The sequence below is a fragment of the Salipiger sp. H15 genome, from assembly GCF_040409955.1.
Classification (GTDB): domain Bacteria; phylum Pseudomonadota; class Alphaproteobacteria; order Rhodobacterales; family Rhodobacteraceae; genus Salipiger.
In genome coordinates this window covers 1-111779 of sequence record NZ_CP123388.1, presented here as the reverse complement: position 1 = coordinate 111779, position 111779 = coordinate 1, and the positions used below count along the sequence as shown (strand labels likewise).

General features: G+C 69.4%; 106 protein-coding genes and 2 pseudogenes (1 of these 108 running past the window's edge). 50 read left to right on the top strand and 58 right to left on the bottom strand.

Translation table 11 applies throughout. From position 1 onward, the window contains the following. From pqqB to PVT71_RS26675, 4 genes are all read right to left on the bottom strand, one after another. A protein-coding gene (gene pqqB, locus PVT71_RS26690) for a pyrroloquinoline quinone biosynthesis protein PqqB (protein ID WP_353476501.1) crosses the window boundary here: on the bottom strand, positions 1 to 113 show its start. It extends 787 nt beyond the left edge of the window; only the first 113 of its 900 coding nucleotides appear in the window; its start codon is at positions 111 to 113; its stop codon lies off the left edge, out of view. A 22-nt stretch (positions 114 to 135) separates the two neighbouring features. Further along, positions 136 to 228 (bottom strand): pyrroloquinoline quinone precursor peptide PqqA, encoded by a 93-nt coding sequence (gene pqqA / locus PVT71_RS26685; RefSeq protein WP_040384855.1) that lies wholly within the window; start codon positions 226 to 228, stop codon positions 136 to 138. 112 nt (positions 229 to 340) lie between these two features. Further along, a complete protein-coding gene (locus PVT71_RS26680; RefSeq protein WP_353476500.1) occupies positions 341 to 1021 on the bottom strand; it encodes a response regulator transcription factor in 681 nt (226 codons plus the stop codon). A 9-nt stretch (positions 1022 to 1030) separates the two neighbouring features. Then, complete coding sequence (locus tag PVT71_RS26675; protein ID WP_353476499.1) at positions 1031 to 2638, bottom strand: ATP-binding protein; 1608 nt, start codon at positions 2636 to 2638, stop codon at positions 1031 to 1033. 151 nt (positions 2639 to 2789) lie between these two features. On the opposite strand from PVT71_RS26675, the gene PVT71_RS26670 reads away from it, so the two are divergent. The 4 genes from PVT71_RS26670 (at position 2790) to PVT71_RS26655 (ending at position 5497) form a co-directional block, all read left to right on the top strand. Continuing rightward, on the top strand, positions 2790 to 2993 hold the full coding sequence (locus PVT71_RS26670) for a hypothetical protein (protein WP_353476498.1): 204 nt from the start codon (positions 2790 to 2792) through the stop codon (positions 2991 to 2993). A 179-nt stretch (positions 2994 to 3172) separates the two neighbouring features. After that, positions 3173 to 3961, top strand: a complete 789-nt coding sequence (locus PVT71_RS26665) for an ABC transporter permease (RefSeq protein ID WP_353476520.1) — start codon at positions 3173 to 3175, stop codon at positions 3959 to 3961. 13 nt (positions 3962 to 3974) lie between these two features. Further along, positions 3975 to 4703: an ABC transporter ATP-binding protein gene (locus PVT71_RS26660; RefSeq protein WP_353476497.1), complete on the top strand. Its 729-nt coding sequence runs from the start codon at positions 3975 to 3977 to the stop codon at positions 4701 to 4703. Continuing rightward, positions 4700 to 5497 carry an ABC transporter permease gene (locus PVT71_RS26655; protein WP_353476496.1) on the top strand — a complete coding sequence of 266 codons (798 nt, stop codon included), beginning with the start codon at positions 4700 to 4702 and terminating at the stop codon, positions 5495 to 5497. The genes PVT71_RS26660 and PVT71_RS26655 overlap by 4 nt, the downstream gene beginning before the upstream one ends. A gap of 47 nt (positions 5498 to 5544) precedes the next feature. Here PVT71_RS26655 and PVT71_RS26650 read toward each other — a convergent pair whose 3' ends face one another. Further along, entirely contained in the window at positions 5545 to 5889 is a 345-nt protein-coding gene (locus tag PVT71_RS26650; RefSeq protein ID WP_353476495.1) for a RidA family protein, read from the bottom strand. 412 nt (positions 5890 to 6301) lie between these two features. On the opposite strand from PVT71_RS26650, the gene PVT71_RS26645 reads away from it, so the two are divergent. From PVT71_RS26645 to PVT71_RS26625, 5 genes are all read left to right on the top strand, one after another. Then, complete coding sequence (locus PVT71_RS26645) at positions 6302 to 7918, top strand: ABC transporter substrate-binding protein (protein ID WP_353476494.1); 1617 nt, start codon at positions 6302 to 6304, stop codon at positions 7916 to 7918. A gap of 67 nt (positions 7919 to 7985) precedes the next feature. Further along, positions 7986 to 8990, top strand: a complete 1005-nt coding sequence (locus PVT71_RS26640; RefSeq protein WP_353476519.1) for an ABC transporter permease — start codon at positions 7986 to 7988, stop codon at positions 8988 to 8990. Then, on the top strand, positions 8987 to 9919 hold the full coding sequence (locus tag PVT71_RS26635; protein WP_353476493.1) for an ABC transporter permease: 933 nt from the start codon (positions 8987 to 8989) through the stop codon (positions 9917 to 9919). The genes PVT71_RS26640 and PVT71_RS26635 overlap by 4 nt, the downstream gene beginning before the upstream one ends. Further along, the gene (locus PVT71_RS26630) at positions 9916 to 10773 is read left to right on the top strand and encodes an ABC transporter ATP-binding protein (protein ID WP_353476492.1); all 858 of its coding nucleotides are present in this window, start codon (positions 9916 to 9918) and stop codon (positions 10771 to 10773) included. Before PVT71_RS26635 ends, PVT71_RS26630 begins: the two co-directional genes overlap by 4 nt. Next, a complete protein-coding gene (locus tag PVT71_RS26625; protein ID WP_353476491.1) occupies positions 10770 to 11573 on the top strand; it encodes an ABC transporter ATP-binding protein in 804 nt (267 codons plus the stop codon). The genes PVT71_RS26630 and PVT71_RS26625 overlap by 4 nt, the downstream gene beginning before the upstream one ends. An 84-nt stretch (positions 11574 to 11657) precedes the next feature. On the opposite strand, the gene PVT71_RS26620 is transcribed toward PVT71_RS26625, so the two are convergent. From PVT71_RS26620 to PVT71_RS26570, 11 genes are all read right to left on the bottom strand, one after another. Continuing rightward, positions 11658 to 12407, bottom strand: coding sequence for an SDR family oxidoreductase (locus PVT71_RS26620; protein WP_353476490.1), 750 nt, complete (start codon positions 12405 to 12407; stop codon positions 11658 to 11660). Continuing rightward, positions 12407 to 13333: a dihydrodipicolinate synthase family protein gene (locus PVT71_RS26615; protein WP_353476489.1), complete on the bottom strand. Its 927-nt coding sequence runs from the start codon at positions 13331 to 13333 to the stop codon at positions 12407 to 12409. Before PVT71_RS26615 ends, PVT71_RS26620 begins: the two co-directional genes overlap by 1 nt. Positions 13334 to 13363: 30 nt before the next feature. Beyond that, positions 13364 to 14305 carry a LysR family transcriptional regulator gene (locus PVT71_RS26610; RefSeq protein ID WP_353476488.1) on the bottom strand — a complete coding sequence of 314 codons (942 nt, stop codon included), beginning with the start codon at positions 14303 to 14305 and terminating at the stop codon, positions 13364 to 13366. After that, complete coding sequence (locus tag PVT71_RS26605; protein ID WP_353476487.1) at positions 14302 to 14955, bottom strand: aspartate/glutamate racemase family protein; 654 nt, start codon at positions 14953 to 14955, stop codon at positions 14302 to 14304. Before PVT71_RS26605 ends, PVT71_RS26610 begins: the two co-directional genes overlap by 4 nt. After that, a complete protein-coding gene (hydA, locus tag PVT71_RS26600) occupies positions 14955 to 16409 on the bottom strand; it encodes a dihydropyrimidinase (RefSeq protein ID WP_353476486.1) in 1455 nt (484 codons plus the stop codon). The genes PVT71_RS26605 and hydA overlap by 1 nt, the downstream gene beginning before the upstream one ends. 86 nt (positions 16410 to 16495) lie before the next feature. Next, complete coding sequence (locus PVT71_RS26595; protein ID WP_353476485.1) at positions 16496 to 17422, bottom strand: N-carbamoyl-D-amino-acid hydrolase; 927 nt, start codon at positions 17420 to 17422, stop codon at positions 16496 to 16498. Positions 17423 to 17444: 22 nt separating this feature from the next. Further along, positions 17445 to 18113 (bottom strand): amino acid ABC transporter permease, encoded by a 669-nt coding sequence (locus PVT71_RS26590; RefSeq protein ID WP_353476484.1) that lies wholly within the window; start codon positions 18111 to 18113, stop codon positions 17445 to 17447. Positions 18114 to 18115: 2 nt separating this feature from the next. Further along, on the bottom strand, positions 18116 to 18784 hold the full coding sequence (locus PVT71_RS26585; RefSeq protein ID WP_353476483.1) for an ABC transporter permease subunit: 669 nt from the start codon (positions 18782 to 18784) through the stop codon (positions 18116 to 18118). Continuing rightward, positions 18781 to 19518 carry an amino acid ABC transporter ATP-binding protein gene (locus PVT71_RS26580; RefSeq protein WP_353476518.1) on the bottom strand — a complete coding sequence of 246 codons (738 nt, stop codon included), beginning with the start codon at positions 19516 to 19518 and terminating at the stop codon, positions 18781 to 18783. The genes PVT71_RS26585 and PVT71_RS26580 overlap by 4 nt, the downstream gene beginning before the upstream one ends. Positions 19519 to 19638: 120 nt before the next feature. Further along, complete coding sequence (locus PVT71_RS26575) at positions 19639 to 20472, bottom strand: transporter substrate-binding domain-containing protein (protein WP_353476482.1); 834 nt, start codon at positions 20470 to 20472, stop codon at positions 19639 to 19641. A 380-nt stretch (positions 20473 to 20852) separates the two neighbouring features. Beyond that, positions 20853 to 21671, bottom strand: a complete 819-nt coding sequence (locus tag PVT71_RS26570) for a quinoprotein dehydrogenase-associated SoxYZ-like carrier (RefSeq protein ID WP_353476481.1) — start codon at positions 21669 to 21671, stop codon at positions 20853 to 20855. A gap of 166 nt (positions 21672 to 21837) precedes the next feature. Here PVT71_RS26570 and PVT71_RS26565 point away from each other — a divergent pair, with 166 nt between their 5' ends. Then, positions 21838 to 22842: a quinoprotein relay system zinc metallohydrolase 2 gene (locus tag PVT71_RS26565; RefSeq protein WP_353476480.1), complete on the top strand. Its 1005-nt coding sequence runs from the start codon at positions 21838 to 21840 to the stop codon at positions 22840 to 22842. 129 nt (positions 22843 to 22971) lie between these two features. On the opposite strand, the gene PVT71_RS26560 is transcribed toward PVT71_RS26565, so the two are convergent. Then, positions 22972 to 23352 carry a hypothetical protein gene (locus tag PVT71_RS26560; RefSeq protein WP_353476479.1) on the bottom strand — a complete coding sequence of 127 codons (381 nt, stop codon included), beginning with the start codon at positions 23350 to 23352 and terminating at the stop codon, positions 22972 to 22974. Here PVT71_RS26560 and PVT71_RS26555 point away from each other — a divergent pair. From PVT71_RS26555 to PVT71_RS26525, 7 genes are all read left to right on the top strand, one after another. Next, positions 23281 to 24360 (top strand): S-(hydroxymethyl)glutathione dehydrogenase/class III alcohol dehydrogenase, encoded by a 1080-nt coding sequence (locus tag PVT71_RS26555; RefSeq protein ID WP_353476478.1) that lies wholly within the window; start codon positions 23281 to 23283, stop codon positions 24358 to 24360. The genes PVT71_RS26560 and PVT71_RS26555 overlap by 72 nt on opposite strands. A gap of 2 nt (positions 24361 to 24362) precedes the next feature. Continuing rightward, positions 24363 to 25187, top strand: a complete 825-nt coding sequence (fghA, locus tag PVT71_RS26550; protein WP_353476477.1) for an S-formylglutathione hydrolase — start codon at positions 24363 to 24365, stop codon at positions 25185 to 25187. 28 nt (positions 25188 to 25215) lie between these two features. Further along, positions 25216 to 25611 carry a cytochrome c family protein gene (locus PVT71_RS26545; RefSeq protein WP_353476476.1) on the top strand — a complete coding sequence of 132 codons (396 nt, stop codon included), beginning with the start codon at positions 25216 to 25218 and terminating at the stop codon, positions 25609 to 25611. Positions 25612 to 25753: 142 nt separating this feature from the next. Further along, on the top strand, positions 25754 to 27556 hold the full coding sequence (xoxF5, locus tag PVT71_RS26540; RefSeq protein WP_353476475.1) for a lanthanide-dependent methanol dehydrogenase XoxF5: 1803 nt from the start codon (positions 25754 to 25756) through the stop codon (positions 27554 to 27556). 164 nt (positions 27557 to 27720) lie between these two features. Then, positions 27721 to 28170, top strand: coding sequence for a c-type cytochrome, methanol metabolism-related (locus PVT71_RS26535; protein ID WP_353476517.1), 450 nt, complete (start codon positions 27721 to 27723; stop codon positions 28168 to 28170). Continuing rightward, positions 28151 to 28996 (top strand): substrate-binding domain-containing protein, encoded by an 846-nt coding sequence (locus PVT71_RS26530; protein WP_353476474.1) that lies wholly within the window; start codon positions 28151 to 28153, stop codon positions 28994 to 28996. Before PVT71_RS26535 ends, PVT71_RS26530 begins: the two co-directional genes overlap by 20 nt. After that, on the top strand, positions 28993 to 29523 hold the full coding sequence (locus PVT71_RS26525; protein ID WP_353476473.1) for a PQQ-dependent catabolism-associated CXXCW motif protein: 531 nt from the start codon (positions 28993 to 28995) through the stop codon (positions 29521 to 29523). The genes PVT71_RS26530 and PVT71_RS26525 overlap by 4 nt, the downstream gene beginning before the upstream one ends. Positions 29524 to 29528: 5 nt before the next feature. Here PVT71_RS26525 and PVT71_RS26520 read toward each other — a convergent pair whose 3' ends face one another. From PVT71_RS26520 to PVT71_RS26505, 4 genes are all read right to left on the bottom strand, one after another. Continuing rightward, positions 29529 to 30002 carry a MaoC family dehydratase gene (locus PVT71_RS26520; protein WP_353476472.1) on the bottom strand — a complete coding sequence of 158 codons (474 nt, stop codon included), beginning with the start codon at positions 30000 to 30002 and terminating at the stop codon, positions 29529 to 29531. A gap of 93 nt (positions 30003 to 30095) precedes the next feature. Continuing rightward, complete coding sequence (locus tag PVT71_RS26515; RefSeq protein ID WP_353476471.1) at positions 30096 to 31058, bottom strand: beta-propeller fold lactonase family protein; 963 nt, start codon at positions 31056 to 31058, stop codon at positions 30096 to 30098. Continuing rightward, complete coding sequence (locus PVT71_RS26510; protein ID WP_353476470.1) at positions 31021 to 31572, bottom strand: SRPBCC family protein; 552 nt, start codon at positions 31570 to 31572, stop codon at positions 31021 to 31023. The genes PVT71_RS26515 and PVT71_RS26510 overlap by 38 nt, the downstream gene beginning before the upstream one ends. Beyond that, entirely contained in the window at positions 31569 to 32060 is a 492-nt protein-coding gene (locus tag PVT71_RS26505) for a DUF3280 domain-containing protein (protein WP_353476469.1), read from the bottom strand. Before PVT71_RS26505 ends, PVT71_RS26510 begins: the two co-directional genes overlap by 4 nt. A gap of 152 nt (positions 32061 to 32212) precedes the next feature. On the opposite strand from PVT71_RS26505, the gene PVT71_RS26500 reads away from it, so the two are divergent. Genes PVT71_RS26500 through PVT71_RS26480 form a run of 5 tightly spaced genes read left to right on the top strand, consistent with a single transcriptional unit; the run spans position 32213 to position 36509 of the window. Next, complete coding sequence (locus PVT71_RS26500; RefSeq protein WP_353476468.1) at positions 32213 to 33412, top strand: ABC transporter substrate-binding protein; 1200 nt, start codon at positions 32213 to 32215, stop codon at positions 33410 to 33412. A gap of 8 nt (positions 33413 to 33420) precedes the next feature. Next, entirely contained in the window at positions 33421 to 34392 is a 972-nt protein-coding gene (locus tag PVT71_RS26495) for a YVTN family beta-propeller repeat protein (protein WP_353476467.1), read from the top strand. A gap of 24 nt (positions 34393 to 34416) precedes the next feature. Continuing rightward, entirely contained in the window at positions 34417 to 35382 is a 966-nt protein-coding gene (locus PVT71_RS26490) for an ABC transporter substrate-binding protein (protein ID WP_353476466.1), read from the top strand. Positions 35383 to 35392: 10 nt separating this feature from the next. After that, entirely contained in the window at positions 35393 to 36064 is a 672-nt protein-coding gene (locus tag PVT71_RS26485; RefSeq protein ID WP_353476465.1) for an ABC transporter ATP-binding protein, read from the top strand. A 16-nt stretch (positions 36065 to 36080) separates the two neighbouring features. Beyond that, entirely contained in the window at positions 36081 to 36509 is a 429-nt protein-coding gene (locus PVT71_RS26480; RefSeq protein WP_353476464.1) for a hypothetical protein, read from the top strand. A 10-nt stretch (positions 36510 to 36519) separates the two neighbouring features. On the opposite strand, the gene PVT71_RS26475 is transcribed toward PVT71_RS26480, so the two are convergent. Continuing rightward, positions 36520 to 37131: a TetR/AcrR family transcriptional regulator gene (locus tag PVT71_RS26475; protein WP_353476463.1), complete on the bottom strand. Its 612-nt coding sequence runs from the start codon at positions 37129 to 37131 to the stop codon at positions 36520 to 36522. Between the two features lie 149 nt (positions 37132 to 37280). Between PVT71_RS26475 and PVT71_RS26470 the strand changes: the two genes are divergently transcribed. The 9 genes from PVT71_RS26470 (at position 37281) to PVT71_RS26430 (ending at position 47773) form a co-directional block, all read left to right on the top strand. Then, positions 37281 to 38351, top strand: coding sequence for a putative urea ABC transporter substrate-binding protein (locus tag PVT71_RS26470; protein ID WP_353476462.1), 1071 nt, complete (start codon positions 37281 to 37283; stop codon positions 38349 to 38351). A gap of 21 nt (positions 38352 to 38372) precedes the next feature. Continuing rightward, the gene (locus PVT71_RS26465; protein ID WP_353476461.1) at positions 38373 to 39191 is read left to right on the top strand and encodes an ABC transporter permease subunit; all 819 of its coding nucleotides are present in this window, start codon (positions 38373 to 38375) and stop codon (positions 39189 to 39191) included. After that, positions 39191 to 39952, top strand: a complete 762-nt coding sequence (locus tag PVT71_RS26460; RefSeq protein ID WP_353476460.1) for an ABC transporter ATP-binding protein — start codon at positions 39191 to 39193, stop codon at positions 39950 to 39952. Before PVT71_RS26465 ends, PVT71_RS26460 begins: the two co-directional genes overlap by 1 nt. Before the next feature lie 59 nt (positions 39953 to 40011). Then, positions 40012 to 41325 carry an NtaA/DmoA family FMN-dependent monooxygenase gene (locus PVT71_RS26455; protein WP_353476459.1) on the top strand — a complete coding sequence of 438 codons (1314 nt, stop codon included), beginning with the start codon at positions 40012 to 40014 and terminating at the stop codon, positions 41323 to 41325. Between the two features lie 60 nt (positions 41326 to 41385). Next, entirely contained in the window at positions 41386 to 42162 is a 777-nt protein-coding gene (locus tag PVT71_RS26450; protein WP_353476458.1) for a creatininase, read from the top strand. Continuing rightward, the gene (locus PVT71_RS26445; RefSeq protein WP_353476457.1) at positions 42159 to 42932 is read left to right on the top strand and encodes an SDR family oxidoreductase; all 774 of its coding nucleotides are present in this window, start codon (positions 42159 to 42161) and stop codon (positions 42930 to 42932) included. Before PVT71_RS26450 ends, PVT71_RS26445 begins: the two co-directional genes overlap by 4 nt. Then, on the top strand, positions 42929 to 43642 hold the full coding sequence (locus PVT71_RS26440) for an SDR family oxidoreductase (RefSeq protein WP_353476456.1): 714 nt from the start codon (positions 42929 to 42931) through the stop codon (positions 43640 to 43642). Before PVT71_RS26445 ends, PVT71_RS26440 begins: the two co-directional genes overlap by 4 nt. Before the next feature lie 160 nt (positions 43643 to 43802). Beyond that, positions 43803 to 44396: a helix-turn-helix domain-containing protein gene (locus tag PVT71_RS26435; RefSeq protein ID WP_353476455.1), complete on the top strand. Its 594-nt coding sequence runs from the start codon at positions 43803 to 43805 to the stop codon at positions 44394 to 44396. After that, positions 44393 to 47773, top strand: coding sequence for an AMP-binding protein (locus PVT71_RS26430; RefSeq protein ID WP_353476454.1), 3381 nt, complete (start codon positions 44393 to 44395; stop codon positions 47771 to 47773). The genes PVT71_RS26435 and PVT71_RS26430 overlap by 4 nt, the downstream gene beginning before the upstream one ends. An 18-nt stretch (positions 47774 to 47791) precedes the next feature. On the opposite strand, the gene PVT71_RS26425 is transcribed toward PVT71_RS26430, so the two are convergent. From PVT71_RS26425 to PVT71_RS26410, 4 genes are all read right to left on the bottom strand, one after another. Continuing rightward, positions 47792 to 48829 carry an HlyD family secretion protein gene (locus PVT71_RS26425; protein WP_353476453.1) on the bottom strand — a complete coding sequence of 346 codons (1038 nt, stop codon included), beginning with the start codon at positions 48827 to 48829 and terminating at the stop codon, positions 47792 to 47794. A gap of 17 nt (positions 48830 to 48846) precedes the next feature. After that, a complete protein-coding gene (locus tag PVT71_RS26420) occupies positions 48847 to 50472 on the bottom strand; it encodes an MFS transporter (RefSeq protein ID WP_353476452.1) in 1626 nt (541 codons plus the stop codon). Continuing rightward, positions 50469 to 50906, bottom strand: a complete 438-nt coding sequence (locus PVT71_RS26415; RefSeq protein ID WP_353476451.1) for a MarR family transcriptional regulator — start codon at positions 50904 to 50906, stop codon at positions 50469 to 50471. The genes PVT71_RS26420 and PVT71_RS26415 overlap by 4 nt, the downstream gene beginning before the upstream one ends. A gap of 412 nt (positions 50907 to 51318) precedes the next feature. Next, positions 51319 to 52107 carry a helix-turn-helix transcriptional regulator gene (locus tag PVT71_RS26410; RefSeq protein WP_353476450.1) on the bottom strand — a complete coding sequence of 263 codons (789 nt, stop codon included), beginning with the start codon at positions 52105 to 52107 and terminating at the stop codon, positions 51319 to 51321. Positions 52108 to 52215: 108 nt separating this feature from the next. Between PVT71_RS26410 and PVT71_RS26405 the strand changes: the two genes are divergently transcribed. Further along, entirely contained in the window at positions 52216 to 53412 is a 1197-nt protein-coding gene (locus PVT71_RS26405) for an MFS transporter (protein WP_353476449.1), read from the top strand. An 81-nt stretch (positions 53413 to 53493) separates the two neighbouring features. Here PVT71_RS26405 and PVT71_RS26400 read toward each other — a convergent pair whose 3' ends face one another. The 6 genes from PVT71_RS26400 to PVT71_RS26375 form a co-directional block, all read right to left on the bottom strand. After that, positions 53494 to 54084: a nucleoside 2-deoxyribosyltransferase gene (locus tag PVT71_RS26400; RefSeq protein ID WP_353476448.1), complete on the bottom strand. Its 591-nt coding sequence runs from the start codon at positions 54082 to 54084 to the stop codon at positions 53494 to 53496. Next, the gene (locus PVT71_RS26395) at positions 54081 to 54662 is read right to left on the bottom strand and encodes an AAA family ATPase (RefSeq protein WP_353476447.1); all 582 of its coding nucleotides are present in this window, start codon (positions 54660 to 54662) and stop codon (positions 54081 to 54083) included. Before PVT71_RS26395 ends, PVT71_RS26400 begins: the two co-directional genes overlap by 4 nt. A 25-nt stretch (positions 54663 to 54687) precedes the next feature. Beyond that, positions 54688 to 55425: an ABC transporter permease subunit gene (locus PVT71_RS26390; protein ID WP_353476446.1), complete on the bottom strand. Its 738-nt coding sequence runs from the start codon at positions 55423 to 55425 to the stop codon at positions 54688 to 54690. Then, positions 55422 to 56177 carry an ABC transporter permease subunit gene (locus PVT71_RS26385; protein ID WP_353476445.1) on the bottom strand — a complete coding sequence of 252 codons (756 nt, stop codon included), beginning with the start codon at positions 56175 to 56177 and terminating at the stop codon, positions 55422 to 55424. The genes PVT71_RS26390 and PVT71_RS26385 overlap by 4 nt, the downstream gene beginning before the upstream one ends. After that, positions 56174 to 56959, bottom strand: coding sequence for an ABC transporter ATP-binding protein (locus PVT71_RS26380; protein WP_353476444.1), 786 nt, complete (start codon positions 56957 to 56959; stop codon positions 56174 to 56176). The genes PVT71_RS26385 and PVT71_RS26380 overlap by 4 nt, the downstream gene beginning before the upstream one ends. An 82-nt stretch (positions 56960 to 57041) precedes the next feature. Beyond that, complete coding sequence (locus PVT71_RS26375) at positions 57042 to 58070, bottom strand: ABC transporter substrate-binding protein (protein ID WP_353476443.1); 1029 nt, start codon at positions 58068 to 58070, stop codon at positions 57042 to 57044. A gap of 128 nt (positions 58071 to 58198) precedes the next feature. Between PVT71_RS26375 and PVT71_RS26370 the strand changes: the two genes are divergently transcribed. The 3 genes from PVT71_RS26370 (at position 58199) to PVT71_RS26360 (ending at position 65601) form a co-directional block, all read left to right on the top strand. After that, entirely contained in the window at positions 58199 to 59110 is a 912-nt protein-coding gene (locus tag PVT71_RS26370) for a MurR/RpiR family transcriptional regulator (RefSeq protein ID WP_353476442.1), read from the top strand. A 794-nt stretch (positions 59111 to 59904) separates the two neighbouring features. After that, a complete protein-coding gene (locus tag PVT71_RS26365) occupies positions 59905 to 62808 on the top strand; it encodes a GAF domain-containing protein (protein ID WP_353476441.1) in 2904 nt (967 codons plus the stop codon). Between the two features lie 135 nt (positions 62809 to 62943). Further along, positions 62944 to 65601 (top strand): erythromycin esterase family protein, encoded by a 2658-nt coding sequence (locus PVT71_RS26360; protein WP_353476440.1) that lies wholly within the window; start codon positions 62944 to 62946, stop codon positions 65599 to 65601. Between the two features lie 23 nt (positions 65602 to 65624). Here the strand turns inward: PVT71_RS26360 and PVT71_RS26355 are convergent, their stop codons facing one another. From PVT71_RS26355 to PVT71_RS26340, 4 genes are all read right to left on the bottom strand, one after another. Beyond that, positions 65625 to 66719: a hypothetical protein gene (locus PVT71_RS26355; protein ID WP_353476439.1), complete on the bottom strand. Its 1095-nt coding sequence runs from the start codon at positions 66717 to 66719 to the stop codon at positions 65625 to 65627. Further along, entirely contained in the window at positions 66703 to 68511 is a 1809-nt protein-coding gene (locus tag PVT71_RS26350; RefSeq protein WP_353476438.1) for an alpha/beta fold hydrolase, read from the bottom strand. The genes PVT71_RS26355 and PVT71_RS26350 overlap by 17 nt, the downstream gene beginning before the upstream one ends. Positions 68512 to 68639: 128 nt before the next feature. Continuing rightward, positions 68640 to 69536, bottom strand: coding sequence for a Crp/Fnr family transcriptional regulator (locus tag PVT71_RS26345; RefSeq protein WP_353476437.1), 897 nt, complete (start codon positions 69534 to 69536; stop codon positions 68640 to 68642). Positions 69537 to 69690: 154 nt separating this feature from the next. Then, positions 69691 to 70221 (bottom strand): Hsp20/alpha crystallin family protein, encoded by a 531-nt coding sequence (locus PVT71_RS26340; protein ID WP_353476436.1) that lies wholly within the window; start codon positions 70219 to 70221, stop codon positions 69691 to 69693. A gap of 290 nt (positions 70222 to 70511) precedes the next feature. On the opposite strand from PVT71_RS26340, the gene PVT71_RS26335 reads away from it, so the two are divergent. Further along, positions 70512 to 70937, top strand: coding sequence for a DUF2267 domain-containing protein (locus PVT71_RS26335; RefSeq protein ID WP_353476435.1), 426 nt, complete (start codon positions 70512 to 70514; stop codon positions 70935 to 70937). Positions 70938 to 70955: 18 nt separating this feature from the next. Here the strand turns inward: PVT71_RS26335 and lon are convergent, their stop codons facing one another. Further along, positions 70956 to 73346 carry an endopeptidase La gene (gene lon, locus PVT71_RS26330; RefSeq protein WP_353476434.1) on the bottom strand — a complete coding sequence of 797 codons (2391 nt, stop codon included), beginning with the start codon at positions 73344 to 73346 and terminating at the stop codon, positions 70956 to 70958. Continuing rightward, a complete protein-coding gene (locus PVT71_RS26325) occupies positions 73343 to 73747 on the bottom strand; it encodes an Hsp20/alpha crystallin family protein (RefSeq protein WP_353476433.1) in 405 nt (134 codons plus the stop codon). Before PVT71_RS26325 ends, lon begins: the two co-directional genes overlap by 4 nt. A 214-nt stretch (positions 73748 to 73961) precedes the next feature. On the opposite strand from PVT71_RS26325, the gene PVT71_RS26320 reads away from it, so the two are divergent. Together PVT71_RS26320 and PVT71_RS26315 are read left to right on the top strand one after the other, a co-directional pair. Beyond that, on the top strand, positions 73962 to 74300 hold the full coding sequence (locus PVT71_RS26320; RefSeq protein ID WP_353476432.1) for a hypothetical protein: 339 nt from the start codon (positions 73962 to 73964) through the stop codon (positions 74298 to 74300). Continuing rightward, positions 74297 to 74710: a hypothetical protein gene (locus PVT71_RS26315; RefSeq protein WP_353476431.1), complete on the top strand. Its 414-nt coding sequence runs from the start codon at positions 74297 to 74299 to the stop codon at positions 74708 to 74710. Before PVT71_RS26320 ends, PVT71_RS26315 begins: the two co-directional genes overlap by 4 nt. On the opposite strand, the gene PVT71_RS26310 is transcribed toward PVT71_RS26315, so the two are convergent. The 4 genes from PVT71_RS26310 to PVT71_RS26295 all read right to left on the bottom strand — a co-directional run bounded on the left by PVT71_RS26310 (position 74702) and on the right by PVT71_RS26295 (position 77483). Then, entirely contained in the window at positions 74702 to 75535 is an 834-nt protein-coding gene (locus PVT71_RS26310) for a universal stress protein (RefSeq protein ID WP_353476430.1), read from the bottom strand. The two genes, PVT71_RS26315 and PVT71_RS26310, sit on opposite strands and share 9 nt — an antisense overlap. Positions 75536 to 75699: 164 nt before the next feature. Beyond that, positions 75700 to 76452 carry a response regulator transcription factor gene (locus PVT71_RS26305; RefSeq protein ID WP_353476429.1) on the bottom strand — a complete coding sequence of 251 codons (753 nt, stop codon included), beginning with the start codon at positions 76450 to 76452 and terminating at the stop codon, positions 75700 to 75702. A gap of 157 nt (positions 76453 to 76609) precedes the next feature. Beyond that, positions 76610 to 77053 (bottom strand): host attachment protein, encoded by a 444-nt coding sequence (locus PVT71_RS26300; RefSeq protein WP_353476428.1) that lies wholly within the window; start codon positions 77051 to 77053, stop codon positions 76610 to 76612. 10 nt (positions 77054 to 77063) lie between these two features. Then, entirely contained in the window at positions 77064 to 77483 is a 420-nt protein-coding gene (locus tag PVT71_RS26295) for a CBS domain-containing protein (protein WP_353476427.1), read from the bottom strand. Positions 77484 to 77842: 359 nt separating this feature from the next. On the opposite strand from PVT71_RS26295, the gene PVT71_RS26290 reads away from it, so the two are divergent. After that, entirely contained in the window at positions 77843 to 78718 is an 876-nt protein-coding gene (locus tag PVT71_RS26290) for a DNA-binding protein (protein ID WP_353476426.1), read from the top strand. On the opposite strand, the gene PVT71_RS26285 is transcribed toward PVT71_RS26290, so the two are convergent. Continuing rightward, entirely contained in the window at positions 78711 to 80582 is a 1872-nt protein-coding gene (locus PVT71_RS26285; protein WP_353476425.1) for a heavy metal translocating P-type ATPase, read from the bottom strand. The two genes, PVT71_RS26290 and PVT71_RS26285, sit on opposite strands and share 8 nt — an antisense overlap. 406 nt (positions 80583 to 80988) lie before the next feature. Between PVT71_RS26285 and ppsA the strand changes: the two genes are divergently transcribed. The 7 genes and pseudogenes from ppsA (at position 80989) to PVT71_RS26250 (ending at position 90368) form a co-directional block, all read left to right on the top strand. Beyond that, complete coding sequence (ppsA, locus tag PVT71_RS26280) at positions 80989 to 83382, top strand: phosphoenolpyruvate synthase (RefSeq protein ID WP_353476424.1); 2394 nt, start codon at positions 80989 to 80991, stop codon at positions 83380 to 83382. A 123-nt stretch (positions 83383 to 83505) separates the two neighbouring features. Then, positions 83506 to 84553 (top strand): annotated as a pseudogene (locus PVT71_RS26275) (LacI family DNA-binding transcriptional regulator). A gap of 103 nt (positions 84554 to 84656) precedes the next feature. Beyond that, a complete protein-coding gene (locus tag PVT71_RS26270; RefSeq protein WP_353476423.1) occupies positions 84657 to 85712 on the top strand; it encodes a sugar phosphate isomerase/epimerase family protein in 1056 nt (351 codons plus the stop codon). A 1-nt stretch (position 85713) separates the two neighbouring features. Next, positions 85714 to 86856, top strand: coding sequence for a Gfo/Idh/MocA family oxidoreductase (locus PVT71_RS26265; RefSeq protein ID WP_353476422.1), 1143 nt, complete (start codon positions 85714 to 85716; stop codon positions 86854 to 86856). 10 nt (positions 86857 to 86866) lie between these two features. Beyond that, positions 86867 to 88384 carry a sugar ABC transporter ATP-binding protein gene (locus PVT71_RS26260; protein WP_353476421.1) on the top strand — a complete coding sequence of 506 codons (1518 nt, stop codon included), beginning with the start codon at positions 86867 to 86869 and terminating at the stop codon, positions 88382 to 88384. Continuing rightward, the gene (locus tag PVT71_RS26255) at positions 88381 to 89382 is read left to right on the top strand and encodes an ABC transporter permease (RefSeq protein WP_353476420.1); all 1002 of its coding nucleotides are present in this window, start codon (positions 88381 to 88383) and stop codon (positions 89380 to 89382) included. Before PVT71_RS26260 ends, PVT71_RS26255 begins: the two co-directional genes overlap by 4 nt. A 38-nt stretch (positions 89383 to 89420) precedes the next feature. Further along, on the top strand, positions 89421 to 90368 hold the full coding sequence (locus tag PVT71_RS26250; protein ID WP_353476516.1) for an ABC transporter substrate-binding protein: 948 nt from the start codon (positions 89421 to 89423) through the stop codon (positions 90366 to 90368). A 390-nt stretch (positions 90369 to 90758) separates the two neighbouring features. Here PVT71_RS26250 and PVT71_RS26245 read toward each other — a convergent pair whose 3' ends face one another. The 3 genes and pseudogenes from PVT71_RS26245 to PVT71_RS26235 form a co-directional block, all read right to left on the bottom strand. Beyond that, positions 90759 to 91046, bottom strand: coding sequence for a hypothetical protein (locus tag PVT71_RS26245; RefSeq protein ID WP_353476419.1), 288 nt, complete (start codon positions 91044 to 91046; stop codon positions 90759 to 90761). Positions 91047 to 92102: 1056 nt separating this feature from the next. After that, on the bottom strand, positions 92103 to 92399 hold the full coding sequence (locus tag PVT71_RS26240; protein ID WP_353476418.1) for a hypothetical protein: 297 nt from the start codon (positions 92397 to 92399) through the stop codon (positions 92103 to 92105). 400 nt (positions 92400 to 92799) lie between these two features. After that, positions 92800 to 93490, bottom strand: a pseudogene (locus tag PVT71_RS26235) (IS5 family transposase); the annotation flags it as partial. Between the two features lie 261 nt (positions 93491 to 93751). Between PVT71_RS26235 and PVT71_RS26230 the strand changes: the two are divergent. The 4 genes from PVT71_RS26230 to PVT71_RS26215 all read left to right on the top strand — a co-directional run bounded on the left by PVT71_RS26230 (position 93752) and on the right by PVT71_RS26215 (position 95508). Continuing rightward, on the top strand, positions 93752 to 94417 hold the full coding sequence (locus PVT71_RS26230) for a hypothetical protein (RefSeq protein ID WP_353476417.1): 666 nt from the start codon (positions 93752 to 93754) through the stop codon (positions 94415 to 94417). Between the two features lie 373 nt (positions 94418 to 94790). Next, on the top strand, positions 94791 to 94955 hold the full coding sequence (locus PVT71_RS26225; protein WP_353476416.1) for a hypothetical protein: 165 nt from the start codon (positions 94791 to 94793) through the stop codon (positions 94953 to 94955). Beyond that, positions 94934 to 95197, top strand: a complete 264-nt coding sequence (locus PVT71_RS26220; RefSeq protein WP_353476415.1) for an aldo/keto reductase — start codon at positions 94934 to 94936, stop codon at positions 95195 to 95197. Before PVT71_RS26225 ends, PVT71_RS26220 begins: the two co-directional genes overlap by 22 nt. A gap of 152 nt (positions 95198 to 95349) precedes the next feature. Continuing rightward, positions 95350 to 95508 (top strand): hypothetical protein, encoded by a 159-nt coding sequence (locus PVT71_RS26215; protein WP_353476414.1) that lies wholly within the window; start codon positions 95350 to 95352, stop codon positions 95506 to 95508. 601 nt (positions 95509 to 96109) lie between these two features. Here PVT71_RS26215 and dctP read toward each other — a convergent pair. The 12 genes from dctP to PVT71_RS26155 form a co-directional block, all read right to left on the bottom strand. After that, entirely contained in the window at positions 96110 to 97081 is a 972-nt protein-coding gene (dctP, locus tag PVT71_RS26210; RefSeq protein WP_353476413.1) for a TRAP transporter substrate-binding protein DctP, read from the bottom strand. A gap of 40 nt (positions 97082 to 97121) precedes the next feature. Further along, positions 97122 to 98435: a TRAP transporter large permease gene (locus PVT71_RS26205; protein ID WP_353476412.1), complete on the bottom strand. Its 1314-nt coding sequence runs from the start codon at positions 98433 to 98435 to the stop codon at positions 97122 to 97124. Further along, the gene (locus tag PVT71_RS26200; RefSeq protein ID WP_353476411.1) at positions 98432 to 98911 is read right to left on the bottom strand and encodes a TRAP transporter small permease; all 480 of its coding nucleotides are present in this window, start codon (positions 98909 to 98911) and stop codon (positions 98432 to 98434) included. The genes PVT71_RS26205 and PVT71_RS26200 overlap by 4 nt, the downstream gene beginning before the upstream one ends. Before the next feature lie 381 nt (positions 98912 to 99292). After that, positions 99293 to 100930, bottom strand: a complete 1638-nt coding sequence (locus PVT71_RS26195; RefSeq protein ID WP_353476410.1) for an AMP-binding protein — start codon at positions 100928 to 100930, stop codon at positions 99293 to 99295. A gap of 242 nt (positions 100931 to 101172) precedes the next feature. Next, positions 101173 to 102027, bottom strand: a complete 855-nt coding sequence (locus PVT71_RS26190) for a dipeptide/oligopeptide/nickel ABC transporter ATP-binding protein (RefSeq protein WP_353476409.1) — start codon at positions 102025 to 102027, stop codon at positions 101173 to 101175. Continuing rightward, entirely contained in the window at positions 102024 to 102920 is an 897-nt protein-coding gene (locus PVT71_RS26185; RefSeq protein WP_353476408.1) for an ABC transporter ATP-binding protein, read from the bottom strand. The genes PVT71_RS26190 and PVT71_RS26185 overlap by 4 nt, the downstream gene beginning before the upstream one ends. After that, positions 102917 to 103780 carry an ABC transporter permease gene (locus PVT71_RS26180; protein ID WP_353476407.1) on the bottom strand — a complete coding sequence of 288 codons (864 nt, stop codon included), beginning with the start codon at positions 103778 to 103780 and terminating at the stop codon, positions 102917 to 102919. The genes PVT71_RS26185 and PVT71_RS26180 overlap by 4 nt, the downstream gene beginning before the upstream one ends. Next, positions 103773 to 104780: an ABC transporter permease gene (locus PVT71_RS26175; protein WP_353476406.1), complete on the bottom strand. Its 1008-nt coding sequence runs from the start codon at positions 104778 to 104780 to the stop codon at positions 103773 to 103775. Before PVT71_RS26175 ends, PVT71_RS26180 begins: the two co-directional genes overlap by 8 nt. Before the next feature lie 70 nt (positions 104781 to 104850). Beyond that, positions 104851 to 106389: an ABC transporter substrate-binding protein gene (locus tag PVT71_RS26170; protein WP_353476405.1), complete on the bottom strand. Its 1539-nt coding sequence runs from the start codon at positions 106387 to 106389 to the stop codon at positions 104851 to 104853. A 131-nt stretch (positions 106390 to 106520) separates the two neighbouring features. Beyond that, positions 106521 to 108068 (bottom strand): NAD(P)/FAD-dependent oxidoreductase, encoded by a 1548-nt coding sequence (locus tag PVT71_RS26165; RefSeq protein ID WP_353476404.1) that lies wholly within the window; start codon positions 108066 to 108068, stop codon positions 106521 to 106523. A 5-nt stretch (positions 108069 to 108073) separates the two neighbouring features. Further along, entirely contained in the window at positions 108074 to 109624 is a 1551-nt protein-coding gene (locus PVT71_RS26160; protein ID WP_353476403.1) for an indolepyruvate oxidoreductase subunit beta family protein, read from the bottom strand. A gap of 10 nt (positions 109625 to 109634) precedes the next feature. Continuing rightward, on the bottom strand, positions 109635 to 111779 hold the full coding sequence (locus tag PVT71_RS26155; RefSeq protein ID WP_353476402.1) for an indolepyruvate ferredoxin oxidoreductase subunit alpha: 2145 nt from the start codon (positions 111777 to 111779) through the stop codon (positions 109635 to 109637).

The following is a 111779-nucleotide window of genomic DNA, read 5'->3' as shown; positions in this document are numbered from 1 at the left end:
TGGGAGGGAATGTCGCCCGCACGGGCCATCCGGCAGTTCTCGCAGCCGCAGTTCCACTGGGGCAACCCGCCCCCGGCAGCAGCTCCGAGAATTCGCGCGCGGATATGTTGCATCACGTTCTCCGCGCGCGGCTGTTCAGAACAGCACCCCGTCGTCGTGCTCGGGTCCGTACATGTTGATTTCCATGCCGCACTCGATTTCGCGGATCACGGGTTTCGTCCAGGCCATGAAAGTCTCCTCCTGTCGCGGAATGCGATGGCCGGAGTGTGCGCGGCAGGGGGGCATCCGGGCGAGTCTTATGTTCTAAGAACGCCCTAGACGAAGGTCGGTGCCACGGTATTCAGCGCGCCGGAGGGGTGCCCTCGAGGCAGAAACCCTGCTGGCGCAAGGTGATGATCTCGAAGCCGAAATCGGTGCCGGGCTTCAGCTTGCGGCGCAGGTAGCCGATGTAGACGTCGACCACGTTCTCCGAGCGCGACTCCCCGGCCCAGAGCCGGTCGAAGATCTCGCCGCGCGAGAGCGGGCTGCCGGCGTGCGACGCGAGGAGCGAGAGCAGGGCGAACTCTCGGTCGGTCAGGGTCACGCTGCGCGCCGGGGTGCTGAGGCTGTGGTCCGCGGCCGAGAGCCGCGCCGGGGCAGGGCGCAGCGTGGCGGCGCGGTGCTGCTGTACCTTCAGCCGGGCGATCAGCTCGTCGAAGGCGAAGGGCTTGACCACGTAGTCGTCGGCCCCGGCCTCGAGCCCGGCGGCGCGCTGCTCGACCTCCGAGAGGGCCGAGAGCATGACGATGGGCAGCGTGACCCCGGCGGCGCGGGCGGCGCGCACCAGCTCGATGCCGCTGTCGGCGCCGAGCATCACGTCGATCACCGCGGCGTCGAAGCCGCGTGCGGCGAGCCGGTGCAGCGCGAGGTCGGCGCGGTTGCAGGTCTCGACCGCGTAGCCGTGCAGCCCCAGCCCGCGCGCGAGGGCCGAGCAGATCTCGGGGTCGTCGTCGACGACGAGGAGGCGGGGCAGGTCGGTCATGGCGGCAGGCTAGCCCGGGGCGTGCGGCAGGCGAACCGCGATCTTTGTCCCGGGTGCGGCGCCGAGCGCGGCGGAGCGGGGCAGGGGGCTCTCGACCGCGATGCTGCCGCCCTGCTGCTCGATCACCCAGCGGGCCAGCGGCAGGCCGAGGCCGAAGCCCTGGGCGTTGGCGCTGCCGCCACCCTGCGCGAACCGGTCGAAGATGCGCTGCTGCGCCGGGCCGGGGATGCCGGGGCCGTTGTCGGTGAGGGCGATCTCGGCATCCTCCGCGGTCCCGCGCAGCTCGAGCCGCAGCGCGCCGCCGCCGCGGGCGTGGCGGATGGCGTTGCGGATGAGCCCGGTCAGCACCTGCCGCAGCCAATTGCGGTCGGCGAGCACGGTCAGCGGGGCGTCGGGCGTGTGCGGGCCGTCGAGCGTCATCCCGGCGTTCGAGATCTCGGCGGCGGTCTCCTCCACCGCCTCCGACGCCAGCGCCGCGAGGTCGAGGCGGACGGGATCGAGCGCGAGTTGGCCGGTCTCGGACCGGGCGATGCGCAGCAGGTCGTCGATGCGGCGGCTGAGCCGGGTGGCGCGGGCCTCGATCGTGGCAAAGGCGGCCTCGGGGTGCGGCGCGCCCTGCCGGCCGAGTTGCGCCTCCATCAGGATCACCGTGAGCGGCGTGCGCAGCTCGTGGCTGATGTCGGCGAAGAAGCGGCGGCGGTCCTCGTCGGTGCGTTCGAGGCGGGCATTGGCGGCGCGCAGCGCCTCGGTGCGCTCGGCGATGATCTCGCCGAGCCGGGCGCGGTCCTCGGCCACCGCCTCGGCGCGGGCGGCGAGCGCCTGCGCCATGCGGCTGGTCTCGGTGTAGAGCGCGCCGATCTCGTCCTGCCGGGTGCCGGGCAGGGTGATGGCGAAATCCTCCTGCCCGATGCGCCGGGCCGCGCCGCGCAGCGTGTCGAGCCGGTGGAACTGCGGGCGCACGAGGCCGAAGTAGAAGCCGGCGGCGAGCAGCAGCGCGACGAGGCCCATGGTCAGCGCCGCCTGCACCAGCCGGTGCCGCAGGTTGTCGATGCCGGTGAGGATCTCGCGGCGCAGGCGGCGCTCCTCGTTCACCGCCTCGGCGAGCAGCGGCTCCACCCCCGAGGCGAAGGTGTCGAGATAGGCGCGCAGCGCGCCGGGATCGGTGGTGTCCGACAGCAGCCCGGCCTGCGCCGAGCCGAACAGCGCCTCGATCCGCGCGATGGCCAGCGAGAGCGTGGCGCGGCGGCTCTGCGCGTCGAGCCCCTGCGCGCTGGCGACCTCGATGTCGAGCCCGGCGCGCAGCCGGGCGAAGGTCTGGGAGAGGGTCGCGGCGATGCCCTCGGTGCGGGTCGCGCGGGTCGCAGGCGGCTGGCGGCTCTGGATCAGCTCGGCGGCGACGACGATGTAGGTGGAGACCTGCGTCGAGAGCGCGGCGTAATCCTCGAGCCGCGCCTCGGCGGCAAGCGCCGAATCGAGACGGTCCGACACCCTGGCCATCCCGGCCACGATGATCGCCGCGGTGAGCAGCGTCACCAGCCCGAGACAGCCCGCGCCAAGTCCAAGCCGGGCCTTGAGCGAGAGGCCCGTCTGCGCAGGGAATCGACGCCCGGCTTTCATTTTCGCCTAAAACGTGCGCAAATGCCCGCGAGACGGGCATCATCTCCGGGCAATGCTGCGCTGCGGCGTAACTGAAACAAAACTTGGCACCCTGCAGTCAGGACTCGGGAGGATACTGCAAGGGCATCACGTTCAAACCCACGAGGCAACCATGATTGAGCTTTTCTTTATGGCGTGCTTGTCGACTGCGCCGGACCAGTGCCAACCGCGCAGCCTGCTTTATACCGACGTCACCCCCATGGCCTGCATGATGGGGGCCCAGCCCGAACTCGCCCGCTGGGTCGAGGAACACCCGGCCTACACGGTGGCGCGCTGGAGCTGCCGCCCGGTCGGCAGTGGCGAGCAGGAGGCATGATCCTGCCGCCGGCCGCGGACGACCCATTCGTTTGTGATTTTTACCACCCGGATTCATCAGCACGAACCGCTCCCTAAGGAGCAATTGACGCGGGCCGACTCAGGCTGCACCCTCTCCGGCTGGAGAGGGAGACTTTCGTGCAGGGCAACGAGACCGCGGTCCGCTTCGTCGGCAGGAGCATGGGCGGACAGACAGGCAGCGCGCGCGGCGACGCGCGGCACGGGCCGGGACGGTTCGGGGTCACCGCGATCTCGATTTCCGGTCTGCTGCTGCTGTGGGTGCTGGCCGCCTTCCTGACCGGCGACGCGCAGATCCTGCCGCAGCCCTGGGCGCTGGTTCAGCCCTTTGCCGAGGCGCTGCGCTCGGGCGAGTTGCCGTATCACCTCGGCCGCACGCTGGCCCGCGTCGGCTGGGCCTTCGTGCTGGCCATGGGGCTCGGCATCGCGCTCGGCATGGCGATGGGCCGCTACCCGAGGCTCGACCGCTGGCTCGATCCCTGGCTGGTGATCTTCCTCAACCTGCCGGCGCTGGTGCTGATCGTGCTGTGCTACCTCTGGATCGGCCTCAACGAGACCGCGGCCATCGTCGCGGTCACGCTCAACAAGATCCCCAACGTCGCCACGGTGATCCGCGAGGGCGCGCGGGCGCTCGACCCGGGGCTCGACGCCATGGCGCGGGTCTACCGGATGCCGGCGCTGCGGCGGTTGCGCCATGTCGTGCTGCCGCAGCTTGCCCCCTTCATCACCGGCGCGGCGCGCGCCGGGATCGCGGTGATCTGGAAAATCGTGCTGGTGGTCGAGTTCCTTGGCCGCTCGGACGGGGTGGGCTTCCAGATCCACCTCTATTTCCAGCTCTTCGACGTCGCGATGGTGCTGGTCTACGCCTTTTCCTTCATCGCGGTGATGCTGGCGGTGGAATGGCTGGTGCTGCAACCCTGGGAGCGGCGCGCGCGCCGCTGGCGGGGGTGACGGAAGGACCTGAATGACCGCCCTCGACGTCTCCGACCTGCGCTACAGCTACGGCCCCAAGCGCGCGCTCGACGGGGTGAGCTTTGCGCTGCGCCCCGGCTTCACCGCGCTGCTCGGCCCCAACGGGGCCGGCAAGTCGACGCTCTTTGCCCTGCTCACCCGGCTCTTCGTCACCCGCGAGGGGCGGATCACCGTCGCCGGGCACGACCTTGCGAAGGAGCCGCGCGCGGCGCTGTCGAAGATCGGCGTCGTGTTCCAGCAGCCGACGCTCGACCTCGACATGAGCGTGATGCGCAACATGCGCTACTTCGCGGCGCTGCACGGCATCTCGGGCGGCGAGGCGGTGCGGCGCGCGGAGGCGGCGCTGGCGCAGCTCGGCATGGCGGAGCGGGCGGGCGAGAAGGCGCGCAACCTCAACGGCGGCCACCGGCGGCGCATGGAGATCGCCCGCGCGCTGATCCACGAGCCCGAGGTGCTGCTGCTGGACGAGCCGACCGTGGGGCTCGATTTCGAGAGTCGGCAGGCGATCACCGCGCATGTGCATGAATTGGCGAAGGCCGGGCTGACCGTGCTCTGGGCCACCCACCTCGTGGATGAGATCGGCGACGGCGACGACGTGGTGGTGCTGCACCGGGGCAAGGTGCTGGCGCATTGCCCTGCGGCCGAGCTGCGCGGCGAGAGGCCGCTGGCCGAGGTCTTCATCGAGATGACCGGCACCCGGGCAGGGGAGGGGGGCGCATGAACGGCTGGCTCGTCGCCATGCTGGCGATCGTCCGGCGCGAGGCGATGCGCTTCGTGCACCAGCGCTCGCGCTTCCTTGCCGCGCTGGTGCGGCCGCTGGTCTGGCTGGTGGTCTTCGCCGCCGGCTTCCGCGCCGCGCTCGGTCTCTCGATCGTCCCGCCCTACGAGACCTACATCACTTACGAGGTCTACATCATCCCCGGCCTCTGCGGGATGATCCAGCTCTTCAACGGCATGCAGAGCTCGCTCAGCCTGGTCTACGACCAGGAGATGGGCTCGATGCGGCTCTTGCTGACCTCGCCGCTGCCGCGCTGGTGGCTGCTGCTGTCGAAGCTGCTGGCGGGGGTCGCGGTCTCGGTTCTGCAGGTCTACGTCTTCCTCGCCGTGGCGGCGGGCTTCGGCATCGTGCTGCCGGGCTGGGGCTATGTCTGCGTGCTGCCGGCGCTGATCCTGTCGGGGCTGATGCTGGGGGCGCTGGGGCTGCTGATCTCGTCGACCATCCGCCAGCTCGAGAACTTCGCCGGGGTGATGAACTTCGTGATCTTCCCGATGTTCTTCCTGTCGACCGCGCTCTACCCGCTCTGGAAGATGGCCGAGAGCTCGAGCGTCCTGCACGACATCTGCGCGGTGAACCCCTTCACCCACGCGGTCGAGCTGATCCGCTTCGCGCTCTACCAGAGCCTGAACGGCTGGTCGCTGCTCTGGGTGGTGCTGGCCTTCGCGGTCTTCTTTGGGCTGGCGCTGCTGGGCTACGACCCGGCGCATGGCATGACCCGCCGCCGCAAGGGCGGCTGAGGCCCGCGCGCCAGGAGGCGCACGGGCCGGTGTCAGCGGCGCGCGCCTCAGGCGAGCGCGGCGACGACGATGAATTCCACCAGGTAGTCGGGGGTGGCGAGCTTTGCCTCGCCGGTGGCGCGGGCCGGCGGGTTGGCCGGATCGACCCAGGCGTCCCAGACGGCGTTCATCGCCGGGAAGAGCGCCATGTCGGCGAGCCAGATGGTGGTGGTCAGGATGCGCGACTTGTCGGTGCCGGCGGCGGCCAGCAGCCGGTCGACCTCGGTCAGCGCGTCACGGCTCTGCTCGGTGACATCGGCGCCATGGCCGACCTGGCCGGCGAGGTAGACGATGCCGTTGTGCACGACGGCCTGGCTCATGCGGGCGCCGGGTTCGATGCGGGTGATGGTCATGAAACGTCCTTTCACAGGGCGGCGAGGTCCGGGGCTGCCCCGGGATATGCTGCCGCAAGCCAAGATCCGTGCGCGGCGGGCGGAGCCGCACCGCGCCACGGCGCCCAGATAGACCGGCTGCCGGGACGGCAGCAAGACGTCGCGCGCAGCCCGCGGCGCGGCGTGGCGGTCCAGCCTGCCCGGGGAAGCGGCGAAAGCGCGGCCGCGCGGGGAAAAATGACGCGACGACACCACTTCCGACTTTTCCTATTTGATCAAAAAATCATCGACAAGGCTCAAATTCTGGCCGAACCTCGCGCTGACGCACACCTGACGTCGCGAAGCCTGTTTGCTCCATCCCCGGGATGTCGAGATTGGCGGAAGCGGCGCCGGACTGTGCGCCGGGAGACAAAGAAACCACAGGGAGACGACCATGACCCGACACACCCCGTCGCGGACCATGCGCATCGGCGCAGCGATGCTGACCGCGGCGCTGCTGTCCAGCACTGCAATGACCGCCATGGCTGACACGCCGCCGAACATGCTGGTGATCGCGCAGCGCATCGACGACGTCAAGACGATGGACCCGGCCGAGAGCTTCGAGTTCACCGGCGCCGACATCAGCCGCAACGTCTACGAGCCGCTGGTCGACTTCGACCCGCTGGACCTCGACGCCGGCTACCAGCCCAAGCTGGCCGAGAGCTGGGAAGTGTCCGAAGACGGCACCCAGATCACCTTCAAGATGGCCGACGGCCACGTCTTCTCGACCGGCAACCCGGTGACGGCGAAGGACGCCGAGTTCTCGCTGCGCCGCGCGGTGCTGCTGAACAAGACCCCGTCCTTCATCCTGACCCAGTTCGGCTTCACCCCCGAGAACGTCGAAGAGACCATCGTCGCCCCCGACGACAAGACGCTGGTGCTGAAGCTCGACAAGGCCTACGCCGTGTCCTTCGTGCTGAACTGCCTGACCGCGACCATCGGCGGCATCGTCGACATGAAGGCGGTCATGGAGCACGAGGTCGACGGCGACATGGGCAACGCCTGGCTGCGCGACAACACCGTCGGCTCGGGCCCCTACAAGCTTGCCTCGTGGAAGCCGAACGAGAGCTACACGCTCGACCTGAACCCCGAGTTCACCGGCGAGGCGCCGGCGATGAAGCGCGTGATCGTCCAGCACATCCAGGAAAGCGCCACCCAGCGCCTGCAGCTGGAACGCGGTGACGTGGACATCGCCCGCAACCTCTCGCCCGAGGACGTGGCCGGTCTCGACGGCGTTGCCGGCGTCAAGGTCGTCGACGAGCTGCGCGGCCGCCTGATGTACTGGTCGGCCAACCAGAAGAGCGAGATCCTGTCGAACCCGAAGGTGATCGAGGCGATGAAATACGCCACCGATTACAAGGGCATGGAAGACAGCTTCCTGAAGGGCCAGTACGTGACCCAGCAGGCCTTCCTGCCCAAGACCTTCATGGGCGCGATCGACGACGCCCCCTATTCGCTCGACCTCGAGAAGGCCAAGGCGCTGCTGACCGAGGCCGGCTACCCGGACGGGTTCGACGTGACCATCGGCGTGCGCGAGGCGCAGGACCGGATCGACATCGGCCAGTCGCTGCAGAACACCTGGGGCCAGATCGGCATCAAGGCCGAGCTGGTCGTCGGCACCGGCGCGCAGACGCTCGACACCTACCGCGCGCGCCAGCACCAGGTCGCGCTCGAGGCCTGGGGCCCGGACTATCCCGACCCCAACACCAACGCGGGCACCTTCGCCTACAACCCCGACAACAGCGACGAAGCCGGCGCGACCGGCCTCTTGGCCTGGCGCAACGCCTGGGCGCTGCCGGAAATGAGCAAGGAGACCCTCGCCGCGGTGGTCGAGCAGGACAGCGACAAGCGCGCCAAGATGTACGAGGACCTGCAGCGCGAGTTCATGGCAACTGCGCCCTTCGCCATCATGTTCCAGCAGATCGAGCAGAACGCGATGAAGGACGGCGTCGAGCACTTCGTGGCCGGCGGCGCGACCACCGCGGTCTCCTACTGGGCCGTGACGAAGTAAGCCCGTGACGCAGCAGACGACAAACACCGGGGGAGGGCGCGTAGCGCCCTCCTTCCCGCCGAACTGGCTGAAGAAGACCGTCAGCCTTGCCTTCACCGTGGCGATCACCCTGCTGGGGCTGCTCTTCGTCACCTTCATGATCGGCCGCGTGATGCCGATCGACCCCGTGCTCGCGGTCATCGGCGAGCGCGCCACCCAGGCGCAATACGACCAGGTCTTCCTGGAGCTGGGTCTTGACAAGCCGCTGATCGTGCAGTTCGGCATCTATGTCGGAGACGTGCTGCAGGGCGATTTCGGCACCTCGATCCGCACCGGCAAGCCGGTGGCCGAGGACATTGCGCGCGTCTTCCCCGCCACGCTGGAACTCGCCACGCTGGGCACGCTCCTCGGCGTCGTCCTCGGCGTTCCGCTCGGCGTGCTGGCCGCGGTTTACCGCGGCAGCTGGATCGACCAGATCTCGCGGCTGATCGGGCTCGTGGGCTACTCCATGCCGATCTTCTGGCTCGGCATGATGGGGCTGCTGATCTTCTACGGCATCCTCGGATGGGTGGCCGGACCCGGGCGGCTCGGCGTCTTCTACGAGGGGCTGGTGCCGACGCGCACCGGGCTCTTGCTGCTCGACGCGATCATCGCGGGCGACTGGGACGTGTTCAAGGACGCGCTCTCGCACATCATCCTTCCGGCCTGCCTGCTGGGCTACTTCAGCCTTGCCTACATCAGCCGGATGACCCGCAGCTTCATGCTCGAACAGCTGAACTCGGAATATGTCATCACCGCGCGGGTGAAGGGCCTCAGCGAGTGGAACGTGGTCTGGCGCCACGCCTTCCGCAACATCGCCATCCAGCTCATCACGGTGATCGCGCTGGCCTATGCCAACCTGCTCGAAGGCTCGGTGCTGACCGAGATCATCTTCGCCTGGCCGGGCATCGGCAGCTACATCACCACCTCGCTGCTGTCGAACGACATGGCCTCGGTGCTGGGCGGCACGGTGGTGATCGGCACGATCTTCGTGTGCCTCAACATCCTGTCGGACCTGCTCTACCGCTTCTTCGACCCGAGGGCCAAGTCATGACCCCGAACGCAAAGACCGACGCGAAGCCGGGCCTCAAGGCCTGGCTGCTGACCGACACGCCGCAGTCCCGCGGGCAGGCGCGCGCCGCCGCCTGGTACCAGGGCTGGCTGAAACTGACCTCCAACAAGCTGACCTCGCTCGGCCTCATCGTGCTGGTGCTGCTGGTGCTGGCGGCGCTCTTCGCGCCGATACTGGCCACCGACAACCCCTTCGCGCAGGATCTCGGCGCGCGGCTCAAGCCGCCGGGATGGGAGGGGCATCTCTTCGGCACCGACAGCCTGGGCCGCGACATCTACTCGCGGCTGCTCTTCGGGGCGCGGATCTCGATCTACATCGTGCTGCTGGTGGCGCTGGTGGCGCCGCTGCTGGGGCTGATCATCGGCACCACCGCGGGCTATTTCGGCGGCATCGTCGACACGCTGCTGATGCGCGTCACCGACATCTTCCTCGCCTTCCCGCGGCTCATCCTCGCGCTCGCCTTCGTGGCGGCGCTGGGGGCGGGGATCGAGAACGCCGTGCTGGCGATCTCGCTGACCGCCTGGCCGCCCTATGCGCGGATCGCCCGGGCCGAGACGCTGACCATCCGCAACTCGGACTTCATCCACGCCATCCGCCTGCAGGGCGCGGGGCCGGTGCGGATCATCACGCGGCACATCTGGCCGCTCTGCATCTCGTCGCTGGTCATCCGGGTGACGCTCGACATGGCGGGGATCATCCTCACCGCCGCGGGCCTCGGCTTCCTCGGCCTCGGGGCGCAGCCGCCGAGCCCGGAATGGGGTGCGATGATCTCGGAGGGGCGCAAGTACATCCTCGACTACTGGTGGGTGGCCACGATCCCCGGTCTCGCGATCTTTGCCATCTCGCTCGCCTTCAACCTGATCGGTGACGGGCTGCGCGACGTGCTCGATCCGAAGGAGGGCGGCAAATGAGCAATCTTCTGGATATCGAGAACCTCTCGGTGCGCTTCCCGACGCGCTCGGGGACCTTCGAGGCGGTGCGGGGCATCTCGCTCTCGCTCGGCCGCGAGCGTCTGGGGATCGTCGGCGAGTCCGGCTCGGGCAAGTCGATGACCGGCCGGGCCATCCTCGGCCTCATCCGCAAGCCGGGGCAGGTGACGGCGGATCGCATGGAGATGCAGGGCGAGAGCCTGCTCACCGCCTCGCCCAAGCGGATGCGGGCGATCCGGGGCAAGCACATCTCGATGATCATGCAGGACCCCAAGTACTCGCTGAACCCGGTGATGACCGTGGGTGACCAGATCATCGAGGCGCTGCGCACCCACGAGAAGGTGGGCAAGGCGCAGGCCCGCACCCGCGCGCTCGAGATGCTCGACGCCGTGGCGATCCGCGAGCCCGAGCGGGTGATGAAGCTCTACCCGCACGAGGTGTCGGGCGGCATGGGCCAGCGCATCATGATCGCGATGATGCTGATCCCGAACCCCGAGATCCTGATCGCCGACGAGCCCACCTCGGCGCTCGACGTGTCGGTGCAGCTGCAGGTGCTCGAGATCATGGACAAGTTGGTGCGCGAGCGCGGCATGGGCCTGATCTTCATCAGCCATGACCTCAACCTCGTCGCGGGCTTCTGCGACCGGGTGGCGGTGATGTATGCCGGGCGGATCGTCGAGGTCTGCGAGGCAGGCAAGCTGCACGAGGCGAAACACCCCTACACGCTGGGCCTGCTAAACTCGGTCCCCGATCTCGAACGCCCGCGGCCGCGGCTGGAGGCGCTGACGCGCGATCCCGCCTGGCGCGAGGCCCCGTCCGTGAGTGCGATGCTATGAGCCAGCCGGAAATCCAGATCGAGGGGCTCGAGGTCTTCTTCGGCGACGGTCACGAGCGCACCCGCGTGGTGCACGGGATCGACCTCAGCGTCGCGCAGGGCGAAAGCTACGGGCTGGTCGGCGAGTCCGGCTCGGGCAAGTCCACGGTGCTGCGCGCGCTGGTCGGGCTGGTGCCGGACTGGCACGGCGCGATGAGCGTCGGCGGCGAGAAACTGTCCCGGCTCGGCCGGTCGAAGGAGTTCTACCGCCGGGTGCAGATGGTCTTCCAGGACCCCTACGCCTCGCTGCATCCGCGCCAGACCGTCGACCGGGTGCTGAGCGAGACGCTGGCCCTGCACGGCATCAGGGATGGCGTGGACGCGCGCATCGACCGGCTGCTGGAACAGGTGGGTCTCGGCGGCGGCTTCCGCTTCCGCTACCCGCACCAGCTGTCGGGCGGCCAGCGCCAGCGCGTCGCCATCGCCCGGGCGCTGGCGCCCGAGCCCAAGGTGCTGATGCTCGACGAGCCGACCTCGGCGCTCGACGTGTCGGTGCAGGCCGAGATCCTCAACCTGCTGTCGGACCTGCGCGCCGAATTCGGCCTCACCTACCTGATGGTCAGCCACGACCTCGGCGTCATCGGCCACATGTGCGACCGCGTCGCGGTCATGCAGAAGGGCGAGATCGTCGAGACGCTGGAGGTGGACGCGATGCGCAGGCTCGAGGCGCAGCACCCCTACACCCGCCACCTGCTCGACAGCGCCCTGCGCTCCTCGGGCCACGCGGGCATGGCCGCCGAGGCCAAGCTCTCGGCCAGCTAGGGCAGGGGCACCCCCAGGACATGGAAACACCCGGGCAGGAGACTGCCCGGGTGTTCTGCTTTCGGGGACGGTTGGTTGCTGCCGTCACAGCCCCCGGATCATCCCGCCGTCGACGCGGATCATCGAGCCGGTGACGTAGGCGGCCTGGGCCGAGCAGAGGAAGGTGACCACCGCGCCGAACTCCTCGGGGGTGCCGTAGCGGCCCGCGGGGATGGTCTTGCGGCTGGCCTCCTGCACCGCCTCGAGCGAGGCGCCGGACTTGTCGGCCTTGATCCCGTCGAGCTGCGCCAGCCGGTCGGTCGCAATCCGGCCCGGCAGCACCATGTTCACCGTCACCCCATGCGGCGCGACCTCCTCGGCGAGGGTCTTCGACCAGCCCGCCACCGCGCCGCGCACGCCGTTCGAGAGCGCGAGGTTCGGGATCGGCTGCACGATGCCCGACGAGCCGATGGTGACCACCCGGCCCCAGCCCTGCGCGATCATGCCGGGCAGCGCCGCGTCGGTGATCGCGAAGATCGGCGTGGCCATGGCCTCGAAGGCCGCGGCCCAAGCCGCCGTGCTCTGGCCCTTGGCGGGGCCCGCGGCGGGGCCGCCGCAGTTGTTGACCAGGATGTCGACCGGCTGCTCGGCGAGCCGCGCGATCAGCGCCGCGACCGCGCCCGCGTCGGAAAGATCGAGCGCCAGACCCTCCATGCCCTCCGCCGGGGCCGCGCCGCTGCGCGAGGCGGCGATCACATGTGCGCCCTCGGCGGCCAGCAGCGCCGCGCTCGCGGCACCGAGCCCGCGGCTCGCGCCGAGCACCAGCGCCGTCTTGCCCTTCAGTCCCAGATCCATCAGTTCAGCTCCTTCAACCGTTTCTCCTGCCGGGCGAGCAGGCGCTCGACCTCGGCGATGGCCGCGGGCGCGAGCCCCGCGCCCGGCGCGCGCAGCGCCGCCGAGCCGATGGCGCCGCGTTTCGCCAGCACGTATTTGCGCACCGCCAGCCCCGCGCCCGGCTGCTGCTCGTAGCGCACGAGCGGCAGGTAGGCGTCGAAGATGTCCTGCGCCCGGTCCATATCGCCCGCGCCGGCGAGGCGCACAACCTCCGCCAGCATCTCGGGAAAGCCGAAGCCGGTCATCGCGCCGTCGGCGCCGCGGGCCATTTCCTCGGGCAGGAACACCCCGCCGTTGCCGCAGAGGATCGAGATGCGGCGGCGGCCCTCGGCCTCGGCCTGGCGGAGTTTCGTGATCTTGGCGAGGCCCGGCCAGTCCTCGTGCTTGAGCATGACGACCTGCGGCACGTCGTCGATGATCCGGCCCAGCACCTCGTCCGAAATCTGCACGCCGGTGGCCAGCGGGAAATCCTGCAGCACGATCGGCACGTCGTCCCCGAGCGTGCGGGCGACCTGGCCGAAATAGGCGTGGATCTGCGGGTCGGTCTTCAGCGAGCCGGGCGTCGTGACCATGCAGCCCGCCGCGCCCATGTCCATCACGGCGCGGCCAAGCTCGCCGATGGCGGCGAGGCCGGGGGCCGAGACGCCGACCACCACGGGCTTGCCGGCGGCGCGCTTGATCACCCGCTCGGCGACGGCGCGGCTCTCGGCCTGCGTCAGCTTCGGCGCCTCGCCCATCATGCCGAGGATGGTGAGCCCGTCAGCCCCCTTCTCGAAGTAGAAATCGGTCACCCGGTCGAGGCTGTCCCAGTCGATCGCGCCGGTCCCGGTGAAGGGCGTGACGGAGATGACGTAGACGCCGCGGGCGTCGGAAGTGAGCAGGGTCATTGGAGGTGTCCTTGGATCATGGCGGCGGGGTCAGCCCCGCGGCGGCTCGGCGATCAGCAGGTCGCTGTCGGCGAAGGCGGCGCGCAGGTCCGACATGAAGCTGTGCAGCAGCCCCGAGTAGGGCACGCCGCGCCGGGTATACATCACCGCCTTCACCTCGCAGGCGGGCAGGAAGGGCTTGCAGACCAGCGCGTCGGTGGCGTGGGTGGTGGCGGAATAGGGATCGACCACGGTCACCCCGAGGTTCTGCGCGGCGAGCACCGTGGCGGTGGCGCAGTATCGCACCTCGATGCGCGGGGCGTAGATCGCGCCGACCTGAGCGTAGGCCTTGCGCACCAGCTGCCCGAGGTTCGAGGCCATCTCGAGCCCGACCAGCGGCTCGTTCTGGAGGTCGAGCGCTGTCAGGTGCGGGCGTTCGGCCAGCGGGCTCGTCTTCGGCACGAGCGCAACCATGTGCGCGCGTTGCAGCACGTCGCTGTTCACCGCGGTCTGCCGGTCGTGGTCGATGGCAAGGCCGATGTCGGCCTGCCCGCTCTGCACCGCGTCCTTGACCTGCTCGAGACGTCGCACGTCGAAGGCGACCGACACGTCGGGACGGCTCTCGAGGAAGCGGCGCAGCGCGACGGGGGCGACGGAATAGCCGAGCGGCGGGGTGGCGATGACCTTGAGCCGCCCGGCCATGCCGAGCTTCATGTCCCGCGCGCGCTGCGAGAAGCCGCGCATCAGGCTGAACACCGGGCGGATTTCCTCGTAGAGCGATTTCGCCTCGGCGGTCGGTTGCAGCCGCCGCCCGGTGCGTTCGAAGAGCGTGAGGCCGAGCTGCGTCTCGAGCTGGCGGAGCCCGGCCGAGACCGCGGGCTGCGAGATGCGCAGCTGTTCGGCGGCCTCGACCGTGGTGGCGCAGCGCATCATCGCGGCGAAGATCTCCAAGAGCCGCAGCGAGACGTCGGGAAGGCCCGGCTCGGGGATCATCGCGGCGCCCCGACCAGCCCCAGCGCCATGGCGGCGGCGGCCTGCACCGGGTCGATCACCGCGATGCCGATGTCGCGCTCGAGCTTCGCCCGGATCGGCGCCATGCCGGCGCAGCCCAGCACCACCGCGCCCGCGCCCTTGGCGGCCAGCTCGCGGCCGAGGGTGACGCACATTCGGTAGACCTCCGGGTCGCGCCCCGAAGCCTCGGCCGAGACGCCGGGCAGGGCCAGCTCGGCGGCGAGGCGGCTCTCGGCCCCCATGGCGCGGATCCTGACGCGGTGGCGGGCGACCGAGCCGGGGGCGAGCGCAATGATGCCGAAGAGATCGGCGCGGGCCATTGCGGTGAGGATCCCCGCCTCCTGCACGCCGATCACCGGCTGCTTCACCAGCGTCCGGGTGAGCTCGACGCCGGGGTCGGAGAAGCAGGCCGAGACATAGGCGGCGGCATCGGGCCGGGCCTGCGCGGCCTCGGCGAAACCGAGCCCGGCGCGGGCGACGTCCTCGGCGGTCATGATCGTGGCCGGCGAGGCGGGCAGGTCGGTGACCTCGAAGGCGGGGCCGTTGGCGGGGGCGAGATGGGCGATGGCCTCGCGGATGCCCTGCGTGACGCTGGAGGCGGAGTTGGGGTTGATGATCAGGATCGGGCCCATCAGCGCAGCTCCGCGCCGAAGTTCTGCGCCGGGTCGAGCTCCTTGGCGGTCCAGCCGGGCTTGCCGCGCAGGTCGACGGGCTGGCGGGCGACGAAGCGGCCCTGACCTTCCTTGGCCTTGAGTTCCCCATGCTCGACGATGACCGCGCCGCGGTTCATCACGACCTCGGGCTTGCCGGTGATCTCCATGCCCTCGAAGGGGGTGTAGTCCATGCTGTCGTGCTGGTCCGCGGCGGTCACCGTGACCCGTGCCTCGGGGTTCCAGATGGCGATGTCGGCATCCATGCCGGGCGCGATCCGGCCCTTGGTGTCGCAGCCGAAGGTCTTGGCGGCATTGGTGGACGAGAGCGCCACGAACTGCTCGAGCGTGATCCGGCCCTTCACCACCCCCTCGGAGAAGAGATAGGGCAGGCGCGCGGCGATGCCGGGCATGCCGTTGGCGATCTTGGGATAGGGAATGTCGTTCCCGTTCAGGAACTTGCCGGTCTCGTCGAAACGGTAGGGGGCGTGGTCCGAGGAGACGCTCTCGAAGGTGCCCTGCGCGATGTGGTGCCAGAGCGCGTCCTGCGTGCGCCCGTCGCGCAGCGGCGGCGAGCAGATGTACTTCGCCCCCTCCATGCCCGGCCGGTCGAGATCGGCCCGGGTGAGCGCGAGGTACTGCGGGCAGGTTTCGGCGAAGAGCTTGGCGCCGTTGAACTTTTCCCGTCGGACGATCTTGGCCCCGCCCTCGGTCGAGACGTGGACGATGAAGAGCGGCGCGTCGACCAGCTTGGCGAGCTGGATGGCCCGGTTGATCGCCTCTTCCTCGGCCAGCTCGGGGCGCGAGATGGCGTGGTACTTGGGCGCGGTCAGCCCCTTGGCCGCCAGCCTGCGGTTCATCCATTTGACCATGTCGTTGTTCTCGGCATGGACCATGGTGATCGCGCCGTGCTCGCGCGCCACCGTCAGGATGTCGAGCATGCCGCCGTCGCCGAGGTTCATCAGGTCGTAGGTCATGAAGACCTTGAACGAGGTGATGCCGCGGGCGAAGGCGCGGGGCAGCTGGTCCTCGAGCACCTCGGGCTTCGGGTCCGAGATGATGAGGTGGTAGGAGTAATCGATGACCGAGCGCGCGGCGCGGGCGTCATAGGTGGCGATCACCTCGTCGACCGACTGGCCGCGGTGCTGGGCAGCGAAGGGGATGAAGGACGAGTTGCCGCCGAAGGCCGCCGAGATCGAGCCCGAGAGGTAATCGTCGGCGGTCATCACGCCCGAGGAGCTTTCCTGCGCGATATGGGCATGGGCCTCGATGCCGCCGGGCAGGACGATGCGCCCGCCCGCGTCGATGCGGCGGTCTCCACCCTCGATGCGTTCGGCCACGGCGATGATGCGCCCGTCCCTGATGCCGATGTCGCCCTTCGCCGTGTAGTCGGCGGTCGCGATCATGCCGCCGTGGATCACCGTGTCGAATTGCATCCCGTCTCTCCTTCCGTGCCGCCCCGGGCGGTCGTTCCGTCTGTCCCCGCGGGGACACGCGCCGGGACAGGCCCGGCGCGCCTGTCTTATTCCGGCAGCTTGACGCCGGTCTGGCTGGCGATCAGCCCGTAATGCTCGATCCGGCGGTGCGCGGCGAAGTTGAACACCGTCGACTTGCCGAAGTCGCACTTGGCGAAATCCGCCTCGTGGGTGATCAGCTCGTCTCCCTCGCCCGTCGCCTTGGCGACCACGAAGCCGTCGGGATCGACGATGATCGAGCCCGCGAACATGTGGTTGCCGTCCTCCATGCCGCACTTGGCCACGGCCACGGCATAGGTCGAGTTCTGGTAGGCCCCGGCGCAGACCGACAGCTCGTGGTGGTACATGCGCCGCTCGATACCCTCCTCGGTCGAGAGGTTGTTCTGGCTGGGCGTGTTGTAGCCGATGGTCACCAATTGCACGCCCTGCAGGCCGAGCACGCGCCAGCTTTCCGGCCAGCGGCGGTCGTTGCAGATCGCCATGCCCATGATGATGCCCTGGTTCTTGACCACGCCGAAGCCGGTGTCTCCGGGCAGGAAGTAGCGTTTTTCAAGGTGCTGGTGGGTGCGCTCGGGCTCGTACTGGGCGTGGCCGGGCAGGTGGGTCTTGCGGTACTTGAGCACGATCTCGCCCTCGGGCGAGACGATGATCGAGGTGTTGAAGTGATCGCCCTCGGGGGTCAGCTCGCAATAGCCAAAGGTGACGCCCATGCCGTACTCGCGGGCCTTGTCGAAGAGCGGCTGGACGGCGGGGTTCGGCATCTGGCTCTCGAACCAGTGGTCGAACTCGGCGCGGTCCTCGACGTAGAAGCGCGGGAAGAAGGTGGTCAGCGTCATCTCGGGGTAGACGAGGAACTTCACGCCCTTCGCATGCGCCTCGTCCATCAGCGCGATCATTCGGGCGATCACCTCTTCGCGGGTCTCGTCCTTCTGGATGCCGCCGATCTGCGCGCCGCCGATTATCATCTTGGTCATGGGAATTTCCTTTCAGGGACGTTCAGTGCACCGCCAGCCCGCGCTGGTACCGCGAGATCAGCCGGACGAGCGGCCAGAGGATCGCGAGGTAGATCAGCGCCGCGAGGATGAGCGGCGAGGAGTTGTAGGTGACCGAGCGGGCCATGTTGGCCGAGTAGAGCAGCTCGGAGAGGGAGACGACCGAGGCGAGCGAGGTCAGCTTCACCACCTCGACGGTGTTCGAAAGCAGGTCCGGCAGCACGTTGCGGATCGCCTGCGGCAGGATCACGTGGGTCAGGGCCTGTGCCTTGCTCAGGCCGGTGGCGCGGGCGGCCTCGGTCTGGCCCTTGGGCACCGACTGGATGCCGGCGCGGAAGACCTCGGCGAAATAGGCCGAGTTGTTGAGGAAGAAGGCGACCACCACGGCCATGAAGGGGCTCAGCTCCAGCCCGGCGAAGGGCAGGCCCGAGAAGACGAAGACCAGCAGCACCAGCGGCGGCAGCGCGCGGAAGAGGTCGATGAACCCCACGGCGGGCCATTTCAGCCAGGCGCGCGGCGAGAGCGCGGCGAGCGCCAGGAACAGACCGCCGACGAGGCCGAGCCCGATGACCACGGCGCAGAGCTCGAGCGTGATGATCAGCCCCTTGAGCAGCAGCGGCCAGGCCTGGCTCATGATGTCGAGGTTGAAGAAGAGGTCGATGAAGTTGCTCATGCTCAGACCGCCCAGGCATAGCGCTTCTCGAGGAGGCGCGAGAGGATGACGACCGGCAGGAAGATCGCGAGGTAGGCGAGCGCGGCCATGGTCAGCGGCGTCGCCGAGCCCGAGAAGCTCTGCGCCGAGGAGGAGACGGCGAGGATTTCCTTCACCCCGATCACCGAGCCGAGCGCGGTCATCTTGGTGATCGCCAGCGCGCGGTTCACGAGCGGCGGGATGCCCATGCGGATGGCCTGCGGCAGGGCGATCTCGAAGAGCGTCTGCGCGAAGCTGAGCCCGGTGGCGCGGCCCGCCTCCCATTGTCCCTTCGAGACCGAGGTGAGACCGGCCCAGAAGATTTCCTCGGCGAAGGCGGCGAGCACGCCGCCCAGCACGAGGATCAGCACCATCGGCCCCGAGAGGTTGATGCCGAGCCCGGGCAGGCCGAAGTAGAAGATCAGGATCACGACGAGCGGCGGCAGCGACCGGCCGATGTCGGCGAAGGCGACGATGGGCAGGGTCAGGTACCAGCGGCCGAGCGTGCGCAGGCAGGCCAGCGCGAGGCCGAGGGCAAGCCCGCCGAGCACGATGATGACGCTGAGCCAGAGCGTGGTGACGATGGCCGAGGCGAGGTCCGGCAGGTATTTCGCCATCACCGCGCCGTCGAAGAACGTGTCGAGGAATCTCATGCGGCGCTCGGGTGCAGGCGGGAGAGGAAGGCGCGCAGGCGCTCGGACTTGGGGCTGCCGAAGATCTCGTCCGGCGTGCCGGCCTCGACCACCACGCCGCCGTCCATGAAGACCACGCGGTCGGCGGCCTCGCGGGCGAAATCCATCTCGTGGCTGACCACGACCATGGTCATGCCCTCGTCGCGCAGCTGCTTCATCACCTTCAGCACCGAGCCGACCAGTTCCGGGTCGAGCGCCGAGGTCGGCTCGTCGAAGAGCATGACCTTGGGATCGAGCGCCAGCGCCCGGGCGATGGCGACGCGCTGCTGCTGGCCGCCGGAAAGCTCGGCGGGCATGGCATCGGCCTTGTGCGCAAGCCCGACGTGCTCGAGCATCTCCATGGCGCGGGCCTTCGCCTCTGGCTTCGTGCGTTTCAGCGCCTTGACCTGCGCCAGCATGACGTTGGCCAGCACGGTCTTGTGCGGGTAGAGGTGGAAGCCCTGGAAGACCATGCCGATCTTCAGCCGCATCCTGTCGAGCGCGGCGCCGTGGCAGGCGGTGACATGCTCGCCGTCGAGCAGGATGCTGCCCGAACTCGGCTCTTCCAGCCGGTTGCAGCAGCGCAGCATGGTCGACTTGCCCGAGCCCGAGGGGCCGATGACGAAGACCAGTTCCCCCGGCTTCACGCTGAGGTCGATCGAGGTCAGCACCTGCGTGTCGCCGAAGCGTTTGCCGAGCTGGTTGATCTCGAGCATCGGCCTTTGGTGGACCATCGCGGCGGGGGAGGGGGTGGCAGCGGGCATGTCGTTAACTTTCGATGAACGGGCGGGACGGCGGGCGCCCCGCCCGTCGGTGTCAGGGAGCAGGTTCAGAAATCAGAAGTCGCAGGAGACCTCGTGCGCGGTCTCGACGTAGCCGTCGAAGCCGGGCGTGCCGTAGCCGGGGGTCGGGGTGACGATGGTGGCGCCCTCGGTCGGGGTCACGCCGAACCATTTCTCCGAAAGGGCCACCATGGTGCCGTCGGTCTTCAGGCATTCGAGCACCGCGTCGATCTTGTCGCGGGTCGCCACGTCGTCCTTGCGGAAGGGGAAGGCCCAGACGAGGCCCGTGGGGTACTCGAAGCTGAGGTCGATGCGCGGGTTCTGCTTGGCGGCCCATGCCGAGACGGTGGCGCCGGCGAGGTTGGCATCGGCGCGGCCGGTGGCCACGGCCTCGACCGCGTCGGTGTTGGTGCCGTAGGCGACGACTTCCCAGCCGTATTCACCGGCCTTCTCGGTCAGGAAGCTCTCGTAGACCGAGCCCTTGTTGACCGCGATGGTCTTGCCCTTGAAGGCGTCGAGCCCCTCCATCTTCGCTGTCCCCGCGGGGACGGTGAAGGCGAAGTTGGTGTCCATGAAGCCCTCGGAGAAGAGCAGGTTCGAGGCGCGCTCGGCGGTGACGGTGGTGGGCGCGACGAGGAAGTCGTAGGTGCCCGCCTGCAGTGCCGGGATGAGGCCCGAGAATTGCGCGGCGACCACTTCCATCGGCACGCCGAGCTTCTCGCCGATGGCGGCGGCGAGATCGACGTTGAAGCCCTCGACCCCGCCCGAGAGGCTGGGCATGGCATGGGGGGCGAAGGTGCCGTCGAGCGCGACCTTGTAGCCTTCGGCAGCGGCGGGCAGGGTGAGGACCGCGAGCGCGGCCGAGAGCAGGAGGCTCTTGCGTTTCATGGGGGGCTCCGTGTTGGTGATGTCGGTGTTCTTGGCATCGGAAGGATGCGGTCTGTGGCTTCACCAAGCCGCCGGGCCCGGGGTGGAGCAATACAAATCAGGATTATAATTAAACTATAATAATAATCTCAGCTTATATTTTGGCACGCGCGGACCGCGGCGCTTGGCCGCCGGGATTCCGGGGTCGCGGACGTACCCGTTGATTTCAGAGGGAAAATTACGGTCTTGCGCGACCTGCTCAGCTGACCAAGGGGCAGGCGTTCGGGGCACCCTAGGCGTTGCGCGCCCGCGGGGCGCCCCATGGCAATGCCTGCGGATTGGGCAGTTCCGGCCCATCGGCCCGCGGGATGCGCAGCCTCACCCGGCCCGGCCGGGCGGGATCAGCCGCCGATCTTCGGCAGCTCGCTCTCGAAATGGTTGCCCTCGGTGTCGGTCGCCCGCACGGTCAGCGCCGGCGCGCCGTTGTCGGCATAGGTGAAGCGGAAGGCCGGGTTCTCCGAGATCGAGATGCCGCCGTCCATGGCAAAGAGCTGCTCCTCGCCCTGCCAGACCTCGAGATGGTCGATGAAATGCGCCGGAATGAAGAGCTGGGTGATCTGGTCGCGCTGCAGCCCCGAGAAGTTCGGGTGGCGGATCTGGATCTGCGCCTCGCGCCGGGGCAGGGACTGCGCCGCCGTCTGGTCGGGCCCGGTGTCGAAGAGCCGCAGCTTCATCCGCCCGAGCTCGGCCAGCGCCTCGGCGCCGGCCTTGGTCGCCGGGGCCGAGCAGCCGCCCGAGGCCTTCACGTAGCGCCCGTCCATGCGCAGCCCCTCCGGCGTCTCGGCGATCACCCGGATGTTGGAGTAGCTGTTGACCCGCAGCCGCAGCTCGAAGTCGAGCGGCGCCATGGCTGGCGAGAAGGTGAACTCCCCGGCCACCGGCGAGGGGTTCTCGTCGATCACCACGATCGCCCCCTCGATCGGCACGGAAGGGTCGGTCTGCAGGATGTGCAGCGGCACGGTCGCGGCGTCCTCGGCGCGGATCGGCGCGGTCACGGTGAAGAGCCCGCTTGCCGGGGCGATGGCGGCCTCGCCGGTCACGTCGGGGCGCAACTCCTCCCAGGTCGGGCTGTCGATCATCGGCACGCCGGGCGTGTCGGCGGCGAATGCGGGGCAGGCAAGCGAGGCCGCCAGCAGGGCGGCGAGGGTGAAACGCGGCATGGGGTTCCTCCTTGCGTCAGACCGGGCCCGCGGCGCGAGGCTTGCGCGTGCTGGGCCGCAGTGTGACAGGCGCGGCGGCGCAAGGCTACCGAGCGCATGGTCGGTATGGATCGCCGCGCGGCGCGGCGCGAGGCTGGCCGGGGACGCGCAAGCGACGGGAGGCGTCATGTTCGAGGCGGTGGTGATGCTCTGCGCGGGACTGGCGGGGCCCGACTGCCGCGCCGCGCTGGTGCCGGGCTACGAGGCGGAGACCCGCGCCGAATGCGTGGCCGCGCTGGCGGCGCGCCCGGTGGCGGGCGCCAGCTGCGGGGCCGCGGGCGAGGCGCTCGAAATGACCGAGGTGGCGCCGGGCGTCTTCGTGCACCGCGGCGCCGTGGCCGAGCCCGACGCGCAGAACCGCGGCGACGTCGCCAACCTCGGCTTCGTCATCGGCGAGACGGCGGTGGCGGTGATCGACAGCGGCTCGGCCGCCTGGATCGGCGAGGCGCTGTGGCGCGCCATCCGCGCCCGCACCGACCTGCCCGTCGCCTACCTCGTGCTCACCCACGTCCACCCCGACCACGTGCTGGGCGCGCGGGTCTTCGCCGGGGCCGAGACCGTCGCCCATGCCGGGCTGCAGAACGCGCTGGCGGAGCGGCAGCAGACCTATCTCGACCGGTTCGCCGAGCTGATCGGCGCGCCCGCCTTCCTCGGCACGGAGCTGCCCGAGGTGGAGCGCGAGGTGGCGGACCGCGCCGAGCTCGACCTCGGCGGGCGGGTGCTCGAGCTGCGCGCCTGGCCGCTGGCGCACAGCGGCACCGACCTCACGGTGCTCGACGTGGAGACGGGCACGCTCTTTGCCGGAGATCTCGTGACCGACGGCCACCTGCCCCCGCTCGACGGCAGCCTGCGCGGCTGGCAGCGGGTGCTCGGCGATCTGACCGCGATCGCGGCGCGCCGGGTCGTGCCCGGCCATGGCGGGCCGGTGCTGGACTGGCCCGGCGGCGCCGCGCCGGTGGAGCGCTACCTCGGCGTGCTGGCGCGGGACACGGCGGCGGCGGTGGCCTCGGGCGCACGCCTCGCCGAGGCGGTGCCGCATATCGCCGAGGAGGAGGCCGGGCGCTGGCAGCTCTTCGAGCTTTTCAACCCGCGCAATGCCACGGTCGCCTTCACCGAGCTCGAATGGGAATGAGCCTCGCCGCCCCGGCGTCGCAAGGATGGAAGGCTGCGTATTTGGAAAGAGAAGAAGCAGGGGCGCGCGGCTTCTTCTCTTTCCAAATACGCCTGCCGGAGGCTGGGGCCGGGCGCGGCGCCGGGGGGATCAGCCGTCGTCTCCGCCCTCGGCGCTTCCGGCCTCCTGCAGCAGCTGCGCGATGGCGTAGAGCCTCTGCTCGAGCAGCTGCGGCGTCTCGCAGAGGTAGCGGATCGTCTGCTGGCGGTCGGTGAAGATGCGCTGGTCCCAGTCGATCTGTTCTTCCAGCGCGTCGACCCGGTCGTAATCCGGCGCTTCCTTGGCCATCTGGCTGTCCATCTCGGCGCGGGCGGCGTCGATCTTCGCGGCGAGATCCACCTGCCCGAGGGAGAATTTCCCGATGCCCTTGATGATCAGGCCGGCAAACCGCTCGAAATCATGGAAGTCGAACTCGACGGGCCGAAGGCCGGCGAGGTTCTGGTCGAGATCAAGGCCACCGGGCTTTGCCACACCGACGAGTTCACCCGCTCCGGTGCCGACCCCGAGGGGATCTTCCCCTGCATCCTCGGCCACGAGGGCGCGGGCGTGGTGCTGGAAGTCGGCGAAGGCGTCACCACGCTGAAGCCCGGCGACCACGTCATCCCGCTCTACACCCCCGAGTGCCGCGAGTGCCCGTCGTGCCTCTCGGGCAAGACCAACCTCTGCACCGCGATCCGCAACACGCAGGGCCAGGGGCTGATGCCGGACGGCACGACCCGCTTCAAGATGCTCGATGGCACGCCGATCTATCACTACATGGGCTGCTCGACCTTCGCCAACCACACGGTGATGCCGGAGATCGCGCTCGCCAAGGTCCGTGACGACGCGCCCTTCGACAAGATCTGCTACATCGGCTGCGGCGTCACCACCGGCATCGGCGCGGTGATCAACACCGCCGGCGTCGAGATCGGCTCGACCGCGGCGGTCTTCGGCCTTGGCGGCATCGGGCTCAACGTGATCCAGGGCCTGCGCATGGCCGGCGCCGACATGATCATCGGCGTCGATCTCAACGACTCCAAGGCCGAGATGGGCCGCAAGTTCGGCATGACCCACTTCGTCAACCCGTCGAAGATCGAGGGTACCGTGGTGCAGGAAATCGTCAACATGACGAAGAAGGGCGCCGACCAGATCGGCGGCGTGGACTACTCGTTCGACGCCACCGGCAACGTCAAGGTGATGCGCGACGCGCTCGAGTGCTCGCACCGCGGCTGGGGCGTGTCGGTGATCATCGGCGTGGCGCCGGCGGGGGCCGAGATCTCGACCCGGCCGTTCCAGCTGGTCACCGGGCGGGTCTGGAAGGGCACCGCCTTCGGCGGCGCCAAGGGCCGCACCGACGTGCCGAAGTTCGTCGACTGGTACATGGACGGCAAGATCGAGATCGACCCGATGATCACCCACAAGCTCAAGCTCGAGGAGATCAACCACGGCTTCGATCTGATGCACGAGGGCAAGTCGATCCGCGCGGTGGTGGAATACTGAGCATGGACGTGGTGGCGCAAAACCGCAGCTTCGACGGCAGGCAGACCGTCTACCGGCACGCCTCGGACGCCTGTGGCTGCGACATGACCTTCGCGGTCTACCTGCCGCCGCAGGCGGAGGCGGGGCCCGTGCCGGTGCTGTGGTATCTCTCGGGGCTGACCTGCACGCATGAGAACGCGATGACCAAGGGCGGCTTCCAGGAACACGCCTCGCTGCACGGGCTGGCGGTGGTCTTTCCCGACACCAGCCCACGCGGGCCGGAGGTGGCGGATGACGACGCCTACGACCTCGGGCAGGGGGCGGGGTTCTACGTCAATGCCAAGCGCGACCCGTGGAAGCCGCATTACCGCATGTACGACTACGTCACGCAGGAGCTGCGCGAGATCGTCGCCGGGCTCGACGGCATCGGCGAGCGCCACGGCATCACCGGCCATTCCATGGGCGGGCACGGGGCGCTGACGCTGGCGATGCGCAACCCGCATCTATACGACAGCCTGTCGGCCTTTGCGCCGATCGCGCATCCGACCCGCTCGGACTGGGGGCGCAAGCAGCTCTCGGCCTATCTCGGCGACGACGAGGGCTGCTGGGCGGCGCACGACTCGACGCTGCTGATGGAGGAGCGCGGCTGGAAGGACGACATCCTCGTCGACCAGGGGGCGAGCGACCAGTTCCTCGACCTGCTGCAGCCCGAGGCGCTGGCCGAGGCGATGACCCGGCGGCGCCAGCCCGGGGTGCTGCGGATGCAGCAAGGCTATGACCATTCGTATTTCTTCGTGAATTCGTTCGCCGGCGACCATGTCGCCTGGCACGCAGCCCGGCTTGCCTGAGACCGGGACCAGCACAAGGAGACTAGGCATGTATCAAGGAACCCTCGCAGCCGGATTGATCCTGGCCCTGTCGGCAGGGATGGCCCTCGCCGAAGGCGACGCGGCGAAGGGCGAGAAGATTTTCCGCAAGTGCCAGGCCTGCCACATGGTGGGCGAAGGGGCGGAGAACCGCGTCGGGCCGGTGCTGACCGGTGTCGTCGGGCGCCCGATCGCCTCGGTGGAAGGCTTCGATTACTCGGACGGGCTCAAGGCCCTCGCCGCCGCCGACGGGACCTGGACGCCCGAGGAGCTGGCGTCGTTCCTCGAGAAGCCGAAAGACTTCGCCAAGGGCACCAAGATGTCGTTTCCGGGGCTGCGCAAGGAAGACGAGCGCGCCGACGTGATCGCCTACCTCGCGACCTTCAGCGCGGGCGGCGGCTCGTAACACGAACTGAGATTTCCGGGTCCGGCGGGAGGAGAAGGAGCGCCGGATCCGGATGACCCGACACGGTTCATCAACAAGCCGAAAGGCGGCCGGGACGGGACCACGCGGCGGGACCGCCGTACTATCCAAGGGAGAAGGAAAGATGAAGAGACGGCTGCTTCTATCGTCCGGTGTGGTGCTCTGCGCCGCATCCATGGCGATGGCGAACGACGACCTCATGTCCCAGATGGACAACCCGAGCCAATGGGCCATCCAGACCGGCGACTATGCGAACCAGCGCTATTCCGAGCTGGACAAGATCAACAAGGAGAACGTCGGCGACCTGCAGGTCGCATGGACCTTCTCGACCGGTGTGCTGCGTGGCCACGAAGGCTCGCCGCTGGTGATCGGGGACACGATGTACGTGCACACCCCGTTCCCCAACATCGTCTATGCGCTCGACCTGAACGACGGGGGCAAGATCAAGTGGCGCTATGAGCCGAAGCAGGATCCGGACGTGATCCCGGTGATGTGCTGCGACACGGTGAACCGCGGCGTGGCCTATGCCGACGGCAAGATCTTCCTCCACCAGGCCGACACCAAGGTCGTGGCGCTCGACGCCGAGACCGGCGAGGTGAAGTGGGAAGTGATGAACGGCGACGCCTCGAAGGGCGAGACCAACACCGCCACGGTGCTGCCGGTCAAGGACAAGGTGATCGTCGGCATCTCGGGCGGCGAATTCGGCGTCCGCGGCTCGGTCACCGCCTACAACATGGAAACCGGCGAGCGCGAGTGGCGCGCCTATTCCATGGGTCCGGACAGCGACATCCTGATGGATCCCGAGAAGACCACCGTGCTCGGCAAGCCGGTCGGTGCGGACTCGGGCACCAACACCTGGGAAGGCGACCAGTGGATGATCGGTGGCGGCACCACCTGGGGCTGGTATTCATATGACCCCGAAGCCGACCTGATCTACTACGGCACCGGCAACCCCTCGACCTGGAACCCGGCGCAACGCCCGGGCGACAACCGCTGGTCGATGACCATCATGGCGCGTGACCCCGACGACGGCATGGCCAAGTGGGTCTACCAGATGACGCCGCACGACGAGTGGGACTACGACGGCATCAACGAGATGATCCTGACCGACCAGGACTTCAACGGCGAGCCGCGCAAGCTGCTGACCCACTTCGACCGGAACGGCCTCGGCTACACGCTCGACCGTCTGACCGGCGAGCTCCTGGTCGCCGAGAAGTACGATCCGGCGGTGAACTGGACCTCCGGCGTCGACATGGATCCGGCCTCGGAGAACTATGGCCGTCCGGCCGTGGTCGCCCAGTACTCGACCGAGCAGAACGGCGAGGACGTGAACTCGACCGGCATCTGCCCGGCGGCACTCGGCTCCAAGGACCAGCAGCCTGCGTCCTTCTCGCCGAAGACCGGCCTGTTCTACGTGCCGACCAACCACGTCTGCATGGACTACGAGCCGTTCCGGGTGAGCTACACCGCCGGTCAGCCCTACGTGGGTGCGACCCTCGCGATGTACCCGGCGCCGGAAAGCCATGGCGGCATGGGCAACTTCATCGCCTGGGACAACACCAAGGGCGAGATCAAGTGGTCGATCCCCGAGCAGTTCTCGGTGTGGTCGGGCGCGCTCGCCACGGCTGGCGACATCGTCTTTTACGGCACGCTCGAGGGCTACCTGAAGGCGGTGGACGCATCGACGGGTGACGAGCTTTACCGCTTCAAGACCCCGTCGGGCATCATCGGCAACGTGATGACCTACGAGCATGACGGCAAGCAGTATGTCGGCATCCTTTCGGGCGTCGGCGGCTGGGCCGGCATCGGCCTCGCGGCCGGTCTGACCAACCCGAACGACGGTCTCGGCGCAGTGGGCGGCTACGCGGCCCTGTCCGACTACACCGCGCTCGGCGGTCAGCTGACGGTCTTTGCGCTCCCGGATTGATCCGCAGCGACCCGAGGCGCCGGCGGGAGCCACATCCCGCCGGCGCAGTTCCGATAGACCCTTACAAAGATCTCCAGGACCCTTACGCCATGACCCGACAGCTTACCCTCCTGACCGCCGCCGGACTCCTCGCGGCCAGCGCGCTGAGCGCCGCCAACGTCTCGATGGAGGATCCGAACATCGCGGTGGATTACGAGGAGGGCGGCCGCTACTACACGGCGGACGGCGTTCCCACCTTCAAGGTTTCCGAGGACGGCACGGTGGACTGGCCGACCTTCTCGGGCTTCCGCCGCTACCACGCCGAGTGCCACGTCTGCCACGGGCCGGACGGCGAGGGCTCGACCTACGCTCCGGCGCTGAAGAATTCCGCGGTCGAGATGGATTACTACGATTTCGTCGACACGGTGACCAACGGGCGCAAGAAGGTCGGCGCGGCCGAGAACTCGGTGATGCCCTCCTTCGGCACCAACCCGAACGTGATGTGCTACCTCGACGACATCTACACCTATCTCAAGGCCCACGGGTCCGGCGCCATCGGGCGCGGCCGCCCGGCCAAGAAGGAGGCCAAGAGTGAGACTTATACCGAGATGGAAAATGACTGCATGGGCGGCTGAGGCCACGCGGTCCGCGGCCGTGACCCTGCTCCTGGCCTTCACCGCCGGAGCCGGGCAGGCGCAGACCTCGGACCTGGTCTCGAAGACCTCCTTCCGGGTCTGCGCCGATCCCGCCGCTGATCCCATGTCGATGAAGGACGGCTCGGGCTACGAGAACAAGCTGGCCGAGCTCTTCGCGGCGAAGCTCGAGCGGCCGGTCAGCTACACCTGGTTCCCGATGGCCACGGGCTTCATCCGCCAGACGCTGAAGGCCGGCAAGTGCGATGTGGTGATGGGTTATGCGCAGGGCAACGAGCTCGTGCTCAACACCAACCACTACATGACTTCCGCCTACGTGCTGGTGGTGCCGGACTCCGGGCCACTCGCGGGGGTGACGAAACTGTCGGACCCGGCGCTGCAGGGGCTGAAGCTGGGGGTGATCGCCGGATCGCCGCCCGCCACGCACATGGCGCGCTACGGGCTCATCGGCAAGGCGCGGCCCTACCAGCTGGTGGTCGACCGCCGGGTCGAGAGCCCGGCGAGCGACATGCTGAACGATCTTGCCGCCGGCGAGATCGACGCCGCGGTGATCTGGGGACCGATCGCCGGGCCGCTGGTCAAGCGCGACCATCCCGGCATGAAGGTCACGCCGCTGATCCACGAGGATGGCGCACCGAAGCTCTTCTACCGCATCACCATGGGCGTGCGGCAGGGCGAGAAGGTCTGGCAGCGCGAGCTCAACTCGCAGATCCGCCGAAACCAGGCCGAGATCAACGCGCTGCTGACCGAGGCGGGGGTGCCGCTGCTCGACGACATGGGCGAGCGCCCGCTCGACGTCGGGCAATGAGACGGCTGCTGCTGGCGCTGGCGCTCGTGCCCGCGCTGGCGCTGGCGCAGGCGCCGGAGCCCGAGGGCTACCGCATGGACGAGTACCGCGCGCCGGTGCCGTCGTCGCTTGCCGGCGGCACGGTTGTGGACGTGGCCGAGGCACATGCGCTCTGGGAGTCGGGCGAGGCGGCCTTCGTCGACGTGCTGCCGCGCCCGCCGAAGCCCGAGAACCTGCCCGAGGGCACGATCTGGCGCGACAAGCCGCGCGACAGCATTCCCGGCGCGACCTGGCTGCCCAACACCGGCTACGGCGCGCTCGGCGCGCCCGACGAGGCCTATTTCCGCGAGGGGCTCGAGGCGGCGAGCGGCGGTGATGCCGCGCATCCGCTGCTGTTCTTCTGCCTGACCGATTGCTGGATGAGCTGGAACGCGGCAAAGCGGGCGCTGAGCTACGGCTACGCGACCGTCTACTGGCTGCCCGTGGGGACAGACGGGTGGGCCGCGGCGGGATACCCGCTCGAGCGGGTCACGCCGCGGCAGCGATAGCGGGCTCAGCCCGCGTCGCGACTGAACATGACGATGCGCGAGACCAGCTTCTGTCGCGGCTCGCCGCGCTGGTTCAGCGTCAGCGTCTCGACCGTGACCATCGCCCGGCCGGGACGCGAGCGCGACGGCTTGATCCCGGTGATGGTGCTCTCGACGTGCAGGATGTCGTCGGCGCGGGTCGGCTGCGGCCAGGTCACCTCGACCCCGGCGCCGATCATGCCCTTGGCCAGCGGCACCGACGAGACGAAGAGCTTCATGGTCAGCGCCGCGGTGTGCCAGCCGCTCGCCGCGAGCCCGCCGAAGAGGCTGTCCTTCGCCGCCTCCTCGTCGAGGTGGAAGGGCTGCGGGTCGAAATCCCCGGCGAAGGCCTTGATCTGCGCGGCGTCGAGCGCGTGCTCGCCGCTGACGAAACGGTCTCCCACGGCGATGTCCTCGAGATAAAGGTCGCGGGCAGCGGGGCGTGTGCTCGTGTCGGTCATGCGGTCGGTCTTCCTCTTCCTGGCGCGGGGCGCGGCCCGGTCTGGCGCCATATGAGGGAAGGGGGGCGGCAAGGTCCAGCCCGCCCGTGTGGTTCAGCCGCCGGTATGCAGGAGGAAGGCGCCGAAGGCGCGCGGGCCGTCGGCGGTGTCGAGATCGCGCACCACCTCGAGCGTGCGTGCGTCGATCAGGCTGAGCGTGTTGTCGAACCAGTTGGCGACGGCGATCTTCCCGTCCGAGGTGGCGGCGATGCCCTCGGGGTATTCGCCCACCGACAGCTCGTCCACCGCGGACAGATCGCCGAGGTCGATGACGCTGACAGTGCCCGCGTACTGGTTGGTGACGAAGGCGCGCCCCTCGGCGAAGGCGACGCCGTAGGGGCGGTCGCCGACGGGCAGGGTGGCCAGCACCTCGCCGGGGCCCGGGTCGATGACCGTCACGTCGTTGCTGCCGACATTGCCGACGAAAAGCCGCCCGTCCGGCGCAAAGCCGAGGCCGAAGGGCCGGGTGCCCACGGGCACGCTGCGCACCGGCGTCAGCGTCTCGGCGTCGTAAAGGCTGACCCGGTCGGCATCGCGCTCGGCGGCGGCCAGCAGCCTGCCATCGGGCGAGAGCGCCATCCCGGCCGGGGCGGCGCCCGAGGGCAGCTCGGCGATCACCGCCAGCGTCTGCGCGTCCAGCACCCAGAGCCGGGCGTTGTACCAGTCCGAGACGAAAAGATGCGCCCGCTGCGGGTCCAGCGCCGCGCCCATCGGTCCGCCGTCGAGCACCGCCTCGGCCAGCACCGCGCCACCCGGGCCGTGGCGGCGCACGGTCTTGGCATCGGGCGCCACAGTGTAGACCGTGCCGTCCTGCGCCACCGCGACCCCGGCGGGCTTGCCGGGCACCGACCAGCGGGCGGTCTCCTCGCCGGTGGCAAGGTCGAGCACGGACAGCGCGTCGCCGTTCTGGCAGGTCACGAAGGCCAGGTCCGCCGCCGTGGAAGACGCGGCGACGGCAAGAAACACGGCGAGCGCGCGCTCAGGAGCCCGGCGCACCGAACCGCTCGACCAGCGCATCGAGCCCGGCCTTGTAGACCCCGGTGACCGCGGCGACGGCCGCCTCGTCGTTCAGCTCGGGGGGCGGGTCGTTGTTGGGATAGCCGCGGTAGAAGGCGCCGCGCCACTCGACGGTGGAGCCGCCGCCGTCGCGCGGCGTCACGGTCAGGTGCGAGGAGTAGTTGGTCACCGGCAGCACCTCGACCGCGACGTCGGTGATCCGGTAGCTGTAGGACATCTTCGTGGCGTCGTACTTGTAGAGCACCTCGGCGATCTTCGGCCCCGAGGCGCCCTGGTCCGAGAGGTAGAGCTCGCGCGTGGCGTCGATGTCGTTGCCGCCGCTCCCGGTCTGCGAGACCACGGCGGGATGCCAGCTCATGTCCTGGAAATCGCCGATCACCGCCCAGACCTCGGCGGGCTCGGCGGCGACGTCCACCGAAAGGGTGACCTTCTGCCGGGTCGGCCCGTGTGCCATGGCCACGGCGGGCATCAGCGCCAGCGCCGCCCCCAGGGCCAGCAGGTTGCGTCTTCTCATTTCGTCTCCTCCCTGAAAATTCCCGTGCGCAGGATGTAGTCCATCCCCCGCCGCCAGCTCTCGTCGGTGTTCGAGCGGATATCCACGACCCGGCCCTTGACCGTCTGGCCGCTCTTCACGTCGCGCAGTTGCAGGTTCATCGACAGGATGAGGTTCGAGACCTTCTGGACCTCTCCCACCAGCGAATAATCGGCGCCCAGCTTGGCGGCCATGCGGGTGTCGCAGCCGTAGCACTTGGCCGGGTTGACGATGCGCTCGCGCTCGACCGCCACCGGCCCGAGGTCCAGAAGCTCGTAACCCTCGTCGGTGAAACGCTGCCGCACCAGCTCCTCGAGCATGGCGATGCGTGCCAGTTCCGCCGGGTCCTGCCCCAGTTCCGCGGTCTGCAGCGAGGTGTCGAGGAAGGTGATGCCGAAGAAGGCCACCTTCTCGCCCGCCCAAGCGGGCGTGCAGAGCATCAGCAGAACCGGGAGGGCGCGGATAAGCATCGCTGCCTTCTTAGAAATTAAGAGTCGCCGTCAATCGTGCCGCCGTTACCCTGTCTCTCGCAACCGAACCGAAAGTATCGGTTCACCGCCTTGCCTTGGGAGGGGCAGAGTGGAACGGGGCCCGAGACGTTGCGCGGGCATGGGAGGAGAACGTGCCGAAGAATTTTGCCCCGCTGCTGGCCGCGGCCGCGCTTGCCGTTGCCACCTGCCTGAGCGCCTCGGCTGCCTCGGCGGTGGAGGTGCGCGCAGGCGTGCTGCGGGTGGATTACGCCGGGCTTCTGCCGATCTCGCGCTACGACGCGCGGCCCGAGGACCTCGATTTCGCCGGGGCCGTGCTGGCCGACGAGGACAATGCGACGACCGGCGCCTTCCTTGGCCATGTCTACGAGACCGAGACCGTCGCCACCCCGCCCGAGGGCGCGCTCGCGGCGCTCGAGGAGATGCTGGCCGAGGGCATCCGCTACGTGGTGGTGGACGCGCGCGCCGGCGAGCTTCTGGCGCTCGCCGACCGGGCGGCGCAGGAGGGCGCGCTGGTGCTCAACGCCTCGGCCCCCGACGTGGAACTGCGCAGCGCGGACTGCCGCGCCAACCTGCTGCACATCGCGCCCTCGTTCGCCATGAAGGCCGACGCCATCGCGCAGTTCGCGGTCTGGAAGAAATGGCCGCGCTGGCTGCTGGTGAGCGGCTCGAACCCCGCCGACCGGGCGCTGGCCGAGGCCTACCGCCGCGCCGCGAAGAAGTTCGGCGCGAAGATCGTCGAGGAGCGCGAGTTCGAGGACACCGGCGGCGCGCGGCGCACCGACACCGGCCACGCGCTGGTGCAGCAGCAGCTGCCGGTCTTCCTGCAGCGGGCCAAGGATCACGACGTTCTGATCGCCGCCGACGCCACCGACTATTTCGCCGCCTACCTGACCTATCACCTCTGGACGCCGCGCCCGGTCATGGGCAGCGCCGGGCTGCGCCCGGTCACCATGCACGGCGCGCACGAGGCCTGGGGCGCGACGCAGTTCCAGAACCGCTTCGAGAAGCTGGCGCGCCGGCACGTCATGGAAGAGGATTACAACACCTGGCTGGCCCTGCGCGTGCTCGGCGAGGCGGTGACCCGCACCGGCAGCGCCGATCCGGCCGAGCTGGAGAAATACATCCTGTCGGACGCCTTCGAGCTGGCCGCCTTCAAGGGCCAGAAGGTGACCTTCCGCGACTGGAACGGCCAGATGCGGCAGCCGATCCTTCTCTACGACGGGCGCATCACCGTCAGCGTGAGCCCGCAGGACGGGTTCCTGCACCAGGTCTCGCCGCTCGACACGCTGGGGCTCGACCGCCCGGAATCCGACTGCAGGGCCTTCCAATGAGGACGCCAATGAAAAAGCTCATGCTCTCCGCCGCGCTTTGCCTGACCGCCACGGGCGCGCTTGCCGGCAAGGCCTTCGTCTCGAACGAGCGGGGCAACACGATCACCGTGCTCGACACCGGCACATGGGAGGTGATCACCGAGTTCGAGGGCGGCAACCGGCCGCGCGGCATCACCCTCTCGCCCGACGGCAAGCTGCTCTACGTCTGCGCCTCGGACGACGACACGGTGCGGGTCTTCGACACCGACACCTACGAGGAGCTCTACACGCTGCCCTCGGGCGGCGATCCCGAGCTCTTCGTGCTCGATCGCAGCGGCAACCCGCTCTACATCGCCAACGAGGACGACAACCTCGTCACGGTGACCGACACGCAGACCCACAAGATCCTTGCCGAGGTACCGGTGGGGGTTGAGCCCGAGGGCATGGCGATCTCGCCCGACCACAAGTGGGTGGTGAACACCTCGGAAACCACCAACATGGCGCATTTCATCTCGACCGAGGATTACAAGATCAAGCACAACGTCCTCGTGGACCAGCGGCCGCGCTACGCCGAGTACAGCGACGACGGCACCCGGCTCTTCGTCAGCGCCGAGATCGGCGGCACGGTCAGCGTGATCGACATCGCCGAGGACGGCACGCCGACCCTGCGCCAGAAGATCGGCTTCGAGGTGCCGGGCGTGCTGCCCGAGTGGCTGCAGCCGGTGGGGATCAAGACGACCTCGGACGGGCGGCGCATCTTCGTGGCGCTGGGGCCGGCGAACCGCGTGGCGGTGATCGACGGGACAAGTCTCGAGGTTATCGACTATATCATGGTGGGGCAGCGGGTCTGGCAGATGGCCTTCACCCCCGGCGAGGAGTACCTGGTGACCACCAACGGCAACTCCAACGACATCACGGTGATCGACGTGGCCGCGGAAAAGGCGATCAAGTCGGTGCAGGTGGGGCAGCAGCCCTGGGGCGTGGCGATCACGCCGAACTGAACGCAAAGAGGGGGGAGACGGCACATGAAACGATTTCTGACCGCGCTGGTGCTGGGCTGCGCCGCCGCCTTTCCGGCCGCCGCGCAGGATCTTCCGGTGATCCGCGCCGCCGTGCTGAAGATCGGCACGGTGAACTGGGAGCTGGAGACGATCGCCGCCCACGGCTTCGACGAGAAGCACGGCTTCAAGCTGGAGATGGTGACCTTCGCCGACAATGGCGCGACGCGTATCGCGGTCGAGGGCGACGAGGCCGACATGGCCGTGGCCGACTGGATCTGGGTCGCCCGCCAGCGCGCCGAGGGCAGGAACTACGTGGTGGTGCCCTATTCCCGCGCGGTGGGCGGGCTGCTGGTGCCCGGCGGCTCGGACGCCGAGACGCTGGCCGACCTCAAGGGCGGCAAGATCGGTATCGCCGGCGGGCCGCTCGACAAGTCGTGGCTGATCCTGCGCGCCTTTGCGCAGAAGGAATACGGCATGGACCTCAAGGCCGAGACCGAGCAGGTCTTCGGCGCACCGCCGCTGATCTACAAGTCGGCGCTCTCGGGCGACTATGCCGGGGCGGTCAACTTCTGGCACTTCCTCGCCAAGATGAAGGCGGCGGGGATGCGCGAACTGATCTCGGTCGAGACCGCGGCGGAGGCGCTGGGGCTCGATCCCGACGTGCCGCTGCTCGGCTATTACTTCAAGGAGGATTTCCTTGCCGCGCACGAGGGCCTGGGACAGGCCTTCTACGAGGCCAGCCGCGACGCCAAGGACCTGCTGGCCGAGGATGCGTCGGCCTGGGAGGCGCTGCGCCCTCAGATGAATGCCGAGGACGAGGCGGAGTTCGAGCAGCTGCGCAAGGACTGGCTGGCCGGGGTGCCGGCGCGCGGGCCGGTCGATGCCGCCGCCGCGGACCGGTTGCTGTCGCTGATGGCCGAGCTTGGCGGGGCCGAGCTGGTGGGGCAGGCGGACCATGTTCCGGATGGCCTTTTCGCGGCGGTCGAATGAAGGCGCGCGGATGAGCCCCAGCACCAGACACGAGGACCCGCGCGTCGTGCCGCTTCACCCGAAACTGGCGGACCCCGGCGCGGTGCGGGTCGAGGTGCGCTCGAAGCGCTTCGGCGATACGCAGGTGCTGCGCAACGTGCATTTCACCGTCTCGCGGGGCGAGACCGTGGCGCTGCTCGGCCCGTCCGGTGTCGGCAAGTCCACGCTGCTGCGCATCGTCGCCGGGCTCGACCAGGATTTCGAGGGCGAGGTGACCCGGCCCGCGCACATGGCCATGGTGTTCCAGGAGCCGACGCTGCTGCCCTGGCGCACCGCGCTGCAGAACCTCATGCTGGTGCATCCCGAGCTCAGCGAGGGGGATGCGCGTGTCGCGCTCGACCGGGTCGGGCTGAGGGGCCGCCACGACGCCTTTCCGCGCAGCCTGTCGCTGGGCCAGCAGCGCCGGCTGGCGCTGGCGCGGGCCTTTGCCGGGCGGCTCGACATGCTGGTGATGGACGAGCCCTTCGTGTCGCTCGATCCCGAGCTGGCCGAGGCGATGCTGTCGCTCACCGAGGACCTGATCGCAGAACTGCGCCCGGCGGTGCTTTTCGTCACCCACGCCCGCGCCGAGGCAGAAAGATTGGCCAGCCGCATCCTGCACCTGCAGGGTCAGCCCGCCACGTTGACCCCGCACCTGGTCTGAAGGAGGAGCCAGATCCATGAGAACGACCCTGTTCGCCGCCGCGCTGACCGCGCTGGCGCTGCCCGCTGCTGCCCACGAGTACGGCTTCGCCGGCATCCTGTCGCATGACAACAAGGAAGAGATGCCCGAGATCACCCTGTCGGTGGGCAAGCCGCTGGCCGAGGGGCCGATCACGCTGAAATCCGGCATGGTCTACGAGCTCGAGATCACCGCCGACGGCTCGGGCGAGCTGGGACTCGAGGGGCCGGGCTTCTTCCGCGCCATCTGGGTGAACGAGGTGGTGGTGAACGGGCTTGAGATCCGCCCCTACGGGCTCGAGAGCGTCGAGTTCGACGAGGCGGGCGAGATGGAGATCGAGTTCCTGGCGATCAAGCCGGGCCAGTATTACCTGAAGATCCCCGGCTCCAGCGGCGAGAGCCAGCGGGTCGAGATCACCATCCAGTAAGGCGGCCCCGTCAGCCCGGCCGCGCGAGGAACTCCAGCAGCTGGTCGCGGATGTCGCGCAGGTTGCCGCCATGGTCGAAGTCGTTGCGCGCCGGGCCGCCGTAGAAGACCCCGTCGATGGCGATGGAGGTCAGGCGCGCGGTGCGTTCGGCGTCGACCTGGCGGAAGCGCCCGTCCGCGATCCCCTCGAGGATCGCTTGTCGCAGGGTCTCACGCTCGCGGGCATAGAACTCGTCGACCATGGCCAGCGCCTCGGCGTCGCGGTTCTCCTGCGTGCCGAAATCGCTCATCAGCTTGACCATGCGCGTCAGCCGCGGGGCCGCGTCGATCGTCGCCGCGATCCAGGCATCCGCCGCGCCGAGCGGCGCATCCGCGTCTTTCGGCAGGTCGTCGAAGGCGACGAGGAAGTCGTCGATCGCGTGGCGCAGCGTGGCGTGGACCAGCACGTCCTTGTTGTCGAAATAGTGGTAGAGCAGCGCTATGTTCACGCCGCAGGCCCCGGCGAGCTGGCGCATGGTGATCGAGGCGAAGTGCTGATTCGCGCAGAGCTTCAGCATCTCATCCAGAATCTGCGTGCGCCGTTCGGCTGGATCGAGCCTTTTCCTCGCTGCGGTCTTGGCCATGGGTGCTCCGCGTTCCAGGTGCGCTTCGATAGCGGACTCATCGCCCGATTAATAGCGCATTATTTATACATATTAAAAACTTGATTTTAACTATTCAACGCACGTTTAGTTAGGTCACCGAACATCTCTTCCCTCCCGGAGACTTTTTCATGCGCACTCCCAAACTGTTTTTCCTGTTGGCCTCCGCAGCCTCCATCGCCTTCACCGCGCCCGCACAGGCGCAGGAGAAGCAAACCTTCCGTGTCGGCTACGTGGTCTATGTCGGCTTCATGCCCCTGGCGTGGATGCGCACCGAGGGTCTGATGGAGAAATGGGGCGAGAAATACGGCGTCGATGTCGAGCTCATCCAGATCAACGACTACGTGGGCTCGATCAACCAGTTCATCGCCGGCGATCTCGACGCCGTGGCGGTGGCCGGGATGGACGCGCTGACCATGCCAGCGGCGGGCGGGGTGGACACCTCGATCTTCCTGATCACCGACTATTCGAACGGCAATGACATGCTGATCTCGCGCAGCGCCGAAAAGGTCGAGGACCTGCTCGATGACGAGGTCTGGCTGCTGCAATACTCGGTCTCGCACTACCTGCTGAACCGCGCCCTCGCCGAGGCCGGGATCACCGAGCCGTGGCGGGTGAAGTCGGTCAACATCTCGGACGCCGAGATCGGGGCCGCCTATGTCACCCAGCCCGAGATGAAGCACGTCGCCACCTGGAACCCGATCGCCACCGAGATGCTGAGTCAGGTCTCCGAGAGCAAGGTGCTCTTCGACAGCTCGCAGATCCCCGGCGAGATCATGGACGTGTTCATCGCCCGCACCGACACGCTGGCCGAGCACCCCGAGTTCGCCAAGGCGCTGACCGGCGCGTGGTACGAGGCGATGGCGACCATGGCCGCCGAGACCGGCGACGCGAAGCCGATGGCCGAGGTGATGGCCTCTGCCATGGGCACCGATGTCGCGGGCTTCTCGGTGCAGGAGGACCAGACCCATTTCTTCACCACGCCCGGGGACGCCGCCGCCTTCCTGAACGCCGAGAGCAGCAAGGAGATCATGGACAAGGTGCGCACCTTCAGCTTCGAGCAGGGGCTGTTCGGGCAGGGCGCCGCCAGTGTCGACGCGATCGGCATCGAGGTCGGCGGCACCACGCTCGGCGATCCCGCCAACGTCAAGCTGCGCTTCGATCCCAGCTTCTCCGAGATGGCGGCGGCGGGCGCGCTCTAAGCCGGGCCCACGAGACCTCCCATGCGCCGAGTCATCAACCGGCTTCCCTCCCGCAGGAGCAAGATCCTGCTGGGCGCGATGCCCTTCATCCTGGTGATCGCGGTCTACGCGCTCGCCTCGGAGGCGCGGCACGCCGCCGACGCCGCCGACAAGCTCATGCCCGGGCTCGATGCCTTCCGCGCCGCCATGTCGCGCCTGATGTTCCAGGTCGACATGGCGACCGGCAAGAAGCTGTTCTGGGCCGACACCTGGGCCAGCCTCTCGCGGCTCGGCATCGGGCTCGGCATCTCGGCGGTGATCGGGCTGGTGGTGGGCATCCTCGTGGGGTTCATCCCCTACCTGCGCGCCACCTTCGAGCCGTTCTTCGCCGCGCTCTCGCTGGTGCCGCCGCTGGCGGTGCTGCCGATCCTGTTCATCCTCTTCGGCCTCGGCGAGCTGTCGAAGACCGTGCTGATCGTCTTCGGCATCGCGCCCTTCATCATCCGCGACGTGATGCTGCGGGTCGCCGAGATCCCGCGTGAGCAGATCGTCAAGGCGCAGACGCTGGGCGCCTCGACCTGGCAGATGATCCTCGGCGTGGTGTTCCCGCAGGTGATGCCCCGGCTGATCAGCTCGGTGCGCCTGTCGCTCGGCGCGGCCTGGCTTTTCGTCATCGCGGCCGAGGCGATCACCGCCGAGGCAGGGCTCGGCTACCGCATCTTCCTGGTGCGGCGCTACCTCGCGATGGACGTGATCCTGCCCTATGTCGTGTGGATCACCGTCCTCGCCTTCGTGATGGATTACGCGCTGCGGCTGGCGCATGACGCGATCCCCTGGACGCGCTTCCGGGAGGGCGGATGATGGCGGTGATCACCTTCGAGAACGTCTCGAAAAGCTACGGCGAGACCGTGGTGCTCGAGAACATCGACCTGACCATCGACGACAACGAGTTCCTCGCCGTCGTCGGCCCGTCGGGCGCGGGCAAGACCACGCTCCTGCGCCTGCTGCTGAGCCAGGAACTGCCCAGCTCCGGGCGCATCGCCATCGACGGCGTGCCCATCGCGACCGAGCCGATGCCCGACCGCGGCATCGTCTTCCAGCGCTACTCGGTGCTGCCGCACCGCACGGTGATCGGCAACGTGATGACCGGGCCGGAATGGCAGGCCGCGCCGCTGCTGGGGCGGCTCTTCGGCAGCGCCCGGGCCGAGCTGCGCGAGCGGGCGCAGGCGATGCTCGACCGGGTCGGGCTGGGCGGCCACGCGGCGCTCTACCCGGCGCAGCTCTCGGGCGGGCAGCAGCAGCGGCTGGCGATCGCGCAGGCGCTGATGACCCGGCCCAAGGTGCTGCTGCTCGACGAGCCCTTCGGCGCGCTCGATCCGGGCACCCGCCGGGCGATGCACGCGCTGGTCCTGGAGCTCTGGGAAGAGCACCAGATGACGGTGGTCATGGTCACCCACGATTTGTCCGAGGCCTTCCACCTTGGCACGCGGGTGATCGCCGTCGACAAGCGCCGCCACGATCCGCACGCGCCGCACCGGTTCGGCTCGATCGTCACGTCGGATTTCGACGCCAAGCCGCGGCTTGCCCGCACCCTGCGCCGCGAAGAGAGCGCGGCGCTCTGACCCCCCCCCCCTCACACGCCCAAGGCCGGCGCGTCCGGCACTTCCTCAAGGACTGACAGATGACCGACAAACGCTTTCACCTTGCATGGTTCATGAACTTCACCCCCGACGAGTGGCGCGCCCCCTTCGGGCAGGGCGGCTATCCGTGGGACGGGCAGTTCTACGTCGAGATGGCGCAGACGCTGGAACGGGCCTGCTTCGACTACATCATGATCGAGGACAAGCTGATGGTCCCCGAGACCTTCGGCGGCGACCGCAAATTCTCGCTCGCCAACGGCATGATGGCGCCCAAGCATGACCCCGCGCCGCTGGCGGCCGCGATGGGCATGGCGACGCGCAACCTCGGCGTCGTCGCCACCATGTCGACGATGGCCTACCCGCCCTTCATGCTGGCGCGGCTCTCCTCGACCATCGACAGCCTCACCCGGGGCCGCTTCGGCTGGAACGTGGTGACCTCGGCCGAGGATCTCGCGGCGCAGAACTTCGGCATGGACGTGCTGCCCCCGCGCGAGCAGCGCTATGCCATGGCGGACGAGTACATGGACGTCGTCGGCCAGCTCTTCGACAGCTGGGATGCCGATGCCGTGGTGCTCGACCGCGAGAACGGCGTCTACGCCGACAGCACCAAGGTCCGCGCGATCAACTTCGAGGGCGAGTATTTCAAGGTGCGCGGCCCGCTCAACACCGTGCCCTCGCCGCAGAAGCGCCCGGTCTACGTGCAGGCCGGGGCCTCGCCGCGTGGCCGCGACTTTGCCGCCAAGCATGCGGATTCGATCATTTCGGTGGCCAACGGCATCGCCGGGATGAAGGAGTTCCGCGACGACATCCGCGCGCGGGCCGAGAAGATCGGCCGCAACCCCGACGAGATCAAGGTGCTGTTCTGCATCACCCCGACGCTGGGCGAGACCGAGGAGGACGCCAAGGCCAAGTACCGGCGGGTCACCACCTCGGACCATTTCGTCAACGACGTGCTCGCCTCGATCTCGGCGATCACCGAGATCGACTTCTCGCAATACGACCTCGACAAGCCGCTGCCCGAGAAGCTGGTGACCAACGGCGAGAGCGGCACGCTCGACAAGTTCCAGCAGTGGGGCAGCGGCAAGACGCTGCGCGAGCTGGCCGCGGCCGAGGGCGGCGGGCTGGTGTCGTCGATGGAGTTGATCGGCACCCCGGCGCAGGTCGCCGAGAAGATGGGCGAGGCGATGGCCGAGGTGGGCGGCGACGGCTTCCTCATCACCACGCCGGTGCTGCGGGTGAGCCGTCACTACCTCGTCGAGATCGCCGACGGACTCGTGCCCGAGCTGCAGAAGCGCGGCCTCGTGCGGACCGAGTACAGGCACCAGCTCCTGCGCGACAACCTGCAGGAATTCTGATCCCCGGTCGCGCGCCCGAGCCCGGGCGCGCGGCGCTTTCTTCGAACCGAGGCACCGATGATGACCGCCCCTTCCTCCGTCCTGATGGCCGAGATGACCTGGCAGGAGTATGCCGCCGCGCTCGCCCGCGAGCCGGTGGTCTTCCTGCCCACCGGCGCGCTCGAGCAGCATGGCCCGCACCTGCCGATGGGGGTCGATCACATGCTGCCGCTGGCCATCGCCGAAGAGATCGCGCGGGACATCGGCGGCATCGTCGCCGCGCCGGTCTGCTACGGCTACAAGTCGATGACCCGCTCGGCGGGCGGGCCGTTCTTCCCCGGCTCCACCGGGCTCGACGCGGCCACGCTGACCGGCATCGTGCGCGACATCCTCCGCGAGCTGGTGCGCCACGGCGTGCGGCGGGTCTGCGTGCTCGACGGCAACTACGAGAACCGCTGGTTCCTCAACGAGGGCATCGACCTTGCCATGCGCGACGCGGCGGGTTCGGGCCTGCGCGTCATGTGCCTGCAGCACTGGGAGTTCCTGACCGGGGACACGCTGGCGCAGGTCTTCCCGGACGGCTATCCGGGGATCGAGCTCGAGCACGCGGCGGTGCTCGAGACCTCGCTGATGATGCACTATTACCCGCATCTCGTGCGCACCGCGCTGATCCCCGACAACAAGCCCGCCTATGCGCCGCCCTACGATGCCTGGCCGCCGCACTGCGACTGGGTTGCGCCCGAGGGCAGCCTCGTCTCCGCCGCCGGGGCGAGCGCGGCGAAGGGCGCGCTCATGGCGGCGCAGTACCTGCGCGACATCGGCGCCGCGGTGCGCGGCGAATTCGGGCTGGAGGGATGAGCGTTCCCCCCGCCGGCACCGCGGGTTTCGACTTCACCGGGCGCGCGGTCCTCGTCACCGGCGCGAGCCGGGGCATCGGACAGGGCATCGCCGTCGCCTTCGCCCGCGCCGGGGCGCGGCTCTGGATGCTGGCCGAGGACGCCGGGATCGAGGCCGCGGCCAAGGCGCTCGGCGCTGGGGCCCTGCGCTGCGACATCCGCGATCCCGAGGCGGTGTCCGCCGCGCTCGCGCCGCTCGGGCGTATCGACGTGCTGGTCAACAATGCCGGGATCGAGCGGCCGACCTGGCTTGGCGATCCCGGTGCCGCGACGGTGGCGGCGCGCATCCTCGAGACCAACGTCATGGGCACCGAGCACGTCACCCGCGCGGCGCTTCCGAAGATGCCGGAGGGCGGGCGGATCCTGCTCACCTCGTCGATCTGGGGCAAGACGGCGGTCCCGGGCTTTTCCGCCTATGCCGCCTCGAAACACGCGATGATCGGGCTGATGCGCAGCTGGGCGCGGGAGCTTGGCCCGCGCGGCATCACCGTCAACGCGGTCTGCCCCGGCTGGATCGGCACCGAGGCGGCGCTGGCCTCGCTGGCCGAGATCGCCCGGGTCGAGGACCGTCCCGAAGAGGAGGTCATGGCCGGGCTGATGGCGGCGCAGGCGATCCCCGGGCTGATGCTGCCTGGGGACATCGCCGGGCTCTACCTCTTCCTCGCCAGCGACGCCGCCGCCTGCATCAGCGGGCAGGCGATCTGCATCGACCGTGGAGAAACCCTGGCATGACCGGCGCCCTGAGCGGAGAGATCGCCCTCGTCACCGGCGGCAGCCGCGGCATCGGCCGCGCCATGGCGCTCGCCCTGCGCGCCGAGGGGGCGCGGGTCGCCGTGGCCCATCCCGACGATCCCGCCGCCGCGGACCTGCCCGCCGACATCCTGCAGATCGCCGCGGATGTCACCTCCGAGGCCGAGGTGGTCGCGCTCTTCGCCACCCTGAAGGTCCGGCTCGGGCCGGCCAGCCTCGTCTTCGCCAATGCCGGGATCCTCGACGAGGCGCCGCTGCGCGAGACCTCCGCCGAGAGCTTCGACCGGGTGCTGGCGGTGAACCTGCGCGGCGCCTTCCTCACCGCGCGCGAGGCGGCGCGGCAGATGGTCCGGGGGCGGATCGTGTTCACCGCCTCGGACCTCGGCTTTCTCGGCGCGGCGCAGACCGTCGCCTATGCCGCCTCGAAGGGCGGGATCATCGCCATGACCCGCAGCCTTGCGCGCGAACTCGGCCCCGAAATCCTCGTCAACGCGATCGCCCCCGGCCCGGTCGAGACCGACATGACCGCCGGCATGAGCCCCGAGGCGGTGGCGCGCGACCTCGCCACGCCGCTCGGACGCTTCGGCAGGCCCGAGGAGATCGCGGCGATGGCGGTGTTCCTCGCCGGTCCGGGTGCGGGCTTCATCACCGGGCAGGTGTTCGGCGTGAACGGCGGCTCGGCGATGTACTGACCGCGAAGTCGGCGCGGTTGGTACGGACTTCCTGAGTACGAGGAAGTCAGGAAAACCAAACAATATCCGTGGCTTATTTGTACGCAGCAAAACATATTGCGGGATTTCCGACTCTCGCCTATTTTGTGAGTGAACGATCACTCACATTTTGGGGTGCACAATGGCGAAGGCATCGGAACAACGTCGGGACCTGATCGAGCGGATGGCGCTGCGGCTCTTCGCGGAACGCGGCTATGCCGCCGTCTCGGTCCGTGACATCGCGCAGGCCTGCGGGATCGGCGAGAGCGCCCTCTACCGCCACATGACGTCGAAGGACGAGCTTGCCATCCGGGTGTTCCGCGAGGCCTACCTCGGCTTCGCACAGGAACTGCTCGAGGCGGCGGAGCCGGAGGCCCCGCTCGTCGAGAAGCTCGGCGCCTATCTCGAGGTGATGCTCTCGGCCTTCGACCGCGACCCGGACCTCTTGCAGTTCCTGCTCGGCCGCCAGCACGACATCATCATGCAGGCGATCACCGCCGAGGACGTCACGCCGCTCACCGTGGTGCGCGACGCGCTGCTCGAGGCGCAGGCGCGCGGCGAGATCAGGCTCGACAACCCGATCCTCGGCACGGCCATGGTCATGGGCGCGGCCTTCCAGCCGCTGACCTTCGCGCGCTATGGCCGCATCCCCTCTCCCACCTTGCCGATGCTGCGCCCGATGCTGGCCGGGATCCTCCGGCTGCTTGGCGCCACCCTCCCGGAGGACCTGAAATGATCATCGACAGCGAACGCTTCTCGGCCCAGATCGGCATCCTGATGACGGCGATGCTCGGGGCGCTGAACGACAACCTCGTCAAGGCCGCGATCATCGTCTTTGCCGCGCTGACCGTTCCCGCCGAACAGGCGGCGCAGGTCGGGCTCATGGCGGGCGGGCTGCTGGTGCTGCCCTTCGTGCTCTTCTCCGGCCTTGCCGGGGCCGCGGCCGACCGGTTCGAGAAGGCCGGGCTCATCCGGCTGGTGAAGCTGTCCGAACTGGGGCTGGCCTGCCTTGCCACCGCGGCCATGGCATGGGGCAGCCTGCCCGCGATGCTGGCGGTGGTCTTCCTGATGGGGGCGCAATCGGCCTTCTTCGGCCCGCTCAAGCTCGGCTGGCTGCCCGAGCGGCTGGACGAGGAGCAGCTCACCGCCACCAACGGCTGGATGGAGACGCTGACCTTCCTCGGCATCCTCGGCGGCACCGTCGCCGGCGGGCTGCTGGCCGGGCCGGGGACGCTGGTCTGGGCGGGGGTGGCGGCGATCGGCATCGCGCTGCTCGGCATCGGCGCGGCGCGGATGCTGCCCCGGGGCAGGGCGGCCGATCCCTCGGCGCGCCTGCCGCTGAACCCGGTGGCGGGCGGGCTGGGGACGCTGCGCAGCCTCTGGGCGGACGGGGCCGCGCGCCGCGCCGCGCTGCTGTCGGCGTGGTTCTGGGCGGCGGGATCGGTGTACCTGTCGACCCTGCCGGCGCAGCTGCGCGCCGCGCTCGGCGTGGGGCAGGTCGCGGTCACGCTGGTCATGGCGCTCTTCGCGCTCGGCATCGGTGCCGGGGCGGCGCTGGCCGCCCGCAGGCTCAGGGGCCGCGTCGGTGCCGGGCTGCTGCTGCCCTCGGCGCTGGTCCTGACGGCGGCGACCTTCGGCGTCTGGGCCGGGTTCGACCGGCTGCCGCAGGGCGCGGGGCTCGCCGCCCTCACCGCCACCGCCCCGGGGTTCTTCCTCTGCGCCGCGCTCTTCCTCGTGGCGCTTGGCGGCGGCATGTTCGCGGTGCCGCTGAAATCGGTGATCCAGTCCCGCGCCGAGCCCGCGAGCCGGGCGCGCTGCATGGCCGGGCTGAACCTGCTGAGCTCGGCGGTGATCTTCGCGGCCTCTGGCGCGGTGGCGCTGGCCATGGCGGCAGGCGTCACCCCCTCGGGCATCTACCTCGGGCTTGCCTTCAGCGCGCTGGCCGCGCTGGTCGCCTCCTGTCTCTTCTTCCCGCGCGAGACGCTGCGCACCGCCGCACGCTTCGTGCTCTGCCGCTGGTTCCGCGTCGAGATCGAGGGCGCGGAGCACCTCGACACGCGCGGCCCCGTGGTCTTCGTGTCGAACCACCTCTCCTTCATCGACGGCCCGCTGCTGCAGGCGCTGATCGAGCGCGACGTGGCGGTGGCGGTCAACACCCACTGGGCGGGGGGGCGTCTGCTGCGCCCGCTGGTGCGGCTGTGCAACCTGCAACCGATCGACCCGCAGAGCCCGATGGGCGCCAAGACCCTCGCGCAGAAGGTGCGCGGCGGCGGCGCGGCGCTGGTCTTTCCCGAGGGGCGGATCTCGACCCATGGCGGGCTGATGAAGGTCTACCCCGGCACCGCCTGGATGGTCGACCTCGCGGATGCGCCGGTGGTGCGGATCACTCTCGAAGGAGCCGAGGCATCAAGGTTCAACCGCCGTATTCCCGGGCTTGCCCGCCGGCTCTTCCCGAGGCTGCGCGTGACCGTCGCCGCGCCGCGCCGGCTCGAGCTTGACCCCGCGCTGCGCGGCGGCGCCCGGCGCAAGGCCGCGACCGTCGCGCTGCAATCCATGCTCGAGGAGGGCCGCTGCGAGGCGGCGATGCGCCCGGGCTCGATCCCCGAGCTCTATGCCGAGGCCAAGGGCCGTCTGGACGGCACGCTCACCGCGGTCACCGATCCGCTCGGCAACGCGCTGACGCACCGCAGGCTCAGTCTCGCGGCCGCGGCCTTCTCGCGACAGATCATGGCGCGGACCGAGGCGGGCGAGCGGGTGGGCGTGCTGCTGCCCGGGGTCTCGGCGGTGGCGGTCGTGCTGATGGGGCTCTGGCGCGCCGGCCGCGTGCCGGCCATCCTCAACCCCACGCTGGGCCCGGCGCCGATGCTCTCGGCGATCGAGACCGGCGCGATCACCCGCCTGCTCACCAGCCGGGCCTTCATCGAGAAGGCCGGGTTGCAGGAGGTCATCGCCCATCTCGAGGCGAGCAGCATCGAGATGCTCTGGACGGATGACCTGAAGGCCGCGATCACGCGCGGTGCCAAGCTCCGCGCGCTCTGGGATGCCCGCCGGCCTGCCGAGGTGCGAACGCAGCGCGACGATCCCGCGGTGGTGCTCTTCACCTCGGGCACCGAGGGCGCGCCGAAGGGCGTGGTGCTGACCCATGGCAACCTCATCGCCAATATCGCGCAGCTGCGCGCCCGCACCGACATCGGCTCGCGCGACCGGGTGCTGTCGGCGATGCCGGTGTTCCACAGCCTCGGGCTGACCGGCGGGCTGCTGCTGCCTCTGGTGACCGGCGCGCCGCTGATGATCTATCCCTCACCGCTGCACTACAAGGTGGTGCCCGAGATGGCCTATGTCCACCAGGCGACGCTGATCCTCGGCACCGACACCTTCCTGTCGGGCTGGGCGCGCAAGGCCGAGGCCTATGACTTCAGCTCGGTGCGCGCCGCCATCGCCGGGGCCGAGCCGGTGAAGCCGGCGACGCGCGAGATTTGGTCGCAGAGGTTCGGCGTGCGCATCCTCGAGGGCTATGGCGCGACCGAGGCGGGGCCGGTGATCGCGCTCAACACGCCGATGGAAAGCCGCGCAGGCACGGTGGGGCGCCCGCTCACCGGCATCGAGCTGCGGCTCGAGCCCGTCCCGGGCCTTGCGGGCAAGCGGCTCTGGGTGCGCGGGCCGAACGTGATGGCGGGCTATCTCATGCCCGGGGACGGCGGCGCCCTGACCCCGGTCGCAGGCGGCTGGTACGACACCGGCGACGTCGTCGAGGTGGATGCCGAGGGCTACGTGTCGATCGTCGGCCGGGTGAAGCGCTTTGCCAAGATCGGCGGCGAGATGGTGCCGCTTGCGGCCTGCGAGGAGCTGGCGGCGCGCTGCTGGCCCGAGGCCCGCGTCGCCGCGATCAGCCTGCCCGACCCGCGCAAGGGCGAACGCATCGTGCTGGCAACCGACGCCCCCGGCGCGGAGCGCGCCGCGCTGATCCAGGCCGCCCGCGCGTCCGGGCTTGCCGAGATCATGGTGCCTTCGGAGGTGGTCGTGCTGCGCGAGATCAGGCTGCTGGCCTCGGGCAAGACCGACTATCCTGCGGTCACCGGGGCCGTGCTGGGCACGGAGGGGGTCGCGGCGTGAGGCCGCGACCCTGCGGGGTCAGCCGGCGCTGCCGGTTTCCACGTCGACCACCACCGAGTAGCCGGGACGCAGCGCCGCTGCGTCCTGGCCCGCGTCGATCGAGATCCGCACCGGCAGGCGCTGCGCGATCTTGGTGAAGTTGCCGGTGGCGTTGGAGCCGGCCAGCAGGCTGAATTCCGAGGCGGCGGCGGGCGAAAAGCCCTGCACGTGGCCGTGGAAGGCCCGCCCGCCAAGCGCGTCGACGGTGAAGCGCACCGGCTGGTCGGCGCGCATCCCGGCAAGCGCGGTTTCCTTGAAGTTGGCGATCACCCAGAGCTCGGTGCCGACGTGGCTCACCAGCGTGGTGCCGGCGGTCACGTATTGCCCGACATGGGCCGAGACCTGCCCGAGCCGGCCATCGGCGGGGGCGTGGATCTCGGTGTGCTCGAGGTCGATCTTGGCCAGTTCCACCGCCGCCTCGGCGCTGGTCACCTCGGCCTTGCGCGCGGCGATCTGCAGCGTCGCGCTGGCGGTGGCCTCGCGGCTCACCTGCAGCTGCGCCTCGGCCTGCCGCACCGAGGCCTCGGCCTGGCGCAGCGCAAGGTCGGTCTGGTCGGCGCTCGACTGCGAGGTCACGCCGCGGGCGCGCAGCGTCGCCATGCGCCCGGCATCGGTGCGCGCGGTGTCCAGCGTCGACTGCGCGGCGGCGAGCGAGGCCTCGGCGGAGCGCTCGCCGGCCTCGGCGGAGCTGACGCTCTGCGTTGCCACGTCGACGGCGGCGCGGGCGGCCGAAAGGCTGGCCTCGGCCTGCGCCAGCTTCTGGCGGTAGCTCGACGGGTCGATCCGGGCGATGAGGTCGCCCTGTTTCACGGTCTGGAAGTCGGACACGTCGACCTCGGACAGGTAGCCCGAGAGCTGCGGGGCCAGCTGCGTGACCTTGCCGCGCAGATAGGCGTTCTCGGTTCCGGGATGGCTCGCCGCGAAGGGCGGCAGGTGCCAGGCGAAGAGCAGCAGCAGCACGCCGGCAAGGCCGATCGCGGTGGCGATGAGGGTCGGGAGGGAGAGGAGTTTTTTCATCGTTCGGCTCGGGAGGGTCAGGAGGTTTGCGCGGCGGGCTCGGGGCGCGTCATGCGCGCCGCCAGCCAGTCGCGGAAGAGGTGGAGCACCAGCGCGCAGAGCGCGGCCAGCGCGACGAGGGAGGTGAGGAAATAGGCGTCGTTGTAGGCCAGCACGTAGGCCTCCTTCGAGGCGGTCGAGACGAGCTGCGCCACCGCCTGCGCCTTCAGCTGGGCGCTGTCCTGCAGCTGCGGGGCGAGCTGCGCGGCATTGGCGGCGATGGCGGCGGAGGTGGGGCCGTCGCCGCTCACCAGCTGCTCGGCGAGCACCTGCATGTGGAAGGCCTGCCGCGCGTTGATCACCGTGCGGAAGAGCCCCGATCCGAGGATGCCGCCGACGCTCTGCGTCACCAGGAAGACGATGACGAAGGAGAGCAGGTACATCGGCCCCTTGCTCAGCGCCGCGATCAGCCCCTTCATCATGGCCGGGGCCATGAAGAGCATGGCCGCGAAGGCGATCAGCGCCTGGCTGACCATCATCTGCTCGGGCCGGGTCTGCAGGGTCGAGCCGCTGTCCATGAAGGCGCCGATCGCGATCAGCGCCAGCGCGGCGGCATGGTATCCGGGCTCGCGCCCGGGTTTCATCCAGCCGACGCAGGCCAGCGCCCCGAAGAGGCTCGCGACGCAGATCATCGTGAAGAGCCCGGTCAGCTCGCTGCCGCCGAGGCCGAGCGCGCTGAAGAGCCCGGGCGCGCCGGTGCTCTGCTCCGACAGCAGCAGGCGGAAGAGGAAGAGCGTGAAGGCCAGGTGCAGCATCGCCGGGGTCATCAGCCAGCGCACGTCGATCAGCGGCGTGTCGCGGTGCAGCTCGATCACCACCGCGAGCGTCAGCGCCGCGACCGAGGCGGCGAGCAGCAGGCCGAGCCAGGGCAGGTCGGTCCACCAGCGGAGCGGCCCGACGATGAAGCCCGTCACCAGCCCGCCAAGCCCGAAGGCCAGCAGGCCGAAGCTGAGGAAATCGGCCTTCTGGATCACCTTGGCATGTGGCACCGGCTTCAGTGGCAGCAGGTAGACCAGCATGAGGCTGACCATGGCAAGGCCGAGCGTGGTGAGGTGGATGCCCATCAGTCCACCGTCACCGAGCAGCGCCGGAGAGATGATCCGCGCCAGCGAGGGGCCGGTGGTCAGCAGCACCAGCGCGACCGGCAGGCCGAGCCGCAGCTTCCACTGCTGGGCGAGCGGCTCGAGGATGTAGAGGAAGGCCAGCGTCGAGAGCGGCGCCGCGGCGATGCCCGACAGGAACTGCAGCACCACGGCCGAGCGCATGTCGTCGATCCAGACTGCGGCGAAGGCCACCAGCACGTAGGCGGCGATGCCGATCTCGGCAAAGCGCCGAAGGCCGTACTGGGTGCGCAGCTTGATCAGCATGATGGTGAGCGAGGCGCGCGGGATCATGTAGGCGGCCATCAGCCAGCTCGCCTGCGTCGTGGTGATGCCGAGATCGCCGGCGAACTGCGGCAGGTTGGCCGAGATGAAGCCCTGCCCAAGCCCCTGCGTCACGCCGAGCATGAGCGCGGCGAAGACATAGGGAAGCGCTTGCGCCAGCGTCATGCCCGGTGCGGGGGGCGGGGTCTGCGGCTGCGTATCTGTGGCGGCGTCGGTCATTGGGAGGACAATTTCGTTGCGTTGAGCGCGATGCGTTCCAGCGTCCGGCGCGCGGCGTCCTGGTCCTCGGGCGAGATGCCCTCCATCAGGTCGCCCCGCACCCGCTCGAGAAAACAGGTGATCCGGCTCGAGCGCGCCTTGTCGGTCAGGTGCAGCGCGCGCTTGCGGGCGTCGCCGTCGAGGGCGCGGCGCTCGATGAAGCCCGCCGCCTCGAGCGCGTCGATCTGGCGCTTCAGCGCCGGGGCCTCGATGCGCAGCGCGCAGGCGAGCTCGGCCTGGGTCGCACCCTCGCGCCGGGCCAGCTCGGTCACCACGCGGGCGCGCGAGAGGGTCAGGCCGACCTCCTGCGCGCTGGCGTCGTAATGGGTGCGGATCTCGCGCATCGCCTCGAGCAGCGCTTCGAGAAGCCGGGTCTGGGTCTGGGGATCGGACATGGGCGGAGTGACTCGGGGTTGCTTAACAGGAAAACCACTTAACATGGTAAGTAGTTTTCGCAAGCCGGTCTCACGCACGAGTGTCCCTGCGGAAATGAACAGCCCTTCGGAGGCAAGGCGCGGCACGGGAACTCAACGTCCCCAAGCGCCAGACGCGATGAAACGGCCCACGGAAGCGGTTGATAAGTTTGATGAACTTTTGTGGGGGAGGAGCGCGGCGACCCCAGGGAGGAGGAGAGGGGCCGCCGCTGAAATGCGGGGCTCAGGGAGGAGGAGAGAGCCCGGCAAATTCCGAGGCACGTTGCCGTGCCATGGGTTGAAGATAGGCGATGCCGCGGTGCAGAACAAGCTGTTAGCGCACAATGCTGCTCTGCAGAAAATGCATGGCTGGGGAGGGTGCCGGGAGTGCCGCTCAGCTGCCGCGAAAGCTCCGGGGCGGCGCGCCGAGGATGCGCCGGAACATCGTGGTGAAGGCGGCGGTGCTGTCATAGCCGAGATCGAGCGCGACCGTGGTCACAGGCGCCCCGGCCAGCACCTTCGGCAGCGCGTGGATCACGCAGGCATGCTGCCGCCAGCGCCCCGGCGAGATGCCGGTCTCCTCGCGGAAATGGCGTGTCAGGCTGCGCCGGCTCATCGCCGCGTCCCGCGCCCAGTCGTCGAGCGACAGATGCGCCGAGGGGGTCTCGAGGAAGGCCCGGCAAAGCTCGCGCAGCCGGGGATGGCGGGGCAGGGGAAGCGCCAACGGCTGGCGCTCCATCCGGGCGATCTCGATCAGGATCAGCTGCAGCAGGAGGGCGCTGCGTGCCGTCGGCACATCCACGTCGTCGATCGCGACGATCTCGACGATGAGCGACTGCACCAGCGGGCTGACCTTCAGCACCTCGGGCCGGTCCGGCGAGAGGTCGGTGACCTCGGGGCTGAGGTAGACAGACCGCATCCGCACCTCGCCGAACATGGCCACCTCGTGGTCGAGTTGCGCCGGCATCCAGAGCGCGCAGTCCGGCGGGACCAGCCAGGTTCCCCGGTCGGTGACGACGTAGAGCGTGCCCGAGATCGCATGCATGAGCTGGTGCCGCGCGTGGCGGTGCCGGGGCACCCGCGTGCCGTCCGGGTAGTCCGAGGCGATGCCGCTGACCGGCGCGCGCACCGCTTCGGCCCGCGCGATGCGCTCGAAGAGCTGCCTGCTGTCGTCCTGTGCCATGCTCGCCTCGGAATTCATGGATGCTGTGGCCCGTTCGCGAAGATAAATGTCTGAACCACGAAAGACTGCGCGGGGCAATCGGGTAAACCGGCGGGGAAAGGACTTTCCATGACGACAACATCGACCACCGCCCCGCAGGGCCACGAACTGCGCACCACATACGCGATCCTCGCCGCGATCAGCCTCTGCCACCTGACCAACGACCTGATGCAATCGGTGCTGGCGGCGATCTACCCGCTGCTGAAGACCGAGTTCTCGCTCGACTTCTGGCACATCGGCCTGCTGACGCTGGTGTTCCAGCTCACCGCCTCGTTGCTGCAGCCGCTGGTGGGGATCGCCACCGACCGGCATCCCTTCCCCTGGGCGCTGCCGATCGGCATGGGCTCCACCCTGATCGGGCTGCTGCTGCTGTCGGTCGCGCCGACCTACGGGCTGCTCATCTGCGGCGCCGGGCTGATCGGCATCGGCTCGTCGATCTTCCACCCCGAGGCCTCGCGGGTAGCGCGCGCCGCCTCGGGCGGACGGTTCGGACTGGCGCAGTCGGCCTTCCAGGTCGGCGGCAACTTCGGCACCGCCATCGGCCCACTGCTGGCGGCGCTGATCGTGGTGCCGCTCGGGCGCGGCTCGGTGGCGATCTTCGCGGTGCTGGCGCTCGTCGGCATGGCGATCCTCACCGGGGTCAGCCGCTGGCACATCTCCGAGCGCAAGGCCGCGGCGAAGCGCCCCAAGCCCGCCGGCCACGGCCTGCCGGCGCGGCAGGTGCGGATCGCCATGGTCGTGCTGCTGGCGCTGCTCTTCTCGAAACAGGTCTACATGGCCTCGATGACCAGCTATTACACCTTCTTCCTGATCGAGCGCTTCGGCCTCACCCCTGCGGGGGCGCAGAAGATGCTGTTCCTCTTCCTCGTGGCGGTGGCCTTCGGCACGGTGATCGGCGGGCCGGTGGGCGACCGCATCGGGCGGCGCACGGTGATCTGGGTGTCGATCCTCGGGGTGCTGCCGCTGACCCTGCTGCTGCCCTACGCCTCGCTCTTCTGGACCGGGGTGCTGTCGGTGCTGATCGGAGTCGTGCTGGCCTCGGCGCTTCCGGCGATCATCGTGTTTGCGCAGGAACTGGCGCCGGACCGGGTGGGGACGGTGGCGGGCCTCTTCTTCGGCGCGGCCTTCGGGGTCGCGGGCATCGCCGCCGCGGCGCTCGGGCTCATCGCGGATTCCACCGGGATCACCCGCGTCTTCCAGGGCTGCGCCCTGCTTCCGGCGCTTGGCCTGCTGGCGGCCTTCCTGCCGCGCCGCGGGATGCTCTGAGCAGGGCCGGGGCCAATCGGACAAGAAAGAAGGCCCGGCGCAGCGCCGGGCCTTTGGTCTTTTCGGGTGGGCGCCGGGCGCTCAGCCAAGCTGGTCGAAATAGGCCCGCGCCCGGATGAGCACGGCCCGAAACGCCTCGAGATCGCCGAGGATGTCGTCGCCCTGCGGCGCGCCGCAGACAAAGGAACCGCCCGACTGGTCGACGGCGGTGTCGAGCATCAGGTTGTCGCGCATCCCGTGGTTCTCGATCATCAGCCCGTCCGCGGCGCGGGTGAGCTCGCCGTCCGCCTCGAAGGGGCCGCCCGCGTAGAAGTCCTCGGTCAGCCGGGTGTAATAGTCGCGCGCGCTGTTGGAATAGGCAAAGCAGGGCTTGCCCTGCGCACGCATGTAGCCGACCTCGAAGGCGGTGCCGACATCGGCCGAGATGCCCCGGAACGGCGTCAGGTTGGCGATGATGAAATCGCTCTCGTCCATCATCCTCTCGTTCGCGAGGCCGATCGACAGGCCGAAGGCGAACGGCGTGTCGCCGCCGATCGCGTCCCCGTCCTCGGCGAGCGTCGAGGGGAGGAAGCCGTGCTCCAACGCCATCTCGCCCTTCCTGCGCATCACATCCGAGGCGTTGCGGAAGAAGACGTCGGGCCCGGCGATGTAGACATTGTGCGTCGGGGTCACTTCAGCTTCCCCGCATCCAGCGCGGCGAGGATCCAGGTCTTCCAGGTCTGGTCCTTGTCGGCCTTCTCGGGGATCACCTTCGAGGCCTCCTCCATGAAGAAGCGGTAGTCGCGGCCCATCTGCTGGCCCTTCAGCGTGTGCATGTCGAGCGCCACGTCGGGGATCTCGGGCAGGCGCTCGCCGAGTTCGACCGAGCGGCGGGCCCAGTTCACCAGGTCGTCCGAGGTGCGTTCCTTCTCGCTGCCGGAGATCATGCGGATCGCATGGGCGGCAAAGAGGAAACGGTCGCCGGCGGGGCGGGGGTAGCGCTTGTGCTGCTGGTAGAGCGTCTCGACCAGCACGGGCAGCTGCGGGTTGCCGGAGCCCACGTCCTCGACCGCGATCACGCAGAGGCGCGACCACATCATCTCTTCCATCTCGGGGCTGGTCAGGAACATCTCCCAGCCGAGCAGGATGGCGTTCTCCAGCATGCCGCGGCGCAGGCTCTTCTGCAGGGCCGAGATCACGTCGTCGGCGGCGAAGCCGTGCTCGGTCGTCGTGCGCTGCCAGGGATCGGGGGGTTGGTGTACGTTGATCATGGATCACTCCGGGGTTGAACGGCGCTTACGACCAGCGCGTCCTGACGACGCGTTCGGCCCGGTGCGCAAGGGTAAAGCAGAGAACGGCGGCGACGGTCACCACCAGCGAAGTGCCGAGCGCGCGCTCCATCGCGAAGCGGCTCGCCGCCTCGCGGAACATGAAGCCGAGGCCGCTGCGGCCCATCAGGAACTCGGCGAGGATGGCGGCCAGCACGCCCTCGGGGACGGTGATGCGCAGGGCGATCATCAGGTTGGGCACGGTGGCGGGCAGCACGAGGTGGCGCAGCCGCGCCGCCTTGCCCGCGCCGAGCACGCTGAAGAGATCGTCCGCGCCGCGCGGCAGGTCCCGCAGTCCCGCGCCGACGAAGACGAAGGTCGGGAAGAAGGCGGAGACGGCGACGATGGCGACGACGGTCGAGATGTCGTAGCCCAGAAGCCGCGCGAGGATCGGGATCAGCGCCACCACCGGCACCGAGGAAAAGATCAGCCCGAGCGGCGTCAGCATCCCCGAGAGCAGGCGCGACGCCCAGGCCGCCACCGCGACCAGCGCGCCGAGGACGAGCCCCGCCGCCACGCCTGCCGCGGCGGTCGCCAGCGTCTGCGCGGTGTTCGCAAGGTAGAGCGCGGGGTTTCCGAGCACGTCGCGCAGCACCGGCCAGGGCGCGGGCAGGACGATCGAGTTCAGCCCGGACAGGCTCACCCAGCCCTGCCAGAGCAGGAGCAACAGCAGGACCGCCCAGTTGCGGGCGAAAAAGCGGGTCATCGGAACCTCCGGTGCACGGCCGCCTCGAAGAGCCCGAGCAGGCCGTAGAGGATGAGCGAGGTCAGCGTGGTCAGCAGCACGGCGGCCCAGAGCAGCGGGATCTGGAAGTTCTGCATCGCCGAGATCATCAGCAGGCCGAGCCCGCGCGAGGCGCCGAACCATTCGCCGACGATCGCGCCCATGAACGAGACCGGCACCGCCAGCCGCAGCCCCGAGGCGAGCGCGGGCAGGGCCGAGGGCAGCTCGAGCCGCCAGAAGGTGGTCAGCGGCCGCGCCCCCATCGTACGGAAAAGATCGGCGTGCTGCGCCCGCGTCGCCTCGAGCCCCGAGGTGGCGGCGACGTAGATGAGGTAGGTGACCGCCAGCGCCGAGATCGCGACCGGGATCGTCTCGCGGCTCATCAGGATCATGAAGACCGGGGCGAGCGCGATGGCGGGCGTCGCATGCACCAGCGCGACGAAGCGGTCGATGCCCGCGCGGGCGGGCCGGACCAGCCGCACGAGCAGCGCCAGCGCCAGCCCGATGCCGGTGCCGGTGAGATAGCCCATGGCAACGGCGGCGAAGGTGGTGCCCGCCGCCCGGCCAAGAAGCTGGTGATGCGACGGGTCGGCCAGATAAGCCAGCACCGCGCTGAGCGGCGGCCAGGTCATCCCGGCAAGCCGGTAGGCGCCGATCAGCTCCCAGCCGAGGCAGAAGAGCCCGACCCCCAGCAGCGCCGGGCCGTGGCGGACGAGGCGCGCGCGGGCTGTCACAGCGCCGCCTCCTCGGGCTCGAGCGCAAGGGTCAGCTCGTCCACCATGGCGTGGAACTCGGGGGTGCGCAGCACCGCGGGATCGCGCGGGCGCGGGAAGGGCACGGCGACCTCGCGCAGGATGCGGCCGGGGCGGCCGGTCATCACGATGATGCGGTCGGCGAGAAAGATCGCCTCGTCGACCGAATGGGTGACGAGCAGGGTGGTGAGGGTGCGCGCGCTCCAGATCCGCTGCAGCTCGACGTTCATGTGCCGCCGGGTGACCGCGTCGAGCGCGCCGAAGGGCTCGTCGAGCAGCAGCACGTCCGGGTCCAGCACCAGCGCCCGGGCGATCGAGGCGCGCTGGCGCATGCCGCCCGACAGCTGGCTCGGCCGGGCGTCGCGGAAGCCGCCGAGGCCGACCAGCTCGATCAGCGCGTCGACGCGGGCGCGGTCGACCTTTTCCCCGGCAACCCGGTAGGGCAGGGCGATATTCTCGCCGACCGAGAGCCAGGGCAGCAGCGCGTGGTCCTGGAAGGCGACGCCGAGCCGGTGCGCGGCGGCCAGCTCGGAGGGCGCACGCCCCTCGATCCGCACCTCTCCGGTGCTGGCGCTCTCGAGCCCGGCGATCAGCCGCAGCACCGTGCTCTTGCCGCAGCCCGAGGGGCCGAGCACGGCGACGAACTCGCCCTCGCGCAGGGTCAGGTCGATACCCTCGAGCGCGGTGACGGTGTTGCCGTCGTCGAGCCGGAAGGATTTCGACACGCCGTCGAGGCGGATGGCATCGGGCTTGGCCTGGGACATGAAGGCTCCGGGGCAGGGCATTGGGCGGAACGGCCATGGGAGCGGGGGCGCCCATGGCCTTGCTGCGTCGGGGGGAGGGCCGTCAGAGCGAGGCGAGCGCCTCTTCGAGCGGGCCGAGGTCGACGAGCTCGGAGGCCAGCACGGGGGCCTCGATGCCCGAGGCGGCGGCGACCGGCGCGACCGAGCTCTCCACCAGCGCGACGTCGAACCAGAACGGGCCGGGCCCGTCCGGCGCGGTGACCAGCGGCTGGCCAAGCTCGCTCTGGCGGGTCTGCTGGGCAAGGTCGAGGCCGAAATCGGCGCCGTATTTCTCTACCGCCAGTTTCGCGCCCTGCGCCGGGTCCTTGCCGTTCTCGACCCAGCCGCGGGTCAGCGCGCGCAGGTAGCGCACGACGAGATCGCGGTTTTCCTCGACGAAGGCGCGGCGGGCGACCAGCGGCGCGCCCGGCACGGTGTAGCCGAGGTCGCTGAAGAGCGTGACGTGGAAATCCTTGCCCTCGGTCAGGCCCATGTTCTCGAAGGTGATCGGCTGGTTGGTGGCATAGGCCATGTAGGCATCGCCATCCCCCGCGAGCAGCGGCTCGGGCGAGAAGCCGGTCGGCACCAGCTCGAACTGGTCCTGCTCGAGCCCGGCCTTGGAGAGCACGAAGTTCAGCGTGTTGGCGTCGGCGGGCATCTGCGACAGGATGCGCTTGCCGATGATGTCCTCGGGGGTCAGCACCGGGTTGCCCGCCATCGACATGATCGCCGAGGGGCTGGTGGGATAGTTGCAGCCGAGCACGATGAAGTCGTTGCCGCGGGCGCGCGCCTCGAGGAAGGGAATCCAGTCGCCGCCGGCGAAGTTGCACTGGTCGGCGGCGAGCTGCACCAGCACGCCGGGCGCGTTCGGCCCGCCGGGGGTGTAGATGCCCTCTATGCCCTCATCGGCGAAGTAGCCGTTTTCCAGCGCGACCCAGAGGCCGGCGTACTCGGCATTCGGGATCCAGCCGAGCGCCGTGGTCAGCGGCACGAGATCCTGCGCGGCGCCGAGCCGGGGCAGGGCGCTCGCGCCGAGCAGCGCCGAACCACCGGCAAGGAAGGAACGGCGGGAGACTTCGGAAAAAGGTGTCATGGTCGACGGGATTCCCGTAACTGAGGTTACATCTGCTCTGCTGGGTGCGATAAAAATTACAGTGCGCCAAGGGAAATGTGCTATATGTTACACGGAAGATCGACGAGCGCGCGAAGGATGCCGCCAAAATGAGCAGACAGCAGGCACAGTACGGGCTTCCGGCCCAGACCTCCGTCGCGCGGCGGATCCACGAGGCCTACCCCGAGCTGACCTCGGCGCAGCGGCAGTTCGCCGACCTCGTCCGAGCCGCGCCGCTGAAGGTGGCCCGGCTGAGCATTCATGACGCCGTGGCCCTTGTGGGCGTGTCCGTTGCGACCGCCAACCGCTTCGCCACGACGCTCGGTTTCGAGGGTTACGCCGAGTTCAAGGCCGAGCTGATCCGCGGCTTCGAGCTGCTCTTCGAGCCCTATGACCGCTTCGAGCAGGAGCTGCTCGAGCAGGAGGGGCCGCTCGGCGCGATGCGGACGTCGCTGGCCACGGATGCCGAGAGCCTGCGGCGCACCTCGGCGGCGCTGACACAGGAGGATCTCGAGGCTGCTGTAACAATGGTTACATCGGCGCGGCGGATTCACGTGGCGGGCTTCGACCTCGCCGCCCACCTCGCGGGCATCTTCGCCATCGACCTGTCGATGATCGGCTGCCGCGCCTCGACCGCGACCAACGGCGGCGGCTCGATCGGCGCGATCCGCGAGATTTTCGACTTCGGGCCGGACGACCTGGTGATCGCCATCGCGTTCCCGCACTACTACACCGACACGCTGCGCATCGCGAACTACGCTGCCGAGGCGGGGATCCCGGTGCTCGCGATCACCGACACGCTCGCCTCGCCGCTGGCCGCCATCGCACGCACGAGCCTTTTCGTGCCGCCCGCGGCGGGTGGCCTGCTGCCCTCCTCGACGGCGATCCTCGGACTGCTCGAGGGGCTGACGGCGGCCGTGGCCAAGCGCCGCCCCGACGCCACCGAGGCCGGGCGCCGCTTTGCCGAGGCGGCCTATCCCTGGATGACCGCCGGGCCGAAGAGCTGGCCGCACCGCGACTGAGATGCCCTGCCGGGGCACGCGGAAGAGGGATGCGCCGCGGCCTTCCCCTCCCTGTGGAAGAGCCGCGGCGCAGCGCCGGTACGACCTCCGCGACTTTGGCATCGCGCGGCCGCGACCGGTCTCCCCGTCACCACGCAGGGCGCTGCGTGGACCGGGCCATCATCTCGACGCCGGGCGAGGGCCCCACTCACGTGCAGAGGCTCACTGCCTGCCCCGTTGCCGGCGGAGGGATGGTCCGATGGGGCCAGGGTAACGCACAACGCGCCGCCGCCATTGACGGCGGTCAATGGCGCGGCTGCGCGTGCGAGGGCAAATCCGGGGCCCGATACCGAGGGGCGGTGCGACAGTCGGCGTGTCTCCCGCCAATTGCCGAACGCATGCGCCGAGCGCCTGCATGGCGGCACCGCACGCCGGCTGTCGCTTGGCTCCGCCCTGAAGGATGCTGAACCCGGGCGGAGCGAAGGCTGCCACGGACCCTTCGGGCTTCGAGGTCTCTCCCGAACGACCCTCCGGTGGGGTGGCAGCCCCGACCGATGAGCCTGCGCCTCCCCGATCGCCCGTGCAGGGCCTTGTCCGGGGGCAAGGACATGCACGTCACCGGGGCCTGCGCCGCTCAACGATGAGAATAGCGTCGCACGAACCCGCCGCCGCGGCATTGTCCGCCGTCAATCCCCGGGTCGTCTCTCGGCATTCCGAAAACCGCTTCCCGGCGGCCATTTCGTTTGGCAGTCACGCGGGCGGCGATTACCTTGGGGCCGGAACCTCGACCCTTCGGGCAGCGATGGAACGGCGGCATGGGTGACGGCAACGGCAGAGAGGATCGGCTCGGCTTCCTGCTGCGCCTTTCCGACGCGATCCGGCCGATCTCGGACCCTGCCGGGATCGAGGCCGCCGCCTGCCGCATGCTGGCAGAGCACCTCGGGGTCGCGCGCGCCTGGTACCTCGAGATCGACGAGACGCGCCCTGCCGTGCGTGTCGGCGGGGCCTCCCCGGCAGGCGACGAGGCGCTGGCCGATTTCGACTGGTTGCCGGAGACCCTTCGCGGCGCCGAGGCGCAGGTCGTTTCGGGCAGACGTGGCTTCCCGCGGTCCGAGGGGCGGCAGCATCCGCCGACCCTTGAGCCGGATCTCCTGTCGTGGATGGCAACGCCCCTCCTCAAGTCAGGACGGCTGGTCGCCGCGCTCTGCATCGCGGATCGGGCGCCGCGCGACTGGAGCCACGCCGAGACTGCCATGCTCAAGGAGGTCGCGGACCGGATCTGGTCGGCGGTGGAGCACGCCCGCGCCGAAGCCAGCCTGAGCGCCGGCCAGACGCGCTACCGCACGCTGGTCGACGCGATGGACGAGGCGGTCTGCGTCTTCGAGCGGCTGCCGCTCCGCCCGGACGGGCTGCGCGACTACCGCTACATCACGATGAACCCCGCGATGCAGGCGATGTTCGGCATTCCCGATCTGAGCGGGCAGTCGATCCGCGACAACTTTCCCGACGAGGTCGAGGACTGGTACGACGATTACGACCATGTGCTCGACACCGGCAAGGCGGTCCGGTTCGAGCGCGGATCGGTGCCGCAGGGCATGGTGCTGGAGATGTTCGTGGCGCGCATCGAGGACGGGTCGGGGCGCAACCTGATGGCGGTGATCCGCGACGTGACGCGGCGCAAGCGCGACGAGGATGCCCTGCGCGAGAGCGAGGCCCGCAAGGAATTCCTGCTGCGCTGCTATGACCGGCTGCGCCCTCTCGGCGATCCGACGGCGGTGATGAGCGCCGGGTGCGAGCTGCTGACGCAGGAGCTTGGCGCCGACCTGGTCACCTACGCGGAAGTGGATGGCGAGGATTACGTGGTTTCGCGCGAATTCCGCCGGGCCGGGCCTGTCTGCGCTTCCGGCGCCCTGCCGATCCCGGACCTGCACGGGCAGAGCCGCGCGGCGCTCGAGGCCGGGCGGACGGTTGTCATCGGCGGCGATGCCGGGTGCGGGGCGGAGCCCGGCGATGCCGCATGCGACGCGCTCGCCTCCGTGGCCGTGCCCATGGTCAAGGACGACAGGCTCGTGGCCGTCCTGGGCGTCGCCCGGGCGCGGGAGTTTCCCTGGACGCCGCACGAGGTCAGCCTCATCGAGGAGGTGGCCGAGCGCACCTGGTCGGCGGTGGTGCGGGCCCGCTCGGTGAAGGTGATGCGCGAGAGCGAGGAGCGGTTGCGGGCCCTCGTCACCGCGACCTCGGAAGTGGTCTACCGGATGAGCCCGGACTGGCGGATCATGTGGCAGCTGGACGGGCGGGGGATCGTCCACGACACCTCCGAGCCGACGACGGACTGGCTTGCCACCTACGTTCCGCCGGAAGACCGGGCCGAGGTCATGGAGGCGATCCGGCGGGCCATCGAGAGCAAGAGCGCCTTCCAGCTCGAGCACCGCGTCCTGCGACCCGACGGGACGCTCGGCTGGACCTTCTCGCGCGCCATCCCCCTGCTGGACGAGGGTGGCGGGATCGTCGAGTGGTTCGGCGCGGCCAGCGACACGACCGCCCACCGCCAGGCCGTCGAGGCGCTCGCGCATTCGCAGCGGCTCGAGGCGGCGGGCCGTCTTGCGGGGGCGATCGCGCATGATTTCAACAACCTGCTGACGGTCATCATCGGCAATATCGAGCTTTCCGAGATACGCACCTCGGCCGAGGAGAGGATCGAGTATCTCGACAAGGCGCTGAAGGCGGCGCAGCTCGGCGAGCGGCTGAACCAGCGGCTCGTCACCTGGGCGGGCCAGGTCCCGATGCGCCCCGAGGAGGATTCGATGAACAACCTCGTCAGGGAGACGGCCGGGTTCCTCGATCGCTCGATCGGCGAGCGCTTCACGCTGGTGCTGGATCTCGCCGAGGATCTCTGGCCCTGTTTCGTCGACCCGGCCCATGTCGACAGCCTCATCCTCAACCTCGTCGTCAACGCGCGCGACGCGATGCCCGACGGTGGCGAGATACGGCTGGCCACCTCGAACGCCCCCGCTGCGGCAATCGCGGCGCTCGGGATCGCGCAGGCGAAGCCGGGGGATTACGTCTGCCTCTCCGTCTCCGACGAGGGCACGGGCATGACCGAGGAGGTTCGACGGCAGGCGCTGGAGCCGTTCTTCTCGACCAAGCGGCACGGGACCGGGGTGGGCCTCGGCCTCTTCAGCGTGAACAGCATGATGCACCAGTCCGGCGGATTCCTCGACTTCGACAGCGCGCCGGGGCGGGGCACGACCTTCCGGCTCTATTTCCCGCGGTCCGGCATCAGGCGCGACGCCGGCGCGCCCGGCCACGCGATCCTGCCGAAGCGGCGGGCCAGCGACACCGAGCCGCTCATCCTCGTCGTCGAGGACCAGAAGGCCGTGCGGGATGCGACCAGGGGCCGCGTGCAGGCGCTCGGCTACCGGGTTCTCGAAGCCGTGGACGCCGAGGAGGCGCTCGCGATCCTGCGGACGCATGAGGACATCCGGCTGGTGTTCAGCGATGTCGTGATGCCCGGCGAGCTGAGCGGCCGTGATCTCGCGCGCAGGATCCTGTCCGATTTCCCGGGCATCGAGGTGCTGCTGACCACCGGCTACAGCTCCGAGACCAGCCCGGCGAGCGCGGAGGATCCCTCGGCAGGGGTGCCGGTGCTGACCAAGCCCTACCGGTTGCAGGATCTCGCGCAGGCCCTCGGCAGCCTGCTGGCGCGCCCCGGCGGCTGACCAGCCCCCGTCACAATGACCGCGGTCAAGATGGCCGGGCGCGTTTCGTGCAAGACTGTCCCCGGCTCTCGGCGCGGATCCATCCTTCAATGGCCTTCACCCCGGGGGTGTCCGTCTGGCGGGGAGGGTCACGGAATGGCTGAGGGATCGGAGCGCTTTGCGGATCGCAGGGAGGCCGGGCGCCGCCTTGCGTCCCGCCTTGCGTCGATGGGGCTGGACCAGCCGGTCGTCTACGCACTGCCGCGCGGCGGTGTCCCGGTCGCGCTCGAGGTGGCGCGGGCATTGCGGGCGCCGCTCGACCTGATCTTCGTGCGCAAGATCGGCGCGCCGGGCGCGCCCGAGGTTGCCCTCGGGGCCATCGTCGACGGCGAGACGCCGCAGACGGTGATCAACGAGGACGTGCTGCGCAGCTCCGGCGGCGACACCTCCTACCTCGAAAGGGCCCGGGCACGCGAGCTGCAGGAGCTGGAACGCCGCCGGACCCGCTACCTCGGCGACCGCAGGCAGGTGTCCCCCAAGGGGCGGACCGCGGTGATCGTCGATGACGGGCTCGCCACCGGCGCCACGATGAAGGCGGCGATCATCGCGATGCGGCGGCAGGGGGCGAGCAGCATCTGCGTCGCGGTCCCCGTCGCGCCGGCCCGGGTGGCGGAGGAGTTCGCCGGGCTGGCCGACCGCGTGGTCTGCCTGATCCCGGCGTCGAGGTTCTACGGCGTGGGCGGGTTCTACGACGACTTCCACCAGCTCAGCGACGAGGAGACCCTTGGCCTCTTGCGGCAGGCCTGGGCGGAAGAGGCCGCGCCGGAACCGAGGGCCGCGCTCTCGCGCCGCAGCGTGTCGGTGCCGCCCCTGTCGCTTGCCGGAGAGCTCGCGGTCCCCGCCGATCCGCGCGGGCTGGTGATCTTCGCCCATGGCAGCGGCTCGAGCCGGCTCAGCCCGCGCAACCGCGCGGTGGCCGAGGTGCTGAACGCGCGCGGCTTCGCGACGCTGCTCTTCGATCTGCTGACGCCGCACGAGGCGCAGGACCGGCGCAACGTCTTCGACATCCCCCTCCTCGCCGAGCGGGTGGTCGAGGCCGTCGCCTACGTCGGCGGCGAGCCCGATGTCGCGGAGCTGCCGGTCGGCCTTTTCGGGGCCAGCACGGGGGCCGCGGCGGCGCTGGTCGCGGCGGGCGAGCTTGGCCCGCGCATCGGCGCCGTCGTCTCGCGCGGGGGCAGGCCCGACCTTGCCGGGGCCCACCTCGGAAGGGTGACCGCACCGACGCTGCTGATCGTCGGCGGCAACGATGGGCATGTGCTGACGCTGAACCGGCAGGCGCTCTATGCGCTCACCTGCGAGAAGCTGCTGAAGATCGTGCCGGGCGCGAGCCATCTCTTCGAGGAGCCGGGCACGCTCGAGGCGGCGACGGACATGGCCTGCACCTGGTTCGAGCATTACCTGCAGCTCTCGCCCGAGGCGGTGCATCCGCGCCCGGAGGAGCATCTGCGCGGCCCGGACGAGATCGTCGCCGCCCTGCGCGCCGCGGTGAACCCGCTGCCCGAGCCCGAGGATCCCTCCTTCGGCGCGGCCTTCGACGACTACGGCTCGGCGCGGGTCGTCCTGCTGGGCGAAGCCTCGCACGGCAGCTCGGAATTCTACCGCGCCCGCGCCGCCATCACCCGGCGCCTGATCGAGAGGCACGGCTTCACCCTCGTCGCGGCCGAGGCGGACTGGCCGGATGCGGCGGCGATCGACCGGCATATCCGCGGCAAGCCCGGCGCTTCCTCGCGGCGCGTGCCCTTCACGCGCTTCCCGGCCTGGATGTGGCGCAACCGCGAGTTCGACGAATTCGTCGCCAGCCTGCGGGACCACAATGCCAAGGTGGAACCCGACGAGCAGGTGCGCTTCACCGGGCTCGATCTCTACAGCATGACCGCCTCGATCGCGGCGGTTCTGGAATATCTCGACCGCGTCGATCCGGCCGCGGCGAAGGAGGCCCGCAAGCGCTATGCCTGCATCGACCCCTGGTCGCAGGAGCTCTCGGCCTACGGGCGCGCCTCGCTGAGCCGGGGCTACGCGCTCTGCGAGGCGCCGGTGATGCGCACGCTGCTCGACCTGCTGCAAAGCGAGCTGCACTACGCCGCGCGCGACGGGGACGACTTCTTCGACGCGGTGCAGAATGCCCGACTGGTGGCCAATGCCGAGCGCTATTACCGCGTGATGTACTACGGCTCGCATGAATCCTGGAACCTGCGCGACAGCCACATGTTCGAGACGCTGAGGCGCGTGCTCGACCGCGCGGGCCCCGAGTCCAGGGCCGTGGTCTGGGCGCACAACTCGCATATCGGCGACGCCCGGTTCACCGACATGGGCAGCGCGCGCGGCGAGCTGAACATCGGCCAGCTCTGCCGCGAGGAATTTGGCCGGCAGGCGGTGCTGATCGGCTTTGGCACGCATGGCGGCACCGTGGCGGCGGCCTCCGAATGGGATGCGCCAATGGAGGTGAAGGCGGTGCGCCCGTCGCGGCCCGACAGCTACGAGGCGCTGTTCCACGGCGTCGGCGAGCCGCGCTTCCTGCTCGACATGGGGCGCGACATGGACCCGGCGCTGCGGCGCGCCCTGCGCGATCCCCGGCTCGAGCGCTACATCGGCGTCATCTACCGCCCCGAGACCGAGCGCTGGAGCCATTATTCCCACGCCACGCTGCCGGACCAGTACGACGCCTTCGTCTGGTTCGACGAGACGCGGGCGGTGACGCCGGTCCCGACGCGGGTGATCGCCGGAGAGGAGGAGACCTATCCCTTCGGCCTCTAGTCGGCCTCTAGGCGGAGCGCTTTTCAGGTGTGCATCAGCGCGGCGAGGGTCGGGCAGAGGCTCTCGCGGCAGAGCCTGCCATGGAACAGGCCGAAATGCCCGCAGCCGGGGATGACCAGCGTGTGCTCCTCGCGCCGCGCAAGCCCGGTGCAGAGCGCGTGGGCGGCGCTGGTCTGCCCCGGCGCGGCGATCTCGTCCTCGGCGCCCTCGACGGTGATCAGCCGGGTATGGCGGAGCGCGGCGGGGTCGATGCGGCGGCCGCGGAACTCGAGCGTTCCCACGGCGATGTCCCGCGACAGGAAGACGTGGTCGATGTTCTCGGCAAAGATCCGGGCGTCGAGATCCATCACCGCGCCGTAAAGGTCGCGGAACGGGAAACGCAAGGGATCCGCGCCGTCGTCCTCGCGCATCTTGCGGGCAAGTTCGGTCCCGGCCTCGAGCTCCCTTTCGAGGTAGCGCGTCAGCGCCGCGAGCTGGGTCTCGGCGGCGTAGACCCACCGGCGGTGGCCGGCATGGGCCTCCGGCACGCGGGAGAGCGGCACGCTGCGATACCAGGACGCGGGCCGCTCGCGCAGCAGCTGGACGAGCGGCGTGGGATTGGCGAGCGGGTCGACCGGGGCGGCGAGAAGGACAAGGCTGGCGGGCTCTGAGCCCGGCAGATGCGCGGCAAGATCGGCGCTCGCCGCGAGCGCGGGCACGCCGCCCTGGCAGAGCGCGACCAGATGCGTGCCCGGGCCGACGTGCAGCACCGCGTCGACGATGGTGCCGATGTTGTCGTCGAAGCCGAAGGTGCCGTGCCCGATCTCGACATGGCGCAGGTTGGCCCAGTCGATCACCGTCACGCCCATGCCCGCGCCGAGCAGGCCCAGCACCAGGTCGCGCAGGATCACCGGCAGGTGGCCGGACAGCGGCGGCACCAGCAGGACGCGCGGCGCGCCCGGATGGCCGGCAAGCCCGAACTGCCGGAGCGCGTGGAAGGGGGTGACGTGCAGCACCTCCTCGGTCACCGCGACGGGCCCCCGGGCGCTCTTCGCCACGCGGATCCCGAAGGGCTGGTACAGCGGCTGGTCGGCGCCCGGCCGCAGCGCGGCGGTGCTGTCCTCAGCGCTGGAGGACATAGAGGCCCGGCGCCGGGCAGAGCGGCGCGAGCTCGGTGCCGGGCACGCCCGTCGGCGGCGGCGGAACCTGCCGATCAGAGCCCTTCGCGCACAGCCAGTCGACCCAGTGCGGCCACCACGACCCCTCGTGCTGCGCGTGGCGGGCATGCCAGTCGTCCGGCCCGACGTAGGGCGCGCCCTCGGGCCGTTGGCCGAGCCGGAAGCGGCGCCGCGCCTCGCCCGGCGGGCTCAGGATCCCGCCGTTGTGGCCGCCGCTGACAAGCGCGAAGGTCATGTCGCCATCGGTGAAGAGCGCGGTCTTGTAGACCGAGCGCCAGGGCGCGATGTGGTCCTTCTCGGTGGCAAGCACGAAGAGCGGCGCCGAGATGTCCTTCAGCGCGATGACCCGGCCCTCGACGGCGAAACGGCCCGCGGTCAGCCGGTTCTCGAGGAAGAGGCCGCGCAGGTACTCGGAATGCATCCGGTAGGGCATGCGCGTGGCATCCTTGCTCCAGGCGCCGATGTCGAATTCCTGCTCCTCCTCACCCATCAGGTAGCGCCGCACAAGGCGCGACCAGATCAGGTCGCGGTCGCGCAGCACGCGGAAGGTGCCGGCCATCTGCCGCTGGTCGAGGTAGCCCTGCGCCCACATGAGATCCTCGAGATAGGCGATCTGCGTCTCGTCCACGAAGAGCATCAGCTCGCCCGCCTCCGAGAAATCGGTCTGCGCGGCGAGCAGGGTGATCGAGGCAAGCCGTTCGTCGCCGTCGCGGGCCATCGTGGCGGCGGTGATCGCGAGGATGGTCCCGCCGAGGCAGTAGCCGCAGGCGTGGACGCTGCTCTGCGGGCAGACCCGCGCGATGGCGTCCAGCGCGGCGAGCACCCCGTCGCGGCGGTACTCGTCGAGCGAGAGGTCGCGCTCCTCCGCTCCCGGGTTGAGCCAGGAGATGCAGAACACGGTGAACCCCTGCGCCACGAGGTGGCGGATCAGCGAGTTCTCCGGGCTGAGGTCGAGGATGTAGTATTTCATGATCCAGGCGGGCACGATGAGGATCGGCTCGGCCTGCACGGTGCCGGTGGCGGGCGCGTACTGGATCAGCTCGAAGAGGTGGTTGCGGAAGATCACCGTGCCCGGGGTGCAGGCGACCTCGTGGCCCGGAACGAAGGTCTCGGGCTGTTCTGAGTGCAGCACGCCGTCGCGCAGCCAGTCCTCTGCAAGCAGGCTCGCCCCGTCGAGGAGGCAGCGGCCGCCGGTTTCGACCAGCCGGTTGAGCACGTCGGGATTGAGCCAGGGCACGTTCGAGGGTGACATCGCATCGAGCGCCTGCCGCGCCATGAAGGCGACGCGCGCGCTCTCGCGGGGGTTCATGCCGCGTTGCGGACCCGTGCTCGTCTCCCACCAGTCCTCGGCCGCAAGGAAGCTCTGCATCCAGAAGCGGGCGAGCGGGTTGCTCCAGCCGTCGCCGTCGAAGCGGTGGTCATCCTTCGCGGGCACGAAGCCGCGACCCCTGTCCCATATGCCGCTGAACGCCTGCCACTGGTTGTGCCAGTACCGTTCCGCAAGATCGGTCTGGCGCCCCGGCGCCTTGAGCAGGTTCGCGGCCCAGGCCTGCCAGGCCGAGGCCGCCGCGTAGGGCGAGACGCCCATGGTGAGGCGTGCCCGCGCCGAGGACAGCGCCCGGTCGAGGCTGGCATGGAAGCCGTCATGCTGCCAGACGTCCGGGGTTTCGGGCGGGGCGCAGGTGGGCAGGGGCGGCGGCGCGACCTCTCGCGGCGACGGTGCGATGGCGGGGTGCGGGACGGGATCGGGCATGATCGCTGCTTTCGTGCGTGGGGCGGCACGGACCGCCGGGGCCGATGATCACGGCCATCTTGGAGCGAAGCGCGGCGCAGGTACAGCCCCGGTCGCGGCCCGTGGACGGGTATTGCACGCCTGCGGCGCTAGCCTTGCGGCTTGCCCGGCGGCCGCGGGTGCGGCTTCGGGGCCGGCAGGTCACCCTCGGCGCGCGCCTCCCGCATCTGCAGGGCCAGCCCGCGCGGATCGCGCGCGGCGGAGGGGGTGGCGGCGCTCCAGTTGGTCCAGTCCCTCGCGGAGGGAACGGCCTGCGGCTGGGCGAGAGGCGCCTCGAACCCCTCCTCGTGGGACCGGGCCACGAGCCGGAGCTTCATCGGGTCAAGGACGTTCAGGTGGTCGGGCGAGAGCAGCTCGATGGCGCGCTTGTCGTGCAGCTTGTGCAGGGACCGGCAGAGCGTCTCGACGGTCATGTCGAGCAGCGAGGCCAGGTCGCGGCGGCTCAGGCGGATGTGCAGCGTGCCGGTCTCGCCGGTCTCGGAGGCGGCGAGCTCGTCGAGGATCCAGAAGGCCAGGCGCTGCAGCGTGCTGCGCCCGCGCATGTTCATCACCGAAAGCTGCATCTGCTCGAGCTGGTAGCGCATCATCACCATGTAGCAGCGGAAATGGTGCGGTTGCTCCTGCAGGAACTGGTCCCAGGTGCTGCGCGGCATCCAGCACACCTTGGTGTCGGTCACCGTCACCCAGGAATAGCGGCTCCGGGTGTTCTCGGGGACCGAGATCAGCTGACCGCTGCGGGTGATCTGCAGCAGGTGCTCGTCGCCGCCCTCGGTCACGGTGCCCAGCTTGACCATGCCGCTCGCGATGATCCCGACCTTGTCGAGCGGTTCGCCCTGCAGGACGATTTCGGTTTCCCGCGGATATTCCGCGAGCGTGCTTCGGCTTGCGAGTTCCTCGACCGAGTGCGGGTCGAGGAGACTGCAGAAACCGGACCGTCTGGCGGCGCAATGGCGACAGCGACCCGTGTCTGACTGATGGTGCATCATGTGGGTCCCCCCCTCGGATAGACGTGGCGAGGGAGATGATTTCAGGGGTTGGAATGTGAAGTAACCCCGAGAATTGAGTAGAATTGTGCAGAGCGGCCCGGCGTCCGGGCCCACCCCCCGGGGCCCCGCGCGGGGCCGCCGGAGAATTCCGCTATCAGGCGGACTTCACGTCGATTTTCCGCGTCGACGCCAGGGCCTCGGCGGATTTCGGCAGGGTCACCTTCAGCACGCCGTTGGCGAATTCCGCCTCGACCTTGTCGCGGTCCACGTCCTGCGGCAGGCGGATGCTGCGCTGGAAGCTGCCCCAGCGGCGTTCGCGTAGGTGGTAGGTGCCCTCGGCGGTCTTCTCCTCGGCGGATTTCTCGCCGCTGATGGTCAGGCTGCCGTTGCCGATGCTGACCGCGACCTGGTCGGCGTCGAGGCCCGGCAACTCGGCGGTGATCAGGTAGCCGCTGTCGGTCTCGGCAAGGTCCAGGGCGGGGCTGAGCACGAATTCCGAGGTCATCATCGGCGGGCGCCCCGGGACCTTGTCGAACCACTGCCGCGGCTCGAAGGCATCGAAGAGCCGCTCCATCTCGTCGCGCAGGCTGCCAAACCCGGCCCAGTGGCCGAGCGACGAGCCCGGCTGCGGCCCGCGCGGCGGCCTGGCCTCCCGGGAAACGGGGACGTCGGTTTTCGTGGACATGGTGGCCTCCAATGCAGATGCGGGGGGCCGCCGACGGGCGCTGAGGAACGGGGACAGGCCGGTCGGCGGCGGTGTTCGCGGGCCCGGCTGGGGGGCCGGGATGGACTCAGCGACGGCTGAGCCGCGAACTGTCTGCAGAGTCGGCCTTTTCGGCCCGGCGCGCATTGATGATGGTCAACCACTGCGCGGGCATTGCAGCCCCGGCGGCGGGGCAGACTTGACCTTGGTCAATGCGCCGCCGCCCGGGCCGGACATGCTGGTCACGGGGCCGGACCGGAAGGAGAGCCGCGATGAAGGGCACGGGGCACACCGCCATAGACACGGCGCCGCAGGTGGTCGCCGAGTGGCTGAACCTGCTCTGCGACGATCTCCAGTGGCGCGAGAAAGGGCGGGCCTACCTGCTCCTGACCGAAACCCTGCACGCGCTGCGCGACTACCTCGGGGTCGAGGAGGCCGCCGCGCTCGGGGCGCAGCTGCCGCTGATCATCCGCGGCATCTACTACGCCAACTGGACCCCGTCGAAGACCCCCGTCCATCCGCGCAGCAAGGCGGATTTCCTCGCGCGCGTCGGGGGTGCCTTCAGCCGCGATCCGCTCGAGAATCCGGAACGCGCCGTGGCGGCGGTCTTCGACCTCTTGCGCCGAAAGGTCTCGATGGGCGAGATCGACCACGTGAGCAACGCCATGCGCGGGCCGCTGCACGCCCTGTGGCAATGAGCGGCGGGGCCGCCACGCTCAGGCCGCCGACTCCGCCCCTGCGCCCGCCTCCGGCTCCAGCGCATGGGCCAGCACGTCGTCGACGGTCTTCAGCCAGACGAATTCCAGCTGGCGGCGCGCGGCCTCGGGGATGTCCTCGAGGTCGGACCGGTTCCGCTCGGGCAGCAGCACCCGCGTGATCCCCGCCGCGGCCGCCGCGACCACCTTCTCGCGGATGCCGCCCACCGGCAGAACCAGCCCGCGCAGCGAGATCTCGCCGGTCATCGCCGTGTCGCTGCGCAGCCTGCGGTCGAGCAGCAGCGAGGCGAGCGCGGCAAAGATCGCCGTGCCGGCGCTCGGCCCGTCCTTGGGGGTCGCGCCGGCGGGGACGTGAACATGGATGTCGGAGGTCTCGAAGAGCTCGGGGTCGATGCCAAGGCTGCGGGCGCGGGCCTTGACCAGCGTCACCCCGGCCTGCGCGCTTTCCCGCATCACCTCGCCAAGCTGCCCGGTGAGGATCAGGCGCCCCTTTCCCGGCACCCGGCTGGCCTCTATGAAGAGGATGTCGCCGCCGACCGGGGTCCAGGCAAGGCCGGTGGCCACCCCCGGCAGGCCGGTGCGCAGGGCGGTCTCGTTCTCGAAACGCGGCGCGCCCAGCATGCCCGGCAGGTCGCCCGCAAGGATGGTGCGCGCGTCGGTGCTGCCTTCGGCGAAGCCCACCGCCACGTGGCGCAGCAGCGCGCCGATCTGCCGCTCGAGCCCGCGCACGCCCGCCTCGCGCGTGTAGCCGCGGATCACCGAATGCAGCGCCGCGTCCTCGATCCGCACCTGTTCGGCGGTAAGCCCGGTCGCGGCAAGCTGCGCGGGGACGAGGTAGCGCCGGGCTATCTCGAGCTTCTCCTCCTCGAGATAGCCGGGCAGGGCGATGATCTCCATCCGGTCGCGCAGCGGCGCGAGCACGGTCTCGAGCGTGTTGGCGGTGCAGAGGAACACGACATGCGACAGGTCGAAATCGGTGCCGAGGTAATTGTCGTGGAAGGTCGAGTTCTGCGCCGGGTCCAGCACCTCGAGCAGCGCGGCCGAGGGATCGCCGCCGATCCCGTGGCCCATCTTGTCGATCTCGTCGAGCATCATCACGCAGTTGCGCGCCCCGGCGCGGCGGATCTGCTGGATCACCATGCCGGGCATCGCGCCGACATAAGTGCGGCGGTGGCCCCGGATTTCGGCCTCGTCATGGACGCCGCCGAGGCTGAGCCGCGCGAAGGGACGCCGCAGCGCCCGCGCGATGCTCTGGCCAAGAGAGGTCTTGCCCACGCCCGGCGGGCCGACGAAACACAGGATCGGCGCCTTGCCCGCCGGGGCGAGGCGGCGCACCGCGAGGTATTCTATGATCCGCGCCTTGATCTTCTCGAGCCCGTAGTGATCGGCGTCGAGGATGCGCCGCGCCGTGGCAAGGTCGATGCCGGCCTCCTCGGGAAGCCGCCACGGCAGGCCGATCATCCAGTCGAGCCAGCCGCGCAGCATCGCGGCCTCGGCGCTGCCCTGACCCATGCTCTCGTAGCGGCCAAGCTCGGCCAGCGCCTGCTTCTCGGTCTCCTCGGGCATGCCTGCGGCGATGATGGCGCGCGAGAGCTCGGCGAGGTCCTCGCCGCCGTTCGTGCCGGTCTCGCCCAGCTCGCGGCGGATCGCGGCAAGCTGTTCGCGCAGGATCACCTCGCGGTGGCGCCCCTCCAGCTCTTCGCGGGCCTGCGCGCTGATCTCGCGGGTGATGCGCAGCACCTCGACCCGGCGGCTCAGCTTGCGGGTCATCGTCTCGATCCGGGCGGCGATGTCCACGGTCTCGAGCAGCTCCTGCCGCTCCTCGGTGGACATGTCGGTGTAGCCCGCGGCGAGATCGGCAAGATAGCCCGGATCGTCGATCTGGGCGACGGAGTCGGCCAGCCCCTCGGGCGCCTCGGGCAGCATGTGCAGCAGCTGCACGGCCAGATCGCGCAGGTGCAGGAAGCGGGCCTCGGTCTCGGGGCGGGTGTCGTGGACGTCCTCGACGGGCTCGACCCGGCCGACGAGGAAGGGGGCGTCGGGAAGCAGCTCGACCAGCCGGAACCTTCCGGCGCCGCGGCAGATCAGGTGCCGCCCTTCCTCTGAGGTGGTGATGTAGCGCAGGATCTCGGCGGCGCATCCCATGGCGTGGAGCCCCGCCGCGTCGGGCGTGTCCTCCTCCGGCGTGCGCTGCAGGATGACGCCGATCGGCAGATCGTCCCGCACCGCGCGCTCGACCCCGGCGACCGAGGTGAGCCGGCCGATCGAAAGCGGGAAGACGGTTCCGGGAAAGCCCACGAAATTGCGCACCGGCAGAAGGATCAGCGCGTCCTCGGGGATCGCGAAGCCGGTGTCCGCCTTGTCGGGGCTCGGCGCGGTCTTGTCGGTCATGATCGCTCCTCCGGCAGCTTTGCGAGCCGGACGACGAGGCAGCCCGGGGCGGTTTCGCGCGTGACCCGGTAGGGCATGTCGGGGATCACCACCCGGCGCTCGAAGCGGCCCCAGGGCAGTTCCAGCCGCAGGATCGAGGCAGCCCCGAGCTCGCTCGGCCGGGCCCGGAGCCCGCGCAGCGTCAGGGTTCCGCCCGCGACCTCGATCTCGACCGAGGCGGGGTCGACGCCGGGCAGCACCACGTAAGCCACGAGTTCGGTCGCGGTCTCGATGAGATCGAGCGGCGGCTCCCAGGTCATCGGCTGGCCGAGCCCGAACGCCACCTGCCGCAACTGGTCGAGCCGCCCCAGCCGGTGCAGCGCGTCCGCGAGCATGCGGTTCTGTATCGCCTGCGAGATCATCTGGACTCCTCCGACCCGCTTCGGGCGTTCTGCGCCCTTTCGCGGGCGGGGGCATTGTCGGCGCGCAATTCCGCGGGTCGGAATGTCTACGGGAGGGCAGGGCGGCGCCCGTGTTGTCGGCAGTCAATGCCCGCGCGCGGCCTTCGCGTCACTGTGACGACAGATGGGGGGATGCCGCGCTGGCCCTCCCGTCCGCCACGAAAGGAGCGACACGATGCCTGACGATGTTCGAACAAGGGACCCCGACACCCGGCAGGGGGACGAGGCGGTCGAACTGCGCGAATTGCGCGAGGCCGCGCATCTGCTCGGCGCGCGGCTGCGGGACTTCGGCGAGGCCCGGGTCGGTGATGCCGGGATGAAACTCGGGATGACCTCGGACCAGATGCTCACCGAGGGGCGGCGCGTCCTGCGGGAGATCGAGATCCGCCTGTCGCGGCTCGAGAAGCGCGTCGAGCGCAGCGTCCGGGACCATCCGGCAGGCTACCTCGGCGGGCTGCTCGGGGTGATCGGCTTCGGCCTCGTGCTGGGGCTGCTCCTGCACCGCCGCGAATGAGCCTTTTCCGCGAGCGCATCGCCGTTGCGATGGCGTCGGGGGCGCGCGACGCGGCATTGCTCGCGGTGCTCTGCGTCCTGTTGCTGACGGCGTGGGTCTGCCTCGTTCTCGGCCTCGTCGCGCTGCTGCGCCCCGCCCTTGGGCTGGGCTGGGCGCTCCTTGCCCTCTGCGCGGCCCTGCTGGTTACGGGGCTGGCGATACTGGCGATCCTGCGCGCCCGCCGGGACCGGAGGCCGCCGCCGTTGCCCGCTGCGCAGGCCGCCCTGCCGCTGGCCGCGCTGGTGCTGCCGCGCGTCGGGGGTCGCACCGGGCTGCGGCTCGGGCTCGGTGTGCTGGCGGCGGGGCTTGTCGCGGTCGCGGTGATGCTCCCGCCATCCCGCAGGGACGGCGGGAGCGGCCGGTCACTTTGACAGGAGCACCGGCAGCGGCGCGAAGTCCAGAAGGTCACGGGTGACCGCGCCGATCACGAAGTCATAAAGCTGCGAATGGCCGAAGGCGCCGGTCACCAGCAGCTCGGCGCCAAATTCCTGCGCGGAGGAAATCAGCATCTCGGACCGCTGCTCGACGGTGGCGCTGCGCTCGGTCACCATCACGCGGTAGCCGAGGCGGTCGAGCGAGGTGGCGAAATCCGCCTTGCCGTCGATGCCGGGCACGGCGCGCTGCGCCCGCGACACGATCGTGACCAGCTCGACCTCGGCTCCGTCCTTGGCAAGGCTCAGCGCGTCATGCGCCGCCCGCGTCGCCTCGCGCGTGTCGCTCCAGCCGATCGTCAGCCGCGCGATGGGGCCGGTCAGCGCCGCCTTCGGGGTCAGCACGAGGACCGGGCGGCCGAGGTTCCGCACGACCCGCTCCATCAGGTTCCGGTCGTCGGGCGAGCGGTCGAGCGCGCCGTTGGTCCCGATGAGCACGAGATCCGCACCGCGCGAGCCCGAGAGCAGGAATTCCTCGGCGCCGTAGAGCGTGGACTGCGGCCGGTATTCGGCGAGAATGCCCGTGGCCTTCACTTCCCGGTCGAAGATCGTCCTGATCCTCCCGGACTCCTCCTCCTCCCATTCCTGCAGGCTCGCGTAGATCAGCGGCTCGGCGCCGATGCCATCGGTGAAGATCATCGGATTGTAGGGGTGCATCACGCTCAGGTGCGCGTCGAAGCCGGAGGCCAGCTGCGACGCCTGCGGCAGCGCCCATTCGGCCTCTTCGGCGTCGAAGAGGATCAGAGAAATGGTCTTTATCGTCATTTCCATGTCGCCTTTGAATGGTGTGTCCGGCAATTCCATTCGGAACGGGCGGACTTAATTCCGCCATGCGCGGAAATCTGTGATCGCGGGATCCTTCCATTGCAGCCTCCGGTGAAATTGCGCGGGAGGGCCGGCCCTCATTCAATCCCGCCGCGCGGCCGGCGTCATTGACGGTCGTCATCCGGGTGCTGCCCGGGCAACCCGGCCTCGCCCCGCGCGATGCGCACGTCGCCGGTGAAGACGTAGCCGACCCCGCGCACCGACCTGATCAGCCTTGCCGGTTCCGGCTCGGACGTTTCGATCTTGCGGCGGAGCCGCGCCACGTGACCGTCGATCGTGCGATCCTCCGGCGACCAGTTCCGGCCGTGCAGGGTCTGCGAGATCTCGTCCCGGCTCAGGATCCGGCCGGGATGCTGGACGAAAAGCGCGAGGAGCTTCCGCTCGAGGTCGGTCAGGTCCACCGGGGTGCCGTCGATGCTGGTCAGGACGCCCCGCCGTACCTGGAAAATCGCATGGTCGAAGAGGATGTTGACCTGCGCCGAGATCTCGCGCCGGTAAAGCTCGAGGGTCCGCTTGACCCGCAGGATGACCTCCTTGATGTGAAACGGCTTGACGATGTAGTCATCCGCGCCGAATTCGAGCCCCCGGATGCGGTCCGCGGCGGTCGCCTTCCCGGAAATCATCAGGATGGGAATGTTCCGCCTGCCGCGCAGCTGATGCGCCAGTTCAAGCCCATCCTCGTTGCCGAGCATCAGGTCGAGGGTGATCAGATCGACGCGGTGCGACGAGAGCGCGTCGAAGAGCGACGCGCGGTCCCGCGCCTCGAGCACATCCCAATTCTCGGATTCGAAGGCGGCGCGCAGGACTTTCCGCACGCCGAGTTCATCGTCGACAACGAGAATTGTGACGGTTCCCATATATGCCACTCCCTGACGCGGGAATATATTAACAGAGAATTGCGCCGGGAATAATATTCTAATTTGCTCGTGGTCGGGTGGTTTAACAACTCTTGAGAGTATAGAAGGATGATAGCTCAATCTTAAGGAATTGTCTCCGGGTTTCCCACTCCGCGGTTTAGTCGAGGTCCAGCGTGTCGCGGAGCGCATCCGCCAGGTGCGCGGGGGGCGTGCTCAGCAGGTTACGGACGATCTCGCGACGCACGGTGCCCTGCAGGGACTTGGGGACCATCTCGCGCCACAGGCCGACGATGTCGGGGCTGCCGATCAGCACGAGCCCGTCGAAGGCGCCAAGCTGGCGATGGTGTTCGAGCTGCTCGAATACCTCGCGGAGAAATTCGCGGCTGTCCTCGAGACCCGCGTCGCTCGCCGGCTCCACGTTCGAGCGCCGCCCGGTCCTTGCCGAGGCGTAGCTGCGCGTCGGCCGGTCCCTCCACGTCTCGTGCGCGGGCCCGTGAATCGCGGTCTCGCTGTGCTCGGGATGGCCCGCGTCGAGAAGATCGTGCAGCACCCGGGCCTCGTGCCCGTTCATGACGATGTACCAGAGCTTCGGGGATCTCATCTGTTCCTCCCTAGCGGTGATGGGCGGAGATCGCGCGGGTGAGCTCTCCGGCGAGTTGCAGGCTGGCCGCGTGGGCGATGTCGCCAAGGCTCAGCATCCCGACCAGCCGCTTGCCCTCGTCGAGCACCGGCAACCTGCGGATCTGCTTCTGGTCCATCAGGTGGATCGCGTCCTCGACGCTTTCCTCGGTGCTGCAATAGACGATGCCCGGCGACATGACCTCGACGGCGAGGGTCCTTTCCGGGTCGCGCTTCTCGCCCACCACGCGCAGAGCGAGATCGCGGTCGGTGATCATCCCGACAAGACGGTCGTCGCGACCGATCGGCACCGCGCCGAGATCGTCCTGCGCCATCCGCGCGGCGATCTCCGACACGGGCGTGTCCGCGCTGACCCATTCGGCCGGCGCATGCATGGCTTCGCTGACTTTCATTTCAGCCTCCTGCGTTGGGGGGTGTGACCATCATCCGGCGCCGCCGCCCGCGCGCATTGACCGGCGTCATCCGCGCGCCGCTTGATGCCGGTCAACGGGGGACCGGCGCGGCGCGTGCGTTGACGGCGATCAATGCCGCGCGTCGCGGAGGCTGGCACGGTCTTGAGGGGAGACGTCGCCGCGCCGAACAAGGGCCTGTTCCGGGACGCGCAACCGCGGACCGCGAACGTCGGCGAGGCGAAGCAGAAGGCTGCCGCGGCGTCGGGTCGCGGCAGCCCAAACGCATGACCGGGGACCGTCGCAGGCAATCCTCGCCGCGCTCCCGGCGGAGCGACATCCTGCAACCCACAGGGGGTCCCATGCCCGAAGACCCGACCCGCGAGAACCGGCGGATTGCCCTCAAGCTGCGCGACTACGCGGATCTGCTCGAGGCGCAGGGCGAGGATGGCTTCCGCGTCCGGGCCTATCGCCGGGCGGCGGACGAGGCCGAGACCCTCGATGTTCCGCTGCGCGAGGTCTTCGAGCACGGCGGGCTCGCGGCGCTGATCGCGCTGCCGGGGATCGGCCGGGGCATCGCCGCGGGGATCGCCGAGATGCTGCAGACCGGGCGCTGGTCGCAGCTGGACCGGCTGCGGCAGGGCGCGATGCCCGAGACCCTGTTCCGCAGCCTGCCCGGTGTCGGCGAGGTGCTCGCGGCGAAATTTGCCGAAGCGCTCGGCGCCCACAGCCTCGAGGACCTCGAGACCGCGCTGCACGATCCCGGGGTAAGGCTCGACGGGCTCGGCCCCCGCAGGCGCGCGGCGATCCTCGCGGCGCTTTCGGAGCGGCTGCAGGCGATGCGGCGGGGCAGGGACAGGCAGGCGCCCGGGGCCGAGCCGCCGGTGTCGCTGCTGCTCGACGCCGACGCGCTCTACCGCGAGAAGGCGGCGGCGGGGCAGTTGCGCCGGATCCGGCCGCGGCGGTTCAACCCGCGCGGCGAGGCGTGGCTGCCGGTGATGCACCTGCGCCGCGGCGACTGGCATCTGACGGCGCTTTTCTCCAACACGGCGCGGGCGCACGAGCTTGGCCGGACGCGGGACTGGGTGGCGCTCTTCTTCCACGAAGGCGACGGTCCCGAGATGCAGCGGACGGTGGTCACCGAGACCCGAGGTCCGCTCGCCGGGAAGCGGGTGGTGCGCGGCCGCGAGGCGGACTGCGCGACGCATTACGGGGAAAGGGCGGCCGCGGCTACGTGACCTCCTGCGGCACGCCCGGCGGCGCGATGCGCAGGGCGCGCAGGGCGTTGAGGATCACCGCCACGTCGATCACCTCCTGCAGCAGCGCGCCCTCGACCGGCTCGAGATATCCCAGCGCCGCGGCGATCATGCCGATCACCGAGAGCCCGATCCCCGCCATGACGCTCTGCAGCGCGATGCGGCGCGCGGCGCGGGCGATGGCGATGCCGGCGACCAGCGGCTCGATCCGGTCCACCAGCAGCACCACGTCCGCCGCCTCGGCCGAGGCGCCCGCGCCGCGCGCGCCCATGGCGACGCCGATGTCCGCAGCCGCGAGCGCGGGCGCGTCGTTGACCCCGTCGCCGACCATCATCGTCGCCCCGGCGCCGCGTTCCGAAAGCACCAGCGCAACCTTCTCGTCCGGGGTGAGCTCGGCATGCACCGCGTCGAGCCCGAGCCCGTCGGTCACGCGCGCCGCCACGTCCGGCCGGTCGCCCGTCGCCAGCACGATGCGCGCGATCCCCTCGCTGCGCAGGGCCTGCAGCGCGGCGCCGGCGCCGGCGCGCAGCGGGTCGGCCATCACGAGGTGCCCGGCGGCCGCGCCGTCCACCGCCACCGCGACGACCACCGCCCCCGCTCCCGGGGCCTCCGGGCCCGCGCCGGGGGCCTCGAGCGCGGCGTGGACGTAGCTGAAGCCGCCGACCCGGACGCTGCGCCCCTCGACCGTGCCCGCGACGCCTTCGCCGGGAGACTCCCGCGCCTCGGATGGGGTCGCAAGCGCGATCCCGCGCGACTTTGCCGCCTCGACCACCGCCTGCGCGACCGGATGTTTCGAGACCTGGTCGAGCGAGGCGGCGAGGCGCAGAAGCTCCTCCTCGGTCACGGGGCCCGCGCTCTCGATCCGGGTGATCCGCGGCCGCCCGTCGGTCAGCGTGCCGGTCTTGTCGAGCACGAGGCTGCGCGCGCGGGCCATGGCCTCGAGCGGCTTTGCCCCCTTCACCAGCACGCCGTAATGCGCCGCCCGCGACAATCCCGCCACCAGCGCGACGGGGACGGCGAGGATGAGTGGGCAGGGCGTCGCGATCACCAGCACCGCCACCGCCCGGACCGGATCCGCGGCGGACCACCACGCGGCCGCGGCGATCGCCACCGCCACCAGCAGGAAGCCCAGCGACCAGCGGTCGGCGAGGCGGGCCATCGGCGCCTTCGAGCGCTGCGCCGCCTCGACGAGGCGGACGATGCCCGCGTAGGTGCTTTCCCCGGCGCGGCGCGTGGCCAGCATGTCGAAGGGCTCGCCCGCGTTGGTCGCGCCGCTCAGCGCCTCGCCGCCCATGGCGCGGCGCTGCGGCAGGGACTCGCCGGTCAGCGCCGAGGTGTCGAGAAAGGCGCCGGGCGACAGAACCGTGCCATCGACGGGCACCACGTCGCCCTGCGGGATGAGCAGCCGGTCGCCGGGCGCGATCTCGTCGAGCGCCACGCGGTCGATCTGCCCGTCGCGGTGCCGGAGCGCGAAACGCGGCACGCGGGAGAGCAGGGTGTGCATCTCCCGTCGTGCCCGGCCCTCGGCGATGTTCTCGAGCAGCGTGCCCCCGGAATACATCAGCGCGACGATGCAGGCGGCGAGGGTCTCGCCGAAGAGCAGCGCGGAGGACATGGAGAGCGCCGCCAGCACGTCGAGCCCGACCTCGCCGCGCCGGATGCTGCCGACGATCTCGAGCAGCAGCGCCGCGAGGGCCGGCACCGTGCCGGCGATCCACGCGATCCGGGCGGCGGCGGGCTGGCCGGCGAGATGCAGGACGAGCCCGGCGGCCAGCCCCGCCAGCGCCAGCGCCAGTGTCGCGGTCTTCAATCGGTCGGCACTGAAGGTCTCGGACGGGGTCGGCATCGCGTCTCCGTGACTGAAAGCCCATTGATCTTCGCAGCTTCGGCATCCCGAGCATGCGCGTTTCTCGAAGACGAAGGAAGCACGGGAAAGGCCCGGTTGACAGGCGGCATTGTGTCTTGCGCGGCGATGCCCCGGCGGCCGCGCGCGTGCACCCCGCTGCGCCGGGTGAAGCTGCGCGACCGGGTGCCGCTGCCCTTAGCCTCCTCGAGGATGCTTCCCGCCTTTCCCGCCTTTCGCGGCGGCGCGGCGCAACGTGAACTGGTCGGCCTCGGGATCGACAGGGTGAAGGAGACCCCCGGCGAGTAGGTGGGCGCCGGGGACGAATTCGGCGCATCACATTGCGCGGTGTCAAGGCGGCCGCGCCCATGCGCCTCTATCCTCCGCCGCAGAGAGGGAGGACGCACGGATGGATGCTCTGCAGCGCGACGGCTTGACCGTTCTGAAGTGGTTCGAGGATCTGACGCGGGACGACGTGCCAGAGGTCGGCGGCAAGAACGCCTCGCTCGGCGAGATGGTGTCCCGGCTCGGCGGCGAGGGCATCCGCGTGCCGCCCGGCTTCGCCACCACCGCCGCCGCCTATCGCCGCTACGTGACGGCCAACGGGCTCGACGCGGTGCTCTCGGACCAGCTCGGGCAGCTGGCCGAGGGGCGGATCCCGCTCGCCGAGGCGGGGCAGCGCATCCGCGCCGCGCTGGCGGCGGGCAAGTGGCCCGAGGAGATCGAGAGCGCGATCCGCACCGCCTATCGTGCATTGGCCGAGCGCGTCGGCGAGGCCGAGCCCGCCGTTGCCGTGCGTTCCTCGGCCACCGCCGAGGACCTGCCCGACGCCAGCTTCGCAGGCCAGCAGGAGACCTTCCTCAACATCCGCGGCGAGGCGGCGCTGCTCGCCGCCTGCCGGCGGTGCTATGCCTCGCTCTTCACCGACCGCGCGATCACCTACCGGCAGATCAAGGGCTTCGACAGTCTCGCCGTGGCGCTCTCGATCGGGGTGCAGCAGATGGTGCGCTCGGACGAGGGCGGCTCGGGGGTGATGTTCTCGCTCGACACCGAAAGCGGCTTCGACAAGCTGGTGCTGATCAATGCCGCCTGGGGGCTGGGCGAGAACGTGGTGCAGGGGGCGTTGAGCCCGGACGAGTACCAGGTCTACAAGCCCTTCCTCGGGCGCGAGGGTCTCGTGCCGATCCTGCACAAGGCGCTGGGGGCCAAGGAGATCAAGATGATCTACGGCGCAGGCCCCGAGACCCCGACGCGCAACGTGCCGACCTCGAAGGCCGAGCGCGAGGGCTTCGTGCTGTCGGACGCCGAGATCCTCGAGCTTGCGCGCATGGCGGTGAAGATCGAGCGCCACTACGGCCAGCCGATGGACATGGAATGGGCGCGCGACGGGCTGGGCGGCCCGCTCTACATCGTGCAGGCGCGGCCCGAGACGGTGCAGTCGCGCGTTGGCGGTCACGCCTTCCGCAGCTACCGGCTCGGCAAGACCGGCGCGCCGCTGCTCACCGGGCTCAGCGTCGGCGGCGCGGTGGCGACGGGCGAGGTCTGCCTGATCGAGAGCGCCGCCGAGATCGGACGCTTCCGGGATGGCGCGGTGCTCGTCACATCGACCACCGATCCCGACTGGGTGCCGATCATGAAGCGCGCCGCGGCCATCGTCACCGACCACGGCGGTCGCACCTCGCACGCGGCGATCATCAGCCGCGAGCTCGGCGTGCCCGCGATCGTCGGCACCGGCAGCGCGACCCACCTCCTGCACGACGGCCAGCAGGTCACCGTCTCCTGCGCGGGCGGCGACGAGGGGGTGATCTACGCCGGGAAGGCCGAGTTCGAGGTCGAGGAGACCCGGCTCGACGAGATCCCGCGAACCCGCACCAAGGTGATGCTCAACATGGCCAACCCGGCCGCGGCCATGCGCTGGTGGCGGCTTCCGGCGGACGGGGTGGGGCTGGCGCGGATGGAGTTCGTGATCTCGAACGAGGTCAAGGTCCACCCGCTGGCGCTCACGCGCTACGACAGCCTGCCCGAGGGGCCCGACCGGGCCGCCATCGACAGGCTCACCCGCGGCCATGCCGACCGGACCGAGTATTTCGTCGAGACGCTGGCCCGCGGTCTCTCGCGCATCGCCGCCACCTGGTACCCGAACCCGGCGATCATCCGGATGAGCGACTTCAAGACCAATGAATACGCCGGGCTGCTTGGCGGGGCGGCCTTCGAGCCGCGCGAGGAGAACCCGATGATCGGCTTCCGCGGCGCCTCGCGCTACTACTCGGAGGCCTACCGCGACGGTTTCGCGCTGGAATGCCGGGCGATCCGGCGGCTGCGCGAGACGCTCGGCTTCGACAACGCCGTGGTGATGATCCCCTTCTGCCGCACCGTGGGCGAGGCCGACCGCGTGCTCGAGGTGATGGCCGAGCACGGGCTGCGGCGCGGCGAGAACGGGCTCGAGGTCTACGTGATGTGCGAGATCCCCTCGAACGTGATCGAGGCCGAGGCCTTTGCCGAGCGCTTCGACGGCTTCTCGATCGGGTCGAACGATCTCACCCAGCTGACACTCGGCGTCGACCGCGACTCCGAGGCGTTGGCGAGCCTCTTCTCCGAGCGCGACCCGGCGGTGCTGTGGATGATCGAGACGGTGATCGCCAAGGCCCGCAAGGCCGGGCGCAAGATCGGGCTCTGCGGGCAGGCGCCCAGCAACCATCCCGATTTCGCCCGGCTGCTGGTGCGCGCGGGGATCGACAGCATCTCGGTCACGCCGGACAGCTTCCTTGCGGTGAAGCACCACGTGGCCGAGGCGGAGAAATAGCCCCGGGCGGCCGCGGTGTTACCCCTGCGAGGTGGCCCCCTTCCCTTGGCATGATAGACGTCTATCACAATTCGATTGACGCCACGTAAGCTTGTTGCGAGCCTGCGGTTAGGGAGGACTGCAATGAACAGACGGCCGCCGACGTTGTCGGATGTCGCGCGTCGCGCGGGCGTCAGCTACGCGACCGCGGATCGTGTCGTGAATGGCCGCGCCGGCGTGTCCGAGAAAGCGGCTCGCAGCGTTCATGCCGCGATCGAGGCCCTCGGCTACGTGCGCAACCTTGCCGCGGCCAACCTCTCGCAGCAGCGGGTCTACCGTTTCGCCGTGGTGCTGCCGACGGGCTCGAATGCCTTCTTTCGCCATGTCGAGGCGCTGTTCGCCGCGGCGGCGGCGCGTCTGCTGGCGGACCGCATCAGTCTCTCGGTCGAAGGCGTCGAGGCCTTCGATCCCGGCGCGCTGAGCGCGCGCATGGCGACGCTGGCTCAGGCGCGGGTGGACGGCGTGGCGGTCGTGGCGAGCGACGATGCGCAGACGGTGGCCGCCATCGCCGCGTTGCGCGCAGAGGACATCCCGGTGATCACCCTCGTCTCGGACTGCCCGGGCTCGGCGCGGAGTGCCTACGTGGGGATCGACAATGTCGTCGCCGGGCGCACCGTCGGCAGGCTGATCCGGCTCGCGCATGGCGGTCGCATGGGCCGGGTGCTGCCGGTGGTCGGCGCGCGACCATGCCGAGCGCCTGTCGGGCATGCGCGAGGTGATCGGCGACGCGCACGAGATCGCGCCGGTGGTCGAGGGCCGCGACCGCTTCGACCTCGTGGAAACGCGCGTCGCACGGGCGCTGGCCGAGGATCCCGCGATCACCGCCATCTACAGCGCCGGGGCGGGCAATGCCGGGCTCGTGCGGGTGCTCGAGGCGCTGCCGCCGGACGTCACGCGCCCCTACGTCTTCCTGCATGAGCTGGTGCCGCATTCGCGGCGCGCGCTCGAGGAGGCGCGGATCGACGTGATCATCGACCAGCGCCCCGAGGAAGAGGTGGCGCGGGTGGTCGAGCACCTGACGCTGCTGGCCGACCGGCGCGCGCTGGTGCGGACGGAACCGATCGTCCCGACGATCTTCCTGCGCGAGAACCTGCCGCAGGTCGCGGCGGACGCGCTCGAGCAGGCGGGCTGACGGGGCGGGCCGCGGCGGGGGAGGAGGACCCCTGCCGCGGCGTGCCGGACGGGTGAAGGACCATTCAGGGCCGCCGGGTTCGGGCGGCGAAAGGGAGGAGTTCATGAAGACGATCAAGGGACCGGGCCTGTTCCTGGCGCAGTTCGCCGGCGATGCCGCGCCGTTCGACACCTGGGGCGGGATCACCAAGTGGGCCGCGGATTGCGGCTACAAGGGCGTGCAGGTGCCGGTCTGGGACGCGCGGCTGGTCGATCTGGACAAGCTGGCCAGTTCGCAGACCTATTGCGACGACTGGGCGGGCGAGGCGCGGGACAACGGCGTCGAGGTGACTGACTTCTCGACCCATATCCTCGGCCAGCTGGTCGCCGTGCACCCGGCCTATGACGCCTGGGTCGACGGCTTTGCCGCGCCCGAGGTGCAGGGCAAGCCGAAAGAGCGCACCGAATGGGCGACCGAGCAGGTCAAGAAGGCGCTGACGGCGTCGAGGAACCTCGGCATCGGGCAGCACGTGACCTTCTCGGGCGGGCTTTGCTGGCCCTTCGTCTATCCCTTCCCGCAGCGCCCGCAGGGCATGGTGGACATGGGCTTCGACGAACTTGCCCGGCGCTGGCGACCGATCCTCGACCATGCCGAGGACTGCGGCGTGGACCTCTGCTACGAGATCCACCCGATGGAGGACCTGCACGACGGCGTCACCTTCGAGATGTTCCTCGACCGGCTGGACGGGCACGCGCGCTGCAACATGCTCTACGATCCGTCGCATTACGTGCTGCAATGCCTCGATTACCTCGACCACATCGACATCTATGCCGAGCGCATCAAGATGTTCCACGTCAAGGATGCCGAGTTCAACCCGACCGGGCGGCAGGGGGTCTATGGCGGCTACCAGCCCTGGGTCGACCGCGCCGGGCGGTTCCGCAGCCTCGGCGACGGGCAGGTCGATTTCGGCGCGATCTTCTCGAAGATGGCGGCAATCGACTTCGACGGCTGGGCGGTGGTCGAGTGGGAATGCGCGCTGAAGCACCCCGAGGACGGCGCGCGCGAGGGCGCGCAATTCGTCAAGGACCACATCATCCGCGTCACGCCGCACGCCTTCGACGATTTCGCGGGCGGCGACATCGACGCGGCCACGAACAAGAAACTGCTGGGGATCGGCTGACATGGCACGCATCAGACTGGGCATGGTCGGCGGTGGCAACGACGCCTTCATCGGCGCGGTGCACCGCATCGCGAGCCGCATCGACGGGGAGTTCGAGCTGGTGGCCGGGGCGCTCTCCTCGACCCCCGAGAAGGCGCGCGCCAGCGCCGAGGCGCTGGGGCTCGACCCGGCGCGCTCTTACGGCAGCTTCGAGGAGATGGCCGAGGCCGAGGCGGCGCGCGAGGACGGCATCGAGGCGGTCAGCATCGTCACCCCGAACCACGTGCATTTCCCCGCGGCGCAGGCCTTCCTTACGCGCGGCATCCACGTGATCTGCGACAAGCCGCTGACCGCGAGTTTCGAGGATGCCGAGGCGATGGAACGGGCGGTGGCCGAGTCAAAGGCGCTCTTCATCCTCACCCACAACTACACGGGCTATCCCATGATCCGGCAGGCCCGGCAGATGGTCGCCGAGGGGGCGCTCGGCAAGGTCCGCATCGTGCAGGTGGAATACCCGCAGGACTGGCTGACCGAGGCGGTGGAGGCCGCGGGCGTCAAGCAGGCCGAGTGGCGCACCGACCCCGCGCGCTCGGGGGCGGGCGGCTCGATCGGCGACATCGGCACCCATGCCTACAACCTCGCGGGCTTCGTCACTGGCCTCGTCGGGACTGAACTGGCGGCGGACCTGCAGAGCTTCGGCGCAGGGCGAAGGCTCGACGACAACGCCCACGTGCTGCTGCGCTACGAGGGCGGGGCGCGCGGCATGCTCTGGTGCAGCCAGGTCGCTCCCGGCAACGAGAACGGGCTGCGCCTGCGCGTCTACGGAGAGACCGGCGGGCTCGAATGGGCGCAGGAGGATCCGAACTACCTGTGGTTCAGCCCGAAGGGCGAGCCGACGCGCCGCCTGACCCGCAACGGGCCGGGGGCGAGCGCCGCCGCGAGGGCGGTCAGCCGCATCCCCTCGGGGCATCCCGAGGGCTATCTCGAGGGCTTTGCGACGATCTACACCGAGGCCGCCGCGGCGATCCGCGCGGTGCAGGGCGGTGCCGCGCGCGAGGCGGTGATGGGGGTGCTGCCGGGCATCGCGGCGGGGCTCGAGGGCATGGCTTTCATCCGCGCCTGCGTCACCTCGGCGGCCAACAACGCGGCATGGACCAGGATATGAGGACCAAGATATGAGCGCGCCCGCCGTCCTTGCGCTGCGGCAGGTGACCAAGCGCTTCGGCCCCGTCGAGGTGCTGCACGGGGTCACGCTCGAGCTGCGCGCCGGCGAGGTGCTGGCGCTGATCGGCGAGAACGGCGCGGGCAAGTCGACCACGATGAAGATCCTCGCCGGCATCGAGGCGCCGAGCGCGGGAAAGATCCTGCTGGGCGGGCAGGAGGTCGCCTTCGGCTCGCTGCACGACGGCGAGGAGGCAGGGATCGTGATGATCCACCAGGAGTTCAACCTCGCCGAGCAGCTGACCGTCGAGCAGAACATCTTCCTCGGCCGCGAGCTGCGGAAGGGCTGGCTGCTCGACAAGGCGCGGATGCGCCGGCTCACGCGCGCGTATCTCGCGCGCATCGACTGCCACATCGACCCGGATACGCTGGTGTCGAAACTTTCCAACTCGGACAAGCAGATGGTGGAAATCGCCAAGGCGCTCAGCCGCGACGCGCGGGTGCTGGTCATGGACGAGCCGACCGCCGTGCTCACCGGGGCCGAGACGCGCATCCTCTTCGAGCAGGTGCGGGCGCTGAAGGCATCGGGCACGGCGATCCTCTTCACCTCGCACAAGCTCGGCGAGGTGGCCGAGATCGCCGACACCGTGGCCGTGCTGCGCGACGGCACGCTGGTGCATGACGGCCCGGCGCGCGAGATCACCGAGGACCAGATGGCGACCGCCATGGTGGGCCGCGACGTCTCCGACCTCTTTCCCGACAAGCTCGCCTTGGCACCGGGCGCCGAGGTGATGCTGCGCGTGGAGGGGCTGGAGGTCCCGGACCACGCCAGCGGCATTTCCTTCGATCTGCACCGGGGCGAGATCCTCGGCATCGCGGGTCTCATCGGCTCGGGAAGGACCGAGGCGATGGAGGGGCTCTGCGGGCTGCGCCCGGCGAGCAGCACCCGCATCGAGATCGGCGGCCATCCCGTCAGGATCACCCGGCCGGGCGACGCGCTGGCGCAGGGCCTCTGCTACCTGACCGAGGATCGCAAGCTGCGCGGCCTGCTGCTGGGCAAGACCCTGCGCGAGAACCTGACGCTGCAGGCGCTCTACAAGTACGGCCGGGTGCTGATCGACACCGCGGCGGAGGAGCGCGCGCTCGACCGGGCGATCGCCGAGTTCGACATCCGCGCCGGATCGCGCACCATGCGCGTCGGCAACCTCTCGGGCGGCAACCAGCAGAAACTCCTGCTGGCGAAGGTGATGCAGTCGGACCCGGTGATCCTCATCGTCGACGAGCCGACGCGGGGCATCGACATCGGTACCAAGCAGCAGATCTACGCCTTCCTGCGCGGGCTCGCCGCCGAGGGCCATGGGATCGTGATGATCTCCTCCGAGATGCAGGAGGTCATCGGCCTGTCCGACCGGGTGCTGGTGATGCGCCGGGGGCGGATCGCCGGGGAACTGCTGGGGGCCCGGATCACCGAGGACGCAATCGTCCGGCACGCCATGGGCGTCGGCGCGGACAGCACGGAAAGGGTGGCATGATGACGACCGGGACAGCGGCACCGAGGCCCCGAAGGGCGCTTCCGTCGATGAGCGTGCTGGGGCCGGTGATCGCGCTGCTGGTGCTGATCGTGGTCGGCGCGGCGCTCAACTCGAACTTCCTCAGCGCCGCCAACATCACCAACGTGCTGGCGCGCTCGGCCTTCATCGGGATCATCGCGGTCGGCATGACCTTCGTGATCACGGCCGGCGGGCTCGACCTGTCGGTGGGGTCGATGGCGGCCTTCATCGCGGGGCTGATGATCCTCGTGATGAACGCGGCGCTGCCGGTAATGGGGGTCGGCATCCCGATCATCCTGCTTGGCATGGCGGTGGCGCTGCTGGCGGGGATCCTCGCCGGGCTGATCAATGGCTTCCTGATCACCACGCTGGGGATCGAGGCCTTCATCGTCACGCTCGGCACCATGGGCATCTACCGCAGCCTCGTCACATGGCTGGCCGACGGCGGCACGCTCAGCCTCGACTTCGGGCTGCGCAGCTTCTACCGGCCGGTCTATTTCGGCGGCATCCTCGGCATCAGCTGGCCGATCATCGTCTTCGCGCTGACCGTCATCATCGGCGAGGTGCTGATGAGCCGTGCCCGCTTCGGCCGCCACTGCGCGGCGATCGGCTCGAACGAGAACGTGGCGCATTACTCGAATGTCGACGTCAACCGGGTCCGGCTGCTGACCTACGCGATGCTCGGTCTGCTCGTCGGGGTCGCGACCATCATGTACGTGCCGCGGCTCGGCTCGGCCTCGGCCTCGACCGGCGTGCTGTGGGAGCTCGAGGCGATCGCCGCGGTGATCATCGGCGGCACCCTCCTCAAGGGCGGCTTCGGCCGCGTCTGGGGCACGGTGATCGGCGTGCTGATCCTGAGCATGATCGACAACATCCTGAATTTGACCGACCTCGTGTCGCCCTATCTCAACGGCGCGATCCAGGGGGTCATCATCGTTCTCGCGGTGATCTTGCAGCGGGAAGCAAAGGCGAAGGGGTGACCCTCCGCCGTCTCTAGGGAGGAGAGGAAATGTCTTACATGAAGAGCCTGCTGGCCGGCTGTACGGCCTTGGCGCTCGGCGCAGGAGGGGCGCTGGCGCAGGACGGCGAGACCAAGGTGATCGGCGTGTCGATCCCCGCGGCGACCCATGGCTGGGCCGGCGGCATGAACTTCCACGCGCAGCAGACCGTCGAGCGGCTGGAGAAGGTCTATCCGCAGCTCGACTTCGTGCTCGCCACCGCTTCCGATCCGGGCAAGCAGGTCAACGATATCGAGGACATGGTGGCCACGCGCGATATCGACGCGCTGGTGGTGCTGCCCTTCGAATCCGACCCGCTGACGCCGCCGGTTCAGGCCGTCGCCGACAGCGGCGTCTGGGTCACGGTGGTCGACCGCGGCCTGTCGGTGCCGGGCATCGAGGACCTCTACGTCGCCGGCGACAACCCCGGCTTCGGCCGGGTCTCGGGTGCCTACATGGCCTCGCAGATGCCCGAGGGCGGCAAGATCGTGGTGCTGCGCGGCATCCCGACCACCATCGACAACGAGCGGGTCGAGGGCTTCCAGCAGGGGATCGAGGGCTCGGGCATCGAGATCATCGGCATGGAGCACGGCAACTGGAACCGCGACGACAGCTTCAACGTGATGCAGGACTTCCTGTCGAAGTATCCGCAGATCGACGCGGTCTGGGCCTCGGATGACGACATGGCCGTCGGCGTGCTGGCCGCGATCGACGCGGCCGGGCGCGATGACGTGAAGTTCGTCCTCGGTGGCGCGGGCATGAAGGAGATGGTCAAGCGCGTCATGGACGGCGACGCGATGATCCCCGCCGACGTGACCTACCCGCCCTCGATGATCGCCACGGCGATCGAGATGACCGCCGTGGGGCTCACCTCGAACGCGCCGGTGTCGGGCACCTTCACCATCGGATCGGTGCTGATCACCCCCGAGAACGCCGAGCAGTTCTACTATCCCGACAGCCCGTTCTGAGGCACCCTCGCCGGGCGGGCCGCATGCCCGCCCGCCTGCATCTTCTAGGTTTCTCGGTAGCGGGGCGGCAGCGCTCAGCCGGGTTTGGCATGCTCTGCTTCGGTGAAGGTGATCGCCACCCCCCGGGGCTTTCCGCGAGAAGGTCGAGGCGTGTCGTGCCGGAGATCGGGACGACGCTGGGCCCCCACGATCTGCGCGGGAATCGCTTTCCTTTCCTCGGGTCATCTGACGATCAGCTTACAGAGCGCCATGTTCGCCCCGAGGTTTTCCGGCGCTAACCGCGGTGCGGCAGTCCCCCTCTGGGAAGCGCGTCGCCGAGGTGGCCTCGCCGGAGAGGAACCCCATCGCAAGCGGGCTCCGGCAGACGAGGCCGATACCATGCTCCACGCATCACGGCAGGATCGCCTTCTCCGGGCCACGCCAGATTTTCAAGCATTCAATCCGGATCACCGACAGAGGAAGTCCGGCATGGGCGCGGCGTACCGTCTCGAGCACCGGCCATGACATGCCCAAGTGCAGCATCTTGCCGCCGGCGGCGAGTGTGTCGATGCGGTCGGTGCCGGAACGGGTAGGCATCGCATCGACGGCGCGGCGGATACGGTCCGGACGGCTGTCGAGCACACTGGCCCGCATGCCGGTCACGGGATTGAGGTCAAAGCCGAACTTCGTTTCCAGCACAACCTCGCCCCGCACGTCGCGCAGGGCGGTGCCGATGATTTCAACGCGACGCCCATGTCGACGGCGGCGCGGATCAACTCCCGCGCCTCTTCGCGCTTCAACACCCCGCTGCAATTGCCCACGACCCGGCGCGGGTCGGGCGTGCGGACCCACCGGCATCGAAGCCCGATCGGCGGCACCTGCAACGTGCCAAGGCCGCGTCGCACCGCCTCCGGCGAGGCGATGCCCTGCCGAGGAAGGCCATCCGGGGCGCGGCTGCCGCGGCACCGGCGACAAGCGCCTCGCGGCGGCTCCTTCGATTTGGACTGGGTATGAGGCAGGTCTCCTGCCAGGTCGCGGTGACTGGCGAAGACCCTTCAAATGCCCGGTCGGGCGGGTATCCCCACATTCCGCAACGGCTTATCGACGCCGTCCAAAATTGGGGCTGGTTCGTCGCTTGATGCAGGTTCCGATCGGTGGAGAGCCTGCGCTCCGCGCGACGGGCCGCGGCCTCCGTAGGTCAGCGAAGCTCTGGGGTGGCTGTGCCTCGGGCGCAGCGACAGTTCGCCTTTGGCAGATTGCGCGTCGTCGATAATCCGCCGGGGGCATGGCGTCGCTCACCGGCCCACTCCGGGCAGGTTGGCGGATCAGGGAGGTCGCCTCGCGCGGCTACCTGTTTACGTAGGGGCGGTCCCGCGTCGGAGCGGGAATCTTGGCGGGCGAATGCGCGACCCAGAACTCCGCCGCCTCGGTGACCCCGCCGTCCGCCGGGGTGCCCATGCCGACGCCGAAGCCACGTCCAACATCCGTTTCGATGCGGAAGGTGACATCGACACCAATGGAACGCAGCGTCTCTACGCGCCCGCAAGGTGTCCGGCAGGGCGATGCCGTCCTGCGCGCCGAAGGCCTCGGCGCCGCGGCTGCCGAGGAAGGCCGCCATGCGCGCGCCGACAGAGTTACCCCAGACGGAATATCCATCGCGGGCCACCCCGGGCGTCTCGGCGTGGCTGGGGATGCAGGCGGCCGCGCGGGCCATGTCCGCCGCCGCGGCCTGCCCGCCCTGGCCGGTCCGATAGGTCACGAAGAAGGCGTTGCAGCCGAGGCGGGAGAGTGCCAGTGCATAGGGAAAGCCTCCTTGCACCAAGCCGAATTAGGAAAACCCGCTGCCCGGGCGATGAGCGCAAACGGGGCGCCGGCCTTGTCTGGGAATGGGAGCCCCGCCTCGATCAGCGGCGGCATCGTCCGGCGTTCCGCCCTGGTGTAGAACTCGCGGAAGACCGGAACGCCCGCCCGCTGCAAATCGAGCGCCCGGTTGAGCCCCGCCAGCACCACGTCCGGCCGCAACACGCTGCGGTAGCGCAGCAACCGCGCCATGCGCGCAGGGGTATGTCCTCGCGATAGTCCCGGCCCGCCAAGGGCAGGGCCGATCCTCGAAGTCCTGTAGATCCGGGTGCCGCAGGAGCTCTCCAACGGCTGTGTCCGCACGGAGGGGAATGCCCTTTGGCACTTCAACCGAAGCGGCGGGTCCCTCCGGCAGCGACTCGACCTGCGCGGGCGCGTTGCCGAGGCCGGTCGAGAGGCTGAGACGCCACGCGGACATCGCTTCGGTCCGCGGCATCTCGGGATTCTCTGTGGGCACGCTGGTCATGTCGCGAAGATAGTCAGGGTTCCGCGGCGTGACTTGCCGCGTTTCGGCGCAAGCCGGGATGGGCCCGGTGAATTGATCCACGCGGGCCCTGCGCCATTCATCGCGGCTGGCGACAAGGATGATCGGGAAGACACGGCCAATCCTGCGGATTGGAATGACAGGATGATCCCCGCGCTCGATGATCGCGGCATGGCTCCGGCGCGTGTCATATGAGCCGTTCGCGGTGGCTGCACCGATCGTCTCGTCCTCCGGGATCTGCGACAGCGGTTCGGGCAGAAGGGGACTGTCGCCCTGACGGCTTGAGGTGAACTCGATCGCGCGTATGTCGCCGGTCTCGGCGTCCGTGGCGATGTGGACTTTCCTCCGTTGCCAGCGACGCGACGGCCCATGCTTGTGGGCCGGCCATTCGCCATCACCGCGGAATTTGATCCCGGTGCCGTGCACTGCCCGGCAGGGCATTGCGGAGCAATGTCCCGAGAGGGGACAAGGAGTTTCAAGGGCTTGCCGGAACGGCGATACGGGACCTGCAGCCCCTTTCCGCGCCTGCCGTCGGCACAGCGTCGAATAGTCCGGCACCGGCCAATCGCGCCCAGCCATCCTGATCAGGCTTTCGACCAGTCCAACCGCCTGTCGAAGTGGAAGGCAGAATAGCACTTTCAGCGTGAGGCACGCCTCGGCAGCGGCGTCCGAGAACGTCTCGGGCCGCCCCCTGCTTGCCGGTCCGCTTGGCGTGCGAGTCCGTCGCGGAATCGAACCAGACCGACAGCGAGCCGCGGCGCCGCAGCGCTGCATTGCAAGCGGGCCAGTTCGGCGCGATAGCCGGTGGGAGACGGCTTCGACTTGGGTCAGTGCGAACCCGCCAGACTCATTCAGTGAATCTCCATCACAGATACATGAAACAAGTAGATCCCTACCTAGGAGGACATTCCCCTTTACCTGTCCAATCGATGAAATGGGACAGGACCAGAAATCCGGCGAGCCCCTGGCCGGGGAAGGGCTCGACTCGGGTCGGACCATGCCTCAAACATCCCCCATGCAGAGAAACGCGGTCCTGGCGCTCATTGTGCTGAGCTACGCCATGATCGTGCTCGACCTCCCCGCCGTGGCGTCCGCGCTGCGCGGGCTGCAGGCGGAGCTCGGCGTCAGCGTCACCGGTCTGTCCCGGGTTCCAAGCATCCAGACGCTGTTCTTCGGCGGCAAGTTTGGCGACGCCTTCGGGAGGCGGCGCATGGAAGTCATCGGCCTTGCGATCTTCGCGCTGGCCGTCGGCACGGCGCAGGGCGCGGGCTTCATCGTTGCCGTGCGCCGTGCAGGGGATGGGCAACGGTATCCTAGCGCCCTCGACGCTTGTGCTCCTGCTGGTCATCTCGCCCACGCCGTTGCGCAGTATTCGGGCGCGGTGGGCGTCTCGGCGACCATCGGGACTATGCTGGGAGGGCTGCTGGAGGATCTCATCTCGTGGCGCGCGAGGTTCTTCCTGAACTTACCGGTGAGCCTTGGCCTGCTGAGGTCGCCCTCTGCTTCGTCAAAGAGGCCGAGACTATCCGCAGACGCATCGATCTTGGCGGCGCCCCGCTTTCCACTCTCAGGCCCGGAGGGCTTCTCTTCGCTTCAGTACACGCCGCCGAGACCGGCTGGGGCAACTGGGGATCCCTCGGGGTGGTGCTGGCGCGCGCTGCTGATCCGCGCCTTCCTGCTGCTCGAGACGCGGGTGTGCGAGCCGTGCTGCCGCTGCGCCTGCTGAGTGCAGCGGCGCCAATGCTGCGCGAGTGCTGTTCCTCGGGGCCAACGTCGCCTTCGGCTTCTTTGTGGCGCAGTACATGCAGGATGGTCTCGGCCTCTGCACCGCGACTCTCGTGAACTTCGTTGCAGCATGAACGTGCCCCGGATGATTAACCGGCTCGGCCGCCGTCATCGCCGAACGCAGCTCTCAAGCACTGACGGGCGGCGCGGTCCTCGTGCTTGGCGCCCTCGTCATCTCCAGACTTTTCATCCTGCGGCGCCTTGCGTGAGCGCCCTTCGGAACGGATCCTTTCCAAGACAAAATTGCAGTCTCGGAACGCTCGAAATCTTGGCCATTGGGCTGGGCTGCATGTCGAGGACCTCGGTCTGCAGGCTTGAGGCCGGGCTGCTGGCGCTGCGCGGAGCTGGGGATCGGCTTCGTGCCCTTCAGCCCGCCCGGCGCGGGCTTCCTGACCGACCAGATCACCGTGGGTATCGTCTTTGCCGCCGACGACTTCCGTTCCGCCGTGCCGCCAACATGGCGCTGGAAGACCTGGTGAAGACGGTCGCTGCTGAGGAGGAGGTAACCCCGACCCAGATCGCGCTGGCTTGGCTGCTGGGCCAGTCGCCCTCCATCCCGCTGATCTCCGGCACCACCAAGGCGCATCGCATCGACGAAGGCCTCAGCGGCGAACCGGACCTGACGGCGGAGAATCTCGCTAGCATCACCACGGCCGAGGCTGCGATCTTGGTCGAAGGCGACCGGCTGCCGGACGGCGTGTTGAAGGTGGCCGGCCTCTGACCTGCCGAAATTGTAACTTCTATCTTCCGCGCCCGCCTGATCGAATGCCGAATGAGCCCACAGGTCTTTGGGGGCCCAACCGGGCCCGCATTCCCTGACGAGGCCATGTTCTGTCGGAGCTTCTCCACTACACCACCCTGCGGCGCGGCGACGTGATCGAGTATACGTACACGTCGCTTGAGACGCTCGCGAGGCTCAAGTCCGGGGGCGAGACCCCCGATGGCACGCAGGTCATCCTGCGGGACTGGCGCAGGCGCGCGGTCTACCGGTTCTTCGTCATGGAAAATGGCGCGACATTCGGCGGGGCCTAAGACGACGCGAGGCGGATCGGTGACTGGCAGTTCCAGTGGTTTGCTCGGATGGCTCGATCAATTCGGAGGAGGCCACCCCTCGCTGCCGCTCCTGCTACAAGTCGCGGGAGGGGCGGAATTTTGTGTACTCCTAGAGTGACGCCCGCGGGTGCGAGCCATGAGCCTGCGCTGGACCCGCCCGCGGCTCGACGTTGCCATGCGGCTCTCCCTAGTGCGGGTCCTCGCCTGCTGGTGGCTTGGCAATGGCGTGCTCGGCCCGCTCTTCCTGCTGATTCTGCTGCGCTGCGTCGCCATCAACCCCTTCTGGTGGAAGGCGTTGCGGAAGGGTCGAATGACGACGCAGCGGGTGCATAACCTCGTCCTCGGCGCGCTGCTCTCGGTGGAGATGGCAATCCTTCTGGTCAACAGTCTCGCGGCCTCGTGCGCTCTGGCCGACTGGCTGGCCGTGCCGCTCGTCTTCGTGATGCAGGCGGTGCACTGGTTCGCCGGCTACGGGCGCGGAGGGCTGCGGCTGTGCCGGAGGGCACACTGGTCGGGAAACGAAGAGACCGAGGGCGGGTGGCCCTCGGTCTCGGCTTTCGGGGCAGGCGGGGCCCGATATTTACTCGGCGAAGAGCTCGCGCAGCTTCGCGCCGTATTCGGGGCTCGTGGCGAGGATCGGTTTCCAGCCGGAGTCCTGCGCTTTCGCGGCGAACTCGGTGGCGGCGTCGGTGTCGAGGTCGATCATCTTGATCCCGGCCTCGATCTGCTTGGCCTTCTCGGCCTCGGCAAGGTCCTGCACCAGCGAGGAGGAGGACTCGGTCTCGATCATCAGGTCCTGAAGGAAGGCCTGCTGCTCTTCGGTCAGCGACTGCCAGGTCTTGAGGCTGAGGTAGAGGCCGGTCTCGACCTGGTAGAAGCCGGGGTTGATGCGGGCGCCGGTCTTGTCCTGCCAGCCAAGGTCGAAGACGCCGATCGAGGGCCATCCGTAGCCGTCGATCACGCCGCGCTCGAGCGCGGTGTAGACCTCGCCCGGGGCGGTCTGCATCGGCGTCGCGCCAAGGTCCTTGAAGAAGGCCTGGTAGACCGGCACCGAGCGCAGCTTCAGCCCGTCGAGCTTGCCGTCCTCGGGCGCCTCGGAGAGGTAGATGTGGTAGTTGATGCCCTGGGTGAGGCGGCCGAGCCAGTGGATGCGCGCCTTGTCCTCGTGCAGCTTGTTCATCAGCTCGTAGCCGCCGTTCTCGCGCAGCTCGGACATCGGGCGGGTGGCGAGGGTCATCGCCACGCCCTCGGGGACGAGGCTGGCGTGGAAGACGGCGGTGGTGTTCGCGATGTCGACGATGCCATTGCGCAGCGCGTTGCCGATCTCGAAGGGCGGCATGGCCTCGGGCCCGCCGATCACCTCGATCTTCAGGATGCCCTCGCCCTGCGCGTTCACCTTCGAGACGAAGTCCTCGAAGGGCTTGGCGAAGGTGGTGCCGGGTTGGAAGGCGGTGATGGCACGCAGCGTCGCCTCTTCCGCGGCGAGCGGGCCGGCAAGGGCGAGGGCTGCCGCGACGGCCATTCCTGCCGTCTTGAGGGAGCGGATTTTCATTGTTGTTCTCCGGACTGTTGGACTTGGGTGAGGGGGCCTGTCAGCGCACAAGCGCGGGCAGGAAAAGCGTCAGCTGGGGCGCCAGCAGCATCAGGATCAGCACGCCGATCTCGATCAGGATGAAGGGCGCAGCGGCCTTGTAGATGCTGACGAGGGGCACCGAGCGGCTCGCGCCCTGCATGACCATGAGCAGGATGCCGAAGGGCGGCGTGAGCATGCCCATCTCGATCGCGACGAGCATCATGAGCCCGAGCCAGACGGTCTCGATCCCGGCCGAATGCGCCAGCGGCATGAAGATCGGCAGGGTGATCATCATCATCGAGATCTGGTCGATGAAGCAGCCGAGCACCAGCAGGATGAGCAGCATGCAGACGATCAGCGTCATCGGCGTGGGGTTCACCGAGTTGATCAGCGCCAGCATCCCCGAGGTCGCGCCGGAAAAGGACAGGATCTGCGAGAAGGTGGTGGAGGCGACGATGATGAAGAGGATGGAGACCGACACCTTCGCCGTCTCGGACAGCGACGTGACCAGCGCGGCCCAGCTCAGCTTGCGGTAGAGGGCGGTTGCGATGAGCGCGGCGAAGGCGCCGAGGCCGGCGGCCTCGGTCGGGGTGGCGATGCCGGCCAGCATGCTGCCGATCACCGCGATGAAGATGCCGAAGAGCGGCACCACGTCGCGCAGGAAGGGGACGATCCGCTCGGCCAGCGTGTAGCTGCCCGCGCTCGCGTCGCGCGGGGCGCTCTGCGGGCGGAAATGGCCGGTCAGGATGACGAAGAGCAGGAAGCACGCGGCCATCAGCAGCCCGGGCAGCAGGCCGCCGATGAGCAGCTGCGTGATCGAGATGCCCGAGAGCGAGCCGAGCATGACCGCCAGCGTCGAGGGCGGGATCAGCACGGCGATGCCGCCGACCGCCATGACCGGGCCGAGCGCCAGCGTGGTCGAGTAGCCCCGGCGCAGCATCTCCTGCGACAGCGTCCCGCCGAGCAGGGCGGTGTTGGCGATCGACGAGCCGGAGAGCGCCGCGAAGGCGGTGCCGCCGACGACCGAGACGCAGCCGAGCCGGGCGGGCAGGCGATAGAGCAGGCGCTCGATCGCCTCGATCGCCTTGTAGGCAAGGCCGCAATGGAACAGCAGCTCGCCCATCAGCACGAAGAGCGGGATCGGCGCGAGCGCGAAGGAATTGACCGACATCGACGCATTGCGCACCAGCTGCTCGATGCCCGGCCCGCCGCCAAGGAAGAGCCAGGCGCCGAGCAGGTTGGCGCCGAGGAAGGCGAGCGCGACCGGGGTGCCGATGGCAAAGAGGATCGCGAGGACCCCGCCGAGAAGCCCGATGATCTCCAGCCAGCTCATGGCCGCACCTCGCGGCGCAGGATGCGGGCCAGGAACTCGGCCGTGCAGAGGCCGAAGCAGAGCACCATCGGTGTCATGAGGTACCACTCGGGAAAGATGAGGTTCTTGAAGACGAGCGAGCCGAGCGCGTGGCTGTCGAGCGTCACGCGGACCGCGACGACGAGCAGGATCGCCGAGATCGCTCCGCCGACGAGGTTCGACGCCCGGACGAGCCACCGGGCCTTCGCCTCGCTGACGCTGCGCAGCAGGACGTCGACGTTTACGTGGCCATGATGGTGCAGCACCCAGGGCGCGCCGGTGAAGGTCGAGATGGTCAGCAGGTACTCGGTCAGCTCGTTGATCCACGGCCAGCGGACGAGCCCGGTGTTGCGCAGGAAGACATCCGCGACCACGAGCACGCTGAGCAGCGCAAGCCCCGACGCGGAGATCGCGCCACATGCCTTCATCACCGGGGTCAGGCCTCTTGCCTGTGACATCTCCTGCGCTCCTTCCTTCTGCTTCGGAAGGGAAAGTGCTTTAGGTATGAACTAAAGTCAACACGGAGAGTCACCTTTCTCGAGGGATGCGAGGTTGCGAGCCAACGAGTCGGTCATGGAATCCGCAGAGTGCCCAAGGGAGAGGTGAAGAGCTCAGAAAAATAGCGACAAATAGCCCTAATCGCAGCGCGCTCGGTCGAGCGGCGATGTGTACTCGTCGGGCAACCCTGAAGAGCCCGCAGCCCAAAGCTGGCGAGGGGATTCAAGACGTCTCGGTCGGATATTACTTTCTATCGAAAGTAAATGTCCAGTTTTCGAGCAGGTGCCGCCCGGGGGCCTCTGCCCGCCGGGCGTTCGCGGTCGGCGCTGCGGCTGGAGGCGTCAGCCCCGGGCGGCCGCCGGAGCCGTATCCTTGAGGCGGAACCGCTGGATCTTGCCGCTTTCGGTCTTGGGGAGCGCGTCGGTGAAGATGACCGAGCGTGGGTACTTGTAGGGGGCAATCGTCGCCTTGACGAATTCCTGCAGCGCCTTCGCCGTCGCCTCGTCCCCGGGCACGCCCTCGCGCAGCACCACATGCGCCTGCACCACGATGCCGCGCGCGCTGTCGGGCGCGCCGATGACGCCGCATTCCAGCACGTCGGGATGGGCGAGCAGGGCGGCCTCGACCTCCGGCCCGGCGATGTTGTAGCCGGACGAGACGATCATGTCGTCCGAGCGGGCGGCGAAGTGGAAATAGCCCTCCTCGTCCTGCACGAAGGTATCCCCCGGCAGGTTCCAGCCGCCCTTCACGAAGTTCGCCTGCCGGTCGTCGGCGAGGTAGCGGCAGCCGACCGGGCCGCGCACCGCGAGATGGCCGGGCGTGCCGCGCGGCACCTCGTTCATCTCGTCGTCGACGATCTTCGCCTCGTAGCCGGTGAGCGGCTTGCCGGTGCAGCCGGGCTTCGCGTCGCCGAACCGGTTCGAAATGTAGATGTGCAGCAGTTCGGTGCCGCCGATGCCGTCGAGGATCGGCTTGCCGGTCTTCTGCACCCAGGCCTCGAACACCGGCGCGGGCAGGGTCTCGCCGGCGGAGACGGCGCAGCGCAGGCTCGAGAGATCCGCGCCCTCGTCCATCGCCAGCATCATGGCGCGGTAGGCGGTCGGGGCGGTGAAGCAGACGGTGGCGCGGTGCTGTTCGATGATCCGGATGAGGTCGGCGGGCGCGGCCTTTTCCAGCAGCACGGCGCTCGCCCCGAAACGCAGCGGGAAGATCGCCAGCCCGCCGAGGCCGAAGGTGAAGGCCAGCGGCGGCGAGCCGACGAAGATGTCCTCGGGTTGGACGTCCAGCACCTCGCGGGCGTAGGCGTCGGCAATCATCAGCAGGTCGCGGTGGAAGTGCATGGTGGCCTTGGGCACGCCGGTCGAGCCCGAGGTGAAGCCGAGCAGCGCCACGTCGTCGCGCCCGGTCTCGACCCAGCAGGGACCGGCGGGCTTGGCCGCGGCGGCGCGGTCGAGCTCGGCCTCGAGCCCGGAGCTGCCGTCGAAGCCGACGATGCGTTTCAGGAACATGCTCTCGGGCAGGCAGGCCTCGAGCTCGTCCAGCATCCGCGTGTCGCAGAGCGCGAGCGAAACCTCGGCCTTCTCGAGGTGCTGCATCAGCTCCTTCTTGCGCAGCAGCGGCATGGTGTTGACCACCACCGCGCCGGCCTTGGTGGCGCCGAGCCAGCAGGCGACCAGCGCCGGGGTGTTGGCGCTGCGGATCAGCACGCGGTTGCCGGGCTTGACGCCGTAATCCTCGATCAGCACGCGGGCGATGCGGTTCGTCCAGTCGGCAAGCTCGGCATAGGTGCGGCTGCGCCCCTGCCCGACCAGCGCGACCCGGTCGCCGAAGCCCTTCTCGACCATCCGGTCGGTCAGCTCGACCGCGGCGTTGACGTGGTCGGGATAGGGGAAGCGGTCGAGCAGGAAGACCGGCTGCATGTCCTCGGGAGGCAGGTTGTCACGGCTGAAGCTGTCGGTATGGGCGGTAGGGCCGAGCATGAAGTCCTCCTGGGTGCCGGTCGTGGACTCATCTCGCTACGGGTGGGAAATTATTTCAAGTATAAAGTTAAATTCTGGAGAGGAATTTTCGGAACGCGACACGACCTTCCCATTTTAAAGGCGACATCAGCGCGGAGACGCGGGGGATGCGCGGGGCAGACGCAAGGTAAACTGCTTCACGCATCAATTTTTCTGGCACGGGGCATGAGGCCCGGCGCGCGCGGCGGACCGGGCCGGGGCGGTCAGCGCAGCCAGTCTTCGTCGAGCTCGGGCAGCGGGATCGCGGCAAGCAGCGTGCGCGTGACCTCGGAGGCCGGGGCGCCGAAGACCTCGGCAACAGAGCCCTGCTCGACGATCTCGCCGCGGTTCAGCACGATCACCCGGTCGCAGAGGTGCCGGATCACCGACAGGTCATGGCTGATGAAGGCGATGGTCAGCCCCATGTCGCGGGCCAGTTCCTTGAGCAGCAGCAGCACCTGCGCCTGGCTCGACACGTCGAGCCCCGAGACGATCTCGTCGGCGAGGATGAACCGCGGCTCGAGCGCGATGGCCCGGGCGATGCCGACGCGCTGGCGCTGGCCGCCGGAAAGCTCGTGCGGGTAGCGTTCGGCGAAGGCCGGCGGCAGGCCGACCTTGCCGAGCGTCGCGATCGCGTCCGCCTTGCTGCCGCCGCGCCCGTAGCGCTTCATCGGCTGCGCGATGATCCGCCAGACCTTGTGGCGGGGGTTGAGCGAGGACATCGGGTCCTGGAAGATCATCTGCAGGTCGCGCCGCAGCGGTCTCAGCGCCGCCTCGTCCAGATGCCCGATGTCCTGCCCGTCGTAGATCACGCTGCCCGAGTCCGGCTCCAGCAGCCGGACGAGCACGCGGCCGGCGGTGGACTTGCCCGAGCCGCTCTCGCCGACGATGCCGGTGATCTGCCCGGCGGGGATGTCGAAGCTGAGGCCCTTGAGCACCTCGTTGCGCGGCGCGGCCCCGAGCAGGGGCTTGCGCGCAAGGTCGGGGAAGGAGAGGCGCAGGTCGCGCACCGAGAAGAGCGCGGGGGCGGCAGCGGGCTGGTCGAAGACGGGGAACTGCGGCTGGGCCATGCGGGTCATCGCGCGCCTCCTGCGTGTTGGGCATCGTCCGCGGCGATGCGGGACTGCAACTCGGCGATCAGCGCCTGGGGCACCGGCGAGAAGGGCCGGTCAAGCGCGGCGTAGCTCGGCGTCGCGGCAATCAGCGCGCGGGTGTAGGGATGGCCGGGGTCGGTGAAGATGCGCTCGGTCGGCGCGTCCTCCATGACCTTGCCGGCAAAGAGCACGGTGACCTGCTGGCTGATCTTGGCGACCACGCCCATGTCGTGGGTCACGAAGAGCACCGCGGTGCCGGTCTCCTGCTGCAGCTCGCGGATCAGCCGCAGGATCTGCTTCTGCACGGTCACGTCGAGCGCCGTGGTCGGCTCGTCCGCCACGATGAGCCGGGGCGAGGGCGCGAAGGCGGCGGCGATGAGCACGCGCTGGCGCATTCCGCCCGACAGCTCGTGCGGGTAGCTCTCCATCACCCGTTTCGGGTCGCGGATATGAACCCGGTCGAGCAGGGCAAGCGCGGTGGTCTGCGCGCGGTCCCGGCTCCAGCCGTGGATGCGCACCAGCGGATCGGTGATCTGCGGCCCGATCCGCCGCGCCGGGTTGAGCGCGGTCAGCGGGTCCTGCGGGATCAGCGCGGCGCTCTGCGCCACGGTCCGGCGCCGCGTCCACGGTGTCATCGCACCCAGGTGCTGGCCCTCGAGCAGGATCTCGCCCTCGGTCACCTTCAGGTTCTGCGGCAGGATGCCGAGCACCGCCTTGCCGATCATCGACTTGCCGGCGCCGCTCTCGCCGACCAGCGCGCGCACCTCGCCGGGGCGCAGGTTGAGCGTGACGTCGCGCAGCAGGCGGTGGCCATTGGGGAGCGCGATGCTCAGCTGCATCACGTCGAGCGTGTTCGGATGGGTCTGGGGGCCTGTCATTGGAGCACCGGGTCGAAACGTTGTTTGAGGCCGTCGCCGAGCGTCGAGAAGCTCAGCACGGTCAGGAAGAGCGCGATCAGCGGGAAGAGCAGCACCCACCAGGCGAAGTGGATGGCGTTGCGCCCCTCGGCGATCATCGAGCCCCAGGTCGGATCGTCGGACGAGATCGACAGGTTCACGAAGCTGAGGATCGCCTCGACGATCACCGCGATGCCCATCTCGAGCATCAGGAGCGCGATGATCGAGGGCAGCACGTTGAGGAGGATCTCGCTCACGAGGGTGGCGAGGCGCCGGGCGCCGCCGATGCGGGCGCTGTCGACGTAGTCCATGCGCGCCTGCACCATGGTCTCGGCGCGGATCACCCGGGCGAAGCGGGTCCAGTCGATGAGCGCGATCGCCGCGATGACCGAGGTGAGCCCGGTGCCCATCACCGCCACCAGCAGCACCGCGAAGAGCACCGGCGGGAAGGCCATCCAGACATCGACGAGGCGCGAGATGACGCGGTCCCACCAGCCGCCGAAATAGCCCGCGACGAGGCCGAGCGCCGAGCCGAAGAGGCAGGTGGTGGTGGCGGCGATGAGGCTCACGAAGAGCGCGATGCGCGCGCCGTGGATCATCCGCGACAGCACGTCCCGGCCGAGGCTGTCGGTGCCGAGCCAGTAGCCGGGTTCGCTGCCGTCCATGAAGGCGGGGGGCAGCCGTTCGAGCATGAGATCCTGCATCAGCGGATCCTGCGGCGCCACGAGCGGCGCGAAGATCGCGGCGAGCGCCACGGCGGCGAGCCACGCGAGCGGCAGCCAGAGCCGGAGGTTGAGCCTGCGGGCGCGGCGGCGCGGCGCGGCGGCGGTGATGTCAGCCATGGCGGAGCCTCGGGTTCAGCAGCGTGTAGGACAGGTCGACAAGCAGGTTGATGACGATGAAGAGCGCGGCGAAGAGCAGCACGATGCCCTGGATCAGCGGCAGGTCACGGTTGATCACCGCGTCGATCGCCATGTTGCCCAGCCCCTCGTAGGAGAAGATCCGCTCGACGATCACCGTCCCGCCGATGAGGAAGGTGAACTGCACCCCGACCAGCGTGAGCGTCGGCAGGAGCGCGTTGCGCAGCGCCTCGCGCAGGATCACCGAGGTCTCGGAAAAACCGCGAACGCGGGCCAGCGTGGTGTAGTCCTGCAGCAGCACTTCCTTGAGGTTCTGCTTGAGCAGCTGCGCGATCATCGCCGCCAGCGGCAGGGCCAGCGCCAGCGCGGGCATCAGCATGTGCGACAGGGTCGAGCCGACCACGTCGAAGCGCCCGCGCAGCAGCCCCTCGACCGTGTAGAAGTTGGAGGTGAAATCGACGTTGATCTGCGGGTCGATCCGGCCCGAGATCGACAGCACCGGCCAGAGCACCCCGAAGAGCAGCACGAAGACGAGGCCCCAGAGGAAATCCGGCACCGACAGCACCGCGCCGCTCGTCAGGTCGAGCCCGACCTCGGTGGCCGTGCCGCGCCTGCGCGCGCCGATCACCGCAACGCTGATGCCGAGCGCGACGGCGATCAGCAGCGCCATGAGCGACAGCTCCAGCGTGGCGGGAAGGCGCGACAGCACCAGCTCGTCGACCGGGCGGCGCAGGGTGATCGAGGTGCCGAAATCGCCCTGCAGCACGCCGCCGAGCCAGAGCACGAACTGCTCGGGCAGGCTCTTGTCGAAGCCGTAGAGCGCCTTGAGCGTCTCGATGTCGGCCTCGGTGGCGCCGGGGGGCAGCATCATGGCGATGGGGTTGCCGGGCGCCACGCGCACCAGCACGAAGACCACGACGGCCACGCCGAAGAGCGTGACGGCGGTGGTCAGAAGGCGGATCAGGATCGTCTTCAGCAGCATCAGGCCGGGGCCCTCCAATGCGCCCGAGCCGACGCGGCGGTCGGCCCGGGCAAGGGTGCGGTTCGGGGGATCAGGCCTTGGCGATGGCCTGCGGCAGCAGGTCACCCGAGGTGTAGGGCGTCACCGCGACCGAGCTGCGGAACACCACCGGCATCACGTATTGCAGCAGCGGGATGACGTAGCCTTCCTCGGCGATGTAGCGCGACACGTCCTTGTAGCCGGCGATGCGCTTCTCCTCGTCGGGCTCGCCGAAGAGCGGGCCGATCTTCTCGACGAGGTCGGCGCTGTCCCAGACCGCGTGCGGCGAGGGGCCGAACATGGCGAAACCGGTCGAGGTCGAGGGATCGCCGATCGAGTTGCCCCAGTTGTAGAAGGCGGCCGGGGCCAGCGTGTCGGCGGCGCGCAGCTCGTAGTGCTTGGCGATCTCGTAGACCTCGATCTCGGCCTCGATCCCGACCTTGCGCCACATGCCGACGATCGCCTGGATCATCTCGTAATCCTTGGGCTTGAAGCCGCGCGTCGTCTGGATGGTGAACTTGACCGGCTTGTCGGTGGAATAGCCCGAGGCGGCCAGCAGTTCCTTCGCCTTTTCCGCGTTGTACTCGACGGTGATGCTCTCGTCGTAGGCGGCGTAGCCCGGCACCTCGAGGGTCGAGAGCGGCACGCCGTAGCCGCGCAGCAGGCGGTCGATGATCAGCTGCTTGTCGATGGCGTGGTGGGCGGCAAGGCGCACGTTCTTGTCGAGCATCACGTCGATGTCGTTGAGGAAGATCATGCCGATGTCGGTGACCGGAACGGCCGCGCCCTCGAGCCCGTCCTTGGCGATCAGCCGGTCGTATTCCTCGTAGGGGATGTTCGAAGTGACGTCCGAGTTGCCGGATTCCACCTCGGCCACGCGCGACGCGGCGTCGGTGACGAACTTGATCGTGACGGTTTCGAAGGCGGGCGCGTCACCCCAGTAGCCGGGATAGGCCTTGAGGCGGACATAGGCGCCCTGCTCGAAGGCGTCGACCATGTAGGGGCCGGTGCCGACGGGGGCCTTCTCGAAGCCCTCGGCGCCGACCTTCTCGTAATAGGCCTTGGGCAGCACGAAGGCGGTCAGGAAGGCCATCCACTTGAAGAGCGCGGGCTCGAATTCCTTGACGTCGGCGGTGATGACATTGCCGTCCACGCTGAAGTTGCCGATCTTGCCCCAGACGAACTGCATCGGGTTGCCGGTCTCGGGGTTGCCTGCGCGGGTCAGCGACCAGACGATGTCCTCGGGGGTCAGCGCATCACCATTGTGCCAGGTGACGCCCTCGCGCACGGTCATGGTGATCCGGCTCTTGTCCTCGCTGAAGCCCCAGTCGGTCAGCAGGCCGGGGCCGAAGGACAGGTCGGGGTTCTGCGCGATGTAGCGGTCGAAGACGGCAAGGTAGATCGACTGCAGCGCCGGGTTCACCGCGGCGGGGCCGGTGGTCGGATCCCAGCTCTGGACGGGCAGGTTGTAGGCGATCGTCAGGCTGTCCGCGCCCTCGGCGAGCACGCCGCGTCCGGTTGCCAGCAGCGCGGTGAGCGCGGCGGAGGCGCCCATGAAGCCCCGCCGCGAAAGGGGATGGTTGGATGTCATCGGTCTTGTCTCCTGTCGGTGTGAAGCGGTCCGGATTCGTCGGACTCGTTGGTGGATTTGATTCGGTCTTCAAAATTCAAGGCTTGAAGTAAAAGGTCGTATTCCGGGGCGTTGCCGCCCCGGGGAGTGTCTTACCTGAGGGCCTGCGCCGCGAAGAAGCCCGAGGCGGCCCCGGTTCCCGCGCCCGGCCAGCAGGCCGCGCCGATCATCTGCAGGTTGGCGATCGGCGTGGACCCGTCGGCAAAGCCGCGCAGCGGGCGGAAGAGGAAATTCTGGCTCAGGTGGTGCGAGCCGCAGATCTGGTCGCCGCCGACGAGGTTGGGGTTGCCCGCCTCGAGATCGAGCGGCGAGACCGCTGTGCGCGCGAGGATGGTCCGGCGGAATCCGGGAGCCTGTTCCGCGATGAGGTCGAGGATGCGTTCGGTCATCGGCTCCTTCGCATCCTCCCAGTTTCGCGCGGAAATTTCCCCCTTCGCGTCGCCGCGGATGGTTGCCGGAACGACCCGCGCCTGCACCCAGAGAGTGTGCTTGCCAGCCGGGGCGCGGCTCGGGTCGAAGAGTGTCGGCTGGCCAACGACAAGCAGCGGCGTCGCGGGCAGCAGCCCGGCGGTGGCCTCGGCATAGGTCGTGGCGGCCACGTCGACCGAGCGGCCCACGTGGACATAGGCGTAGCGCCCCAGAGCCTCGGCGGCCCATGGCACCGGCGCGTCGAGCGCAAGGTGCAGCATCATCGTGCCCGGCGCGTGGCGGAAGGTCTCGAGCCCGCGGTCGAAGCGCCGGTCGCCGGAGCCGTCGCCGAGCAGGCGGCGGAGGTGTTTAGGTGCGAGACCGGCGAAAATGGTTGAAGCTTCGATCTTCTCGCCCGCGGCGATCACGCCGGTGACCCGGCCGTTCTCGTGCAGGATCCGTTCGACCTCGGCGTTGCACTCGACGCTGCCGCCATGCGCCTCGATCATCCCCACGAGCGCGCGCGTCGCGACATCCGCGCCGCCCTTGCCGATCACCATGCCGAGGGCCTGCCCGGCCATCGCCTCGAGGTAGGGGAAGATCGCGCCGCCCGCGATGTCGGGCGCGAAATCGAGATGCATGCCCCACGAGGCGAGCGCCGTGCGCAGGCGCGGATCCTCGAAGGTCTCGTCGAGCCAGCCGCGCGGCGAGGTCGCGAGGAAGCGCGCAGTGTCGAGGCTTTTCGCGGTGCCAAGCTTGCGCCAGCTCTGCCAGAGGAAGCGCAAGAGCGGGCCGCGGCGCATCGGCGTGCCGAGCAGACCGCCGACGACGCCCGCGCGTTCCGGGAACTCGGCCATCAGCGCGCGCCACGTCGCCCTGTCGGCCTCGGAGGCGAAGCCCGCGAGCGTCTCCTCGACGTCGGTCGAGATGCCGAGGTGGTCGCCCGGCTCGAGCGCCTGCGCGAAGGGGCGCGGGATGGGCACGAAATCCATGCCGTGCCGCGCCATCTCGGGGCCGTGCTTGGCCATGAAGGCCGAGCCCGCGAACATCGACAGGTTCATCGCTGCGACGTCGTGGCGGAAGCCGGGCAAGGTCAGCTCCTCGGTGCGCACCGCGCCGCCGGGGGTGGGGCCACGTTCGAGCACGCGCACCGGCTTGCCCCGCGCCGCGAGATCAGCGGCCGCGACGAGCCCGTTGATGCCGGCGCCGATGATGAGGATGGGTCCGGGCATCCTGTCTACCCCGCGAAGCTGCGGATGGTGGCGAGCGCGCCGTCGAGCTTGTCGCCCTTCACGTCGTCGAGCGCGGCGGTGCGAAGGCGGCGCATCCAGTCGGCGGCATCGGGGCGTCCGGCGAGCAGTTCGCGCGCGCCCATGACCCTTGCGAATTTCGACAGTCCGCGGGCATGGGTGTCGGAATATCCCTTGATCAACCGGTAGTTGGCCAGGATCTCCGCCGCCAGCGCGCGGTCGGTGCGGGCGGTCGCAAGCGCGGTGTCGAACCAGGCCTGCACATGCGCCATCTCGGTCTCGTGGCGCAGCAGCCTGCGGCGCAGCGGGCGCAGCGACGAGACCAGCCAGAGCATCGCAAAGCCCTTGAGGCTGTCGGTGCGGATGCGGCGGCCCTTGTCGAAATGGCGGGTGTACCAGGCCTCGATCCCCTTGCGGGACTGCAGCCAGCGGCCGAGCCCGCGCGGCATGGTGGTCGCCAGCTCCTCGAAGCGCGGGTGGAAATACTCGGTCAGCATCAGCACCTGGCCCTCGTTGACCACCACCTCGTCGCGGACGCGGGCAAGGCGCGTGGCGCGGGTCTTGAGGTCGGCCACGCGGAGGATGTCGTCGTAGCAGAGCGCGCGGGCGCAATATTTCGCGGCCGCTTCGCTCATCGCGAAGGGGGCGGCATCCGCGGCGACGGCCTTTTCGACCATGCCGAGGTAGTCGGCGCCGTAGGCGAGGTCCTGGTAGTCGACGACTTTCTTCAGGCCGAGCCCGGCCATCTCGCGCACCTCGGCGGGAAGCGCGGCGAGCCGTGCCTCGAGCGCCGTCCACCTTGCGCGCAGCTGCTCCGGAACGTGCAGCACGGGGACGGGGGCGACTGCCTCCGCTTCGGGAGCCGGGGCCGGGGCCTCGCCGGTGGCAATCTCGTAGGCGGCACCGAAGGCGCGCAGCGAGGCCTCGACGCCGCGGCCGGACCTGCGGATCACCTCCTCGTAGCTCTCGCGCGGGAAGGGCAGGGCGCCCGAGCCCGCCAGCGCGCCGAGCAGCGACGACGAGATCACCGAACCCGCCTGTTTCGCGACCGTCTCCATGTCGAAGGCGACGACGTGGTCGGCGGCGATGCCCATGGCCTCGATCACCTCGGGGCCGTTGGCGCGGCCGTCGCCGGGCGCGACCTTTTCCGACACCGCCGGGATGCGGTGCGTCGAGGCGATCATCGTCGTGCGGCCCGGGGTGACGAAGCCGCGCATGATCGCGCGCCCGCCCTCCATCAGTTCGGAGGCGATGAGGATGTCGACGTCGCCGATCGCAGGCGAGAGGGCGAAGACCGGCGTGCGGCCGGTGTCGCGGCACATCTCGACGTAGTAGATCGTGGCGCCGGTGCGCTGCGCGACGCCCGCGACCGAGGTGGACTGGGCGCGGTAGCCGCTCGCCTCGGCCACGTCGACGATCCAGTTGGTCAGCACGCCGCCACCCTGTCCGCCGACGGCAAGCGCGGCGAGGGTGATGATCTTCTCGCCGTCGGGGCCGGGGGAGCGGCGGGCGATGAGGGGCTTGGTCTGCATGTTCATGGGCGTAACCTCAGGCAAAGACGACGCGCTTGGCATCGCGGCGGCGCTGCAGCCAGGAGATGATCCTGCCGCTGCGCGCGGCATGGCGCTTCTCGCGCGGGGTCGGGTTGCTGACGATCTCGGCCTGGAAGAACGACGGGCAGAGCACGGCGGCATCGGCCACCTCGCCGCAGTTGCCGCAGCCGACGCAACTCTGGTCGATGGCGGCAACGGGATCGTCGCGCAGGGGATCGCCGGTGTCCTTCACCGACAGCGACGGACAGCCCGAAAGGCGCATGCAGGCGTGATCGCCGGTGCAGACATCCTCGTCGACGCCGAAGCGCGGGCGCACCACGCGCTTGCCCTCCTTCGCCGCCTTGGCGAGTTCCGGCTTCACCCGGCGCTGCTTGTTGAGCATGCATTCCGACGAGGCGACGATGACCTTGGGGCCCTCGTGCTCGGTGGTCAGCGCCTCCTTCAGCGTATCGCGCATCTTGGTGACGTCGTAGGTGCGGTCGATCTGGCGCACCCATTTGACCCCCATGCCCTTCACCGCGTCGACGATGGAATTCTGCGTCTGCTTGGTCTTGTTGGTCGCGCGCGAGGACAGGATGTCCTGCCCGCCGGTGGCCGAGGAATAGAAGTTGTCGACGATGACGATGACGTTGTCGGACTTGTTGAACACCGCGTTGCCGACCGAGGAGGTCAGGCCGTTGTGCCAGAACCCGCCGTCGCCGACGAAGGAGATGGCGCGGCGGCCCTTCCTGTTCTCGTTGTGGAAGGCGGCGGCCGAGGCCGGGCCGAGCCCGTAGCCCATGGTCGTCGCGCCGATGTCGAAGGGCGGCATGATCGAGAAGAGGTGGCAGCCGATGTCCGACGAGATGTGGTGCGGGCCGAGTTCCTCCTCGACCAGCTTGGTCGCGGCGAAGATCGGGCGCTCGGGGCAGCCGGTGCAGAATCCCGGCGGGCGGGCCGGAAGCGTCTTCGAGAGGTCGGGTATCGCCACCGGCTCCTCGTTGGTCGCCACCTTGGCGACCGGCAGGAGGCCCGGCGCATGCTCGGCGAAGAAGGCGCCCAGCCCCTCGACCATGACCTGCCCGGTGTACTCGCCGCCCATCGGCAGCTTGCCCTTGCCCTCGAGCTTCACCGTCCGGCCGGACTGGTAGAGCATGTGGGCGACCTGCTGCTCGATGTAGTTGGGGTGGCCTTCCTCGATGATCAGCACCGCGTCCTTGCCTTCGCAGAAGTCGAGGATCTGGCTGTCGACCAGCGGGTAGACGCAGTTGAGCACCAGCATGTCCACCTCGGTGTCGCCGTAGAGATCGGCGAGCCCGAGCCGGTTCAGCGCGCGCACCACGGTGTTGTAGGTGCCGCCCTGAAGGATGAGGCCCACCTTGCTGCCGGGCGTGCCGAAGCGTTCGTTGATGCCCTCCTCGACGATGAACCTCTCGGCGGCGGGCTTGCGCTTCGTCAGCTTCTCGGCCTCGTGCAGGTAGGTGGCCGGGGGCAGGACGATGCGGTCGAGATTGCGCCTGGGATTCTCCAGCGCCTCCGAGACGGTCATCGCCGGGCGCCGGTTGTCCGAGGCCTCGAAATGGCCGTGCACGTGGCAGGAGCGGATGCCGACCTGCAGCATGACGGGGGTGTTCGACAGTTCCGACAGCGCGAAGCCGTCGCCCACCGCCTTGACGATCGAGGGCAGGTTGGGCCGCGGGTCGAGCATCCAGACCTGGCTCTTCATGGCAAAGGCGTAGGTGCGCTCCTGCATGATCGAGGAGCCCTCGCCGTAATCCTCGCCGACGATGATCAGCGCGCCGCCGGTGACCCCGCCCGAGGCGAGGTTCGACAGCGCGTCCGAGGCGACGTTGGTGCCGACGACCGACTTGTAGGTGACCGCGCCGCGGATCGGGTAGTGGACCGAGGCGGCGAGCATGGCGGTGGCGGTGGCCTCCGAGGCCGAGGCCTCGAAATGCACGCCAAGCTCGCCGAGGATGTCCTGCGCGTCGGCGAGCACGTCCATCAGGTGCGAGATCGGCGAGCCCTGGTAGCCGCCGACATAGCCGACGCCGTTTTCCAGCAATGCCTTGGTGATCGCGAGGATGCCCTCGCCGGTAAAGGTCTCGCCCCTACCCTGCTTCAGCTTCTGGACTTCCTTGGCGAAGGATCTTTCGGCCAT

Coding starts and splice junctions, on each gene's coding strand:
- PVT71_RS26180 (WP_353476407.1), bottom strand. CDS start 103,780: ATGGCTGACATCACCGCCGCCGCGCCGCGCCGCCGCGCCCGCAGGCTC.
- PVT71_RS26490 (WP_353476466.1), top strand. CDS start 34,417: ATGAAACGATTTCTGACCGCGCTGGTGCTGGGCTGCGCCGCCGCCTTT.
- PVT71_RS26355 (WP_353476439.1), bottom strand. CDS start 66,719: ATGTCCTCCAGCGCTGAGGACAGCACCGCCGCGCTGCGGCCGGGCGCC.
- PVT71_RS26395 (WP_353476447.1), bottom strand. CDS start 54,662: ATGATCAACGTACACCAACCCCCCGATCCCTGGCAGCGCACGACGACC.
- PVT71_RS26260 (WP_353476421.1), top strand. CDS start 86,867: ATGAGCGCGCCCGCCGTCCTTGCGCTGCGGCAGGTGACCAAGCGCTTC.
- PVT71_RS26575 (WP_353476482.1), bottom strand. CDS start 20,472: ATGAAACGCAAGAGCCTCCTGCTCTCGGCCGCGCTCGCGGTCCTCACC.
- PVT71_RS26230 (WP_353476417.1), top strand. CDS start 93,752: ATGATCGTGCTCGACCTCCCCGCCGTGGCGTCCGCGCTGCGCGGGCTG.
- PVT71_RS26175 (WP_353476406.1), bottom strand. CDS start 104,780: ATGCTGCTGAAGACGATCCTGATCCGCCTTCTGACCACCGCCGTCACG.
- PVT71_RS26675 (WP_353476499.1), bottom strand. CDS start 2,638: ATGAAAGCCGGGCGTCGATTCCCTGCGCAGACGGGCCTCTCGCTCAAG.
- PVT71_RS26520 (WP_353476472.1), bottom strand. CDS start 30,002: ATGACCGACACGAGCACACGCCCCGCTGCCCGCGACCTTTATCTCGAG.
- hydA (WP_353476486.1), bottom strand. CDS start 16,409: ATGCAATTCGACACGGTGATCCACGGCGGCATGATCGCGACCGCCGAC.
- PVT71_RS26370 (WP_353476442.1), top strand. CDS start 58,199: ATGAGCAGACAGCAGGCACAGTACGGGCTTCCGGCCCAGACCTCCGTC.
- PVT71_RS26615 (WP_353476489.1), bottom strand. CDS start 13,333: ATGACCCTGCTCACTTCCGACGCCCGCGGCGTCTACGTCATCTCCGTC.
- PVT71_RS26635 (WP_353476493.1), top strand. CDS start 8,987: ATGACCCCGAACGCAAAGACCGACGCGAAGCCGGGCCTCAAGGCCTGG.
- PVT71_RS26405 (WP_353476449.1), top strand. CDS start 52,216: ATGACGACAACATCGACCACCGCCCCGCAGGGCCACGAACTGCGCACC.
- PVT71_RS26505 (WP_353476469.1), bottom strand. CDS start 32,060: ATGCTTATCCGCGCCCTCCCGGTTCTGCTGATGCTCTGCACGCCCGCT.
- PVT71_RS26200 (WP_353476411.1), bottom strand. CDS start 98,911: ATGTCACAGGCAAGAGGCCTGACCCCGGTGATGAAGGCATGTGGCGCG.
- PVT71_RS26220 (WP_353476415.1), top strand. CDS start 94,934: ATGGCGCTGGAAGACCTGGTGAAGACGGTCGCTGCTGAGGAGGAGGTA.
- PVT71_RS26555 (WP_353476478.1), top strand. CDS start 23,281: ATGGAAGTCGAACTCGACGGGCCGAAGGCCGGCGAGGTTCTGGTCGAG.
- PVT71_RS26595 (WP_353476485.1), bottom strand. CDS start 17,422: ATGACCAAGATGATAATCGGCGGCGCGCAGATCGGCGGCATCCAGAAG.
- PVT71_RS26190 (WP_353476409.1), bottom strand. CDS start 102,027: ATGACCCGCATGGCCCAGCCGCAGTTCCCCGTCTTCGACCAGCCCGCT.
- PVT71_RS26570 (WP_353476481.1), bottom strand. CDS start 21,671: ATGCCGCGTTTCACCCTCGCCGCCCTGCTGGCGGCCTCGCTTGCCTGC.
- PVT71_RS26445 (WP_353476457.1), top strand. CDS start 42,159: ATGAGCGTTCCCCCCGCCGGCACCGCGGGTTTCGACTTCACCGGGCGC.
- PVT71_RS26585 (WP_353476483.1), bottom strand. CDS start 18,784: ATGAGATTCCTCGACACGTTCTTCGACGGCGCGGTGATGGCGAAATAC.
- PVT71_RS26185 (WP_353476408.1), bottom strand. CDS start 102,920: ATGACAGGCCCCCAGACCCATCCGAACACGCTCGACGTGATGCAGCTG.
- PVT71_RS26250 (WP_353476516.1), top strand. CDS start 89,421: ATGAAGAGCCTGCTGGCCGGCTGTACGGCCTTGGCGCTCGGCGCAGGA.
- PVT71_RS26205 (WP_353476412.1), bottom strand. CDS start 98,435: ATGAGCTGGCTGGAGATCATCGGGCTTCTCGGCGGGGTCCTCGCGATC.
- PVT71_RS26255 (WP_353476420.1), top strand. CDS start 88,381: ATGATGACGACCGGGACAGCGGCACCGAGGCCCCGAAGGGCGCTTCCG.
- PVT71_RS26265 (WP_353476422.1), top strand. CDS start 85,714: ATGGCACGCATCAGACTGGGCATGGTCGGCGGTGGCAACGACGCCTTC.
- PVT71_RS26530 (WP_353476474.1), top strand. CDS start 28,151: ATGACTGCATGGGCGGCTGAGGCCACGCGGTCCGCGGCCGTGACCCTG.
- PVT71_RS26435 (WP_353476455.1), top strand. CDS start 43,803: ATGGCGAAGGCATCGGAACAACGTCGGGACCTGATCGAGCGGATGGCG.
- PVT71_RS26415 (WP_353476451.1), bottom strand. CDS start 50,906: ATGTCCGATCCCCAGACCCAGACCCGGCTTCTCGAAGCGCTGCTCGAG.
- PVT71_RS26680 (WP_353476500.1), bottom strand. CDS start 1,021: ATGACCGACCTGCCCCGCCTCCTCGTCGTCGACGACGACCCCGAGATC.
- PVT71_RS26535 (WP_353476517.1), top strand. CDS start 27,721: ATGGAGGATCCGAACATCGCGGTGGATTACGAGGAGGGCGGCCGCTAC.
- PVT71_RS26335 (WP_353476435.1), top strand. CDS start 70,512: ATGAAGGGCACGGGGCACACCGCCATAGACACGGCGCCGCAGGTGGTC.
- dctP (WP_353476413.1), bottom strand. CDS start 97,081: ATGAAAATCCGCTCCCTCAAGACGGCAGGAATGGCCGTCGCGGCAGCC.
- PVT71_RS26410 (WP_353476450.1), bottom strand. CDS start 52,107: ATGGCACAGGACGACAGCAGGCAGCTCTTCGAGCGCATCGCGCGGGCC.
- xoxF5 (WP_353476475.1), top strand. CDS start 25,754: ATGAAGAGACGGCTGCTTCTATCGTCCGGTGTGGTGCTCTGCGCCGCA.
- PVT71_RS26155 (WP_353476402.1), bottom strand. CDS start 111,779: ATGGCCGAAAGATCCTTCGCCAAGGAAGTCCAGAAGCTGAAGCAGGGT.
- PVT71_RS26240 (WP_353476418.1), bottom strand. CDS start 92,399: ATGGCGCGGTTGCTGCGCTACCGCAGCGTGTTGCGGCCGGACGTGGTG.
- PVT71_RS26380 (WP_353476444.1), bottom strand. CDS start 56,959: ATGTCCCAGGCCAAGCCCGATGCCATCCGCCTCGACGGCGTGTCGAAA.
- lon (WP_353476434.1), bottom strand. CDS start 73,346: ATGACCGACAAGACCGCGCCGAGCCCCGACAAGGCGGACACCGGCTTC.
- PVT71_RS26290 (WP_353476426.1), top strand. CDS start 77,843: ATGCCCGAAGACCCGACCCGCGAGAACCGGCGGATTGCCCTCAAGCTG.
- PVT71_RS26430 (WP_353476454.1), top strand. CDS start 44,393: ATGATCATCGACAGCGAACGCTTCTCGGCCCAGATCGGCATCCTGATG.
- PVT71_RS26485 (WP_353476465.1), top strand. CDS start 35,393: ATGAGCCCCAGCACCAGACACGAGGACCCGCGCGTCGTGCCGCTTCAC.
- PVT71_RS26665 (WP_353476520.1), top strand. CDS start 3,173: ATGGGCGGACAGACAGGCAGCGCGCGCGGCGACGCGCGGCACGGGCCG.
- PVT71_RS26365 (WP_353476441.1), top strand. CDS start 59,905: ATGGGTGACGGCAACGGCAGAGAGGATCGGCTCGGCTTCCTGCTGCGC.
- PVT71_RS26315 (WP_353476431.1), top strand. CDS start 74,297: ATGAGCCTTTTCCGCGAGCGCATCGCCGTTGCGATGGCGTCGGGGGCG.
- PVT71_RS26440 (WP_353476456.1), top strand. CDS start 42,929: ATGACCGGCGCCCTGAGCGGAGAGATCGCCCTCGTCACCGGCGGCAGC.
- PVT71_RS26510 (WP_353476470.1), bottom strand. CDS start 31,572: ATGAGAAGACGCAACCTGCTGGCCCTGGGGGCGGCGCTGGCGCTGATG.
- PVT71_RS26460 (WP_353476460.1), top strand. CDS start 39,191: ATGGCGGTGATCACCTTCGAGAACGTCTCGAAAAGCTACGGCGAGACC.
- pqqA (WP_040384855.1), bottom strand. CDS start 228: ATGGCCTGGACGAAACCCGTGATCCGCGAAATCGAGTGCGGCATGGAA.
- PVT71_RS26610 (WP_353476488.1), bottom strand. CDS start 14,305: ATGATCCCCGAGCCGGGCCTTCCCGACGTCTCGCTGCGGCTCTTGGAG.
- PVT71_RS26285 (WP_353476425.1), bottom strand. CDS start 80,582: ATGCCGACCCCGTCCGAGACCTTCAGTGCCGACCGATTGAAGACCGCG.
- PVT71_RS26670 (WP_353476498.1), top strand. CDS start 2,790: ATGATTGAGCTTTTCTTTATGGCGTGCTTGTCGACTGCGCCGGACCAG.
- PVT71_RS26375 (WP_353476443.1), bottom strand. CDS start 58,070: ATGACACCTTTTTCCGAAGTCTCCCGCCGTTCCTTCCTTGCCGGTGGT.
- PVT71_RS26455 (WP_353476459.1), top strand. CDS start 40,012: ATGACCGACAAACGCTTTCACCTTGCATGGTTCATGAACTTCACCCCC.
- PVT71_RS26495 (WP_353476467.1), top strand. CDS start 33,421: ATGAAAAAGCTCATGCTCTCCGCCGCGCTTTGCCTGACCGCCACGGGC.
- fghA (WP_353476477.1), top strand. CDS start 24,363: ATGGACGTGGTGGCGCAAAACCGCAGCTTCGACGGCAGGCAGACCGTC.
- PVT71_RS26545 (WP_353476476.1), top strand. CDS start 25,216: ATGTATCAAGGAACCCTCGCAGCCGGATTGATCCTGGCCCTGTCGGCA.
- PVT71_RS26425 (WP_353476453.1), bottom strand. CDS start 48,829: ATGAAAAAACTCCTCTCCCTCCCGACCCTCATCGCCACCGCGATCGGC.
- PVT71_RS26310 (WP_353476430.1), bottom strand. CDS start 75,535: ATGACGATAAAGACCATTTCTCTGATCCTCTTCGACGCCGAAGAGGCC.
- PVT71_RS26565 (WP_353476480.1), top strand. CDS start 21,838: ATGTTCGAGGCGGTGGTGATGCTCTGCGCGGGACTGGCGGGGCCCGAC.
- PVT71_RS26360 (WP_353476440.1), top strand. CDS start 62,944: ATGGCTGAGGGATCGGAGCGCTTTGCGGATCGCAGGGAGGCCGGGCGC.
- PVT71_RS26420 (WP_353476452.1), bottom strand. CDS start 50,472: ATGACCGACGCCGCCACAGATACGCAGCCGCAGACCCCGCCCCCCGCA.
- PVT71_RS26170 (WP_353476405.1), bottom strand. CDS start 106,389: ATGACATCCAACCATCCCCTTTCGCGGCGGGGCTTCATGGGCGCCTCC.
- PVT71_RS26470 (WP_353476462.1), top strand. CDS start 37,281: ATGCGCACTCCCAAACTGTTTTTCCTGTTGGCCTCCGCAGCCTCCATC.
- PVT71_RS26345 (WP_353476437.1), bottom strand. CDS start 69,536: ATGATGCACCATCAGTCAGACACGGGTCGCTGTCGCCATTGCGCCGCC.
- PVT71_RS26525 (WP_353476473.1), top strand. CDS start 28,993: ATGAGACGGCTGCTGCTGGCGCTGGCGCTCGTGCCCGCGCTGGCGCTG.
- PVT71_RS26160 (WP_353476403.1), bottom strand. CDS start 109,624: ATGAACATGCAGACCAAGCCCCTCATCGCCCGCCGCTCCCCCGGCCCC.
- PVT71_RS26580 (WP_353476518.1), bottom strand. CDS start 19,518: ATGCTCGAGATCAACCAGCTCGGCAAACGCTTCGGCGACACGCAGGTG.
- PVT71_RS26625 (WP_353476491.1), top strand. CDS start 10,770: ATGAGCCAGCCGGAAATCCAGATCGAGGGGCTCGAGGTCTTCTTCGGC.
- PVT71_RS26590 (WP_353476484.1), bottom strand. CDS start 18,113: ATGAGCAACTTCATCGACCTCTTCTTCAACCTCGACATCATGAGCCAG.
- PVT71_RS26165 (WP_353476404.1), bottom strand. CDS start 108,068: ATGCCCGGACCCATCCTCATCATCGGCGCCGGCATCAACGGGCTCGTC.
- PVT71_RS26515 (WP_353476471.1), bottom strand. CDS start 31,058: ATGCGCTGGTCGAGCGGTTCGGTGCGCCGGGCTCCTGAGCGCGCGCTC.
- PVT71_RS26390 (WP_353476446.1), bottom strand. CDS start 55,425: ATGACCCGCTTTTTCGCCCGCAACTGGGCGGTCCTGCTGTTGCTCCTG.
- PVT71_RS26480 (WP_353476464.1), top strand. CDS start 36,081: ATGAGAACGACCCTGTTCGCCGCCGCGCTGACCGCGCTGGCGCTGCCC.
- PVT71_RS26650 (WP_353476495.1), bottom strand. CDS start 5,889: ATGACCATCACCCGCATCGAACCCGGCGCCCGCATGAGCCAGGCCGTC.
- PVT71_RS26605 (WP_353476487.1), bottom strand. CDS start 14,955: ATGGGCCCGATCCTGATCATCAACCCCAACTCCGCCTCCAGCGTCACG.
- PVT71_RS26450 (WP_353476458.1), top strand. CDS start 41,386: ATGACCGCCCCTTCCTCCGTCCTGATGGCCGAGATGACCTGGCAGGAG.
- PVT71_RS26655 (WP_353476496.1), top strand. CDS start 4,700: ATGAACGGCTGGCTCGTCGCCATGCTGGCGATCGTCCGGCGCGAGGCG.
- PVT71_RS26270 (WP_353476423.1), top strand. CDS start 84,657: ATGAAGACGATCAAGGGACCGGGCCTGTTCCTGGCGCAGTTCGCCGGC.
- ppsA (WP_353476424.1), top strand. CDS start 80,989: ATGGATGCTCTGCAGCGCGACGGCTTGACCGTTCTGAAGTGGTTCGAG.
- PVT71_RS26475 (WP_353476463.1), bottom strand. CDS start 37,131: ATGGCCAAGACCGCAGCGAGGAAAAGGCTCGATCCAGCCGAACGGCGC.
- PVT71_RS26645 (WP_353476494.1), top strand. CDS start 6,302: ATGACCCGACACACCCCGTCGCGGACCATGCGCATCGGCGCAGCGATG.
- PVT71_RS26620 (WP_353476490.1), bottom strand. CDS start 12,407: ATGGATCTGGGACTGAAGGGCAAGACGGCGCTGGTGCTCGGCGCGAGC.
- PVT71_RS26465 (WP_353476461.1), top strand. CDS start 38,373: ATGCGCCGAGTCATCAACCGGCTTCCCTCCCGCAGGAGCAAGATCCTG.
- PVT71_RS26300 (WP_353476428.1), bottom strand. CDS start 77,053: ATGAGATCCCCGAAGCTCTGGTACATCGTCATGAACGGGCACGAGGCC.
- PVT71_RS26325 (WP_353476433.1), bottom strand. CDS start 73,747: ATGATCTCGCAGGCGATACAGAACCGCATGCTCGCGGACGCGCTGCAC.
- PVT71_RS26660 (WP_353476497.1), top strand. CDS start 3,975: ATGACCGCCCTCGACGTCTCCGACCTGCGCTACAGCTACGGCCCCAAG.
- PVT71_RS26340 (WP_353476436.1), bottom strand. CDS start 70,221: ATGTCCACGAAAACCGACGTCCCCGTTTCCCGGGAGGCCAGGCCGCCG.
- PVT71_RS26320 (WP_353476432.1), top strand. CDS start 73,962: ATGCCTGACGATGTTCGAACAAGGGACCCCGACACCCGGCAGGGGGAC.
- PVT71_RS26350 (WP_353476438.1), bottom strand. CDS start 68,511: ATGCCCGATCCCGTCCCGCACCCCGCCATCGCACCGTCGCCGCGAGAG.
- PVT71_RS26195 (WP_353476410.1), bottom strand. CDS start 100,930: ATGCTCGGCCCTACCGCCCATACCGACAGCTTCAGCCGTGACAACCTG.
- PVT71_RS26295 (WP_353476427.1), bottom strand. CDS start 77,483: ATGAAAGTCAGCGAAGCCATGCATGCGCCGGCCGAATGGGTCAGCGCG.
- PVT71_RS26630 (WP_353476492.1), top strand. CDS start 9,916: ATGAGCAATCTTCTGGATATCGAGAACCTCTCGGTGCGCTTCCCGACG.
- PVT71_RS26305 (WP_353476429.1), bottom strand. CDS start 76,452: ATGGGAACCGTCACAATTCTCGTTGTCGACGATGAACTCGGCGTGCGG.